The organism is Halovivax limisalsi, from assembly GCF_023093535.1.
In the GTDB taxonomy this organism is placed as follows: domain Archaea; phylum Halobacteriota; class Halobacteria; order Halobacteriales; family Natrialbaceae; genus Halovivax; species Halovivax limisalsi.
The window spans coordinates 2221785-2336040 of the sequence record NZ_CP095757.1 but is presented as its reverse complement, the minus strand read 5'-3'; the positions used below and the strand labels follow the sequence as shown (position 1 = coordinate 2336040).

Below are 114256 nucleotides of genomic sequence, written 5' to 3'. Positions count from 1 at the left end.
ACAGATGGGTCACTCCGGCTATCGTAATCCGATCGACAGCCCCGAGCCGGTCGAAACCGAATCCCGGAAGCGGATCGGTCTACGCGCGGCTGCAGCTAGAGGTAGCCGCGGTCGAGGAGGAGTTCGCCGTTGAGGAGGCTCGCGCCTGCGGCGCCGCGGATCGTATTGTGCGCCAGGCAGTTGTACTGCACCCCGAATGGAGACTCCTTGAAGCCGCCGACGGAGATGGACATCCCGTCGCCGCGTCCCCGATCGAGGCGGGGCTGCGGACGGTCGGGCTCGTCGAAGACGGTGATGAGCTGATCCGGCGAGGAGTGAAGCGGGAGGGACGGGTACTCGGTCATCTTCGTCGTCACCTCCTCGATCGACACCGGCTCGGCGCTCTCGATCCAGACGTTCTCGAGGTGACCGTCGAGCGTCGGGATCCGGTTGCACGACGCGGCGACCTCGACGGAGTCTTCGACGATCTCGGCGCCGTCGAACGTGCCCAGCAGTTTTCGCGACTCCGTCTCGAGTTTTTCCTCCTCCCCGCCGATGTGGGGGACGGCGTTGTCGAGGATCTCCATCGACGTGACGCCGTCGTAGCCCGCGCCGGAGACGGCCTGGAGCGTCGCGACGTGGACGCGTTCGAGGTCCAGGTCCGAGAGCGCGGCCAGCGTCGGGACGAAGGTGATCGTCGAGCAGTTCGGATTTTTCACCAGCGCGCCGTCCCACCCGCGTTCGTCGCGCTGGACTTCCAAGAGGTCGAGGTGCTCGGCGTTGACCTCGGGGACGACCAGCGGCACGTCCGGGGCCATCCGCTCGTTCGACGAGTTCGAGGAGACGACGTAGCCGGCCTCGCAGAAGGCGGGTTCGACCTCGGCGCCGACGGCGGAGGGCAGCGACGAGAAGAGGAGGTCGACGTCGTCGGGAACGGCCGACGGCGCGGTTCGCGTGACGGTCATCTCCGCGACGTCCTCCGGGATCGGCGTCCCCGTTCGCCACTTCGCCGCCGCCCGATACGTCGACCCCGCGCTCGATTCGCTCGCTGTCAGGGCCGCGATCTCGAACTGCGGGTGCGGATCGAGGTGTTCGACCAATCGCTGTCCGACCGCGCCGGTGGCGCCGAGGACTCCGACGGTGACAGTCATCGTCGTCGTCTCGGCTACGACCGAGGAAAACAGTTTGGGTGCACACAAATATAGACCCCGCACGGTGCGATCGCGACTGCCGCGCTCGCGGAACCGGGCGGCGTCGCGACTGCGACGCGCCATCCGACGCCGACCGTGTGCCGAATAGAAGCTATTAAGCGCCGTCAGCCGAATTTTCGGCCAACGACCCCGATTCGGTCGCTGGGCCGCTCACCAGCCCGAGTCGGGGCATCCACATACCCATGTTCGAGAAACTCACCGATCCGGTACGCGAAACGCTGGTCGACGGAGCGATCGTCAACCGCCTCCTGCTCGTGGTCGGCGTCGTCCTCGTCCTCTACGGCGCCTACGAAATCCTCGGCGTCTACGCGGACATCTGGAATCAGTTGGTCCCGTCGGACCCGTACGATCCGCTCGAGCCCGTGCTGCGGAGCTTCGCCGCGGTCGTCGTCGGTGTGATCGTGTTCACACTGGCCGTCGTGCTGGACTTCTCCTGGAACCCGGAGCCGGAGCACTGACGCGCCCGCGGTTTGACGGTATCGAGTTCGAATCTGTCAGCGGCCGTCGATACGAACGGTGACCGTCGAGAGCGTTCCGCTCGGTCAAACGTCGGCGCTTCGCGAACGCCACGCTCGTCGAACGGCGTTCCGAACCGAGGGTGGGGCGACCCTGGCTGCGGGTTCAGGCCGCCTGCGACGATCGCTGTTTTCGGGTGACGTAGCCGGCGACGCGGTTGCGGACGCCCTTCGACTCGATATTCGTAAGTTCGCTCACACTTTCTTTGTTCTGCTCGAAGTCGTCGGTGAACGCCTGCGGGTAGCGCTCCAGCAGGAGCGCCGCCGTCTTCTTGACGTAGGCGGGTTTGATGGCCATGCGTGTCAGTGAAACCTGCGGCCCTTAATAGACACCGCTTTTCGTCGGGCGGGCCGGTCACGAATCGACGGGGCCGTCGACCGGTAGATTGGCCGCTACGGCCGGTTCAGCGGTCGCCACCGTCGGCCGACGGGTCGTCCAGGCCCGCGTGTTCGAGCAGTCGATCGAAGGCTCGAACGGTTCGTTCGTCGCCGGTCCGTCGCACGGTCTCGCCCGCTCGGGCGATAACTGCGCGGCCGCGAGCCGCGTCGTATCCCGGCGCGTCGAGTCGGGACGCGGCAACGCTCGCCTCGACGACGGCTATCGGCGCGCGGGCGAATCGCGGGACGCGGGTGCGTCGAACCGCGCCCGCGGTCGGCCGCAGCCGCCAGCGAACCCACTCGGTGCCGTCTTCGTCGCCCGATTCGACGCGTTCGACGTCGACCCGAACCCAGGCGGCCGCGTCGACGAGGACCGGCTCGTCGAGTTCGACGATCGAGAGGGCCGCGTCGACGAAGGCGACCGGGTCGGTCGAAAACTGGACCCAGCCCGTCCCCTCGCGCTCGAAGTTCCGCCTCGTTCGCGTTCGCCCCCACGTTTTCGCGGTCACGACCGAGTCCACGGTCTCGGTCGAGGTCCCGGAGTCCGACGAGTCGGCGAACAATCCCAGCGGGGCGAGGTTCCACCGGCCGTTCGGGCCGCGAGTGGTGACGAGCGATTCGGTGACGCCGGAGAGCGACAGCGGCCAGCCGTCCCCGGTCGACGCTGCAGCCGCGTCGGCGGCTCTCGTCGCCGCCGAACGCCATTCGTCCGCACCGTCGCCCCCGTTCGCCCCGGTCTTCGGGTCGAACGAGGCGTATTCGATCGGGTCGCCGTCAGCTCCGTTCATCGTTCGATCGGTGTCGGATCGACGTTCGGTCCACTCATCGATCTACGGGTCCGCCCTCCAGGCGGATGAACAGTCCGGCGGCGGTCAGATCCGCCGTGGTTCCGGGGTTGATCCCTCGCTCGACGAGCTCGGTCGCGAACGTCTCGACCGCGTCGCGATCCCGCTCGAACGCGCCCCGTTCGACGAGGTCGCGCGCCCGTTTGCGGACCTCGGCGGCGACCGACTCGCCGTGGCGGATCGAAACGAGGGTATCCGGCCGCTCGGCCAGTAACTCCAGGAAGACGGACGCGACGCGATCCTGCAGCGGACCGTCGGCGACCGAGAGCCGCCGCGCCGCGTCGTACGACCGTTCGAACCCGGTCACCCACTCGCGGGCGACGTCGTCTCCGGGGACTCCCAGTTCCAGCACCGATCGCAGGTCGAGCCCGCGGTCCCGAACCGCGGGAATCGCGTCGGCACCCCGGCGAGCGTCGAGGGCGGCGGCGTCCGCCGGCGGCTCGTCGACGGCGACCGACACGTGCTCGAACGCCCGGTAAAACGCGGCGGCGTCGTCGACCGTCGTCTCCGAGACTGCGCGTTCGACGCTCGACCGGTCCAGTCCGCCTCGCGCCGCCGAAACGAGCGGGACGAGCAACAGCAGCGACCCGAACTGGGTGTTTCGTCCGGCGAACCGAGTCATCCCCGCGACCGCCCGCTCGAACGACGTCCCGATCGGTTCGCCCGCGGCGGCCCGGTCGAGGCCCGCCCTGACTCCGACGGCACCCGCGAGAAAGTGCTCGAACCGGAGCTCGGCGAGATCGCGGGAGCGATCGACGTTCCCCGGTTTCGGCGTCCCAGCCACCTCGAGCAGCAACGCGAGCTGGGCTCGATCGACCGGCCCGAAGCCGCCGTCCGCGCCCTCCCGAGCCCGGTCGAGACGCTCGAACATACGCCCACTCGTCGGGGGTGCGCCTTAGCTATTGTCCAGTCCGTCCGCTCGGTTCGACCGGAGTGCCCGTCGCTTCGCCGAAAGCCTGCACCACGGCCCGGGCCACGCGTTCTCTGACCCGCGGGTCGTCGCTCGGTCGGCCGATACTGACCGCGTCGGCCCCGTATCCGACGTACTCCCGGACCGTGGCGGCGTCGCGGACGCCGTTGTTCGCGATCACGACCAGGTCCGTCGCTGCCGCGATCGAGGCGATGCACGATTCCGTATCCATCGCGTCGACGTGAACGAACGACGCGCCGACCGCTTCGATCGCTCGCACGGTCTCGACCAGGTCGACATCACCGACTTCCGCACGGACCTTCACCCCGGTCTCCGCCCCGGCTGCCGCGCCGCGGTCGACGTACTCGACGAGGCGCTCGGTGTCACGGAGGAGGGATTCCCCGCAGCCGACCGCGCAGAGTTCGTCCTGGCGGCAGTGGGCGTTGATCTCGAGAAGTGCGTTTCGGTCGGCACAGATCGACGCGACGCGTTCGATCGGGTCCGGGGTCGTCGCGCGAACGTTGACCCCGGGTCTGATCGGGACGGAGGAGAGCGCGTCGAGTTCGGCCGCGACGAACGCGAACGGATCGTCCGGCAGGAACTCGGATCGACCGCGGGCCACGAGGTCGCGCGCCGCCGCCCGCGAGGGCTCGTCGAGGGCGACGCCGCCCAGGAACGCCGCGCCGGCCTCGCCCGCGCCGGCGCGAGCCCAGGCGGCGTCGGCCGCGCCGCTGAGGCTGGCGAGCGCGAGGCGCGGTTCGAAGGGCACGTCGGTCATTCGACCCGATCGATCGCCCGGGCGACCGCTTCGACGACCCGCTCCGCGTCCGACGGACCGTCGATCCGAATGTCCGTCTCGACGGTGGGCCGGTCGAGGGTCGATTCGTCCCGCTCGTCGACGACGAACGCGTCGGCGAAGGGGTAGACGGCGCCGAGGCCGGCGGTGCTGGCCGGAGCGCCGACGGCCGCCATCAGCTTCGCCGCCGGGCCGGAAAACGCCTCGTCACCGAGGAACGGCGAGACGGCGACGACCGTCGTCTCCGCCAGCGCGTCGCCGATCCCGGCGAGCGAGAGCATCGGGCCGATGCTCGTGACCGGGTTCGACGGGCCGATGACGACGACGTCCTCGAGGGCGTCCAGCACGCCCGGCGCCGGCTCCGCGTCGGCCGAGCCGCGGTACTCGACGGTCTCGATCGCGGGTTCGCCGTCGCGAGCCACCCAGAACTCCTGAAAGTGTTGCAGGCCCTCGTCGGTGTGGATCAGCGTCGCGACGGGGTCGTCGCTCATCGGCAGGATGTCGATCGAGATCCCGAAGGCCCGAGCGACGATCGCCGTGGCCTCCGACAGCGTCTTGCCCTCGTCGAGAAGGCTCGTCCGCAGGAGGTGCAGCGCCCGGTCGCGGTCGCCGATCGTCATGAACTCTCCCGCGCCCGAGAACCGCCGCCACCTGGCGAGCTCGCGCCCGCTCGTTTGTCGCTCGGGGGGCAAGAAATTCGGGTCGTTCGATCGGCCCGCGGCCCTCGCGAGTTCCGAGAGCGCCTCGTGCGTCCGGTGGGTGTCGCCGTCGATCCCCCACCACGTCTCCCGATCGAGCACGCCGCCGCCCTGAAAGAGTAGCGTGTCGACGTCCGGCGAGACGAACAGGCCCCCGAGTTCGACGTCGTCCCCCGTGTTCACCACCACAGTCGTCTCGTCGGGGGTGAACGCCGCCGTCGCCCCGTCCAGCAGTTTCGGCGTGCCCGTCCCGCCGGAGAGGAACGTTACCATACCGTGAAAATGCCCCGGCACCGATTAAGGTGTTGCGGCCACGCGGTCGAAACGAACGGGAAACCGCGGTATCGAAGCGCCGTCCGGGTTCGGCTGGCCGGACATTCGCCGATCATCGGGTCCGAGTCGCCGAAATCGGTCGGTCACCGGAGATCCGCCGATCACTCGAGCCAGTCGACGAAGGTCCCCTCGAGTAGCGTCTCCGTCTGTCGGTCGACGTACGCGCGTTGCATCGCCGTAATCGCGTCCTGCAGGGGGTCGCCCGCGGCCTGACGCTCACGGACGCGGTCTCGTTTCCAGGCGGCGGGCGTGACCCCGCGTTCGACCCGCTTGCGGAGCGGATCGACGTACGCCGAGGCCGTCGCGCCAGAGAGCCCGCGGCCGGTCAGCCCGTCCATCGCGTGGGCGAGGAGGTCCTCGTACAGGCGCTCGCGGTCGGTCGTCTCCTGCCCGTCGTTGGTGATCCAGAAGAGGTCCGCGTCGAGGCCGTTCCGCATCGCGTCGTAGAAGTTCTCGCGGGCGAGTTCCCAGTCGAGATCGGCCACCGGGTGTTCGAGTCGGGTGAGACTCTCCATGAGGCCGGCGAAGACCGCCTGGAACGCGATCGAATCCGCGACCGTCGGCTGCGCGGGGATCGGGCGGAACTCGATGCGGGCGTTGGCCGCCGAGCGCGACGCGCCGTCGAAGACCGGCCGCACCCAGCGCCAGTACGTGCCGTGGGTGCGCCGAAGGTGAGCGAACCGATCGTCGTACCGACCGAGTTTCTCGACGGGCGTTGGCACGACGGCGTCGTCGGCGGCGATGCGATCGACGGCCTCGCCGGTCCCGGTGAGATCGCGCGGGAAGCGAACCTTGCCGGGCCCTTCCGTGTCGGCGTTCAGGACGGTCTCGAAGACTGAGATGCGGTGTTCCATCCAGCCGTCCGCGAGGACGTCCTCGACGGTCGTTCCCGCGTCGTAGCTGTCCGGCGGGAAGAACGGCGAGTTCGCGCCCAGCGCGAGCAGCGGGCCGGCGATCCGCAGCGCGTAGTTGAAGTACGCCGGCAGGTCCGGAGCGTGGGGCACCTGGTAGTGGGGCTGGATCGAGGTGATCAGGCTCTCGGGCATCACCGTGTCGGCCTCGATCGTGACGTGTGGCGCCTCGATTCGCATTCCCGCCGCGCTCGCCCGCTCCGTGTTCGCCATCGCGTGATAGCGCGCTGCGTCGCTCATGTTCGCCGCGATCCGGAGGGTTCGCTCCTCGCCGTCGACTTCGACGGTCCGAGCGACGCTCTGGGTGAGGTAGTCGCGCGCCCGTTCGCCCTCCGGCGGAATCGTCCACATCGAGTCCGAGACGAGGCGCATCCCCTCGGCGTTCGTCACCGTCTGGGCGGTCTCGAGGCGCGCCCTGACTTCGGAGGCCTGCGCCTGGAGGCCGTGGCCCGAGAGCGGTTGCGGACTGGTGGTCATCTCCGCGTTGTGGAGCCCGAGCTCCTTCTCGAAGCCGATGAGTTCGAGCAGTCGCCTGGGCACGCGCACCAGCGACGCGTCGTCGGCGTTCACCGCGTAGAACTCGTACTCGAGGCCGACGATGGCCTGCGGGTTGTCGAAGACGCCTTCCGACAGGTCCGCCTTCAACGCCTCCGCCTCCTCGTCGACGCGCGCCTGATACGCGTCGGGGTCGACCGCGAGGACGTCGGCCGTCCGGGAGACCAGGTCCGACTCGTCCATGCGGGCCATGCGCGGAGCGGCGGCTAAAAAGGTGGCCATGAAACGTTTCGTTTGACTGATGGGAACGGCGGTACGGGTGCGCTCCCGCCGACGGGTGCGACGCGGAAACGAAGGCATAAATCGGTCCGCCGACACCCCACACGCATGGACGCATACGAGTTGATCACCCGCAACGCCGACGAGGTGGTCACCGAGGACGAGGTGCGCGAACTGGCCGACGATCCCGAGGGCAAGCGGGTCTACGTCGGCTACGAGCCCTCGGGGGTGCTCCACATCGGGCACCTGCTGACGGCGAACAAGCTCATCGACTGCCAGGAGGCGGGGATGGAGGTCGTTGTCCTGCTGGCCGACGTCCACGCCTACCTCAACGGGAAGGGGACGTTCGAGGAGATCCGCGAGACGGCCGAGCGGATGCGCGCGCAGTTCCTCGCCTACGGCCTCGACGAGGAGCGGACGGAGTTCGTCTACGGGTCGGACTACCAGTTCGACGACGAGTACACCCTCGATCTGCACGAGCTCGAACTCTCGACGACGCTCAATCGCGCCCGGCGCGCGATGGCCGAGATCAAGTCGGGCGAGGCGGCGAAAGTGAGCCACGTCGTCTACCCGCTGATGCAGGCGCTCGACATCGAGTACCTCGACCTGGACCTGGCGGTCGGCGGCCTCGACCAGCGGAAGGTCCACATGCTCGCCCGCGAGGGACTCCCGGAACTGGACTACGACGTCCGCCCGGCGATCCACACGCCGATCATCGCGGACCTCGAGACCGGCGAGGGGAAGATGTCCTCCTCCGAGGGCACCACCATCTCGATGGCGGACTCGGCCGAGGACCTTCGAGAGAAGATCAATAGCGCGTTCTGCCCGCCGACGCGCGATCCGGAGGGCGACCTCGAGAACCCCGTCCTCGAACTCTTCGAGTACCACGTCTTCCCGCGCTTCGAGTCCGTCACCGTCGAGCGCCCCGACGAGTACGGCGGCGACGTCACCTACGAGTCCTACGAAGCGCTCGCGAGCGACCTGGAGAGCGGCGACCTTCACCCCGCGGACGCGAAGTCGACGCTCGCCGCCTCGCTCGACGAGTTGATCGCCCCCGGTCGCGAGCGCCTCGAAGCGCTCCGCGAGGAGTGACCGACCGCCCACGATCATGAACGACACGCGACGCGCCGTCCTGGACGCGCTGGCGGACGGCCCGGTATCCGGTCCCGACCTGGCCGAGACGATCGGCATCTCGCGGGCGGCCGTCTGGAAACACGTCGAGGCGCTTCGGGAGGCGGGCTTCGAGATCGAGGCCGCCGATGCGGGCTACGTCCTCGCCGACGCATCGGGGTACTCCGGGCCGCTGATCGAGTACGGACTCGAAGCGCCGTTCTCGATCGACTTTCACGAGGAGCTCGACAGCACCAACCGGCGGGCGCGCGAACTGGCGGCCGAGGGCGCCGCGTCCGACGGGCGCGACGTCGCCGTGGTCGCGGTCCGCCAGACCGTCGGCCGGGGTCGACTCGATCGCGAGTGGAACTCGCCCGACGGCGGAATCTGGACGACGATCCTGCAGCGACCCGCGATTCCACCGGCGAAGGCGCCGCTGTACACGCTCGCGGCCGCCGTGGCGGTGACCCGAACGGCCCGCGAGGCCGGCGTCGACGCCCGGATCAAGTGGCCGAACGACGTCGTCGTCCCGGCCGACACCGACCGCGGCTACCGCAAACTCGCCGGGATCCTCACGGAGATGGAGGGCGAAACGGATCGCATCGAGTGGCTCGCCTGCGGGATCGGCGTCAACGCCAACGTCGACGCGGCGTCGCTCCCCGACGGCGCGACGAGCGTCGCGCGCGAAGCGGACCCCGTCGACCGGCGACTGTTCCTCCAGACGCTCCTCGAACGGTTCGACGAGCGTCGGCAGGCGCTCGGGGAGACGATCGACGACTGGCGCGATCACGCGCTGACGCTCGGGCGGCGCGTGCGCATCACGCGCTCCGGCGGGGACGTCGTCGGAACGGCGGTCGACGTCACGTCCTTCGGCGCGCTCGTCGTCGAGACGGACGACGGCGACCGCGTCACGGTCACGGCCGGCGACTGCGAACACCTGCGACCGGCCTGAGTCGGTCGCCGGTCGACCGTCGCGGACCGATCGCGAAGAACAAGCGAGGCTCACCTCGTGTGGACTGACGGCTGCCCGAATGCGAAGATGCGTGATCGATCCAACGGTCCCGTCTCGTTCGCCCCTGACCCCGGTGACCGGCTCACTCGACGCCGACAGCGGGTTCGACGCCGGAGTCGTCGGCGGCTTCGGCGCTCGCGTCGTCGGCGGGTGCGTCCTCGGGGGGCGACTCGCCGACCCGGACCGTCATGACCGGGATCGGCGAAGCCCGGACGACGCGTTCCGCCACGCTGCCGAGGAGGAGGCGGTTGATGCCGCCGCGGCCGTGGGTTCCCATCACGATGAGGTCGCAGTTGCTCGACCGGGCGTGTTCCACGATCGCTCTCGCCGGCGACCCTTCGAGGACGACGGTCTCGACCTCGACGTCGGCGCCGGACTCCTCGACGAGTTCGACCACGCGATCGACGGCGGCCTGGCCCTCCTCGTGCAGCGCGTTCCCGATGCCGTCCCACGCCGTCTCCATCGGCAGACCGCCGTAATTGGTGGCGTTGACGACGTAGACGGCGCGTATGACCGCGTCGTGTCTCGACGCGAGGTCGATGGCGTGGTCGACGGCGCGCTCGACGGCGTGCGAGCCGTCCGTCGGAACGAGAACGCGGTCGTACATGTGTTATACGATACCATACGCAGGGCCAGCGTAATAACGCTATCGTCGGTTCGACCGACGTACGCCGCATCCACACGAAAAGCGGCGCTTGCTCTCGGTCGGCGTCGCTCAGTCCGCGCTCGAACCGAGCACGGCGTCGCCGTCGACGATGACCTCGTCGACGTCGGCCGTCCCGGCCCGACGGACGACGGCCCGGACGGGGTCGCGGACGCCGACGAGGTTGTCCGTCGAGGCGTCGAGGACGAGGCAATTGGCGGGTCGGCCGGGTTCGAGCAGGCCGTCGTCGCGACCGACGAGTCTCGCACCGTTACGCGTCGCCATGCGCAGGACCGTCGGCGCGTCGAGCGAGCTGTACTTGGAGACGACCGCCATCTCGCGGAACATCGACGGCGAATTCAACATCACGTTGTCCGTGCCGAGCGCGAGCGTGGTCCGTTCGTGGAGCTCCTCGAAGGGAGCCAGGCCGACCCCGGTCACCAGGTTCGAGCGCGGACAGCAGACGATCGGAACGTCCGTCTCAGCGATGCGGTCGAGGTGGCGCGGTTCGGGGTGGACGACGTGGACGAGGTAGTCGGGTTCGAGGTCGAGCGCCGGATCGACGTCGCTCGAATCGGGTTCGCCCGCGTGGATGCCGAACGGCTTGCTCGCCTCGCGCGTGGCGGTTCGTTCCTCGACGAAGTCGTCGTCGTTGGCGCCGCTCGCGCCGAAGCCGTCGCCCGCGCGCATCGCGTCGATCGAGTCGCGGGCGAAAGCGTAGGCGTCGATCGCCAGTCCGTCGCTCGCCCTGGTCAGCTGTTCGACGCCGGCGACGCCTCCCTCGCGGAAGTCGAGACAGGCCGCCGTGCCGCTCCGGAGCGCGAACGAGAGCGATCGCCGCATCCCCTCGATCAACTCGTCGTCGCTCGCCTCCCGGAGGAGTCGGTGTTTGAGCCCGTCAGGCGGTGCGACCAGTTCCTCGAGCGAGAGTCCGCGCCCCGCCTCCTTCGCGATGGAGTCGCCCAGGTGCGTGTGGGCGTTGACGAACGCCGGCGCGACGATGCGCTCCGAGTCGACGTCGTCGGGGACGATCTCCTGGATGACGCCGTTGACGACGCGCAGGCGACCCTCGACCGGTTCGAACTCCGGTCCGCGAAGGATCGTTCCGGCAAGGTCCATACCCAGCCTTGCGCCGCTGCGGCCTAAAACGGTTCGTCACGCGCCGGGCGGGAAGCCGGGGCCGATAGCCGCCGAAGCGGACGGGAACGGTCGGCGATCACGCCGGTCTGCCGACACCGATCAGCCGCCGAACTGGTCGAGCGTCGTGTACAGCCCGTCGCGGACGTCGCTGATCAGCGGGCCGTCGACGTCGAGCCCCAGGACGTTCAGCGCCGCGTGACCCACGCGTTCGCGTTCCGCGGCCGGGCAGTAGACGCCCAGTCGCCACTGGGCGTACTGGGCGGACCGGAGCGCGTCGACCAGCGGCGACTGGTGGCCCAGCTGGCGGATCTCCCCGTTGACCATCACCCGGGTCGTCGATTCGGTCATGGAGGGCCGGTCGGGGACGTCCAGGATGACGTGTTCCGGCGGGACCTCCGCTCGATCGGCGATCTCGCCCTCGAAGCGCCGGATCGTCCCGTGATCGGCCTCGATGATGCCGCCCGGCACGTCGTCGATCTCGGCCCAGACGCCGCGTTTGTACAGTCGCCGCCGGTCGAGTCGGCGGACCAGCGCCGCGCTCGCCTCGCACGATCGGAGCGAGACGAGCAGCTCGTGGTCGTCCATCCGCGACAGCGTCTCGCCGTCCGTCGCGCCGGCCTCGAGCATCGAGGCCGCCGCCCGGCGGAGCATCGCCTTGCTGATGCGGGCCGCACTGTGGCTGTAGACGGTGGGATTCATGAGCGCGCGAGCGACGAGCAGACTCTCCGCGGTCTGGACGTTGCCCGCCCCGAGGACGAGTTCGCCATCGACGAACGTGAGTTCGCGTATCAATCGGCCGTAGTCGATCGTTCCGTACGGGACGCCAGTGTGGTGGGCGTCGCGCACCAGGTAATCCATCCGGTCGACGTCCAGTTCCCCGGAGACGAGTTGCCCGTAGCGCCCTTCGCCGGCCACGAGCGAGGCGATCCGCGACGGATCGAGGTCGTGTTCGCGCAGGACGTCGCCGATCTCGCCGCTCTCGAGCAGCGCCTCGACGTCGTCGTGGTACCGGCCGGTCTCCCGGTGGATGAGGTCCTCGAGGTTGTGGCTGTAGGGACCGTGGCCGACGTCGTGCACTAACGCGGCGGCCGTGATCCGGTCGGCCTGGATCCCTTCGATGCCGAGCTGGTCGAGCGCCTCGCAGGCGACGTGATAGACGCCGAGGCTGTGTTCGAACCGCGTGTGGTTGGCCGAGGGATAGACGAGCGAGACCGTCCCCAGCTGGGAGATCCGGCGCAGGCGCTGCAAGGCCGGGGTGTCGAGCAGCGCCCGCGCGACGCCCTCGACCGCGATGTGGTCGTGGACGCTGTCCTTGATGACCTTCATACCCTCCGGATGGGGCGGCGAGCGACAAAAACTCACCGCGGCACGCGAGCGGCTGCCCTCCGTCTATCGCCACTCGCCTCTCTCCCCGCCACCTAATCACCTCGCTCGACCGCCACCTAATCGCCTCGCTCCAACGTCACCCACTCGCCTCGCTCGTCGCTCTCGACGATCGCCGCGATCGCGCGCTGGACCGCGCGGCCGTCCGCGAAACTCGGATCGGCGGGTTCGCCGGTCTCGACGGCCGCGAGGAACGCGGCGTTCTCGTGGACGAACGTGTGCTCCCAGCCCAGCACGTGGCCGGGCGGCCACCAGTGCTCGAGGTACGGGTCGTCCTCGTCCGTGACGAGGATCGTCTCGTACCCCCGGTCGTCAGCGCGCTTCAGTTCGAGTTCGTTCAGCCGTTCGAGGGAGAACCGCAGGCTTCCCTCGGTGCCGTGAATCGAGAGCGAGAGGTCGTTCTTGTGCCCGGGTGACGTCCGGGACGCTTCCAGGGTTCCCATCGCGCCGCCCTCGAAGGCCAGCTGGGCGGTGCAGGCGTCGTCGACCGTGACCGGCCGTCGTTCGTCGCCGCCCTCGACCGGGCGTTCCTCGACGAAGGTTCGCAACTGTCCGCTGGCGCGCTCGATCGGACCCGCGCCGCCCGCGTCGCCCACGAGAAACCGGACGAGGTCGATCAGGTGCGACCCGAGGTCGCCGAGGACCCCGGTACCGGCCAGCTCCTCGTCCAGGCGCCACGACCACGGCTCGGTGGGATCGACCAGCCAATCCTGGAGGTAACGGGCCCGAACCTCCCTGATCTCGCCGAGTTCGCCGTTCGAGAGCAGGCGGTGCGCGTACCGGATCGCCGGGACGAACCGGTAGTTGAACGCACACCACGCCGGGACCGACGCGGACGCCGCGGCGTCGGCCATCGCCTCGGCCGCCTCGAGGGTGTGAGCGAGCGGTTTCTCGCAGAGGACGGCGGTGTCGGCCTCGAGCGCGGCGATCGACGGCTCGGCGTGGAGGAAGTTCGGGCCGAGGTTGTAGAAGACGTCGACCGCCTCGACCGCATCGCGCCAGTCCGTCGACCAGCGATCGAAGCCCAGTTCCGGAGCCGCTTCGGCGAGCGCCGCTTCGTCGCGACCGACCACGACCGCGCGGTCGACCGCCGGGGCGTCCGGGACGAACATCGGGAGTCGCGCCAGTGCGTTCGCGTGAGCTCGGCCCATGAATCGATAACCGAGCATGCCGACGTCGAGGGCCATGTCCGCGCTTCACCGGTCCAACGGTTAGCGGTTGTTACTCGGCGGCGTGACCGTCACCCGTTCTGATACGCTGGGTCCGTCACTGGCGCCTACGCCCAGTAGGCGTCGCCCGGCGTCTCCTCGAACACGATCGGTCGGAGGAATTCGATGGCCGCTTCGAGGCCCTCGGTCGGGCTCGCGAGCGCGTCCTCGTGCTCGATGCTGACCGCGCCGTCGTAGCCGACCATCCGGAGCGTCGAGACGACGTCCTTCCAGTGGCGCGCGCCGTGTCCGTAGCCGACGGTTCGAAACGCCCAGGAGCGATCCGCCGGGTCGGCGTAGGGGCGGCCGTCGAGGACGCCGCGGGTTCGCGCCTCGGCGTCGTAGATCCGCGTGTCCTTGGCGTGCACGTGGTGGATCGCGTCGCGCTCGCCGAGCAGGCGGATCGCGTCCGTGATCGAGATGCCCTGCCAGTAGAAGTGCGACGGGTCGAGGTTCGCCCCGACGCGATCGTTCGTCGCCTCGCGGAGGCGCAGCAGGCCGTGGGGTTCGTGGACGAGCATGTTGGGGTGCATCTCGATCGCGACGTCGACGCCGTGGTCGGCCGCGTGCGCCGCGAGGTCCGCCCAGACGTCCGTCGCCAGGTTCCACTGGTAGTCCAGCGCGTCCGCGTGCTCCTCGGGCCACGGTGCGGTCACCCAGTTTGGCACCTCGTCGTTGGGCCCCCCGGCGGGCAAGCCCGAAAAGCAGGTGACGGCCGAGACGTCGAGCTGGTCTGCGAGCCGGATCGCTTCGGAGAGGGCCGTCCGCGCCCGATCGGCGCGCTCGTCGTCCGGATGGAGCGGATTGTCGTGCGACGCGAGGGCGCTGATCTCCATCTCGTGGTCGTCGAGGAGTCGTCGGAGATCCGCCTGGGCCTCGGGCGCGTCGAGATAGGTTTCGCGATCGAGGTGCGTATCGCCCGGATACCCACCGACGCCCGGTTCGACGGCGTCGACGCCGCGATCCGACAGAAATGACAGGGCCTCTTCGAACGAACGGTCGTACAACGGCGGGGTGTGGACGCCGAGCTTCATGCCTCTCACGACCACATCAACGCCGATAAAGGTCCCACCGACGCCGGCGTCCGATCACCCGCAGACGCGACTGTCCGTGAAATCACCGATCGGACTCGTCTCGTTCGTCGACGGCGACCGCGCTGCCCGACGCGCTCGATCGATAGATGGCGTCGACGACCCGTTGGACCGTCAGCGCTTCGTCGACGTTCGAGGCGTCGTCGGACCCCGCGGCGATCGAATCGAGGAACGCGGCCTGTTCTTCCTGGTGGGTGTCGACGTCCCGCGTTCGGACGCTCGTGTCTTCGAACGCGTTGGTGCCACCGGTTGTGGCCGTGTGGATGGTGAGATCCGCGTCGAGCAGGTCGAACCGGGCCGCGGCGTCGGTGCCGTGGACGACGAACTCGTGGGTGGGCGGACGGTTCGTCGCCCAGGCGATCTCGAGCGAGACGGTTTGATCGTCGACGGTCCGGACGAACGCGCTCGCGGAGTCCTCGACGTCGAACGTGCTCGGACCGGCGTCGCGACCCCACATTTCGAGGTAGACGTAATCCTCCCGGCGGCCGAACTCCGAGCGGGTGACGCCGCTGATCTCGGTGAGCGACGGAAAGTCGAGCAGGTACAGCGCCAGGTCGATGGCGTGGACGCCGAGGTCGATCACGGCGCCACCGCCGGCACTCTTGCGGTGGGTGAACCAGGTGCCGCGACCGGGGACGCCGCGCCTGCGCACGTAGTTGGCCTCGACGTGCGAGAGTTGGCCGAAGTCGCCACTCGCGATCCGGTGTTTGAGGTACTGGATGGTGTTGGAAAACCGGTTGTTGAACCCGACCATGCAGATCGCCGACGAGTCGGCCGCCGCGCGGGCGATCCGCTCGGCACTCTCGAGGGAGTCGGCGAGGGGCTTCTCGATGAGGACGTGGACGTCCTGCTCGAGCGCCGCGACGGCGTAGGGCTCGTGATACTCGTTCGGCGTCGTCACGACGACGGCGTCGACGCGATCGAGTAACGAGTCGCACTGATCCATCGCCTCGACGCCGTACCGTCGCTCGAACCGGTCGCGAGCGGATTCGGCGATGTCGACGCCGCCGACGAGGGTGACGCCGTGGTCGAGCAATCGCTCGGCGTGGTACTGGCCGATGTTTCCCAGGCCGATGATTCCGACGCGAACGTTCGATCGATCCGGCACCATGTGAATCTGAGGGAGTGGGGTTCGAGGTCGACGGTACCTGCCGCTGCGACGTGCCCATCGCTTCTCACCGTGTGCCCGGGGTCAGCCCGTCGATGCTGCGGGTTCGAGCGTCACCGCTACGACCCACCAGGTCGAACCGAGCAGCGTCGGCCGACCGGGCCGGGCGCCCGTCACGTGCGGCCGTCCTGCGCGAGTGGACGTATGGGCGTGGATCCTCTTTGTTCCGTCGCAACCCTTCATCTACAGCGACCGTTCGGACGGGCCAACAGGGACCACGATGGGAAACCTGGCGGGACTGGATCGTCGGGGCGGGCCAGTGTGGACCTCCATTCGCCCGCTCGTCACCGTGCCAGCGTCCTGGGATGACGGCGCGCGAATCAGCTGAATGCCCGTGTAGTTAGCAGGGGTGACGTTGCGCGCGGACAGAACGCTTATCCAGCGAGGGCGAGACGTCCGCCCATGCGAGGGTTCGTTCCCGAGGACGTGTACGAGGCCACGATCGGCAGGGTCATCGGGGCAGTCCAGGGCAACGAAGGGTCGTACCCGGTTCGCCTCGTGATCGCGCTGCTGGTGCTGGTCGTCGGCTGGTACGCCTCCAAAGTCGTCGTCCGGCTCGCCGGTCGGACCATCGCCCGACGGATCGAACGCCCGAGCGTCACACGGTCGGTGCTGCGAACGATCCGATTCTCGGTGTTGCTGTTCACGGCGATCGTCGTCGCCGGGATTCTCGGCGTCGGCGATGTCGAAATCCTCCTCTCCGTCGGTGTCATCTCGGCGGTCGTGGCCGTCGTCCTCGCGCCGCTGATCGGCAGTCTGATCAACGGCCTGTTCATCCTCACCGACCAACCCTACGAGATCGGCGACATGATCGAGGTCGCAGACGCGGGTCACGTCGGCTTCGTCGAGGACATCACGATCCGGTACACCAAGGTCTTCACGCTGGAGAACACCTTCCTTGTGATTCCGAACTCGGAAATTCACGACCGTGACGTGATCAACTACTCGGCCGAGGACGAGCGCACCCGCATCGACGTCGAGTTCGTCATCACCTACGGGAGCGACCTCGAGACCGCGATTACGGCGGCAAAGCGGGCGGCCAGATCGGTCGAGACGGTCATCTCCGGCGGTCCCGCCGTCCGCATCGGAAGCGCGCGGTACGACGCCGCGCCGCGGTGTGACGTCCGCGAGTTCGCCGACGACGGCATCCGGCTGGTGGTGCGGTTCTGGGTCAGCCGGCCGTACAAGATGACGAAAGATCGCTCGGCCGTGCTGCGCGCCATTCGCACGCGCTACGAGGACGAACCCGTCGAGTTCGCCTACCCGCACCGCCACCTCGTCTTCGACGATCCGGGCACCGGTTCGGACGGGCTCGACCCAGCTCCGGACGAGTTCGCAGACGAGCGCCCGCGAGAGTGACCGCGCGGTGACCAGAGCGACGTCGATCCGGAGTGATCGGCCTCGACGGCCGGGACGAACGACCGCATAGCAGTGCAGGAACCCCTGTATTCGGCCGTGACGGCCGAAGTAGGGCGACGATCCGACCCGCGTCATTCGGGAGCCGCTATCCGGAGACGTCCGCAGTGACGATCTCGCAATCGAGGTGGGTCCGCAGGTACTCGTCGATGTTCGGGTTGTCGACGAGGCGGTGATAGATGCGGCGCCAGGCGCTGGCCTGTTGACGGCCGATGACGACGGCGTCCGCGTCCTCGGCGGCGACCTCGTCGAGGATGCTTTCCTCGACCAAGAACCCGGTCCTGACGACGTACCGGGCGTTCTCCAGCTTGCCGAACTTCCGCTCGACGGCCCGTTTGAGTTGACTGCGAGTGATCGAGCGGCTATTCTGATACAGGTTGACGTGCAGGACGGTCAGGTCGCCGTCGCGTTCCGCGGCGAGGTCGATCGCGCGTTCAAGTGTGGCCGACGATCGTCGATCGAGCGGAAACCGAACCGGGGCCACGATCAGTGTCATTACCGCTCGGAACGGGGCGGTCGTTGGTAAAGCTTTCAGTACGTTCCGTTCGCTCGGGTGACCACAGGGGCGAGCGGCGGCCGCGAGGAGGTACGCATTTAGCCGTGGACGCGTTCGCCTCGCGTATGGAAGCGATTTCGACCGCGGAGGGCGAGACCGTCTACGTCGCCGCCTCCGAGGGCGACCGGGGCTCGGAGGCGCCGTTCTTCGTCGTCTACGAATCGGCCCGAGGGGACGAGCGCTACGGCTGGTTTTGCGCCAACTGCGAGGGAACGGACGTGGCGATGGATTCGATGGGGCGAATCCAGTGTAACCGGTGTGGAAATCTTCGAAAACCCACCGAGTGGGACGCCGCACACGAATAAGCGAGCGAAAACGGCACCGTCGCCGCACGTCCGTCATATCCCTCGAAACCGCCGGACGGCGTCGCACTCTCGTTCGCGGAGTCGATCCGTGCAAAAATTTATGATACGCCGGGTCGTAGGTCCACGCGGAATGGGTCCTGTTAACAAGCGACTCGTCGATCAGGCACGATCGATTTTCGACGACCTCGGATACACCGTCGAGGGTGACGGACCGACGTTTCGGGCCGAACGCGACTGGAAGGTCGTCCACGTCAGTACGACACTCGACACCATCGATACCGTCGGATCCGCCGACGAGTACCGGTGCTTCGTCGCCGATCCGGATCGAGTAACCGAACTCGAGCGCCGCCTGACCCGAGCGGACCCCGCCTACGAGTGGGCCATCATCGCCACCGACGGCGACGAGTACGAGGTCGAACGCGCCCCGCCCGTCTCGGCCTGACCGACGTCGCAGCCCCGCCACGGGCGCCGGCGAACGTTTTTTCGTCCGGGCCGACCAATCGCGACCGATGCCCGTCTCTCATCGATCGATCGTTCTCGACTGGCTCGGCTACGCCACCATCCGCCTCCGCGGCCGGACCGGCGTCACCGTCTACGTCGACCCGGGACGGTACGGCGTCCTCGACGGACACCGGCCCGAAGACGGTGATCTCGTCCTGGTCAGTCACGACGACCACTACGATCCGGACGGCATCGAACGCGTCGCCCGCGACGACGCCATCGTCGTCGTCCACGAGGCCATCGACGCGGATGCGATCGATCGGGTCTCTCGCCAACCGTCGGCCCTTCCCTACGACGTCGAGCGCGTCGCGAGCGACGCGGCGTTCGCACTCGGACCGCTCGACCTGTTTACGACGCCGGCGTACAACCGACCCGACGGGCCCCACGCGCGCGACGACGGGACGCCCTATCACCCGGAGGGGTCGGGCTGCGGGTTCGGCGTCACGATCGACGGCGTCACCGTCTTCTGGCCGGGCGACACGGACGCTCTCCCCGCGCTCGAGACGATCGACGCGGACGTCCTCTGTCCGCCGATCGGCGGGCGCTTCACGATGGATCGTCACGAGGCGGCGGAGCTGGCCCGGGCGATCCAGCCCGACCTCGTCGTGCCGGTTCACTACGACACGTTCGACGCGATCGAAACCGACGCGGTCGCATTCCTGACGGACGTCGGGACGTCCGGGATTCCGGTCGCGCTCGACGACTGATGGCAGTCAGGGGCGGTTTGGCCGAGTCACGTACTCCGTCACGCCGTCGATCAGACCGTCGTCTCTTCGAGGACGAACGGCTCGTCGCCGCCGCCCCACGTGATCCGAAGCCGGTCGCCGGACGCGACGCCGTCGAGCGTGATCGACGACCCCTCGGCGACGGTCGACGAGTCGCCGTGGTCGGCCCAGGTCCCGCGACGTTCTCCGTCGACCTGGAGGACGACGTCCGCCGGGTCGACCGTATTACCGCCCGCGTGCCGGATCGTGAGTTGGTCACCCTCGAGCGTCGTCGCGAACTCGATCGTCGGCCCCGCCTGCCCGGCCCCGCCGCCGCCGAAGATCGTTCCCCAGACGAATCCGACGCCGCCCCCGAGGGCGACGATAAATACCGTAAATACGACCGCGACGGCGAGCACCACGCCGATGGCGACGAGCGCTGCGCGAACCCGGGCCAGTCGAGAACTCATTACTGGAGATTCGACGGAACCCGGCAAAAGGATGTTGCACTGGACGTCGGCGACCGCCGACGACGGCCGGTCGACGAGCGACCCGCTCGCCTAGAAGACGCCCATCTCCTCGAGGCGAGTCGGCAGGTAGGTGTCGGTGACGAAGTCGAGCCCGCGCGCGGCCAGCGACTGCTGTTCGGACTTCTTCTCGATCTCGAGTTGGAGTTCGATCTGCTCCTCCCAGTAGTCGGTCTGGAACCGCGGATCCTCGAGTTCGCTCTCGAGTGCGTTGACGTCCGAGTCGCTGAGCGGATCCGTCGGCAGGTCGTACTCGACGATGTCGGCCGGCTGGATGCCGATGAACTGCGCTTCGGGCGTCGCGAGGTACTCGGAGAGGTGGGCGGACTTGATCGATCCGTAGGCGACGGAGCCGAAGATCCGGTAGGACCACGGGTCACCGTCAGTGAAGACGGTGACCGGAAGGCCGAGTTCGTCGTGCATGCGCTTGGTCAACCGGCGCGTCGCCCGAGCCGGCTGTCCGCCCAGGTGGACGACGATACAGTCGTACTCGTCGTCGAACCCGTTCTCGACGAGCCGATCCCGCATGCCGCCGGTCTCGACGGCGAGGACGAACTCCGCCTCGTTGTCGAGGAACTCGATCGTATCCGGATTGTTCGGGATCTGGTACCCGCCCTGGCCGACGTCCTTCTGGCAGTGGATCTCGCGGTCGCCGCGTCGGGTCTGCTCCCTGAGGAGGAGCGGCCCCATTACCTTCGCACCGGACTCCTCCGGGCGCATGTGGAAGTCCTCGCGCTTGACCTCGCTGACGATCTCTAAGTCCTCGATGAGGTTGTTCGACTCGTCCTGCGTGTTGAACTGCGCCTCGTCGAGATCCCAGGACTCGGAGAGGTAGTACAGCTCACGCAGGGTGGACGAGCGATCTTGATCGAGCTGTTCGGCGAGGAAATCGATGGTGTAGGTCGCCTTGAGTAGTTTCTGGGCGCCCGAAACCGACTTCGCACTTCGCGTGCTGCTGCGGTCGCCGTAGACCCAGACGTCCTTCTCCTCGTCGTACTCGATGTTCGACTTGGTCCGGGTCGGGATCTGCATCTTTGGAACGTCGCCCGCCGCGAACTGGTCGTAGAAGTCCGCAGCCAGATCCAGTAGCTGTTCGCGCGCTTCCTCCTCGTTCAACGTAGAATCCGTGCTCATGATTATGCGTCCACCGTCAGCAGTTCCTCCTCGATGCCCGACACGTCGAGATCGAACTCGGCCTCGCCGTCGACGTCGTACTCGAACGTCGCTTCGTCTCCCGAACTCACGGTCTCGGACCACTTGACGAACCACTCCCCGTCCATCTCGATCACCTGCGCGCCGTTGGTCTTCCGGGGTTCGGCGGTGACGATATCGGTCAGTTCGACGTCGGCGTTCGACGACGAGTTGTTTTCGACCGTGATCGTGACCGACCCGCCCTCGACGGAGCGTTCGACGAGCACGTTGTTCATGATTCGCGCGATGGAATCGTCGATATCGAGCGGTTCTCGCCCGGTGACGGTCGCGAGCTTTTCGGCCATCTCCGGAAGGATGGTCCCGAGTTTGTTGCGCTTCTCGCGGCGCTGTTGCATCGAGCGGCGTTTGTTCAGGTAGCGTTTGAGCTCGCGCGCGGCCTCGCGGATCGCCAGTTCGATCTCGTCTTCGATCTCGGGTACGTTCGCGACCGCGTCCTTCGACTCGCTCGTGAAGGGCACGTTCGTCGAGGCCACGTGGACCATGATCACCGCCGGCCCGTTCGGCAGGCCGGAGCCGCCCGGCTGGTCGAGGCCGTAGTTGCGCCAGCCGATGGACTTGACGACGTCGGTCGTCGCACACGCGCCGCGCTGGTAGACCAGCGGAACGCGGTTCGCAAAGCGGAGGACGTCGGCAGTACCCTCGGCCTCGAGTTCGCCGCCGTAGGCGATCCCGGCCTCGACGATGAACGGATCGCCGGCGGAGACGCCCGCGTCGCGCGTGGCCGCGGCGTAGAAGTCCGCGTCGAACTCCTTCTTGAGCCCCGCCTCGATGAGGTCGTCCGTGATCGGTGAGAGACACCGCGTCGGCGGCGCCATGATGTCGGTCTCGCGCATCGCCTCCACGAGGTCGCTCGAGGCGTCCCGGTCGTCGGTGAGTTCGCGAACCAGCGGGGGGTCGTCGGGGACCGTCCGCATCCGGTCCCAGAGTGCGTCGGTGACGTTCTCGCGGGCGGTGTCGCCGAAACTCGCGTCGTCGCGCTCCTCGGTCATGTCGGCGGCGCGATCGACGTGGGACCGGAGCCGCGTCCGGTTCAGCCGGTGGCGTGGGTCGTCCTCGTCGGCGAACTTGCCCGCGAGCCGCGAGGCGAACGCGTCGAGGACGGCGTCGTCCTTCCGTGAACTCGTCGCCCCGTCGACCAGCCGATAGAGATCGGCGGCGATCCGTCCGTCCTCGGCGGCGCCCTCCTCGTCCCCGTCAGGGTCGGCGATCGGCACCAGTTCCGTCCAGGCAGCTTCGACGGCGTTCTCTCGAACCGTGACGCCGAACGTCGTCCCGTGGTCGTCCTCGACGCCGTCGGCGACGTCGTCGACGATCCGCTCGACGTCGTGGTGGGCGACGCGATCGACGTCGTCGATCGCCGCGGCGACGGCCGTGGCGAAGTCCGCTGTGGCCTGGGCGCCCTTGTTCGCCGTCGCGTCGGTGACGGCTCCAGCGACGTCGACGTCCTCGCCGGAGACGGGCGCCGACCAGCTCATCTCCCGGCCGTAGTGGCGATCCCGGAAGTTGTCGATGACCGACTCGGCGGTCTTCTTCCCGACGCGGGTGAACTCGTTCTGGAGGAATCCCGAGATCGAGTGCGAGTCCGTCCCGTCGAGCATCTTGATGACGGTGCCGAGTTCGACCCCGTGGGGGTGCGGTCGGATCTCCTCGGTCTCCTCGGGGAGCTGGTCCGTCGCGCGCTCGAACTTGAAGTGGTCGTTCGGTTCGACCAGCTCGATGCGGGCGTGGGGGTTGACGACCGCGGTGTGCTTGATGTAGTCGTGGAGCTGGCTCCGGGCGCGCATGTTCGCCTCCATCTCCAGTTCGATGCGCGTCCCGTGGGGGCGATCCCAGGTCGTCTCCCGATCGACGCTGATCTCGGGTTCGTTCTCGTCGGTGTCGACGATGAGCTCGTAGTACTGGGCGTCGGGCGAGCCCTGCGTCCGGCTGGTGATCTTCGCCGGTTTGCCGCTCGTCAGCTGCGAGTAGAGGACGGCCGCGGAGATGCCGATCCCCTGCTGGCCGCGGTTTTGCTCGCGAACGTGAAAGCGCGAACCGTAGAGGAGTTTCCCGAAGACTTTCGGCAGCGACTCCTTCGTGATTCCCGGGCCGTTGTCCTCGACGATCAGCCGGTAGTACTGGCCCTCGTCCTGGATCTCGACGTAGATATCCGGGAGGATGCCCGCCTCCTCGGCGGCGTCGAGGGCGTTGTCGACGGCCTCCTTGACGGCCGTCACGAGGCCCCGCGCCCCGCTGTCGAAGCCGAGCATGTGCTTGTTCTTCTCGAAGAACTCGGCGATCGAGATCGCCTGCTGGCTCTCGGCCAGCTCTTCGGCGATCGCGGATTCGTCGCCGAGCGACGACTGGAACGACGTCATTAGGAAATCCGTAACAGTGGCGGCCTTAAAACGTTCCCGTTAGCCCGGTGAAAGTGGAGCGGCCGACTCCAGTCGTGCGGTTTGTCGGGGCTTCGAATCGAACGGCGTGCTACTCGAGTCCGGTTCGGTGGAGGAGACGGCTACCTCGCAGGCCGATTGGACGCGGTACGGGCGTTCGCTCTGACCGAGAAATCGCACTCGATTCCGCCGTGCCAGACACCCACCAGCCGAGGGGCCAGCTCGGGAGAGGGATTTTTGTCGTTGGTTCGCGCTCGCGCGCGTACGTGACCTTTATTAATGGGCAGGCGCTACCCGAAGACAGGTTTTCCATGTCACAGGAACGCGAGTACGGCGCCGGCCAAATCCAGGTCCTCGAGGGGCTGGAGGCCGTGCGGAAGCGGCCGGCGATGTACATCGGCTCTACCGACTCACGCGGACTCCACCATCTGGTCTACGAGGTCGTGGACAACTCCATCGACGAGGCGCTCGCGGGCCACTGCGAGGAGATCACCGTCACGATCCACGAGGACGACTCCGTCAGCGTGGTCGACGACGGCCGCGGGATCCCCGTCGACACGCACGAGGAGTACGAACGCCCGGCTCTGGAGGTCATCCTCACCGTCCTCCACGCCGGCGGGAAGTTCGACAGCAAGTCCTACCAGGTCTCCGGCGGCCTCCACGGCGTCGGCGTCTCCGTCGTCAACGCCCTCTCCGAGCGCCTCGAGGTGACCGTCACCCGCGACGGCGGCGTCTACGAGCACGCCTTCGACCGCGGCGAACCCGACGGCGACATGGAGCGCGTCGCCGACCCCGACGAAACTGACGAGACCGGGACCGCCATCCGCTTCTGGCCCGACGACGAGATCTTCGAGACGCTCGAGTTCTCCTACGCCACCCTCTCGAATCGGCTTCGCGAACTCGCGTTTCTCAACTCCGGCGTCGCGATCACGCTGCGGGACGAACGCGAGGTCGACGACGAGGGTGTCATCCTCCAGGAGACCTTCCAGTACGAGGGCGGCATCCGCGAGTTCGTCGAGTACATCAACGAGACGCGATCGCCGCTACACCGCGACGTGGTCTACTTCACCGGCGAAGAGCAGAACATCCACGTCGAAGTCGCCATGCAGGCGACCGAGGAACTCCAGGGGTCGATCCACGCCTTCGCCAACAACATCAACACGCGAGAGGGCGGGACGCACCTCACCGGGTTCAAAACGGCGCTGACTCGCGTCGTCAACGACTACGCGAACGAGAACGACCTCCTCTCGGACCTCGACGAGAACCTCAAGGGCGAGGACATCCGAGAGGGACTGACCGCCGTCATCTCCGTCAAGCACCCGGATCCCCAGTTCGAGGGCCAGACGAAGACCAAACTCGGCAACAGCGAGGTCCGGGGGATCGTCGAGGGCACGATGCACGACGGGCTGGCGACGTACTTCGAGGAGAACCCGGACACGGCCCAGGCGATCGTCCTGAAGGCCGTCGAGGCGGCGAAGGCGCGCAAGGCCGCGAAGAAGGCCGAAGAGCTCACGCGCCGGAAGTCCGCGCTGGATTCGACCGCGCTGCCCGGCAAACTCGCGGACTGCCAGACGCGCGATCCGGACGAGGCCGAGCTCTTCATCGCGGAGGGCGATTCCGCCGGCGGCAGCGCGAAACAGGCCCGCAACCCCGACTACCAGGCCATCCTCCCGATCAAAGGCAAGATCCTGAACGTCGAGAAACACCGCCTCGATCGCATCCTCGAGAACGACGAGATCCGCAACATGATCACCGCCATCGGGGCGGGCATCGGCGACGAGTTCGACATCGACGACGTCCGGTACAAGAAGATCATCATGGCGACCGACGCCGACGTCGACGGCGCCCACATCCGCACCCTGCTGCTGACGTTCTTCTACCGCCACATGCGCCCGCTGCTCGAACACGGTTACGTCTACGCCACCCAGCCGCCGCTGTACCGCATCCGGTATCGCGGCGACACCTACGACGCCATGACCGACGCCGAGCGCGACGAGATCGTCGAGGAACAGTGCAACGGCAATCCCTCGCAGGTCCAGCGCTTCAAGGGCCTCGGCGAGATGAACCCCGAGCAGCTCTGGGACACGACGATGAACCCCGAGAACCGCATCCTCAAGCGCGTCTCCGTCGAGGACGCCGCCGCGGCCGACCGCATGTTCTCGATCCTGATGGGCGACGCCGTCGGCCCGCGCAAGGAGTTCATCAAGGAGAACGCCCCCGAGGCCGAGTGGGTGGATATATGACGAACTTTTGCGCTGCGGGCGCGCCTCCGGCGCGCCCTCGGCAAAATCTTCAAAAGAGCCGTACGGCTCTTTTGGACATCGCGGGATCTTCGATCCCGCTCAGCTTCGATGAAAAGCACTCCTCCCTCCGTTACAGCCGCGCGAAGCGCGGCTACCACACCGGTCGTCGGCCCGCTCGCGCGGCCGCAAGGCGGCCGCGCTCGCGGTGGAACAGCCTGAGAACTACCGCTACCGCACCAGTTGAGACGACTGCCAGCGCCGCCACCGAGCCGAACGCTAACGAACCCAAGATTTTGAGATATGAGTTCTGAAGCCCCGGATCCGACGGACGTCGACGCCCGGACGGTCGAGACCGTTCGGATCGAAGACGAGATGGAGCAGAGTTACATCGACTACGCGATGAGCGTCATCGCGGGACGGGCCCTGCCGGACGTGCGGGACGGGCTGAAACCCGTCCACCGGCGGATTCTGTACGCGATGCACGAGATGGGCGTCACCAGCGGGTCGAGTCACCGCAAGTCCTCGTCCGTGGTGGGCGAGACGATGGGTGACTACCACCCCCACGGCGACAGTCCGATCTACGACGCGCTGGTGCGGATGGCCCAGGACTTCTCGATGCGCTACCCGCTGGTCGACGGCCAGGGCAACTTCGGGTCGATGGACGGCGACCCGCCGGCCGCCCCGCGGTACACGGAGGCCCGGATGGCCCCCATCGCCGAGGAGTTGCTGACCGACATCGAGAAGGACACGATCGACTTCCAGGCGAACTACGACGATCGCCTGCAGGAACCGACGGTGCTTCCCTCGGCGTTTCCCAACCTGCTGGTCAACGGCTCGTCGGGGATCGCGGTCGGCATGTCGACGAACATCCCGCCGCACAACCTCGGCGAGGTGATCGACGCGACGATCGAGTTGATCGAGAACCCCGAGGCCACCGTCGAGGACCTGATGGAGCACGTCAAAGGGCCCGACTTCCCGACGGGGGCGAACATCGTCGGCCGGGACGCCATCTACTCGGCGTACAAGACCGGCCGCGGTCGCATCCGCGTCCGCGCGGAGTTCGAGGTCGAAGACTGGAAACCCGATCGCGATCGCATCGTCATCACGGAGCTGCCCTACCAGCAGAACAAGGCGAAGCTGGTCGAGCGGATCGCCGACGACGTCAACGAGGGCGTCATCGAGGGGATCTCCGACCTGCGCGACGAGTCCGACCGCAACGGCGTCCGGATCGTCGTCGAACTCAAGCGCGGCGCGAACACGGAGATCGTCAAGAACCGGCTGCTCGAGAACCACCTCGAGAAGACCTTCGGCGTCATCAATCTCGCGCTGGTCGACGGGCAACCGCAGGTCCTGACGCTGAAGGAGACCCTGGAGGAGTACGTCTCCCACCGCCGCGAGGTCGTCCGCAGACGCTCCGAACACGACCTCGCCGAAGCCGAAGAGCGCGCCCACATCCTCGAAGGGCGGCTCAAGGCGCTCGACATGATCGACGACGTGGTCGAACTCATCCGCAATTCCGAGAACCGCGACGAGGCCCGCACCGGCCTCGAGAACGAGTTCGGCTTCTCCGAGATGCAGGCGGCCCACATCGTCCGCATGCAACTCGGCAGCCTCACCAACATGGAGGCCGCCGAGATAAAGGAGGAGTACGAGGACGTCCAGGCCGAAATCGAGCACCTGACCGAGATCCTGGAGAACGAATCGCGGTTGCTCGAGGTCATCACGGACGAGCTCCGGGCGATCAAGGACGAGTACGATGACGATCGGCGCACCTCGATCATCGAGGACGTCGGCACCGTCACGCACGAGGATCTCATTCCCGAAGAAGAGGTCCTCATCGTCATGACCGAGGACGATTACGTCAAGCGCATGCCCGTCTCGAACTTCGACCCGCAGGGTCGCGGCGGGAAGGGCATCATCGGCTGCGACGTCAAGGAGGGCGATCGGGTGACGACCGTCTTCCAGGCCAACACCCACGACTACCTGCTCTGTTTCACCAATCAGGGCCAGGTCTACCAGCTCAAGGCCTACGAGATCCCCGAAATGAGCCGGACGGCCCGGGGCAAGTCCGCGGTCAACATCCTCGACCTCGATCCGGGCGAGGAACTCACGGCCATCGTCGACACGGACGCCTTCGGCGACGACGAGTACGTGACGATGGTCACGCGAAACGGCTACGTCAAGCGGACCTGCGGCGACGAGTTCGACAACATCCTCACGACGGGCATCATCGCCGCCTCGCTCGAGGCGGGCGACGCGCTCGTCGACGTCGAGGTGACCGACGGCACGAAAGACCTCGTCATCGGGACCGAGCGGGGCATGACCATCCGCTTCGACGAGACCGAAGCGCGCGCGATGGGGCGCAACGCCCGCGGCGTCAACGGCATCGATCTCGAGGACGGCGACGCCGTCGCCGGGCTCGTCGCCACGGACGCCGGCGACGACCGCGCCCTGTTGACGGTCACCGAGAACGGCTACGGCAAGCGAACGCTCCTCTCCGAGTACCGCACCCAGTCGCGCTACGGCAAGGGTCTCATCGACATCAAGACCGAAGACCGGAACGGTCCGGTGACCGCGCTGAAGGCCGTGACGCCGGAGGACCACCTGGTCATCATGAGCGAACGCGGCCAGATCATGCGAACGCGCGCGGGCGAGATCTCCACGGTCGGGCGAAACACGATGGGCGTCACCGTGATGGACGTCGACTCAGAGGACGCCGTCGCGAGCGTGGACGTCCTCTCGCTCGCTCCGGACGGCTCCGATTCGGAGTAGACGGGGCCGTCCGTCGACGCGTACCGTTCTACTTCGTTGTCGATCGACGATCTCCGTGCTACCGGCGGACCAACTCGAACGGGAGAACGGGGCGTCCAGTCCGAAGATGCGGAACCGTCCGACCGAGATACTCAGAGAGAGCGGATTCGGAGAGATCCAGCCTCGTTCGTCAGTGGTCGGACTCCTCGGCGGGCGCGATCATCTCCTCGATGCGGAGGATGAGGACGTTGTCGGTGTCGTCCTTCCCGTCGAGGGTGCCGTCGACGACGAGTTTCGAGAGCGGCGTCGGGCCGACGCGAACGCGATCTCCGTCTGCGACGTCGATCGACCCCTGGACGTGGATCTCGGCCCGGCAGAGGTCGGGGTGGTGGACGCTCGAGAGGTCGATCTCCTCGACGACGACGTCGTCGATCGGCTCGCCGTCGACCGCGATGGGGACGGGCGCCGGTTCGTCGAGTTGCTGGACGCCGAGGGCCTCGTAGGCCTTTGCGGTCGGTTTGTAGCCCCCTTTCGGGCCGGGGACGCCCTCGACCAGCTGGAGGGCTTTCAGACTCTGCATCTGGTTTCGGATCGTCCCCGGATTGCGATCGACCTGCGCCGCGATATCTTCGCCCTTGATGGCCGCCTCGGTCCCCGCGTGTAAGTCCGTCAAGGCGCGCAAGATCATCTTCTGGCTGGACGTGAGTTCGATCGATGACATTGTCGACCGATTCGCAGCATAATTCCTTAAGTGGCGTGGTCACGGCGTTCTTCTCCGTACAATTCCGGCAGCGCGGTCCGTCGATACGTCGCGTGGGCACCACCGGTCGACGGGCCGTCAGGTTCGAGCGTCGACGGGTTCCCGAACGCGGACTCGACCGGCGACGTCCTCGGGCAGAGAGAGTTCGCGATCACCATCGACGGGACGCGCCGTGACCATGCCGAACGGAGCGACTTCGGTGATCTCCAGTTCGACGCCGGGTTCGACGCCGCGTTCGGAGAGATAACACAGCATCTCCGGGTCGTCGTCGGCCACTTCCTCGACGACGACCACGTCGCCGGGGTCGAACGCGGCGAGGACCTCGCCCGACGGGGGCGTCGGCGGTTCGAGGTCGGCGCCGGGAATGGGCGAGCCGTGCGGGTCGACGGCCGGATCGTCGAGCGCCTCAGCGAGTCGCGCTTCGAAGTTTTCGCTGATGTGGTGCTCGAGGCGGTCGGCTTCCTCGTGGACGTCCGCCCAGTCGTAATCGAGGTGTTCGGCGAGATAGGCCTCGAGGAGTCGGTGGTGTCTGACGACCTCGATCGCGACCGTCGCCCCCTCCTCGGTCAGCGTGACCCCGCTGTACTTCTCGCGGTCGAGCAGGCCGCGATCTTCGAGTTTTTCGACCATGCTGGTCACTGTCGGCGACGTCACGTCCAGCTCGTCGGCGATTTCGGACGTCCGTACGCGGTCGTCCCCGTCGCGTTCTAGCTGGTAAATGACCTTGAGGTAATCTTCCATGACGTCGCTCAACATCATTCGCTCCAACGGACGACCGCACCGACCCTAAACCTGTCGCCACGTCGGTGTATCCGGTCGATCGTCGGCCCGATGCAGTACCGTTTTAGTCAAATCTCACGAACGGACGCACATGAACCGAACCGTGCGGATCATCGGGGCGCCGGTCGACTTCGGGGCGAACCGGCGAGGCGTCGACATGGGACCGTCGGCGATCAGGTACGCCGGGCTGGCAGCCCAGCTCGACGCCGCCGGCGTCGAATCAGTGGACGAGGGTGACCTGTTCGTCCCCCGGGCCGAGGAACGCGATCCGGAGGGGCGGACGGACGACGTCGAGAACGCGAAGTTCATCGACGAAGTGGCGGCCGTCTGCCGGCAACTCGGCGATCGCGTCGCCCAGACGCTCGAGGACGGACAGTTCCCGCTCGTCCTGGGGGGCGATCACTCGATCTCGATGGGGACGATGCAGGGTGCGTCCCGGGAGTCGACCCTCGGCGTCATCTGGTTCGACGCCCACGCGGACCTCAACACGCCGACGACATCTCCCAGCGGTAACGTCCACGGCATGCCGCTGGCCGGCGCGCTCGGGTACGACGAGTTCGCGTCGATGGAGTGGGCCAGCGCGGCGAACGTCGCCGAAGAATCGGTCGCCTACGTCGGCCTGCGCAGCGTCGACGACCGCGAACGCGACGCGATCACCGAGAGCGCCATTTCGGCGTTCACGATGGCCGATATCGACGAGCGCGGGATCACGGCCGTCGTGGAAGACGCGCTCGAGGTGGCGAGCGGCGGGACCGACGGCCTCCACGTCAGTCTGGACCTGGACTGGCTCGATCCGGCCCACGCCCCCGGCGTCGGGACGCCCGTCCGCGGCGGCGTCACCTATCGCGAGGCGCACTCGGCGCTCGAAACCGTCGCCGATCACCACGACCGACACGACTCGCTGCGATCGATGGACGTCGTCGAGGTCAATCCGATCCTCGACGAGTCCAACGAGACCGCCTCCGTCGCCACCGAAGTCGTCGCCAGCGCGTTCGGCAAACGCACCCTGTAGGCGGGCTCGGTCGCGGGATCGACGTGCTCCGTTCGATCCGACCGGTCGCGATGCCCGTCGTGGCGAACGACCGATGCCCGCCGATCGGACGGCACTCGCCCTCTCGCGTGAGAATTACACGCACGGCGGTCGGGGTTTCAACACCTTTGTATTGGAGCTACCCCGAGGTTCGGCCATGAGTACAGACGTCGTCGTACTCGGCTCTGGGTACGCCGGAGCCGGGGCGATCAAGTCGCTCCAGTCGTCGCTCGGTCGGGACGCGTCGCTCACCTGGATCTCGGATATCGACTACCACCTGGTACTGCACGAAGTCCACCGGGTCATCCGCGATCCGGCCGTCCAGACCGACATCACGATCCCGATCGGCTCGATCGCCGACGAGACGACGAACTTCGTCAACGACCGCGTCGTCGGCCTGGACACCGACGAACGCGTGGTCGAACTCGAGACCGAGGCGGACGTCTCCTACGATTACGTCCTGGTCGCGCTGGGCAGCCGGACGGCGTTCTACGGGATTCCCGGTCTCGAAGCGGAGTCGTACACGCTCAAGAGTCTCGACGACGCGCTCGAAATCCACGAGGCCGTCAAGGCGGCCGGCGAGGCGGCCACGCGAGGCGATCCGGCCCAGATCGTCATCGGCGGCGCCGGCCTCTCCGGCATCCAGTCCGCCGGCGAGGTCGCGGAGTTCCGCGACGAGCACCGCGCCCCGATCGACGTCCACATCGTCGAGGCGATGGAGGAAATCTTCCCGGGCAACGATCCGTCGATCCAGGGCGCGCTCCGCGAACGCCTCGAGGACGCCAACGTCCGGATCCACACCGACGATCCGATCACCGAGGCGACCGCGGACGCGATCCACTTCGACGAGGGCGACCCGCTCGAGTACGACGTCCTCCTCTGGACGGGCGGCATCACCGGCCAGGACGCACTCGACGGTGCGGAACTCGACAACCAGCACAACCGGGTCGAGGCGACCTCGACGTTCCAGACCTCCGACGAGCGCGTCTTCGCCATCGGGGACTCGGCGATCGTCGAACAGAACGACGCCCCGGCGCCGCCGACCGCCCAGGCCGCCTGGCAGGCCGCCGAGGTCGTCGGCACCAACATCGCTCGCGCCATCGAGGGTCGCAAGCTCCAGTCCTGGCGCTACGAGGACAAGGGCACCGTCGTCTCCGTCGGGGAGCGCGCCGTCGCCCACGACGTCAAACCCGCGTTCGGCATCAGCGTGCCTGTGCGGACGTTCGGCGGCTTCCCGGCGCGCAACCTGAAGAAGATGATCGCCGCACGCTGGATCGCCGACCTGACCGGCTGGAACGACGCGCGAAAGCGCTGGTCGGCGCTGTAGACGAATTTCTGTTCACCGATCGTATCGCGTTCAGCTGTCAGACCGCTCGTCGGGTTCGGCCTCGTCACCGTGAATCTCGTCGCCGTTCATCGGCCGCGCGGGGACGCCGGCCACGACCGCGCCGGGCGGCACGTCTCTGGTGACGAGCGAGTTCGCCGCCACGCTCGCGTCGCGGCCGATCTCGACGCCGGGGAGGACGATCGCGCCGGCGCCGATCATGGCGCGCTCGCCGACGACGACCTCGCCGGTGCGGTACTCGTCCTGCAGGAACTCGTGACAGAGGATCGTGGCGTCGTAACCGACGAGCGCATCGTCTTCGAGGGTGATCAGTTCCGGCCAGAAGACGTCCGGCGTGGCTTCGAGCCCCCAGGAGACCCGTTTTCCGACGGTCACGCCGAGCCGACGGAGCAGCCATCGTTTGAGCTTCAAACTCGGCGAGAGCCGCACCAGCCAGACGATCGCGTACGAGAGCGCCACCCGGAACGGATTCCGTTCGCGCGGCCAGCCCGACAGCGAGTTGCCGGGCCCTGGCGTCGGATGGCGGTCGATCCGATCGTGACGGGAGGGATCTGCGGTCACTGTCCGGTCAGTCGAACCGATCGGTTAAGAACCTAGGTGGAAGCAACCGCGGGTCGGCGGGCCGGATGCTGGCAGGTGACAAACTGACTACGGCGCCCCTCACTCGCCGTCGAGCGGCAGGGCCCGCGTCGTCCGGTCGACGTAACAGAGAACGTCGAACGCGTCGGCGTAGCAATCCGAGACGATGAACTCCTCGACGCACGATGGGTCGAACGTGGCACCGATCGAGACGTGATCGAGCGGTGTACCGAGCCACCCGGCCAGACGGTCGTCCGCCGCCGCGTCGCGGATGTCGAGGACGGTGACGCACTCACCGAGTTCGTCGAGAATCGCCTCGACGTCGCCGAGCTCCCGTGCATCGAGGCTATAGCGACGCAATATGGTCGATTCGTCGCCGTCGGGGTGTTCGCCTTCTGCTCCCGTTGACGTCGCTGCCGCCGACGAGGGTGCTGGCGGGCCGACGGCCTGGAACGAGCCCCGACCGAAGGCGAACCCGACGGCGACGTACGCCGGTCCATACCGGTCGGCGAGGTACCGACCCATCGATGGGGCGGAGATATCGGAGTTGCGGTCACGGGTTAGGACACGATTCACGTGATCGTCGTGCGCCCAGATGGCCAGCTGGTCGGCGTCTGTGGCTTCCAGAACCCACGCAGCAGTGTCGGCCATTTCCCGGTCCCGGTACTGGAGTAGCCGTGCGACGGTCGCCGACCGTGGCGCGGTCGCTCGATCCCACGCCCGAACGGCTCGTCGGTACCGGAGCGTGCGTTCGAGGACGGACAGTTGCTTGGCCAGGCGGACGACTCGCCTGCGGCCTCGTCGCTTTCGATAGGTCTCTCGATGCCGTTCGACGTGAGCCGTGACCCGGCGGACAGTCTCGATCGCGCGATCGAACCCGGCGTCGGACCGTTCAGACTGTGCAGGTGCGATTCCGCCGTCGCCGACGGCGTCCAGCGCCCCCAACACCGGTCCGTCGAGACCGGGATCAGCCGCCTCGAAGAACGAAACCAGCCAATCGACGGCGCCTTGAGTGTACTGGATGTCAAGACCGTAAACCCGTACACGATCGTCGATCGGGCGACAACGATTGAACGACCGCAGCCACTCGAACAGGTCGCGGACGGATTCGACGGTCCACGTCCAGAAGTAGATCCCGTCGAGAGCAAGGTCGAGCGATCCCGTCCCGTGGACGACGTACTCGTCGATCGCGAGCGTCTCGGCGAAATTCGATTCGAGAGCGATCGCGCGGACGTCATGCTCGGTGACGAGATGTCTCACCAGGCGGTGTTTCAGCTGAAAGAATTCGCGCGTCCCGTGTGTCGACTCGCCGAGACCGACGACCCGAGCGGGTTCTAGCCGCTCGCGAAGCGATTCCACCTTGTCGATCCCGACGTCCGGGTCAGAGATATCGAACGAGATCGTGTGTTCGCGAATCGCGTCGAGTCGTGGCGGAGAGAGCGGTCGTGTGTGAGCGTGTTCAGTTGTCCGATCGTTCGCATCGTCCGTATTCGTGGTGTTCTCGGTCATTCGATTGGTGGCAGTCACGTATTCGGAATTTCGTTCGCCTGCGGCGCTGCGCTCGGGTTGCGACGCTCATCACTAACTGTGAACGAACGCAACCGCGTCCTCAAACACCACCTATCGAACGACCAGCATCGTCACGACGGTCAGTCACAGCCCACAAAAGGATACCGGGACCGAACCGGCCAACACCGTTTGTCGCCGTCTGTCTCCCGGCCTGATAGCCCAGCTTAGGCGTCGCGCAGTTCCGCCATGTGGTCGATCCGGCGCTGGACGAGTTCGTCAGTCCCGATGTCGTGGCGGACTTGCAGTCCCTCCTCGCCGGCGACGGCCAGCGCGTCCTCGGCGATCGACTCGGCTGCGCCGATCGAGTTTGCGCGGCCGACGACGGCGAACGAGCGCGAGGTCGTCGTGTAGATGCCGTCGTCGCGCTCGTCGACGCTGGCGTAGTAGAGCAACGCCTCCCCGGCGCTCTCCGCATCAATTTCGACACGCGCACCGGCCTCCGGATCGGTCGGATACCCCTCGGGGACGGCGTACTTACAGACCGTGGCTTCCTCGGTGAACGAGAGATCGGGCAGCGCCTCGCCGTTTCTGGCGGCGATCAGCACGTCGCGGAAGTCGGTTTCGAGGACGGGCAGGGTGTTCATCGCCTCCGGATCGCCGAAGCGGGCGTTGAACTCGACGACCTTCGGTCCGTCGGCGGTGAGCATGAACTGGCCGTAGAGGATCCCCTTGTAGTCCTCGAGGGCCTCGACCGTCGCGTCGATGATCTCGACGGCGCGGTCGTAGTCGCCGTCGTCCATGAACGGCAGGTCCGTGCCGGGCGCCGAGTAGCTTCCCATGCCGCCGGTGTTCGGCCCCTCGTCGCCCTCGTAGGCGCGCTTGTGATCCTGCACGGCCGGGGCCGTCCGAACGGAACCGTTGGCGACGAACGCCTGGACCGTGAACTCCTCGCCGACGAGGCGCTCCTCGAGGACGATCCGATCGTAGTCGGAGTCGCGAATGTACGCTTTGCCCTCGTCGGCGGTGACCTGGTCGCCGATGACCTTCACGCCCTTGCCGCCCGTGAGGCCGGCCGGCTTGATCGCGAGGTCGCCGTCGTAGTCGTCGACGAATTCGCACGCGGCCTCCATATCGTCGAACGTTTCGAAGTCCGGACAGCCCGGAATCCCGTTCTCGGCCATAAAGCGCCGCTGGAAGGCCTTGTCCGTCTCGATCCGGGCCGCGGCCTGCTTCGGACCGAACGCGTAGATCCCGGCGGCCTCCAGCGCGTCGACGAGGCCCGCTGCGAGCGGCCCTTCCGGCCCGACGACGGCGATCGTCGCGTCGATCGACTCGGCGTACGCGACGACCGCGTCGGTGTCGGCGGTATCAAGCGTCTCGAACCCGCTGGAAAGCGCCGCGATCCCCGGATTTCGGTTGCCCGCGCAGGCGTACAGGTCGACTTCGCTGTCGGCGAGGCTGCGAGCGATGGCGTGTTCGCGGCCACCGCCCCCGATCAGGAGCACGATCTCTCTCATACCTGAGGAGGTGGGCGGCGCGGGTGTAAACGTTACCGTTTCGATCGCTGAAATTTCGTCCGTCGGCCCGGAACGCTCGCCGACGAACGGCGAGTTCACGAGTAAAATAGCGTCGGTCGTCGGCTCCGTTCGTCCGAGGATTCGTCGGCGGTCGGTTCCGACGACGTCGACGCCTGTCCGAGCAGCGCGTCGAGGACGTCGATCGCCGCCTCGCCGTGCAGCGGTCGGTTGTCGTTGCCGCACTGGTCGTCCATGATGCAGGCCGGACAGCCGTCGACCCGGCCGCAGTCGCAGCCGGCGATCAGCGCGCGGGCGCGCTCGGCGATGGCCTCGAACTCGTCGTAGATCGCCCGCGAGAAGCCCAGTCCGCCCTCGACGCCGTCGTAGATGAACCAGCCGCTGGCCGGCGGGCGATCGAGGTCGTCCGCGCGCGACCGGATCGTCGCCTCGGCCGCGGCGATCGACTCCGGCGCGCGGGCCGACGTTCCGGTGGCAGTATCGTCGGGGGCTGCAGGATCGTCCGTCGGCGCCGCCAGGTGGGCGTCCAGCGAGAGGGTGGCGAGGCCGCCGAGATCGCGTTTGTCCACCATGAGTTCGAGCGGCGCGACGCCGATCGTCGCGTGTTCGGCGGCGTGCAAGCCGCCGGCGTAGCCGACGTGAGCGCCGTCGCCGAACTCGCCGTCGAGTTCGGGCACCTCGAAGTCGCCGTAGCGATCGACGAGGCGGGCCTCGACGTCGGCGGGGACCTCGAGCCAGCACAGCTGGGTCTCCATCGGGAGCGCCGGGAGGCCGGTCGGCACGTTCTGCCGGCGCTTCCGCCCGCCCTCGATACGCACCTGGTCGTACGTGCCGTAGTACGAGAGAACCGTGCCGGTGCCGTGGTGGAGGACGAAGTCGCCGATCTCCCGCGAGCGCTCGGACTCGGCGTCGAGGACGGTCACCTCGCGGTTCGTCCGCGTGTAGTACTCGACGTCGACCGGCTGGACGACGACGTGGGGCTGGGGCCCCTCGTGGACGACGTCCGTGACCTCGTACTGGCGGCCCTCGTGGAGTCGTACGGCGCCCTCGTGGAAGTCGCGGAACACGCGCTCGCGGGCGAGGGGCTCCATCTCGGGGTCGTGTCGGGCGTCGACGCCGTCGGCGAGGCGAACCTCGTACTCCTCGCCGGCGGTGGCGTACATCGAGACCGACGACTGGGGTCGCGGCGGGCCGGCGTAGGAGACGCCGGTTTCCAGTCGGCCGGAACAGTGGCCCGCCCGGCGCCAGAGTTCGACTGCCGACGCCAGGCGCTCGCGGCCAGCGAAGGAATCGACGTCCGTCTCGTCGAGCGCGAGTTCGTCGGCCGCACAGCGGACGTGCGTGGCGAAGACGGCGTCGTTGTCCGTGTCGACGACGGCGTCCTCGACGTCCGATTCGGTGAGATAGGACGGGTTGGAGACGACGTACTGGTCCAGCGTCCGGTGGTCGGCGACGAGCACCGACAGTGCGCGCTCGGTCCCGCGGCCGGCGCGACCGATCTGCTGCCAGAACGCCTGGCGCTGGCCGGGGTACCCCAGCTGGACGGTCGCGTCCATCGCTCCGATGTTGAGCCCCAGTTCGAGCGCGTTCGTCGACGCGACGCCGTCGATCGATCCCGTCTTCAACCCCCGTTCAGTGGCGTGACGGGAGTTGCGCGCGTGGCCGGCGTGATACGAGCGGAGATCGTCACCGCGATCGGGATCGGTGTAGTAGCCCGACCATCGCTCGCGAGCGCTCTCGGCCCGTTCGATGGAGAGTTCGGCGAGTTTCCGCGAAGGGGTAAACAGCAGCGTCTGGGCGCCGTGGTACGTGAGGTGGGCGAAGAGCCGCGGAGCTTCGACGGAGGCCGGAAGTCGATCGGCGCGCTCGCCGTCCGCATCGTCCGCTTCGTATGCGCTCGGTTCGGCTTCGTTCGCGTCCGATTGGACTCCGTCCTCGTCGGCGGCCGACGCCCGCGGCGGATTCCAGAGGACGAGGTCGCGCGGCCCGCGCGGTGAGCCGTCGTCGTCGACGACGGTGACGGCTTCGTCGATCAGCGCTTCGGAGTGGGCGGCCGGATTCCCGATCGTCGCGCTCGTCAGGACGAACTGGGGATCGGCTCCGTAGTAGCCGAGCACCCGTTTCAACCGCCGCAGCGTCCAGGCGACGTGCATCCCGTGCACGCCGGTGTAGGTGTGGGACTCGTCGATCACGACGAGGTCGCACGCGCCGTAGAAGCCGGCCCACCGATCGTGATCGTGGAGGTAGGTGTTGACGCCCGCGAAGTTGGTGATGATCACGTCGGCCCCCTCGCGTATTTCGCGGCGCGTCTCCCCGCGTTCGGTGTCGCCGTCGTAGACGCGGACGGTAACGTCGAGATCGAGCCGCTCGTAGAGGTCGTTCAGTTCCCGCTCCTGGTCGCGCGAGAGGGCCTTCGTCGGATAGACGACCAGCGCGGTCGAATCGCGCCGGGGTGCGTCCGGGGCCTCGCCGCCCGAATTCGGCCCGTCGAGGTAGTGCCGTGCGATCTGGAGACCGTAGATCAGCGTCTTGCCCGAGGCGGTGCTCGTGGCGACGCAGACGTTCTCGTCCCGATCGAGCGCGTCGAGCGCGGCGGCCTGGTGGGAGTAGAGGTCGTGATCGAGCGGACCGGCGAGGGCGGGACGGAGGACGTCGCGGGCGGGGACCGTCGTCGCTTCGCGCGCGGGAATATCGACGACGGTCGCCTCGCCAGGCGTTCCGGGATACGTCTCGAGTACGCCGTCGCCGGTGATCGGGATACCGTCGTGCTCGCTCGGTGCATTCGAGCTGGGGGCCGCCGGTGTCGGGTCGTTCCGCGTCATCAGGAGAAATCACCCAGGCCGGTCTGCCCGGCCGGTGATGGTTCTGACCCCCGCCGGAAAACGGGCGCCCCGTCCAGCGCCTCGTAGATCGCCCACAGCGCGCGGCAGTCGTCCTCGCAGTACCGCTCGTGGCGCTCCCAGTCGAGCGGCTCGCCCGTCCGGATGAACCGGGAGTAGGCAGCCGCCGTCGTCGCCCCGTCCAGCCCGGTTCCCTCGCTCTCGTATCCCACCGCGTCGGCGACGGCCGCCAGCTTATTTGTGCGCCCGGGGAGCACGGCGTTCCCGTCGGTGACGGCCCACCGGTAGAGGTCGCGCTTCGCGATCGACTCCCAGGTTTCGCGGTACGAGGGAACGAATCGCTCGACGAAGGATTCGAGGTGTGTGTAGTCGAACCGCCAGCCGTTCCAGGTGAGGAGCGTTCGGTCAGACTGGGTCCCGAGGACCCACTCGAGAAACGATTCGACGACCCTCCCAGGGTCCGAAGGGTCGGACCGCTCGACGAACGCGCGGTAGTCGTCGGTCGCGGGATCGTAGACGCCGATCTGCCAGACGATCGTCGGAGAGAGGCCGTCCGTCTCGATGTCGAGACACAGCGGCGGCTCGGCGTCGGTTTCACCGGGAAGCGGCTCTACCGTCACCCGACGCGGCTCGCCGGTTTCGAGCACGCGGGCGTGCTGATGCATCCGGTGGGCGGCGGTTTCGCCGATCCCGGGGAGCGACGTTAGGTCGGAGACCGGCGTCTCGAGCAGGTCGGCTTTGCTCCGGACACCGCGTTCGGCCAGCGCCGCCGCGGTCTTCGGTCCGACGCCGTCGACGGCGCGAACCCCGAACGCGTCGGCGCCGATCGGTTCGACGGTCCGGATCGGCCAGGGTTCGTCGGATTCGCCGCGGTCGCCGACACCGTCGCGGCCCGACGAGGTATCGGGTGCCAGATCCATCTGTACGACGGTGGCGCTGTCACCGTAGTTGTCGACCGAGCCGACGCCGCGAACGCGGACCCGGACGGCCGACGCGTCCGACGACGACCGTCCGCCGGCCCGGACCTCGGCCGGTTCGCGGACGGCGCGGACGGCGCCGGACTCGCGATCGAGCAGCCAGCACCGGTCGTAGGTGGCGGGGAGGCGCCCGGTGAGGACCGTCAGGTGGCGGCGATCGGCGGGGACGGGGTCGACGAGCGCATCGGCGTGGTCGAGCGACGCATCGAGCGTCGTCCGGTCGACCGAGATTCCGACGTCGTCGCAGACGAGAATCGCGGATTCATCCGTCCCGTCCGAACCCGTTCCGTCCAGGGTGACGCCAGCCGACGACAGCGCGGTCGCCCGCTGGACCGATACCAATCGGGTACTCCCGATGTCGTATTCCGAGACGGCACCGTTCGCGCCGCCGAGAGGCGGGTGGACGACCGGGACGTCGAAGTGTCGTCGCGCGCGAGCGGCGGCCCGCGGACGTCTGTCCGGACCGGGGAGCAAGACGAGATCGGGGTCGGCGTACGTGCGGGCGTCGGTCAGTGCGGCCGGTTCCCGCGTCGCCGCCATCTCGGCGGGGAGTGCGAGCAGCCGAAGACCGGCGGCAGCATCCATCGAGCGATTCCAGGCACGGCCCCCGTATGAGCGTTGTGAGTCCGCGGCGAAAGTGGTCGAACGCGTTTTCAGCGTCCGGACCGAAACGCTGCTATGCCCGCACCGCCGCGTCGGTGCCAGCCGTCCCCCAGGGGCGAGTCCGAGTGGCTGCCGGTCCGTCCGAATAATCGAAGTTTTATGAGCCATCGGTGGGAGTGACGTGCTATGCAACAGTACCTGGATCTCGTCGACGCCGTCCTCTCGGAGGGGTCCTACAAGCCCAACCGGACGGGCGTCGACACCATCTCGCGCTTCAGCCGCCACTACGAGGTCGACCTGCGGGAGGGCTACCCACTCCTGACGACCAAGCGGATGGACGGCTACCGCTGGAACTCGATGATCCACGAGGTCTGCTGGTACCTCTCCGGCGAGGAGCACAACCGAAACCTCCGCGAGGAAACCAGGATCTGGGACGCCTGGGCCGACGACGAGGGTCGGCTGGATACCGCGTACGGCCGGTTCTGGCGTCGCTTCCCCGTTCCGGAGGAGCCGGCCCGGCTCGAGGGCGAATCCTGGCCCGACGACGCCCACCGCTGGGTGACCGAGGAGGCCGACGGTCGGCGGACGTTCGACCAGTTGCAGTACGTCGTCGACACGCTCTCGGACAGTCCGAACTCCCGCCGGCTCGTCGTCGACGCCTGGCACCCCGCCAACGCCGCCGTCTCGACGCTGCCCCCGTGTCACTACACGTTCGTCTTCAACGTTCAGGGAGATCGGTTGAACTGTCACCTGACCCAGCGCTCCGGCGACGTCGCGCTCGGCGTCCCCTTCAACATCGCCGCGTACGCGCTACTCACGACGGTGATCGCCCAGCAAACGGGTTACGAACCGGGAAAATTCGGCCACACGGTCGTCGACGCCCACGTCTACTGCGGCGCGGGCGAGCGCGGCGAGTGGTACGCCGACAACCTCGACGCCCTGCAAGATCGACTGGCCGACGTCGACGACCGCGCGGAGTACCGCGACGTCCGCGACTGGCTCGAGTCGACCGCGCCGTCCGAGGACGACGGCGACGAGAATATGGACCACGTCCCCGGTCTCCTCGAACAGTGCGCCCGGGAACCGCTGTCGCGACCGACGATCGAAGTGGCCGACGTCTCGATCGACGAACTCACCGCCGACGACGTCGAACTCACCGACTACGACTCCCACGAGGGACTGACCTTCGGCGTCGCGGAGTGACGATGACGGGATCCGAAACCGCAACCCGGGCGGCGGACGACGCGAGGGCAGCGCTGGAGACGGACCTCGAACTGGTCGCCATCGTCGCAGTCGCGCGAAACGGCGTCATCGGCGTCGACGGCGAGATGCCCTGGCACATCCCCGCGGACATGAAACACTTCAGGCGGGAGACGACGGGTCACCCCGTCATCATGGGCCGGGTGACCTACGAGAGCATCGTCGCCGGGCTCGGCGAACCGCTCCCCGAGCGCACCTCGATCGTCCTCACAACTCGGGAGCTCGACACGCCGGCGAACGTGATCGTCGCGAACGACGTCGACGAGGCGATCGCGGCGGCCGAGCGAGCGTCGCGCGAACGCCACGGCGGGATCGGTCGCGCGTTCGTCGCGGGCGGCGCGTCGGTCTACGAGCAGTTCCTGCCGGTCGTCGACCGGTTGGTGGTCACCGAGGTGGACCGAGATCCGGACGGCGACGCGTTCTTCCCCGAGATCGACCCCGAAACCTGGCGAGTAACGGCCCGCGACGAACGCGACGAAGTCACGTTCCTCGAGTACGAGCGGCGGTAACGCCCGTCCGCGGCCTGCTCGGCGGTCCGCGGCCGGGGCGGCCTGAGGAACGTTTTTCATCCCCCGAGTGCTCGGTCGGGGTATGGACCCGTACGAGGGCGAGATCTCCGCCGGCTCGGTCGAGTACGAGCCGGTCAGCGTCAAGGACCTCCTCGTCGAGATGAAGGACACGGCCGAGCTGCTGATCGATCTCTCGTTCTCGGCGATCCTCCACCAGCACCACGATCTCGCCAGGGAGGTCCTGCGCCTCGAGGAACGGATGGACCTCCTCGAGCTACGGGCCCGGATGAGCCTGTTGATGGCGGCCAGGAGCCCCGACGACGCCGAGCGACTCGCGCCGGTGCTCGGCATCGTCGCCGCGGCCGACCAGATCAGCGACGCGGCGGGCGACATCGCGAAGATCCTCCTCGACGATATCGGCCTCCCCGAGGCGATGCGAACGACGTTACCGGAGGCGATCGAGTCGCTCGAGCGCGTCGAAGTGGCGGCCGACTCATCGTACGCCGGCCGAACGCTCGTCGACGTCGATCTCGAGTCCGAAACCGGCGTGCGGGTCATCGCGCTCCGCCGCGGGGCGGGGTGGCTCCTGAATCCCGGCCCGGAGACGGCGATCGAGCCCGACGACGTCGCCTTCCTGCGCGGGACGGAGACTGACCTCGGCCCGGTCGTCGAGACGCTCACCGGCGAGGCGTACGAGCTGCCGGACCCCGAGCCGCCTGCGATCGCCGACCTCGAACGGGCGATCGACACGATCGTCCACATGAAGAACCTGAGCGAACTCGCCGTGGACCTGGCCTACAGCAGCGTCCTCTTCGACAGCCGGAACCTCGCCGAGGAGGTTCGCAACCTCGAGATCGAGGTCGACGCCCTCCAGTCGCGCTTTACCGCCTGGGCGCTGAAGGCCGCGAGCGAGGCCGAGGACCCGGTCCGCATCCGGGGGCTGATGACGCTCGCGAGCGCGACCGAGGAGATCAGCGACGCCGCGATCGGCATCAGCGAGGGCGTCTTCCGGGAGATCGACGTCCACCCGGTCGTCCAGCTGGCCGTCCAGGAGTCCGACGAGATCATCACCCGCATCGTCGTCGACCCGGGGAGCGACCTCGTCGGGACGCCGATCGTCGAGGGGCGGCTGGAAACCGAGGCGACGATGAGCGCGATCGCGATCCGGCGTCCGGACGACGGCTGGCTCCTCATCGCCGACGCCGACGCGGAGTTGCGTGCGGGCGACGTCCTCATCGCGAAGGGCACGCGGACGGCCGAGGAGACGATACAGTCGCTGTCTGCAGCCTGAATTCGTTCGGCGACGACCCCGACGGCCCCGGCCGAACGGTCAGCCCGATCAGACGCCGACGACCAGGGCGGCGACGGCGACGAAGATCACCACGCCGAAGACGTCGATCAGGCTGGTGATGATCGGGATCGTGGTGTCGTCGGGGTCGACCCCGAGTCGGTAGGAGCCGTACGTGGCAAGAAAGCTGAAGACGACGACCAGCAACGCGATCGCGGTTCCGCTGACGAGCGAGATGGTGAGCAACGCGGCGAGCGAGAGGGCGGAGCCGAAGACGAGGCCGATGGCGAACGCGCCGACCGCGAGGAGGCCAAAGACGGTCAGCGCGAGGGCGACGATCGCGACCACGTTCGCCCAGAGGCTTGGGTCGCGCGGATCGAGCTCGGTCATCCCAAGGTGAAACCGCGTCGAGAGCCGCGAGCAGAGGATCGCGCCGAGATTCCCGCCGGTTCCGATGACCGTCGGCACCATCACCGCGAGGATGCCGTACTGCTCCAGCAACGCCTCGGCGTCTTCGAGGGTGATACCCGCCCAGAGGACGACGATCGAGAGCACGACCAGCAGCGGGAACATGGTCCGAACGATCGAACGGGCCGACCAGGAGTCGAGCGAACCGCCCGCCGCGACCATCAGGCGAGCACCTCCACGCTTACGACCGCCAGGAGGAGAAAGAGCATGCCGAAGATGTCGCCGAGCGTGGTGACGATCGGGCCCACGAGGTTGTCCGGATCGTACCCGCGGTCGAAGCCGGCGAAGATGATGGCCAGGAGACCGGCGATGAGGACGACGGACGTGAGCACGCCGGAGACGAGCATGATCGCGACGAGTTCCCACAGGGCCGCGACCTCCCGATCGAGTCCCGCGAGGACGGCCCAGGTGATGGCCGCGATGACGATCGAGATCCCGATCGCGTTGACGAACGAGGCGACGACGGCGTTGACGAGGCGATCGTTCCGCTCGAACGCGGGTTCGATAACCCCCTGGTGGAGCCCGCTCGCGATGCGACCGCCGAGTGCGCCGTAGATGTTCCCGCGCGTGGCCAGAAACACCGGGATCATCACGAGGAGGCCGGGAAACCGGGCGACGTGTTCGACCATGTCCTCGAGAATGAGTCCGGCGAAGAGCCCGCCCGCAAGCGAGACGAGCAGGACCGGGAGCGCCTGGCGATAGATCGTCCAGGCCTCCGACCGAACGGACATACCACTGCATCACCTAGTTCGCTGTTAAGCGTACCGGACTCGAGCGCAGCGACGGCTCGCTGTCGCCCCTGACGACGCTCCGCTCGTCGCCGTTCACGCGGACGTCGCCCGGAGCGTCCGTATCGGGGTCGGCGAGGACACGCCTTTTGGGTCGCGTCCGCGTAGAACGAGTATGGAGCATCCGCTGGGTCGAAACCGGCTTGACGATGCCGCGAGCCCGTACCTTCGCCAGCACGCCGACAACCCCGTCAACTGGCAGCCCTGGGACGAACCGGCCCGTTCGGCCGCCGCCGACCTCGATCGGCCGATCTTCCTCTCGATCGGCTACGCGGCCTGTCACTGGTGTCACGTCATGGCCGACGAGAGCTTCGCGGACGAGACCGTCGCGGAGGCACTCAACGAGGGGTTCGTCCCGATCAAGGTCGATCGCGAGGAGCGCCCGGACGTCGACACCATCTACATGACCGTCTGCCAGGCCGTGACCGGCCGAGGTGGCTGGCCGCTCTCGGTCTGGTTGACCCCCGACGGCCGCCCCTTCTACGTCGGCACTTACTTCCCCCGCGAGCCGCGGCGAGGGAACCCGGGGTTTCTCGACGTCCTCCGCCAGATCAGGACCGCCTGGAGCGAGCGTCGAAACGAGATCGAAACGCGGGCGGACGAGTGGGCCGAACTGGCCGGCGATCGACTCGGCGGGTCGTCGGATTCGTCGGCGACGACGGACGAACCGGGTTCGGCCTCGCCGGGGGCGGGACTCGACGCCATCGATCCCGATGCGAGAGCCGATTCTAAAACCCTCGACCGGCTCGCCACCGCGATTCTGCGGACGGTCGACGAGGACCACGGCGGCTTCGGTGGTGGACAGAAATTCCCGCAGCCGCGCCGGATCGAGGCCCTCCTCGAACTGTCCACTCGGACGGACCGGCCGGCCGCGCGCGAGGCGGCAACAGATGCGCTCGACGCGATGTGTACGGGCGGCCTCTACGACCACGTGGGCGGCGGATTTCACCGATACTGCGTCGACGCCGACTGGACGGTGCCGCACTTCGAGAAGATGCTCTACGACAACGCGACGATCCCGCGGGCCCTCCTCGCGGGCTACCAGGTCACCGGAGACGAACGGTACGCCGAGACCGTCCGCGAGACCATCGCCTTTCTCGACCGGGAGCTGAGCCACCCGGATGGTGGATTCTACAGCACGCTCGACGCCCAGAGTCCCGGCGAAGACGGCGAGCAGGAGGAAGGCGCGTTCTACGTCTGGACGCCGTCCGAGATCGAATCCGCGGTGGCGGCCTCGTCGAGCGCAGCGGGAACGAGTGCCGAACTCTTCTGCGAACGCTACGGTATCACGGAGTCGGGCAACTTCGAGGGCCGGACGGTGCTGAACGTCGAGACGTCGGTCGCTGCACTCGCGGACGAGTACGGACTGTCGATACCGGAAGTGGAATCGCACCTCGAAGATGCCAGACGGGCGGTCTTCGACGCGCGAAGCGACCGCCCACGACCGGCGCGCGACGAGAAGATCCTCGCCGGGTGGAACGGTCTGGCTATCGATTCCGTCGCGGAGGCGGCCCTCGTTCTCGACGACGAGACGTACGAGCATCGTGCGCTCGAGGCACTCTCGTTCGTCGAGGAGCAGCTCTGGGACGAGACCGCGAGTCGATTGAACCGTCGCTACCGGGATGGTGAGGTCGGCATCTCCGGGTACCTCGAGGACTACGCGTTTCTCGCACGCGGCGCCCTCACCTGCTACGAGGCGACGGGCGACGTCTCCCCGCTCGCGTTCGCGATCGACCTCTGTCGAACGATCGCGGACGAGTTCTGGGACGAGGCCGACCGGACGCTCTACTTCACGCCAGAAAGTGGAGAATCGTTGCTCACCAGGCCTCAGGAACTCCGCGACGGGTCGACGCCCTCGCCGACCGGCGTCGCCGTCGACGTCCTCCTCGCGCTCGATCCGTTCGTCGACGACCCGTTCGGCGAGATCGCCGAGGCCGTCATCGCGACGCACGCCGATACCGTCGAGCGCTCCCCGGTCGAACACGTCTCGCTCTCGCTCGCGACGGACCGGCTGCGTCGCGGCCCGCTCGAACTGACCGTCGTCTCGGAGAGCGTCCCGCCCGACTGGCGAGACGCGGTCGCGTCGACGTACCTGCCGGATCGACTGCTCGCTCGACGGCCGCCCGCGGACGATGCGCTCTCGGCGTGGGTCGACGAACTCGGGGTGGACGAGGTGCCGCCGATCTGGGCGGGTCGCACCCAACGGGACGGGCGACCGACGGTGTACGCCTGCCGCGATCGCGCGTGTTCGCCCCCGTTACACGACATGGGCGAGGCGCTCGAGTGGCACGACGCCGACGAGGACGAGGCGGATCCGTCACCATTCTGAGCAGGACACGAAGGACCGATCTTTCCTCGATTTCGTCTCTCCACCCGGGTATTTGTTCGTCCGTCCTTGCGGAGGGATGTCGCGTCTCCAGCGGCTCCGTGACGTGGGCCGTCCGCGGATCCGGGCACTCGGAGCCATCGGCGCCGTCGACCATCCGGCCAACGGCGGTATCACGGGCGAGGACTATCCGGACCCCGACCCGGAATCCGGAGCGGACGCGACGAAGTCTGACGGGCCCGAATAGCAATCGATCGACTGTTCCGAAACGGCGTTACACCGACGCCTCGCCCGACTCGCTCCACGCCTCAATCCGTTCGGCGAGGTAGACCGCCGGCGGTCGGTCTTCCTCCTCGACGAATCGGGCGATCACCGTCCCGTCCTCGGTCTCGACGACGATCGTCGGGATGTACTCGACGCCGTAGGCCTCGACGCCGGGCCCCTCCTTTTCCTGATCGACCGGCCGGTGGTCGATCCGGTCGTCCGGGACGTCTGCGGCGTCCAGCGCCGCGCCGAAGTCGGGCAGGAGAGCGCGGCAGTCCTTACACCAGTCGCCGCCCCAGACGCGGTAGACGAGGTCGTCGCGATGGGTTGTCAGTACGTCGACGGCATCCTCGTACGAGGCGGCGTCCCAGGCGGGATTCGGGCGGAGCGTTTCCAGTTCCATAGGTGTCCGTTTTCGCGGGACCGAGTTAACCGTCGCGGTCGCCGGAATACGTTGCCGGACGAGCGATTGGGGACGACGAGGTGACACACGAGCGGTACACGCCGCCCGACCACCGCGTTCGGTCGTCAAGCAGGGGTTTTACGTGTCGATAACCAATCCGACTGCAATGAGAGGCAGCATCCTCGAGACCATCGGGTCGCCGCTGGTCGAACTCGACGGGCCGGAGGGGGCGACGATCGCGGCGAAGGTCGAATCCGCCAATCCCGGCGGCTCGGCGAAGGACCGGCCGGCGATCGCGATGGTTCGGGCGGCCGAGCGCGACGGCCGGCTCGAACCCGGCGATCGACTGGTCGAACCGACGAGCGGGAACACCGGTATCGGCCTGGCGATCGTCTGTACCGTCCGCGGGTACGACCTCACAATCGTGATACCTGACGGTAAGTCGGAGGAGCGACGGGAACTCATGTCCGCCTACGGAGCGGACATCGAACTCGTCGACGGAGATATGTCCGACGCGCGCGAGCGAGCGAACGAACTCGAAGCCGAGGGAGCCGTGCAGCTGGGCCAGTTCGACGACCCGGCGAATCCCGAGGCGCACTATCAGACGACGGGCGCGGAGCTCCTCGATCAGGTGGACGGGCGGACCGTCGACGCCTTCGTCGCGGGCGTCGGCACGGGCGGGACGCTCACCGGCGTCGGCCGTCGGCTACGCGAGGGGTTTCCCGACGTCGATATTATCGCCGTGGAACCGGAGCGAAACCCCGTGCTCTCGACGGGCGAGGCGGGATCCGACGAGTTCCAGGGCATGGGACCGGGGTTCGTCAGCGAGAACCTCGACCGATCGCTGATCGACGAGGTGCGCACCGTCGCCCTCGAAGACGCCGAGGTGGAGTGTCGCCGTCTCGCCCGCGAGGCCGGCGTCCTCGTCGGTCAGTCGAGCGGCGCCGCGAGTCTCGTCGCCCGGGAAGTCGCCACGGAAATCGCCGATCCGACCCAACACTGTCCCGAACTCCCCGACGGGATCGATCGGCGGTTCGACGCCGCGCAGGTCGACGGCGAGGTGACGACCGACCGAACGACGCGCGCCGACGGCGGCATTGAGAGTGACGACTGCCCGCTCGTCGTGACGGTGTTGCCCGACAGCGGCGAACGCTACCTCTCGACCGGTCTCTTCGAGTGATCCCCTCGCAGTCGACGAATCGGTCGCCGTCTTCTGATGCGACGCTTCGGCACCGCAACGGTAGCCGCTGTGACCGGTGCCTCGAGCGCAACAGGGTGTGGAACCGGATCGAATGGGCTGTCGAACGGCCGTACCCGGCCGCGGAGAGTGAACGTTTACTTCCTTCGGCGCGGACGAGGTCCTATGGGATCGGAATCGACGCGGGACGGCTCGCCAGTCGACGTCCTGCCGAGCGTCGAACCGGGAGACGAACTCGAACTCTACTTCGATCGGTACAACCAGGGGTATTCCGAGACGCCCCAATCGCCCGTTCGGTCGACCGTGACCGACGTCGAGCGGACGGAATTGACCGAAGAGGACGACCTGCTCCCGGGCACGCTCGTGACGGTGTCGTTGACCGTCGCGCCGGACGACGAGAAGGCCGACCGGTACTGGCTGGAACACCGGACCGAACACGACGGCGACGAGACGATGCGATCGGTGAGCGACCTTCTGTACGAGGATACCCTCTTCAGCGCGATGCCGACGACGGGGCAGGTCGGCCACATCGACAGGATCGTGGTCGATCCCGACCGCGAGGACGAGTAGGCGGGAACGGAAGCCTCGCTTGAGTCGAGGGACCCCGAGAGAATCGACGCGAGTGCGATTGGACGGTTTCAGGCGGTTCGGCCGTTCGAGCCGAGATCAGCCGCGTTCGCCTTTCGGAATCCGACGATCGTGAGCAGCGCCAGGACGACGACGAGCGAGCCGACGATGACGTTACTCGTGACGATCAGTCCGGTTCCGATGTCAACCGCGATACCGATCGCGATGACGCCGACCGCGAGCGCGGCGGCGACGAGCGGGAGGAAGACCGCAGAAACCGTGTCACGGCCCGCGCGCACGACGATCAGCGAGCCGACGATCGCCAGTGCGAGCCCGCCGAGGATGTTGAGGAACATGTTGTAACTGAAGCCGGTGAACAGGATCGGCGACCAGAAGATGAGGGTGCCGAGTCCGGCGATGAGCCCCGCGGCTCGAACGGAGTACGAGCGTATCGCCTCACTCCGCGACCGCGTCGGCTCGTCGGTCGTCGAGTCGCCCGCTGGCGGTTGGTCGGACGGCGAGTCGGTGCCCCGTTCGTCCCCGTCGAGCGTGCCGGTCGCCGGTTCGGACGCCTCCGCCGTCGACTCCCCGTGGACCGACTCGTCCGACGACTGGGCGTCGGCTGTCGAGTCCGCGGGTGTCGAATCGTCCGATTCGGTTTCGGCCGGCGTCTCGACGAGGTCGCGATCGTCATTCTCGGCCATACACGGCCGTTGGAACCAGGGGTATGTGAATATATCCACTTCGACCCGGCGAATGGGAACCGTCGGGCCAGTTTGGTCCCATCCCTACAGTCGGACGTGTGATTACTCAGCGTGAGACGGCTATTGACACGGTGGCCCCATTCCTGCGTTCCGAGTCCATAGTACTCCGATCGAGACCCCCGCTGCCTCGACGAGCGGCTCCGACGGGATTACTATCGATCACGCCCGCCGACAATCTCATCCGCTATACGTCTGATGAAATATGGAAATTCCGCCCTGATCGCCCCTCTTGTCGGATGTATTATTTAAGCGCGCGAGTGCGTTCATATGTCGAACCGGATATTAAATCTGATGAGACTTATTACGCCGTTCATCGGATACTGACCGGTGAGGAAGCGCTCTCCCCCGAGTGGGGGTGATTGTTGTTCGGCTACATTCCAGGAGTGGCGATCGAACGCACGGTCGACGTCTTCCGGCCCGCGTGATGCGACTCGCCACCGTCCGCGGACGTCTGGCTTTCTGGAGAGTTACAACCAGTGACGGTAGACAGAGAACAGCCACAACGGTTTCTGAATGTCGTGCACGGCCATGTCGGCGAACTGTTCGAGGCAAATCACTCTATTTTTCAAATCCCTCGATAACGGTTTCGAGCCGTTGGTCCCGCTCGACACGGTCGGCGACCTGCAGTCGATCCGGCCAGCACGGCGTTTTCCGAAGAATACGCCACTGTAAATACACTGAACTCGGAGGAAAGAAGGTCTCTGCGATCACTCCAACTCCATCCTGCCACCCGATTCAGAACCGGTGTCAGGTGTGAATTCCCATGGCCTCGATCTGTTCCTGGTACCGGTTCCGGATCGTTACCTCGGTCACCTGCGCGACCGCCGCGACCTCTCGCTGGGTTCGCTTCTCGTTACAGAGGAGCGCGCTCGCGTAGATCGCCGCGGCGGCGTACCCGGTCGGCGATTTCCCGGATAACAGCCCCTTCTCGGCCGACGTATCGATGACCTCGTTCGCCTTCGATTGGACCTCCTCCGGGAGATCCAGCTCGGAACAAAAGCGGGGGACGTACTGCTTCGGGTCGACCGGTTCCATCTCGAACCCGAGTTCGTGGGAGACGTACCGGTACGTTCGCCCGATCTCCTTTCGCTCGACGCGCGAGACGGCCGCCACCTCGTCGAGCGATCGCGGAATCCCCTCCATTCGACACGCGGCGTACAACGTTCCCGTAGCGACGCCCTCGATCGACCGGCCGCGAATCAAATCCTCGTCGAGCGCGCGTCGATAGATGACGCTCGCGACCTCGCGTACCGAACGCGGAATCCCTAACGCGGAGGCCATTCGGTCGGTCTCGCTGAGCGCGAACTGGAGGTTGCGCTCGCCGGCGTCCTTCGTTCGGATTCGTTCTTGCCATTTCCGTAGCCGGCTCATCTGGGTGCGTTTCTCCGCCGAGAGGGACCGCCCGTAGGCGTCTTTGTTCTTCCAGTCGATCGTGGTGGTCAACCCACGATCGTGCATCGTTTCGGTCGTCGGGGCGCCGACGCGAGATTTACTCTCGCGCTCCGCGTGATTGAACGCTCGCCATTCGGGACCGTGATCGATCGCTTCCTCTTCGAGTAGCAACCCGCACGCTTCGCAACTCAGTTCGCTCCCGTCTGCGCTTCGACGCAGCGACGCTGACTCACACTCGGGACACGACCGCGCGTTCTCCTGCTCAGATTGGTCGACCGTTGTCTCATCGTCGCGTTCGTCGACTCGCACCCGCGTAGAACGATCCATCAATCGAACTGAAAGATGGGGCGGAGACAGATAAACGCTGTGCGAAATCAGGGCGTCAATCGCGGCGTCTCGTCGCATCGATTCGAGATGTCGTGGGTCGAGCAGCTGCCGGCGATACTCGATACCTTCCGCGTAGCTGTCGGACAGCGCATCGACGAGACGGTCGGTGCCCTCGGGGTCCGTAGACGGTAAGTGAGCCCCGTCCGCCCTCAGTTCGGCTCGTGAACGCGACGCGGAAGACCGAGGCGTTGTGGTCCAGATGGTGGTACCGAACATCGTCTCGTTCTGCACCTCTTCGATCGACATCGGTCCATCGAGAACTCGGTGCGATCGTCGACGATTGTCTCCCATGCACGGACTGTTCAAGTCATTCGCGAATGCTCGATCGTCCATTCACCCACGGTTACGGAAGAAATCGAACCCGCGGTACCTTCTTCGAAGAGCTGCGAGGGGGAGACGAGTATTTCATTTGAATAATTTTATGTTGTGGCATCGTCGCTACCAGGTGCGGGTTCAAAGATCATATTATTGGAAGGAAGTTGCCACCTTATTTCGGAAAATTGGAAATCGGGCCCCGATTGATACATCCCTCGGGCCAAATTCGTGGATTATGCACCGATTCGATAAACCGGCTATCCCGGAACTCCCGGACCTCGAACCGGGCGTCACGCTGCTGGAATCGGACGATTCGATCACGCCGCTGCACTCGCTCGTCGTCGATCACCTGCTCATCAATGGCGGCGACGGCTACTGGATCGACAGCCACGGTCACGCCCGCACGGACACCCTGACCGACATCTCCCCGTCCGACCGGATCCTCGACCGGATCGACGTGGCGCGCGGTTTTACGCCCCAGCAGCACCACGAGCTCGTCGCGACGCTATCGGAACGCCGCATCGACCCGTCGCTCGTCGTCGCGCCGGCCGTCGACGGCCGGTACCGCGACGACAGCCTTCGATCGGCCGAGGCGACCGAGTTGCTCCTCCGGACGCTCGCGCGCCTCGCACGCCTCTCTCGACGTCACGACTGTCCGGTGCTCGTCACCCGTCTCGTCGACGACGAGGTATCGGAACCAGTATCGGAACTCGCCGCACAGACGGTGCGATGCGAGTCGACGCCACTCGGGCCGCGGTTCGTCGGCGAGGAGTTCGAGACGCTCGTCTACCCCCAGGAGGACGGCTGGGTCCAGACGACGCTGGCGTTCTGGGCCGAGGTGCTGCGCGCTCGTGAACCACTCTACCCGGCGACGCCGATGGAGGCGGCAGCCTATGGGGCGCACTAATCCGACCTACCGCGATCAGGTGCGCTCGATCGAAAACCGGTGGGGCGACTACCGGCGCGCCCTTCGCGAGCAAGAGAAACCGCACTTCGATCGGCTGTTCGAGCACGGACGCCAGTACGCCGACGCCGCCGGCTACCAGAACCCGACCGACCCGATGGTGGCGCTGCTCGTCTCGATGCACCTCGCTCAAGAGCGACGCATCGCCGATCTCGAACGGCGCCTCGACGCACTCGAAGGAGCTCTCGACGAGCGCGAATCATGACCGATGGACCGTTCAAAGTCGACTATCTGGACGGCGAGGTCGTCGAGTGGTACGCCGCGCCGGACGGGGTAGAGACCGTCTGGAACCCCGATTTTACGCCGACGATCTACGCGATCTCGGATGGCGACCTGTCGTACGAGGACCTTGCCGATCGCCTCGACCCGCATCCGCTCGCGGTGGAGATGCAACTCGAGCCGTGGCGGCGTGGCTGGCGACACGATCCGGAGCCCGTCCTCCGGATCGATGTCCCGGACATCGGCGCGGTCGACGAACTCGCCTCCTACCTCAGAGATATCGGCCGGCCGGCGGACGTGAAGTGCTTCAACGTGGACTTCTCGAGGGAGTTCCGGTACTGTCTCGAAACGGGGCAGACGCCGGCACCCGCACGAGACCTCCGGACACTAGAGCTCACCGCGCCGGCGACCGCGATGGTTGACGATGTTCTCTCGACGCTCTCGATCGACGGCGAGCGCATCACTGACGATCCCGGAGCGGTCGTGAACGGCGTCGAACGCGCTCTCGAACGTATCGACCCCGACGTGCTGATCCTCTCGTCGAGCGAACTCGTGCCGGCGCTGTACGATGCGGCGGACGCGTGCGGCCGCGAGTCGTTCGACCTGGGTCGCCGACCGGGCTGGCAAACCCTCGCCGGCGCGTCGACGTTCGAGAGTTACGGACAGGTTGGCCACTCCCCGGCTCGATACAACGTCCCGGGACGGGCGATCATCGACCGCTCGAACACGTTCTTCTACGAGCAATCCGGTCTCCAGGGCATCCTCGATCTGGCGCGTCGGTCGGGGAAGCCGCTGCAGGAACTCGCGTGGGCGTCGATCGGGAACGTCCTCACGGCGATCCAGATTACGGAGGCCCGTGAGCGGGACGTCCTGACGCCGTGGAAGTCCTGGCGTCACGAGTTCTTCAAATCGATGCGGAGGCTGCACGAGGCCGACCGCGGGGGCTACACGTTCGCGCCCGACGTCGGCGTTCACGAGGACGTCCACGAACTCGACTTTTCGAGTCTCTACCCGAATATCATCGTGACGCGGAACATCAGTCCGGAGACGATCTGCTGTGATTGTTGCGACCGGGCAGATGTCCCTGGCCTAGGGTACTCGATCTGCGACGAGCGCGGCTATCTGGCGGACGTCCTCGAGCCGTTGATCTCGGACAGAGATGCGATCAAGGCGGAAATTCGAGAGACGGACGATCCGGAGCGCCAGGACGCGCTGCGACAGCGGGCGGACGCGATCAAGTGGATTCTCGTCTCCTGTTTCGGCTACCAGGGGTTCTCGAACGCGAAGTTCGGCCGCATCGAGTGTCACGAGGCGATCAACGCCTACGCCCGCGAGATCCTGCTCGACGCGAAACAGACTCTCGAAGCCAACGGCTGGCGCGTCGTCCACGGGATCGTCGATAGTCTCTGGGTGCAGGCTCGCGAGGGGATGGACCAGACTGATCTGGAAGACGTCGCCCGTGAGATCACCACGGATGCTGGAATACGACTAGAACACGAGGGCGGCTTCGACTGGGTGGCGTTCGTCCCGATGGCTGACAGCGAGGCCGGCGCGCTGACGAAGTACTTCGGCCGGAAGCTCGACGGCGAGTACAAGTTCCGCGGCATCGAGGTCCGCCAGCACTCGACGCCGGCGTTCGTCGCCGAGTGCCAGAAAAAGTTGATAGATGTGTTCGATGCGGCGCGGTCGCCCGAGGCCGTCTGCGATCGACTCGATCGGCAGTTAGAGCGGCTTCGATCGGGCGACGTGAATCCGATGGACCTCGTCATCGAAGTGCGTTCCTCGAAGCGCCTCGAGGAGTACACGCAGTCCACACATTCGGTCGCAGCGCTGGAACGAGCCGAGGCCGCCGGGATCGGTCGCGAACCCGGCCAACCCGTCGAGTACGTGGTCGTCGACGACTCGAAAGCGGGTCGCGAACGGGTGCAGCTGCCCCACGAGGAGATCAATGGGTATGATGCAGAGTTCTACGCGACAGACCTCGTCCGGGCGGCCGAGAGCGTCCTTTCGCCGGCAGGCTGGCGTGAGGACGAGATCCGTGAGTTTCTGGCTGATCAAGCGGATTCGACGCTGGAGGCGTTCGGAGAGTGACGAAGAGTTCACGTATCCGAACGACGAACCGCCGGACGGCTACGCGTATTGGCTGTCAGAGTTTCCCTCAAAAAGCGCCTTTGAGGTCGCTGTCGTAATCGATACCGAAGGGTAGAATGTTACCTACAAGTGGACGGGTGCTGTTGATGCTGACGGCCCCGATCCACTCACGATCGAAGCGGCTCGACCAGAGACAATCAGCCATGGATCAGCCCACGAATACGAGCTCGAGCTCGAAGTCGCTAGTCCGAATGCGGACCTCGTTCGGGTCATCAGGTGGCGAGAGGAGGAATCGTATATCGAGGCCGCATCGGACGTAAGCGGGGCTGCCGTTTCGGTATCAGCAGACGATAGGCGGATCTGCGCCTTCCATATGGGGAATTGGAGAAAATAATATCGTGACGGGGCCAGCCCGCGGCAAGTAGAATCCCCACCTGAAGACGATGAACCGGTTGCGGAGCGAGGGTGGCTGACCGGGACGACCCAGTCGATCGACGATCTCACAGGTTATCTTCTCTCCAACGGGAGAGAGGCCGTGTACATCAATTTTCTCGACAACGGATGGATCATACTCGACTATCGTACCCAGGCGTCTACGGAGAGTGAGATGAATAACGAAAATAGCGACTGCCGCGTCTGCACATGCAGATCAGGTTGCATCAATGCATGAATCTGAAACGCTACATGGAATATCCGTTACTAGCTACGAGGTCGATCTCGGCGGATACTTCATCATGTATGATCGGGCTGGATCGTACGGAACGGGGTAAATCTCGTGGAGGGTATACGGAAATGTAACACTCGATACGTTCGGGTGCGAATGAGCGACGCCGGGTCGAGGTGGACGATGTACCGGAATAGTGATCGTGGATTCGCCGGTTTGCTCCGGGCTCCTAATATCCGAAGGATTAAGATAAAATTAAGGTCAGTATGGGGTCGGAGGGATTTGAACCCCCGATCGACTGATATCTCCGGTCCACCTCGGAACTCCAGAGGGTCATCACACGGGCGGTGATCAGCCGCCCGATCAGTATATCAGTCTGGAGTGTCGTCCCGGGTGGGCAACCTCTGGAGTCAGTCGCCATTCCTGGCTTGGCCACGACCCCGCAGATTTCGGTAGGGGCATTTGCCCTAAAGTGGTTTCGATTCGGGTGGTGGCCGGTTCCCAGTGAAAACTGCGAGTATTCACCCCCGACACGGACCGCTGGTATCGACGAAACAGTCGTTTCTGCCCAATTCACGCCCGCGCAGTCCACCGAGCTGTGGCTGTCCGAGCAGCCACCCTGGCAGGCTGAACGGGGCCGGCCGCAGGGAGGCCCGGGTGCGAGCGCCGGCCGCGAGCAATACCCTCGACCGAAGCGGTCGGGGCTTTCTGAGCGGGGTGCGATATTCTGACTCTATCGACGAGACTTCCGGGCTTCGCAGGAGGGCCAGACAGCGGGTTCGAACTCCAGCATCCCGAGCGCGGCGACGCAATCGGCGCAGATCCGACGATCCACGTCCAGATACCGCTCGGCACCCGCGCCGCGATGGATCGCCGACAGGCGAATCCAGTGGGACCCGGGAAGGGAGTCACCACAGCGATCGCAGGACGACGGAACCGCTGTCGGCCCCGAATCGTCCGTCGCCATCACGACACCCCGTCGTGAGCAACCGCCCACCGACGGTACAACCACTATCCAAGATTCGAGCGATCGATAGCAACAGCTGTCGATACCACAGACCGGCGAGACCTTTTTGTCTCCGTGTCCTGAACGCAATCATGGTGACTAAACCCCTTTCGGGTTTGGAAGCCACGTCTCGGGTGCGCACACACCCGGGGTATTTCTCGTAGCCCCCAACGTCGAGTGGAGACGCTGGCTTCCGCCAGGGAGCTCGAGGTGCTGGTTATTATAGCTACTGGTTAGTGGTAGGATCTACTCGCTGGGTCGGCGATTCGAAGGCCTCGGTGAACCGAGTACCGGCGGCATCGATCGTCTGGCCCCGCCAATCGACGGAGACGCGATCATACCTAGAGCCACGGCGCGCGTTCGGTGCCGTCCACGTCCGCATCACCGGAGTATCGACCGTACGCCGTCGGTCGGTCGTCGCTCGTCTCGGCGTCGGAGTCGTCTCCGTCCGCGATCGCCTCTCGCTGCCCACCGTCCGCGCGGTGAACGGCCGGTGCCGTCGCAGTCGGGGAGCGCTGGGACGTCGTCTCGTCCCCGTCCGGATCGAAGGCGAACAGGGCGGCGACAACGAGGACGGCCAGCGGGGCCTGCCCGAAGGCGACGCCGAGCAGGGACAGCGGCAGGAGTCCGAGCGCCAGCGCGCAGCCGAAGCGGAAGCGATCGATGTCGACGTGCGAGCGCAGGTGCGGGCCGAACGCCGCGAGGGCGAGTGCGAACGAGACGCCGACCACGGCGGCGAGCGTCGCGTTTACGACGAGCCACGGATCGGTCAGGACGGCCAGGCGCGCCCCGGCCGGGTCGAGACTCGCGACGAGGCCGAGCCCCACGATCACGCCGGGGCTGGGGAGGTACTCGCCGACGGTGGCGCTCGCGGTCTTCGCGGCGATCGCGGCGACGACGAGCGCGGCGAATCGCTTGAAGATCCCCAGATCGAGCACGCTCTCGATGGCCGGGGCGACGGCCGCCTGCGTGGCGGCGAGCAGGATCAGCGGAACACCCACGGTGAGGACGACGCGGATCTGCGCCCGCGGATCGCCGTCCATCTCGGCGAGGATCACGGCGACCGTGGCGCTCCCGCCGAAGATCAGCAAGCCGACCTGGATCGCACTGAACGGATCGTCGAGCGCGCCCGAGAGCACGAGCGCGGGGAAGATGCCGTCGATCAACGGCAAGCCCATGACGAGAGCCAGCAGCGAGGCGTCCGAATCGCCGAACGCCTGGAGTCGCATCGCGACCGGATGCTGGGAGGCGCTCATCTATGCGGGCGATGGCCGTGACCCTTGGCCGAGGAGGTGGTGTCTCCGGACTGGCGAACGGACGGATCGCACGAGAGCCAGTTCCGTCCGCACTGGAGACCCCGCGCTGTAAGCGGCAGGTTCCCGAAAATAAACGCCGAGACGAAGTCGAAACTCGTCCAACCGGCGATACGGGAATCGGCTGCCACTACAGCGGTCATGTACGATACCTGAGGTGCCACGGTAGTAAGCGTTGCGTGAGACTGGGTTCCACGCCCCAGAGCGACGGATCGGTCCCGCCACTCCGTCTCGCAACGCTTTTGGGGGCGACGACGGGACAGTTTACATGGCGAACGAGACTCCACCTGAGGACTTTTACTCGGAGAAATTGCGCGTTCCGGAGGCCCTCACGTTCGACGACGTGTTGCTCAAACCCAAAGAGAGCCGCGTCGAACCCGACGAAGCGGACCTCACCTCGCGCGTCTCGAAGGGGGTCGAAGTGTCGGTCCCGATCCTGTCGGCGGCGATGGACACCGTCACCGAGAGCGAGATGGCGATCGCGATGGCCCGACACGGCGGCCTCGGCGTCCTCCACCGGAACATGACCATCGATCGGATGGTCGAGGAGATCGAACGCGTCAAGCGCGCGGACGAACTCATCATCCAGCTCGACGACGTCGTCACGGCCGATCCCGAGATGTCGGTCCGCGAGGTCGACGAGCTCATGGCGCGCGAGGGTGTCGGCGGCGCGCCGGTCGTCAACACTCGCGGCGAGGTGCTCGGCATCATCTCGAGTACCGACATCCGTCCGCACCTGGAAGTCAACGAAGACGATCCGGTCACCGAGGCGATGACGGACGAGGTCATCACCGCCCCGGAGGAGATCGGCCCGCGCGAGGCCTTCGACCTGATGTACGAGCACAAGATCGAGCGCGTTCCCGTCGTCGACGACGAGAACCTGCTCGTCGGGCTGGTGACGATGCAGGGCATCCTCCAGCGCCGCGAGTATCAACACGCCGTTCGCGACGCGGATGGACGGCTCCGGTGTGGGGTCGCCGTCAGCCCGTTCGAGCGCGAGCGCGCGGACGCGGCCGACGACGCGGGGGCGGACGTCCTCTTCATCGACACGGCCCACGCGCACAATCTGAACGTCATCGAGGGGGCTCGGGAGATCGCGACCGCAGTGGACGCCGACGTGGTGGTCGGTAACGTCGGCACCCGCGAGGCGGCCGACGAACTGGTCGACTTCGCCGACGGAATCAAGGTCGGCATCGGCCCCGGTTCGATCTGTACGACGCGGATCGTCTCGGGGGCCGGCATGCCACAGATCACCGCCGTCTCCCAGGTCGCCGACGTCGCCGCGGCCCACGACGTCCCCGTCATCGCCGACGGCGGCATTCGCTACTCCGGCGACGCGATCAAGGCCATCGCCGCCGGCGCGGACGCCGTCATGCTGGGGTCGTACTTCGCGGGGACCGAGGAGGCGCCCGGCCGCGTCGTGACGATGAACGGCAAGAAGTACAAGCAGTACCGCGGCATGGGATCGGTCGGCGCGATGAAATCCGGCGACGGCGATCGCTACCTGAAGGAAGAACCGGACGAGGAGGAAGACTACGTCCCGGAAGGCGTCGAAGCCGCCACGCCGTACAAGGGCACGCTCCAGTCGGAACTGCACCAGCTCTCCGGCGGGATGCAATCCGGAATGGGCTACGTCGGCGCGGAGACGATCCCGGAATTCAAGCGACGCGCGGAGTTCGTCCGCGTCTCGGCCGCCGGCCAGACGGAGGGCCACGCCCACGACGTCGTCATCACGGACGAGGCGCCGAACTACTCGCCGCAGTCCGAGTAGCGCCAGTTCCGTATCGCTTCTCCGACTGAATCCGGCCGATCGAAATCCGGTCGACCGGAACCGGCCGAGGCCGTCGAGCCGAATGATCCGGCCGACTGATTCTTGCCGGGCGCATCGAGTCGGAACGGTCCGGTCGATTCGTCCCAGAGCGGGCCGACCACTTCGTAACACTCAGTACGATACGGCGGCTAGACCCGACCGTGAATCGACGGACCCTCCTCTCGGCGCTGGGCGGTCTGGGCGTGTTCGGCTTCGCCGGCTACCTCGTGGCCGAGATGCGTCTCAGCCTCCCCATCCTCATCAGAGCCCAGAACGAGACGGAGACCAACCGGAACATCACGATCGAGGCCTACGAGACGGGGTCGGACCGACAGACGTTCGAACGGTCGTTCAACGTCCCCGCGGGCGGCACGGCCACGCCCGGACGACTGTCGAACTCGGACGCCTACGTGGCGGTCGAGTTGATGGAGGCGGCCGAGCGGAGGGAGGGATCCGAACCGGTCGTCAGCGACACGGCGGAGACGTTCACCGGCGAACGAACCCAGCGAATCACGGTCCGGATAACCGAGGACGGCCTCGAACTGGAGACGGAAAGCCGGGACAACTGACGGAACTGCGTCTCGATGACCCCGGCGACCAGCGTGGCGTCCAGAAAACCGTGAGCGTCGCGTCCCGTTCGGAACGTAACATTGGTGATCGAACGAACCGGCCGCTTCTCCCGCATCCGCTGCCCCCACTCCGACGCCCTGCAAGCGCCGCCGATCGCTCGCGGGCTAGGGGTACGGGTGCGGGTCGCGATCGAGTCGCGGTTCGTAGCCGAGCGATTCGGGGACCGATCGCGCCCGCTCGCCGAAGAACGGCGCGTCGGTAAAGAGCGGCTGGGCGTCGGGGACGACGACGCGGACGGCCTCGAAGCCGATCGCCGCGACGTCGCGAGTTGTGAGCTTCGCAGCGAAGGCATCGAGCGCAGCGTCGTCGAGGCGGTCGAGGAGCTCGGAGACGGCCGCGGCGCCGGTCGGCGGCGCAGCAGGACCCACGGTCGATGCGTCGACCGTCGCCTCGGCGTCGACGAACGACCGCGCCGCGTCCGGAAAGCGGCCGTAGCGACCGATCCAGGCGCCGGCGTCGTCGGCCTCGTCGGGGCCGATCGACCGGAGTTCCATCCAGTTCTGGGCCGCCTCGGCGAGCGCGTCGCGGGCGGCGGCCGCGACGTCGAGCGAGGCGGCCGAGCCGACCGCGAACGCCGGCCACGCCGGGTTCGACCCCTGACGGGAGACGGCGACGCTGACCACGGGGACGTCGACGTCCTGCGTCACGAGCAGCGGCGTGACGGTGAGGCCCTCGCTCGAGAGGCGACGGGCGAGCCGGTCGAAGGCCTCGTCGTCGAGTTCGAGTTCGAGCGGGTCGTACGTCGAGTACCAGGCAAGCATCGTCGCGTCGCGTTCGATCACTTCGGTGAGCCCCGAGACGAGCGCGTCCGCCGTCGAGGAGCCGAGGCCGAGGCCGGTCGTGATCGACGGGAGGACGCCCCCGTCGGGTTGCGGGAAGTGAACCGCGTCCGCGGGCAGGTAGGTCGGGTCGTCGCGCCGGAGGTCGCGTCCCCTGACCCAGCTGATCGGTTCGTCCGGACCGGGCGTTTCGGCGTCGTCGGGCCTGACCAGGTCGCCGGGTTCGACGACGGACTCGAGTTTGGCGGCCGGCGAGACGGTGAAATCGTCGTCCGTGTAGACGCCCGCGCAGTAGCGTTCGAGTCCCTCGCCGATCGCCTTCACGAACGCGCGATTCCAGTCCTCGTCGACGCCGGCCGCGTTCTGGGCGGCCGAGACGTCGCTGTAGGCCGCCGTCTCGGCGAGCGTCGCCAGGTAGTACGGCGTCGGATAGGAGTCGACCTCCCCGATCGACCGGACGAGCCCGACGCGGTCGTCGATCGCCCGTTCCATCAGGTCGACCGTCTCGTCGAGCGTTCGCTCGCGGTCGTCGGTCGGGTCGAGCGACCGATCGCGGCCAGTCGACTGGCAGCGACACCCTTCGACGGGGTGAAGCTCGCGACGCGCGTGGGGGAGCTCGACGATCGACCCGACGATCGATTCGCCCTCCCCGGCGAACCAGCGGATACACTCGCGGCCCGCGATGGCACCGGCGAGGCGAACGGTGGCCCGATCGGCCCGCGGATTCGCGGTGGTGGTGTGTGACTCCCTGGTCGATCCGATCCGGGCTCGCAGACAGTCGTAGCAGGCCGTCTCGGGTCCGAACCCCGTTATCGCCGCGTCCAGGTCGGTGAACGTCCGCCCGCCGATGCCGCCGACCTCGACCGCGATCCACGGTGTCGACCCCGCACGCGCCTGCCTCGCAGCCTGCGCGATCGTCGGGGAGCCGGCGACGTCGGTAACGATGGCCACGGTCGCCTCGGCGAGGTCGTCGACCGACGCGTCCACCAGTCCGATGTCGACGTCGGACAGCGCCGCCTCGACCGACTCCCGAACCGGGTCGTCGCCGACGAAGTGTACGTCCATGGCCTTGCAGACGGATCGATCCCTGAAAAATGTCGCGTTACGTGGACCGTCCCCGGATTGACGGCCCGAGAGAGACCGTCCACAGAGCCGCCGACTCGGAAGGGACCGACCTCACGAGCGGTTCCGGAAACCCGTCTCCGGATCGCTCACTCGTTCGCATCCCCGCACTCGACGGTATCGAGGAGACTGCGCGCGTTCTCGACGGCGGCCTCCCGCGTCGCCGGATAGGCCTCGACCTTCGCGCGGAACGTGATGCCGTCGCCCAGTCGGACGTCGCCGTTGAACGCCGCCTGTTTGTCGAATCGGAGGAACAGTTCCGTGTTCTCCGTGACGCGGTCGTCGAGTTCCCCGCGCAGGTCGTCGATGCTGGGCAACGTCGCGACGGTCGAGAGCACCGTCCGCATCTCGTCCGCTCGCTCGACGCGCGCGGAGAGGATGACGATGCGATCGCCGTAGTGACCCTCGGTTTCGTCGCGCTCGATCTCGAACTCCTCGGGGAGGAACAGCCGCAGGGCTTCCTCGACGCGCGTCTCGTGTTCCGTCGCGTAACAGAACGTTCGCAGGTCGACGTAGTGTAGGGGTAGTTTCGCCATTGGCGGGACCCGAGACCGGGTTCGTCGGCTATTCCTCGTCGTCCGCGTCGGGCGCCGGTTCGAGCTGATCTTCCGGGACGCCCGTCTCCTGGCCGTCCTCGAAGCTGATCGTGTAGGTGGTGTCGCCGAACATGGACTCCATCGTCTGGGTCACGGTCCCGACCTGGCCGTCGAACTCGCTGTGCTTGTCCGAGAGTTCCACGCGGTCGTCTTCCTCGAAGCTCATACTCGACGTTCCCCGTCACTCTGTAAAAAGGGACTGATTTCGAGCCCGCACGTGAATCTACTCGGCAACCGCCGCTCGACGGGAGGAGCGCGGCAATCGGGCGGAGACGGACGGTTGAGCGGCCCGGTTCGAGGGACCACGTCGATCGGACCGCTTCGACCGATCACACCGCGTCGAAGAACCGGCGTTCGATGCGCCGATCGAGGAGCGAGAGCACGCGCGCTGCGTCCTCGTGATCGTCGAACTCGCCGAAGATGCCGAGCTCGATCCGTCCGCCCGCCATATCGTGGTGCCCGCCGGCGGTCCCGAGGTCCCTGAAGGCTCGCTTCAGGAGCGAACCGGCGTCGACTCGCGGGTCGATCGAGCGCGCGCTGAGCCTGATCGTGTCGCCGACGATGCCGTAGGTGAGGACGGTGTTAATACCCTCGACGTTGAGCAGGTAATCCGCCGCCTGCGGGAGCGCGTCCGTCTCGCTCGTCTGCCCGACGCTCGCGAGCAGGGCCGACCCGCGCTGGCGGCGCGAGCGGATCGCTCGACCGATCGCGTCGATCGTCTCCGGCGTGAAGGCGCTGCCGTAGAGCTGTTCCAGCGATTCGAGATCGGCCGTCTCGTAGACCGCCAGCGCCGCCTCGTACTCCGCGAGCGTGGGAGACCGAACGAAGTCCAGGCGTTCGCGATGCAGCGCGAACAGCATCGCCGTCGCGAGTCGGCGGGTGAAGTCGACGTCGAGGCGCTCGAAGTACTCGACGAAGATCGTCACCGTCGCACCGAAGTCCGGTCGAACGTCCACGAATCCGGCGTCGATCTCCCCGTCGGGGTGGTGGTCGACGATCGCGTCCGGGCGGATCGATCGGTCGATCGCCGAGTTCCCGCCGACGCGGGAGTGATCGACGAACGCGACGTACTCGTCGGTCAGTGAGACGTCTCGCCCGTGGACCAGGTCGATCGCGAGCATGTTGACGAAGGCCCGGTTCTGCTGGTGGGAGAGCTCGCCCCCGTAGACGATCGTCGTCTCGGAGACGTCCGCCTCCCGTGCGATTCGCTCGAACGCCAGGGCGCTCGCGAGGCAGTCGGGGTCCGGATCGTCGTGACAGACGATGGCGACCGCCGCCTCACCTCGCAACTGTTCGGCGAGGGTCTCCGCGCGACTCATACCGGTCGGACGACGGCCAGCCGCAAGAATCCGCCATTTCGCGTCACCGACTGCAACTGACCCTCACGGACACCGACGGCCGTCAGCGAACGTGAGACGAGAGTGAGACGGGCCACCGGCGAAACGGGATCGACGCTACAGAGACAACCCGGTGGCGAAACCCCGCTCGTTGACCCGAGAACCCCTCCAACCGCCGCCGACCGGACACACTTTGATTACGGATCGTCACGAAGGTGGCCCCGTAGATGGTTTTCAAGAAGATCACCCTGATCGGAACGAGCGAGGAGAGCTTCGACGCCGCGGCCGACGACGCGATCGATCGCGCCGAGGATACCCTTCAGAACGTCTACTGGGTGGAAGTCGACGAACTCGGCGTCGAGATCGCCTCCGTCGACGAGCGACAGTACCAGGCGGAGGTGACCGTCGCGTTCGAACTCGAAGACTGAGCCACAAGCAGCGTCCGGCCCACATCCGCGTCGTCGTCCTCGGCACCCTGCGACGGCCGACGCCGACCGGTCCGGTCGAGAACGGCGATGTTGCGGACGGGACGGTCGACGGAGTAACTAGATCGACTCAGGTGCGGAACGATTCGCCGCAGCCGCACTCGCTGACGACGTTCGGGTTCTCGACGTGGAATCCCTCCGCCTGGAGGCCGCTCTCGTAGTCGAGGACGCTCCCCTCGATGTACTTCAGGCTGGCCGGATCGACGAAGACGCGCAGGTCGTGGTGGGTGTAGATCGCGTCGTCCTCTTCCGGTTCGTCGTCGAAGCGCATGCCGTAGGAGAGCCCCGCACAGCCGCCCTGCTGGACGAATAGGCGCAGGCCGGCGACGTCGTCGTCCAGCCCTTCCTGGTCGAGCAGCGAGAGGGCCTGCTCGGCGGCGGCCTCGGTGACCTCGATTCGTGGCTGAGAGTCACTTCCGGTGGCCGGCTCGGTACTCATAGGGGATGGTACCGGGCCGACGGTGTTAACGTTGACGCTCCGGACAGTGTCGGTCGGCCGATTCGACGTCGGGTGCGGAGGCAGCAGACGGCGCTGGGGTCGCCGCGGGACCGGCTCAGACGCCGCGTCGGAGCGACCGATCACTCCTCCAGTCGCCGACGGACGCTCGCCGCGTGCGCTTCGAGCCCCTCGGCGTCGGCCAGCGTCGCGATGGTTTCGGAGAGATCCTCGAGAGCCGAGCGAGAGAGGCGCTGGACCGTACTCGCACGGAGGAACGTCTCGACCGAGAGCCCGCCGGTCACGCGAGCGCCGCCGTTGGTCGGCAGGACGTGATTCGTTCCGCTGGCGTAATCGCCCGCGGCCACCGGCGTGTGGGGGCCGAGGAAGACGCTCCCGGCGCTGTCGATCCGATCGAGGAGCGACTCGTCGTCCGCGGCGAGGATCGCCAGGTGCTCGGGCGCGAACGACTCCGCGAAGAGGATGGCCTCGCTCATCGAGCGGGCGAGCAAGACGCCGCTGGCATCGTTCGAGAGGGCGTCCTCGATGACGTCGGATCGATCGCGGTCGGGGAGCTGGGCCTCGACGGCCGCGACGATCTCGGTGGCGAGCGTCTCGTCGTCGGTCAGGGCGACGACGGGCGCGTTCGGGTCGTGCTCGGCCTGGGCGAGCAGTTCGCTCGCGACGACGGCCGGATCGGCAGTCTCGTCGGCGAGCACGAGTACTTCGCTGGGACCGGCCAGGACGTCGATCTCGACGTCGCCGCGAACCTCGGCTTTCGCCGCGGTCACCCAGCGGTTTCCGGGGCCGACGATCTTCTGCACGCGGTCGACCGTCTCGGTCCCGTAGGCGAGCGCGGCGATCGCCTGGGCGCCGCCGACGCTGTAGACGGCGTCCGCGCCAGCGGCGTAGATTGCGCCGAGCGTCACCGGGTTCGGGTCGTCGGCGGGCGGCGTGACGACGGCGACGTGGTCGACGCCGGCGACGACGGCCGGAACGATTCCCATGATCGCGCTCGACGGGTAGGCCGCCGCGCCGCCAGGGACGTAGACGCCGACGCGTTCGATCGGCCGAAACCGCCGGCCGAGTTCGCGACCGGCGTCGAATTCGCGCCGCCAGTCCTCCGGCAGCTGGGCCTCGTGGAACTCCCTGACGTTCTCGATGGCGGTCTCGATCGCCTCGCGCACCGGCTCGTCGAGTTCCGCCCACGCGCGCTCGCACCGGTCGGTACACTCGAGATTGCCCACCGAGACGTCGTCGAACTCCTCGGTGAAACTGCGGACGGCGACGTCGCCTTCGTCCCGCACGCGTTCGACGATCGATTCGACGTCGCCCCTGACGGCGTCGATCCCGGCGTCGCGCTCGAAGAGCGCCCGCCGCTCGTCGGGTCCGAGGTCGGCGACCGCCCTGACGATGAGGTCCATACCTCCGCTCTCTCGGGCACGCGAAAAATCCTTTCTCTCCGCCTGCGTTACTCGTCGCCCACCTCGATTCGCCAGACGCCCAGCCAGTCGAGCGTGGCCCGGACGAAACAGTAGACGACGAGGGCGAACCCGACGAGGGCGAACGGTGCCTGCAGGTAATCGGCCGTCGGCCGACCGACGACCAGCTGGCTGAACCCGCGGACGAAAAAACTGACGACGAGCAGTCCGATCGCCACCGCGGCGAGTTTGACGAAGCCCTGCCGGTCCATACGGATCCGACTCGGTTCGGTCACATAACCTCTATCGGTTTTCCGGCAGGGCCCGAAACGAGCCTCGCACGACGCGTCGATGGGGACAACAATCAATGAGTGGGGGGACAAACGGTGGACTCGATGCTCGAACGGACGCTTCACTGGCTCGGCTACGCGCTCGCGCACGTGCTCTTTCTCGGCGCCCATACCCCGTCGGCGGTCGTCGAACGACTGCGACTCGCCTACCGCGTCGTCGGCGTCGAGATCGTCGAGACGCCGCAGGTCGACGGCGTCGAACGGACGATCTTCCTGTGTCCGTATCGGGATCTGGCGGCCTCGCAGGTCGGGCAAAAGTGGCTCTGTCACGAGAAACTCGATCGCGTCGACGACGGCTACGTGACCTTTCTCAGGCGCCACCGCGACATCGATTACCAGCGACCCCGGTGTTGCACCGACATCGCCTACTGCGAGGCCTCGGAACACTGCTATTCGGAGGTGAGTCGACTGTGAACGAGCCTCTCCCCGGGCCGTTCGATCGAGACACGGACCGACGATGACGGCCGCCGATCGAGTCGAACGGCTCGCGGCGCAGTTCGATCCCCGATCGGACCGCACCGACGTCTGGCGCGGCCTCGCGCTCGTCCTCGATACCGACGCGTACCTCAATCTCGGCTACTCCGGACGATTCAGGAGTTACCTCGTCGGCGATCCCCAGGCGCGGCTGGTCGACTTGGTCGTCGACCGCCTGGCCGAGACGCGGACCGATCCGGCCGGTGAGCGGCTGCTCGACCTCGGGTGCGGGCGCGGCGAGCCGATCGAGCGCGCCGCGAACCGCCACGGCTTCGACGGTATCGGGGTGGACCTCGTTCCCGGAAACGTCGATCTGGCCCGGGCGACGTCGCGAACGGGGGCGGCGTTCGTCGTGGGGGACATGGGCCGGTTACCGATTCGCGATCGGTCCGTCGCGGCGGCGATGTCGATCGACGCGATCGCGTACGTCCCGGATCGATCGGGGGCCTACGCAGAACTATCGCGCGTGCTCGAGGAGGGTGGGACGGCAGTCATCTCCGATCTCGTACTGCGGACCGATGAGAACGACGCCGGCGACGCGATCGAACGATTCGGTTCGGCCTGGGACATCCCGCCGCCGGAACCGTTCGCGAACTACCTCGATGCGGTCACCGCCGAGGGACTCGAAGTGGTCGAGGTCGAACGGTTGACTCCCCGCAGCATCGGGACGTTTCGCAAGTGGTCGCGGCTGTTCCTGGCGCTGGCAACGGGGCCGTCCGGACCGGTCGTTCGGCGCCTACTCGCGGCGAGCGGGATGAACCCGTCCCGCGTCGTCGAACAGGTGCGCGCCGCCCATCGGGTGCTCCCAGTACTGGAGCACGTACTGCTCGTTCTCGAGCGATAACGGATCGAGCGCCGGTATCGATCGACTGGACCCCTCGAACGGCCGTCGGTTCGGCCGGTAGGTGATCGAGTGATACTAAAAATTCGGCCATAGTTCGCTGAATTTCAACTTTCAACGTACAATCTCTCGACGAATGGCCTTTATTTACCCCTGCAAGGTAGGAACGGTGCCATGTCACCAGAGAATGATCCGACCCGCAGACGTACGCTCAAGCTAGCCGGTGCAACGAGCCTCGGTTTCCTGATCGCAGGCTGCATGGACGGAGGCGACAACGGCGACGGCGGCGGTCCCGGTGACGGCGAGACGGATGGTGCCGATGGAGAAACGGACGGTACGGACGGTGCGACGGATGGAACCGACGGAAACGAGACGGACGGTGGAACAGGAAACGAAACCGACGGCGGTGGCGGAAACGAGACGGACGGTGGAACAGGAAACGAGACGGACGGCGCCGCCGGTGGGGCCATGGAATCCGGCACATTCGTCGAATTCAGCGCCCAAACGTCCGCCTGGGTCGGAATATCGCCCGAGTCGATCGCCGACGAGGAGAACCCGACGATAACCCTGACGTCGGGAGAGTCCTACATGATCGGCTGGACGGAGGGCGACGGCGCGAACCACAACATCGAGATCTGGGATAGCAACGGCGAAGTCGTCGACGACCTCTCGACGCCGATCGTCTCGGAGCCCGGCGACGAACAGGTTCTCGAAATCGAGGCGAGCGACGAGATGGCCCAGTACGTCTGTCAACCCCACCAGACGACGATGGTCGGCGATATCGAGGTTCAGTGATATCGTAACACGGCCAGTCGTCCAGGCCGGGGATCGTTTTTGTAGCGGCTGCGCAGCGTCGACACTCGAGTTCTGACGACTAGTATAAATTTTTTGATGGAAAACCAGACTAGGGAAGGGGTCTCCGGCGGACCGGAAGAGAAAGCGAGCGAAAGCGGACGTCCGGACGCGTAGACTGATGACCGAGTGTCGTCGCACGATCACCGTTTTGAGACGCAGCGTCGACGCCCGCGGGTACTCGGAACTGTATTTCTCGGGAAGATGGTGTTGCCCGGAACACTAACGTCCAGCGTCATCGCAGGCTGCGTGCCGTCTCTGCTGGCTAACCCTCGTGCCGGGCGAGCGTGATTCCGTCAGGAATCACGTTGTGCGAGGCGGTGTAACCGTCGAGCGGGTGGTTCCGTTGGAACCACCGAATGCCGAGGCGGCGCGAGCCGCCGGGCGAGCGTGATTCCGTCAGGAATCACGGGTATTGAGGCGGCTTGCGCCGCCCAAATGTCGCGTACCCGGGTTCTCCGGCTCGTCATCGCACCCGTCCGGGTAAGCTCGGGCGGGGACGTGGGGTACGCACAGCGATGATTGGCGACGCGCCGGGAAAACACTTCCCGTCGGTGTCGTCGAACACCGACTGCCAGCCCCTCAGTAGACGTACTCGTCTTCGCGGAACTGGACGTAGCCGCCGTTACGGTACCGGAACTTCCGACGCTTGTACGCGAGTAGCAGTTTCGAAGCGCCGATACCGGCGGAGTACCCTCGGGCGAGGAGGCTACCGTTGCCGCCGTCGCTGCCGAGCATGCCGTTCGCGACGTCGAAGACGCGGTCCCAGTCGTCGGGTCGATAGTCCGCGACGATGTCCGCGAACGAGACGTTGCGACAGATCTCGTCGCCCACCGCGCGCTTCCACAGATCGTTGTAGGACTCGAGGCGGTCGACCGCGGCGAGGCGGCCCGCGATCTTGCCGGTCCGAACGGCGACGTGGTAGCCGCCCTCGTGGAACGCCGAGGTCGTCCCCATCGCACCGCCTGCGACGGCGATACCGGCCTCGACGGGCGAATCGATGGGCCGCGTCGAAGAGATTGGGTAGGTTTCGGTCCCCTTCGACTTGCCGCGATCTTCGACGCGGGGGAAGTCGGTCTCGACGTCGTACTCGTCCCCGTAGACCGCGTCGAGGAGGCGTTCGATGTACGTCGACCCGGACGGAATGCCGTCGTCGGTCGGGCGGAGCAACCGGTAGGTCTCCGGGTATTCGACGTCGTCGAGCGTCATCCCGATGGGCATGGTCAGGCCGACGCGCGCGACGGTCCCGTCGTTGGGGAACACCCAGGGGTAGGCGGTCTCGCCGGGCATCCAGCCCCACCAGAAGAGGAGTCGATCGTCGGGAAAGGCGTCCGCGGGGAACTCGCGGTACTCCTGGTACGCGATGTGATTCGCCGCGGGTGGCGAGAGGGCGTCGGCGACGCTCCGCCCCGGAGGCGTGAACTGATCGAGTGCGTCCAGCGTGATGCGTCGCTGCGGGCCGTCGGCGAGCACCACGCGGTCGGCCGCGAGTTCGTCGCCGTTCGAGAGCGCGAGGGTGTGGGTCGGGCCGGACGCCTGGAGATCCGTTTCGAGGGTCGAGACGCTGGTGCCGACGCGGATCTCGGCCCCGGCGTCGCGCGCTCGCTCGTAGAGCCAGTCGTCCATCCGCGCGCGGTGGAAGGTGAATCCGAAGCCGGGATAGGACGCCTCCATGCCGGTGGTGTCGAGTTCGACGCGCGTCGTCGGGCCGACGAAGTCCGTCCCGCCGAGTTCCTGCAGGATGACGTCGTCGGGAATGTCCCGGTAGTCCTCGTCCATGATGTCGACCCAGTAGTCGAGCATGCCGGCGGCGTCGGTCGAGTCGGGGCCCAACTCGGTCCGGTCCTCCCTGGGGACGCCCTGTTCGAGACAGACCGTCTCGGCGCCGTGAGCCGCGGCCTGTTCGGCGGCCGAGGCGCCGGCCGGGCCACCGCCGACGATCGCGACGTCTACGCGTTCCATATGCCGCCCCACTCAACGGCCCCTAATAAGCGGTCTGAAACGTCACGACCCGGATCACGACGCGCGGGCGCGGCGAGCGAGGAACGAGAACGCTCGGCGTCCCCCCGCGGGGAGTATCGTCCCGGCGCCGGATGTCGACGACACGCGGATCACCGCCGTTTTTATCGATCGACCGCCCACCGGTAGGTATGAGCGAGAGTGAACACGTCCGCGTCGAACGGATCGACGACGTGGGCCGCGTGGTCATGGATCGGCCCGACCGGCACAACGCGATGACCCCAGAGATGGCGGCGTCTATCGCCGCGGGACTGGACGAACACGCGACGGACGACGAGGTTCGGTGTATCGTCCTCACCGGTTCGGAACACGCGTACAACACGGGCGCCGATCTCGGCTCGCTCTCGGGCGATTCGAGCGACGAGTCGGCCATCGACGAGATCGCCGGCCCGCTACACGCCAGCGTCCGGACCATGACGACGGCGCCGAAACCCGTCGTCACCGGGATCAACGGCATCGTCGCGGGCGGCGGCCTCGGCCTCGCGCTCGCGTCTGACGTCGCGCTCATGGCCGACTCCGCCCGGATCGACTACGCCTATCCGCGGATCGGCCTCTCCGGCGACGGCGGGATCACCTGGCTGCTGCCGAAGCTGCTCGGCCTGCGACGGGCCCAATCGTTCGCGTTGCTCGGTGAGGCCTTCGACGCGCCCGAAGCGGTCGAGGCGGGGCTCGTGACGGAGGCGGTCCCCGACGCGGAGTTCGAGGATCGACTCGCCGAACTCGCGACCGAACTCGCCGAGGGACCGACGAGGGCGTACGCGACGATTCGCCGACTGCTCTTCGAGGGTGCCGACCGATCGCTCGACGACCACCTCCGGACCGAGCGCGACGAGCTGACCGGCCTGACCGAAACGGAAGACTACGCGCGCGGCATCGGCACGTTCTTCGACGACGAGGAGCCGGACTTCGTCGGCCGGTAGCCGCGGAGCGACCCGCGCTCGCCCGTCAGGTGCCTCGAAGCGATGCTATAAGGGATCGCGAACCCTGCCCACCGGTATGAGCGACGACATCGACGTCCTGCTGCTTCGACGCGGCGTTCACGGCATCCCCACCGACGAGTACGCGGCGGCCCTTCGCGAGCGCCTCCCCGACGTCCCGGTTCGGCTCGCCCGGACGCCGGCCGACGAACGATCGATGATCGAGTCTGCGACCGTCGTTTCCGGCCTCGACGTGGACGAACCGCTCCTCGATCGCGCAGGGGAGCTGAAGCTGTTCGCGGGCGTCTACGCCGGGACGGATCACCTCCCGCTCGACCGGCTGGCCGAGGCGGGCGTAACGGTGACGAACGCCTCGGGCGTCCACGGGCCGAACGTCTCCGAACACGCAATCGGGGCCGTGCTCTCGTTCGCGCTGCGATTCCGCGAGGGACGCGACCGCCAGGACCGCCGGGAGTGGCGCAGCTACAGGACGAACGAACTCTACGGGTCGACGGTCACCGTCGTGGGTATGGGCGACATCGGCACCGCGGTACTCGAACGCCTGGACGGCTTCGGCGTCGAGACCGTCGGCGTCCGCCACTCGCCGGAGAAGGGCGGCCCGGCCGACGAGGTCGTCGGCTACGATGCGTTCCAGGACGTCCTCGCCCGGACGGAGTACCTGATTCTGGCCTGTCCGCTCACGCCGGAGACGCGCGAGCTCGTCGACGAGGCGGCGTTCGAGACGCTCCCCTCGTCGGCCGTCCTGGTGAACGTCGCGCGCGGTCCGGTGGTCTCGACGGACGCGCTGGTCGCGGCGCTCAGGTCGCACCAGCTTCGGGGCGCCTCCCTCGACGTCACCGACCCGGAACCGCTCCCGGCCGACCACCCGCTCTGGACCTTCGAGAACGTCCAGATCACGCCGCACAACGCCGGCCACACGCCGGCGTACTACCAGCGGCTGGCCGACATCGTCGCGGCCAACGTCGAAGCGCTGCGCGACGGCGTGGACCCGGCTGCGCTCCGAAACGTGGTCGTAACGGGCGACTGACGACGAATCGGTCCGGAATCCGATCGTCTCGCCCGGGACTCCCGACACCGGTGCGTATTTGTCGCCGCGCTCGCAGAGCCCACGTATGGCCGAAGGGGAACCGTCGTCGGGATCGGAGCGGTCGACGCGCCACGTCGCACTGTTCGTGTTCGGCGTGATGGCGACGATTTTCGTCTTGCTCCCCGAAACTCGATCCGCGACGCTCGTGCTCCTCTGGTTGGCGGCGCCGCTCGTCGCCTTCGGATCCCTGGTGCAGGTGATCCGGGGGACGCACGAGCTTCGCAGCGGTCGCGGGCTCATCTTCGCGATGGCCTGCGCGGTACTCGCCGTCGGATCGCTTCCGCTGGGCGTCGCGATCGCCGCGTCGACGCTCGCCGACGTGCTCTGGTTCTTCGGGCTCACCACGGCGCTGGTCGCGGTCGGCATCGCCCGCCTCTCCGTCGTCGAAAGGGGACCGGGCACGGAGAGGGAGGTCCCGTCGCCCGAGGAGCTTGCGGCGGCCGCAACCGACGAGCCAGTGCTCGGCGTAGACCAAGGGGAGCTCGACGACACCGGCGGGGTACCCGCGCAGGACGACGAGGCGAACTGACTGGCGGGCGAACAGCCCATCGTCGTCCGACGGTCGAACGACGGATTGCGTGTCCGGGAACCGGGCGAGCCGATCGACGGGCGGTCAGACCGCGAGGGGCTTCGCTGCCGCATCGTGAAGGCTTTTCCCGGTTGCAACCGGATCCACGAGCATGACCCCCGACGCGGAGCGGACGGAGGCGCCGTCGACGACGGAGTTATCGCCGCCGAATAGGACCCTGATGGGGCCGGGGCCGAGCGACGTCCACCCACGGGTGTTGCGGGCGATGAGCACGCCCCTGGTCGGCCACCTCGATCCCGCGTTTATCGACCTCATGGACGAGGTCCAGGAGCTCCTGCGGTACACGTTCGGGACCGACAACCGCTGGACGATCCCGGTATCGGGCACCGGCTCGGCGGCGATGGAAGCGGCGATCGGGAACGTTGTCCGTCCCGGAGACACCGTGCTGGTGCCGACGAACGGCTACTTCGGCGGCCGAATGGCGGAGATGGCCCGGCGTGCCGGCGGCGCCGTGGAGACGGTCGACGCGCCGTGGGGCGAAGCACTGGATCCGGATACCGTCGCGGACGCGCTCGCCGAGCACGACCCGGACGTCTTCGGATTCGTCCACGCCGAGACGAGCACGGGCGTCCTCCAGCCGGAGGTCCCCGCGTTGACCGAGGCGGCCCACGACCACGACGCGCTCGTGATCGCCGACACCGTCACCTCGCTCGGCGGCGTCGAACTCCGGGTCGACGAGTGGGGGATCGACGTGGCGTACGCGGGCCCGCAGAAGTGTCTCTCCTGTCCGCCCGGTGCCAGCCCGTTGACGCTCTCCGACGAGGCGATGGATCGCGTGCTCGCGCGCGACGAGCCGCCGCGATCGTGGTACCTCGACCTGTCGCTCCTGGAGGGCTACTGGGGAGACGAGCGGTCGTACCACCACACGGCGCCGATTACGAACGTCTACGCGATCCGGGAGGCGCTGCGACTCGTCGCGGAGGAGGGGATCGAGGCGCGCTGGGAGCGCCACGAACGCCTCTCCGGGGCGCTCCAGGCCGGCGTCGAGGGGATGGGCCTCGAGATGAACGCCGCGCCGGCGGCCCGACTGCCGAGTTTGAACGCCGTGGTCGTGCCCGACGGCGTCGACGACGGGGAGATCTGCGATGCGGTCCTCGAACGGTACGATCTGGAGATCGCCGGCGGCCTGGGCGACCTCGCCGGCGACGTCTTCCGCATCGGGTGTATGGGATACTCCGCACGCCCCGAGAACGTCGTGCTCACCGTGACGGCGCTCGGCGACGCCCTCGAATCGGCCGGCGCGGACGTCGACGTGGAGGCGGGCCTCGAGGCCGTTCGAACGGCGCTTCGGTGAGAACGGCGACGGAACCGAGACGGCACCCAATCGCATTCGGCAACGAACCGAATCGGTTCGCGACCGAATGGAATCAGATCGCAGCGGGCCTCCGGTCAGGGCCACTCCACGGTGTGTTCGAGCGTCCCGACGCCCTCGACCTCGATCTCGACCCGGTCGCCGTCGGAGAGCGCCGTGACGCCTTCCGGCGTGCCGGTCGCGATCACGTCCCCCGCCTCGAGGGTGAGGTAGGACGTGATCTCCGCGATCAGCTCGGGAATCGAGAAGATGAGGTCCGCGAGCGAGCCGTCCTGGACGCGCTCGCCGTTGATCGACGAGCGAACGAAGGCGTCGTCGGGTACCTCGTCCGGCGTCGCAAGGACGGGCCCGATCGGCGCCGCGCCGTCGAAGGCCTTCCCGCGGACCCAATTCTGTTCCTGGCGCTGGTCGTCGCGGTTCGAAACGTCGTCGACGCACGTGTAGCCGGCCACGACGTCCATCGCGTCCGCCGCGTCGACGTTCCGACACTGGTCGGCGATGACGACGCCGAGCTCCGCTTCGACGTCGAGTCGCTCAGTCCCCGCAGGGGCGGTGATCGTATCGCCGTGGCCCGCGAGCGCGTTCGGCGGTTTCAAGAAGAGTAGCGGTCGGTCGGGGACGTCGTTGCCCATCTCGTCGGCGTGCTTGGCGTAGTTGCGACCGATGCAGACGATCTTGGTGGGTTCGCACGGGGGCAAGAAATCGACGTCGTGGGGATCGTACGTCTGCCCGCCAAAGTGAATCGCACCGTCCTCCAGTGTTCCTCGTCGGACCGCCCCGGCGTCGTCGCGAAATCTGACGAACTTCATACCGAATGGCGGTCGGGCACTCCTAAAATCGTTTGTATCGCGGCTATGCCAGCGGGTTACACGCGGGCTGCGGAACGGAACGCTTTTTACTAGCCCCCCGCAAGCCTGCGATGTCGAGCGATCGACGCTCCGTTGGTGTAGTCCGGCCAATCATTTCGGCCTTTCGAGCCGATGACCTGGGTTCAAATCCCAGACGGAGCATCCTGCGACGAACGAAGGTGAGGAGCGGATGTGACCCTGGATTTGAGCCCTGCCAGCCGCAGCGCGAACGAAGTGAGCGACCGTCTGGCTTCGGTTCAAATCCCAGACGGAGCATCCTGCGACGAACGAAGGTGAGGAGCGGATGTGACCCTGGATTTGAGCCCTGCCAGTCGCAGCGCGAACGAGGTGAGCGACCGTCTGGCTTCGGTTTAAATCCCAGACGGAGCACTGCAGCGACCGAGTTTTACGAGGGAGCGAAGCGCGCACGGAGGGGATTTGAAGTAGAGAAGTCGAACGCTCGCGAGCAGAGCGAGTGAGCAGGAGATGTCTTCGCGTTATTCAAATCCTGGCCGGAGCATGATGCTGCGAGCAACACGCGGGCAGCGACTCGATCTGGTCTCGATGATGCCTCGAGCGGCTACAGTTCGATGGGCGACGCGGAGAGTTCGCCGAGGGTCCGTTCGAGCGTTCGGTCGGGAAGTTCGAGGGTGACGACGGTGTCGTCGTCGACGGCGACGAATTCGAAGGAGAGTTTGAAGGAGCCGTCGGCACCGATCTCTGAGACGTACTGTTGGCCCGACTCTGCGTCGACGAGCCAGACCTGCTCGCCGGCGAAGTCGTCGTCCGTCCGGCCGCGGATGGTGTAGGACCGGACCGCCTGCTGGGTCGAGCCCTCGACGGTCGGATAGCCCTCGTCCGTCCAGCCGCCGAATCCCTCGTCGATCGCGTAGACGTCAGTGTACCCCGCGTCGTACAGTTCCGCGGCGCGGGCCGACGAGAGGTGGTGCGGGCAGCCACAGTACGTCACGATGCGCGCGTCGAGCGGGATGTCGTCGGTCGGATGGTCGAAGTTCGGGCGACCGGCGGGGCTCAACCTGGCCCCCTCGATGTGACTGTTTTCGTAGGCGACCTCGCTCCTGGCGTCGAGGAAGTACGTTCCGTCCGCTTCGTACCAGTCGTGGGCCGTCTCGACGGGGACCAGCGGAATCTCGTGTCCGTCGACGGTGATCGTCTCGTACTCGCCCTCGGCCGATCCGTCGTCGGAGTCGTCCGTCGAGCCAGTTTCGTCCGTCGAATCGGACGACTCGGCGCCGTCCGAGGGCGACTCGACATCGTCGGTGTCGTCGTCCGCTCCATCAGTGGCGGGCGCTGTGGCTCCGGGATCCGACGATTCCGTGTCGTCGGATTCGTCACCGAGACAGCCCGCGAGGACGGTGCTACTGCCGACGACGGAGAGCGCCAGGAATCGGCGGCGGTTCATACCACCTACGTATATATTCAATGCTATAATAATTGCGAAAAAATTGTCCGCAGGGTCGTCGGAAGGCGTCGGCAATCGAGTGGAGATCGGGGCAAGCGTGGAGCGCCGAGTCTCGTTACAGGAACCCGCCCGCCTCGAGCGCGACGACGATCGCCGCGAGAAAGACGTGTTCGCCGTCGACGACGAAGCCGTAGAACAGCGGCGTTGCGTCTGGATCCGCGAGGAGCGAGTATGCGAGTACGTAGCCGCTGAGCGCGAGGAGGACGAGGTATCGCGGTCCCACGAGCCCGATCGCGACGACGAGGACGAGGGCGAGCCCCACGCAGATCGTGGCCGCGGCACAGCCCAGTCGCGTCCACCGCGTTCCGACGACGCGGGGGATCGTCCTGATCCCCTCGCGGCGGTCGCCGACGATGTCCTTCAGGTCGAAGATCACCGCCGCGATGGTCAACATGGCCAGGACGTAGCCGGTGAGGACGAGGATTTCTGTGGTCCTCGCGACCCCGTAGTAGACGCCGACACCCAGCGGAATGCCGGCCCAGGCGAGGCCGACGAGCAGGTTTTTGACCAGCAGGAGGCGTTTCAGACCCACGATCGAGTAGAGGCTGATGACGACCAGCGGCGCCAGGAGGAGTTCGACACGGGGAATGTCCCGATAGATGCCGACGGCGACGACGAGCAAGTATCCGAGGAGGCCCACCAGGACGGTCGCGCGACCGTACTGTTTCGTAAACGTCGCCCGCCCGGGGACGTTGAACTCGTCCTCGTCGATGTCGGTGAATCGATTGAGGCTGTAGACGAAGAGCGTGACGGCGAAGACGATACAGAGCGGAAGCGGATCGACCGGCAGGTCCGCCAGGACGATCGTCGTCACAACCCAGCTGGTCGCCGCGAGCGAGATGAAGACGTTGCTGTGGACGAGCGCGAGTGCGACCTTCGTCCCCGCACCGGGGGGAGCCACCTCGGACCAGGCTCGCGACTCGCTCATCGTCTCAGCGGTGGGTAGTCGATCCACCCGTTTCAAGGTGTGGAACCGCTCGAACGAAGTGGTTGGTACGAGTGGGCGACCGACGTCACGAAACCGGCGAGTCTCTCCCATACCGGCACGGAAGACGCGCTATCGCGCCCGTCGGCGCGCGGGCTTTCGACAGTACTAACTCGCGGATGGGCGAACCACCGGTGAGTACAAATGAAGCTCCACGAGTATCAGGCGAAGCAGGTGTTCGCCGATGCGGGGATTCCGACGCCGGACTCGCAGCTGGCCTCGGACGTCGACGGCGTGGTCGCGGCCGCCGACGAGATCGGCTACCCGGTGGCGATCAAGGCGCAGGTACAGGTCGGTGGCCGCGGCAAGGCCGGCGGCATCGAACTCGTCGAGACCGACGAGCAGGCTCGCGAGGCGGCCGAACGCATCCTCGGAATGGATCTCAAGGGCATCCGCGTCGAGCGGGTGCTCGTCGAGGAAGCGGTCGACTTCGCGAACGAGCTCTACGTCGGGGTCACGATGGATCGCGGCGAGGGCAAGCCCGTCGCGATGGTCTCGACGAAGGGCGGCGTCAACATCGAGGAGGTCGCCGCGGAGGATCCCGACGCGATCGCCCGCGAACACGTCGACCCATCCTTCGGGATGCACCCTTACCAGGCCCGGAAGGCCGTCTTCGACGCCGGCGTCGACCGCGCCGTCGCGACCGACGTCGCCTCCGTGCTCTCGACGCTGTACGACCTCTGGGACGCGAAGGACGGCGCGGACGCCGAGATCAACCCGCTGATGGTGACCGCCGACGACGAGGTCGTCGCCGCCGACGCGGTCATGAACATCGACGAGGACGCCCTCTTTCGCCAGCCCGAGATCGTGGAGATGGGCGAAGAGGCGGCCAGCGGGGACGATCTCGAAGCCAAAGCCGAAGCGTACGGCTTCGACTACGTCCGCCTCGACGGCAACGTCGGCATCATCGGCAACGGCGCCGGCCTCGTGATGACGACGCTCGACCTGGTCGATTACTACGGCGGCTCGCCGGCGAACTTCCTCGACGTCGGCGGGGGCGCGAAGGCCGAGCGGATCGCCAACGCGCTGGACATGGTGTTCTCCGACGACAACGTCGACAGCGTCGTCTTCAACATCTTCGGCGGCATCACCCGCGGCGACGAGGTCGCGAAGGGGATCAACGAGGCGCTCGAGCAGTTCGACGAGATACCGAAGCCGGTCGTCGTCCGCCTCGCGGGGACCAACTGGGAGGAAGGCATGGACATACTCAACGAGGAACTCGTGACGGTCGAACAGACGCTCGAAGACGCCGTCCAGCGCTCGGTCGAGTACGCCGAGGAGGTGGAGGCATGAGCGTCCTCGTCGACGACGACACGCGCGTCGTGGTCCAGGGCATCACCGGCGGCGAGGGGAAGTTCCACGCCGGGCAGATGATCGAGTACGGCACCAACGTGGTCGCCGGCGCCGTCCCCGGCAAGGGCGGCCAGGAGGTCCACGGCGTGCCGGTCTACGACACGGTCGACGAGGCCGTTCGCGCCGAGGACGCCGACGCCTCGGTCATCTTCGTCCCGCCCGCGTTCGCGGGCGACGCCATCTTCGAGGCGCTCGATACGGAACTCGACCTGGCGGTCGCGATCACCGAAGGCATCCCGACCCAGGACATGGCTCGCGTGAACAAGCGCCTCTCCGAGACCGACACCCGACTCATCGGCCCCAACTGTCCCGGCATCATCACGCCCGGCGAGGCCAAGCTCGGCATCCTCCCCGGCAACATCTTCGCCGAGGGTGACGTCGGCCTCGTCTCGCGATCGGGGACGCTCACCTACCAGGTCGTGGACAACCTGACGAGCCGCGGCATCGGCCAGACGACCGCCATCGGGATCGGCGGCGACCCGATCATCGGCACGGACTTCGTCGACGCGCTCTCGGCGTTCGAGGACGATCCCGAGACGGAGGCGATCGTCATGTGCGGCGAGATCGGCGGCGAGGACGAGGAGGAAGCCGCCCGCTACATCGCAGAACACGTCGACACGCCGGTCGTGGGCTTCATCGCCGGCCGCACGGCGCCCCCGGGCAAGCGGATGGGCCACGCCGGCGCCATCGTCTCCGGCTCCGGAACCGGCACCGCAGAGAGCAAGATCGACGCGCTCACCAATGCAGGCGTCACCGTCGGTAACACGCCCGAGGAAGTCGCCGACGCGGTCGAAGCACTCTTCTGATCGGCCCGTCGGCGATCTCGGATCGGTCGCGAACTGTTTTTGATCTCCACGCCGGCCCGAATCCCCTATCCGAGATCGTTCGAGTTCCGAAATCGACCGAGAAGTTGACGAAGACCCGCCATCCGGCCCGTCGAGTCCGGCTCCTGCTGCCGGTGGCGGTCGAACGAGACGACCGTCGTCCGAACCTCGCTCGCGTCCGGTTCGTCGGGTGCGTTCGACTCCGTCGAGTCGGCCGCCGACGTTCCGCCGGTCGGATCGGGGGACCCGTCCGACCGTGAACGTGATCCCCGGCGTCGATCGCGCGTCGACGAGTGCACGCCGCTGCTGGTCGACACGCCGTCGCGTTCAGGCGGATCGCTCCGCGTCGGAACGCGTCCGCTTCCGGGCGCGGAGACGGAATCGAACTCGTCGGTGACGACCGACCGGGGGAGCGACGCTGTCGAATCGGTCGTGTCGGACGCCTGCTTCGAACGAGTTGCAGCCGACGTGGACTCGGTGCGGACGCCGGAGACGTCCGGTTCGTTCGCCTCGAGCCAGTTCGCACTCGTTTCCGCCGGCCGGTCTCCCGCGCCGATCGATCCGTCGGCGTCAGCCCCGGTCGAACCGTCACCGGAAGCGGTCGCGGCCACAGTCGTCGAAAGCGAGGCCACGGTCGATTCGACGTGATCGTTCTCGAGTCGGTCGGCCGAGGGCTGCCCCGAGAGCCCGGTCCAGCTCGCCTCGTCGCTCTCGGTCGTCGACTCCGACGTCGCTCCGTCATCGACGGAATCGTTCGCCGCGTCACCAGTCGGGTCGGTACGGGATTCACTATGCGCGGGCATCGACTCCCCGGGATCGATCCAGAGAAACTCGCCGTCTGGTTCACGATCGGGAATGATGTTGGCTTCGAAAGCCGCTTCGTCGAACAGGTCGGTCGACGCCTCGGTCTCCATCGGGGGGTCGTTCGCGCGATCGATCAACTCGTTCGGGTTCGTCTCGTCGAGGACGGCGTCGGCATCGACCGTCCCCGCAGCCGCCTTGAGGTCAGCGAACATCTCCGCGGCCGTTCGGTCCTCGACGGCGTCGGTCGATGCGATCGACCGACTCTCCATCCCCGGCGGAATGGACGGTGCTGAATCGCTCGAATCGTGGTCGGTCCGGCCCTCGGTTTCGTTCTCGGACCCGGAGCTACCGTTCGGAACTGCCGCCGCGACCGCGTTGTCCCCTGCCTCCCCGTCCATTCCTCTTCGCATCTTATTTCACAAGCATTTTATTAAATCTTTCCGGTCTCAGTGTATTAGAGCGGGAATCACGATGGGGAACGGCGGCACCGGGCGACCGGCCCGAAACGGAACCAGTTGAGGGCCGGTCCCGTCGGGTTCCACCATCGTCGGGCTCACTGCCGAGATCGTAACTCGGAGTCGGCGGGCGGAACCCTTTTCCGGTGGTTCTCGGCCGATCGGATCGCCCAGTTTGCCGTCCCGTCGACGGTTGTCACACCACCTGCCGCCTTCTCCGAAACGCGCTCGGCGGCTGGAGTTGCTTCGACGACTACTCTCCGATCGGATTCGACGCACCATCGTGAGTCGGACGGATCGTCGGTTCGGTCGTCGGCCAGACGTCCCCCGTCTCGGCGACGGACAATGTTTTAGGGCCACCTAAAATCCGGAACCTTTACATTGGTTTAGGTCTGCCTAAAATCTGTATGCGCCGAAGTTGGCGGCAAAACCATCGGCATCGGGTGGCAGAAAAAGCGACCGACGGAGGTGCTCGCTCGTGAACTACCTCGATCGAGGAAACGGCAGCATCCTCGCGCAGCAAACCGAGCGCGAATCAAACGCGCGAACGTATCCCCGACACCTCCCGTTTGCCATCCGGGAGGCACAGGGCCCGACCGTGACCGACATGGACGGCAACGAGTACTACGACTGCCTGACCGGGGCCGGTACGCTCGCTCTCGGACACAATCATCCGAACGTCGTCGAAGCCATGGAGCGCGTCCTCGACGCCGACCGACCGCTGCACACCCTCGACATCACCACGCCCGCGAAGGAACGCTTCGTCGACTCGCTGTACGACAGTCTCCCGTCTAACTTTTCCGACTCCGCCAAAATCCAGTTCTGTAGCCCGGCAGGGACAGACGCCGTCGAAGCGGCCCTGAAGCTCGTCAAGACGGCGACGGGGAACCGGAGCGTGTTGGGGTTTCACGGCGCCTACCACGGAATGACGAACGGCGCACTCAGTCTGATGGGTGACACCGACGCCAAGGAACCCATTTCCGGGCTGATGAGCGACGTCCACCACCTTCCGTATCCCGACGACTACCGCTGTCCCTTCGACGTCGGCGGCGAGGAGGGCCACCGACTCGCCAGCCGATACGTCGAAAACCTCCTCGACGATCCCGAGAGCGGTATCACCGAGCCCGCCGGGATGATCCTCGAACCGGTGCAGGGCGAAGCGGGCGCGGTGGCGCCACCGGACGAGTGGCTCCGAGAGATCCGACGCATCACTCGCGAGCGCGATATTCCGTTGATTCTGGACGAGATCCAGGCGGGCCTGGGCCGCACGGGTGAGCTGTACGCCTTCGAACACGCCGGAATCACGCCCGACGTGGTCACCCTCTCGAAGGCCATCGGGGGCGGGCTTCCGCTCGCGGTCGTCGTCTACGACGAGTCGCTCGACGTCTGGGAACCGGGCGCACACGCCGGTACCTTCCGGGGAAATCAGCTCGCGATGGCCGCCGGCGAAGCGACGATCGAGTACGTGCTCGAGAACGACCTCGACGACCGCGCCGCCGACGTCGGTGCGCACCTGCGCGACCGTCTCGAAGCCGTCGCCGACCGGTTCGATTGTATCGGCGACGTTCGCGGGCGCGGCCTGCTGCTCGGCGTCGAGTTCGTCGACACAGCCGCCGACTGGCGCGGTGCGGGCCCGTACGCACCGGACGGCGACCTCGCGAAGGCCGTCCAGGCCGAGTGCTTCGACCGCGGACTCGTCGTCGAACGGGGCGGCCGGGCGAGCGCAACCGTGCGATTCCTTCCGCCGTTGATCATCTCGACGGAGCAAGCGGACGACATCGCGACGATCTTCGACGAATCCGTTTCGGCCGTCGTGAACGGACCCAACCGGGCGCGGGAGGTGTCCGCATGAACGCCGACGAACTGTTCCTGGGGTCCGACCGTAGTGGTGCTCGATACCGCGAGGCGATGGGGTGCGCGGTGGAGGCCGTACTCGCCGCGTTCGATGACGGCGGCGACCCCTACTCGGGAACGCCGCCGGACGCGCTCGCCGCGCGGTTCGACGACCCCGTCGTTCCCGAAGATGGACAGGGCCTCGTCCAGACGGTCGACGAGGTAACCGAACGCGTGCTCGAACACTCCGTCCACCCGTCGAACCCCCGGTGTGCAGCCCACCTTCACTGTCCGCCGATGATCCCGGGGCTGGTCGCCGAGACGCTCCTCACCGCGGCGAACCAATCGCTCGACTCTTTCGATCAGGCGCCCGCGGCGACGGTGCTCGAGGAGCGGGTCGTCGATGCGCTCTGTGATCTTTTCGGGTTCCCCGCGGACGCGGACGGGGTCTTCACGAGCGGCGGGACGCAGTCGAACTTCCAGGCCCTGCTGCTCGCTCGGGATCGCTACTGCGATCGCCACTACGGACGGAACGTGCGGGCCGCTGGTCTCCCGTCGGCGGCCGACTCGCTTCGTATTCTCTGCTCGGAACAGGCCCACTTCACCGGGAAACAGTCCGCGCACCACCTCGGCCTCGGAGACGAGGCCGTGGTCACCGTACCGACCGACGACGACCGTCGGATGGACCCGGACGCGCTCGACGCGACGCTGGCGGAACTCGAAACCCGGGACGAAGAACCGTTCGCGCTGATCGCCACCGCGGGGACCACCGACTTCGGCAGCATCGATCCGCTCGCGGCCCTCGCGGATCGGGGTGTCAAACACGACCTCTGGGTCCACGTCGACGCGGCCTACGGCGGCGCCCTCGCGGTGAGCGACGATTACGGCCACCGCCTAGACGGTATCGAGCGGGCCGACTCCGTCGCCGTCGATTTCCACAAGCTGTTCTACCAACCGATCAGTTGCGGCGCGTTCCTGCTCCGTGACGGCGGCGACTTCGAGCGGATGGCGCGCAACGCAGCCTACCTCAATCCCGAGGCACACGACGACGTCGGCGTCCCGAACCTCGTGGCGAAATCCGTCCAGACGACTCGCCGCTTCGACGCCCTGAAGCCCTACGTTGCGTTCCGCGCGCTCGGACGGCGGGGTCTGGCGACGCTCGTCGACCGGACCCTCGAACTCGCCGACGAGGCGGCGTCGCTCCTCGAGGCCGCCGAGGACTTCGAACTGCTGTGCGATCCGACGTTGAACGCCGTCGTCTTTCGCTATCGTCCCCGGAACGGAATGGACGACGACGCGGTGAGCGAGCTGAACGCCGCCGTCCGGCGGGAACTCCTCCGCGACGGTCGTGCCGTGGTGGCCCGGACGGACGTCGACGGCGTGACCAGCCTGAAGTTCACGCTGTTGAACCCGACCGCGACGTGCGACGACGTCGCCCGGATGCTCGACGCGATCAGAAGTTGCGGGTCCGCGGTCGCAGACGATCCGGGGGTGGCGGTATGAGCATCGCTGGCGAACGGGGCGCGGAGGACGAGATCGACCCGGCAGAGCGGGCAGCGGACGCGACCCTCCACGCGTTCCTCAACTGCTACCTGCGAGAGACGGGCGATTACGATGTCGTCGACGCCGACGAGGTCCCGGTACCGACCCACGATCAAGACGAGGTGGCCCGGATCCCCCTGCCCGAGCAGTCGACGACCGTCTACGCCCCGATTCGCTACCCGTCGCCGACCGGTCGCCACCTGTTCGAGCTGCCGGCCCGGTACGAGACCGGCGACGAGACGCTGGAGCTCGACTACGTGACGTTGGCCTCCCTGGTGACGAAGGAACTCGCCACCGCCGGGGACGAAACCGGGAACCGCGACGAACTCCTCTTGCGGGTCATCAAGAGCTGCAAGAACGTCGCCCGGTTCGTCGAGGCCCGACGCGACGACACCGACCAGCTCTACGGCTTCGACACGACGTTCCGGGACGCCGAGCAGTCGCTCGTCTTCGGCCACCTCCTGCACCCGACTCCAAAGAGCCGACAGGGCATCGCGCCCCACGAATCGCCGACCTACGCGCCCGAGATGGAAGGCTCGTTCTCGCTCCACTACGTCCGGGCCGATCCCGACCTCGTCTGGCAGGACGCGGCGCTGGACGGGACGGTCACGATCGATACCGGCGACGCCGAATCCGCCGGCGAGTGGGTGAAGTCCGCGCTCCGCGAGGACCCCACCGTCGCCGACTCGTTCGTCGAGACTCACGTCGAGAGCGACGACGTGCTGATCCCCGTTCACCCGTGGCAGGCCGACTACCTCCTCGAACAGGACCACGTACGGGCGCAACTGGGAGACGGCCTCGAATCGCTCGGACGGGTCGGCCGCGAGTTCTACCCGACCACCTCGGTACGGACGCTGTACGCGCCCGACGCCCCCTTCATGGTCAAGGGGTCGCTGAACGTGAAGATCACCAACTCCAGGCGGACGAACAAACGCCCTGAACTCGACCGTGCGGTCGGCATCACCGAACTGCTGAACACCGACCTCGGCGAGGAACTCGAATCGAGGTTCCCGGACTTCGATATCGTGCGCGACCCGGCCGGCCTCACGCTCGATATCGGCGAGGGCGAGGAATCCGGCTTCGAAGTCGTTCTGCGCGAAAACGTCTTCCGGGGCGAGGCGGGGACCAACGCCACGCCGGTCGTCGGCCTCTGTCAGGACAAACTCTCCGGTGACGGCTCTCGACTCGGCGAGATAATCGAGACCATCGCCGAGCGCGAGGGCCGGTCAGCGGCGGCCGTCAGCGAGGACTGGTTCCGCCGGTACCTCGAAATCTCGCTCCGGCCGTTCATGTGGCTGTTCCTCGAACGGGGACTCGGCGTCGAGGCCCACCAGCAGAACAGCGTCCTGACCCTCGCGGAGGGATACCCCGACACGTTCTACTACCGTGATAATCAGGGCTTTTACCTCCCCGAGTCGCAGTACGACGCACACGACGAGCGAGTACCGGGCCTGGGCGAGCGCGGCGAAAACATCGTTCCCGACCGGATCTCCGACGAACGACTCCGGTACTACGTCGTGCTGAACAACGCGTTCGGCGTCATCAACGCCTTCGGGACGGCGCGTCTGGTCGACGAGCGCGACCTGCTCGAACTCCTGCGCGAGGAACTGGAATACTGCCGGAGGTACGACAGCGAGTGGTCGTCCCTTCTCGACGGGCTCCTCGAGGCGGAGACCCTGCCGTGCAAGGCGAACCTCCTCACACGATTTCACGACATGGACGAACTGGTCGGGGAACTGGAGAACCAGTCGGTGTACACGGACGTGACCAACCCCATCGTGACGGAAACCGACCCGGAGGTGGCCCGCCGATGAAAGGCCCCGGCGGAATCGTCGCCGAGCCCTACGACTTCCAGACCTATGACGAGGAGAGAGACAAGACGGTGTCGTTCCGGCCGGTGGAGATGTCCGACCTCGGGATGCTCCACGCCTGGCTCAACGAGGAGCACGTCCTGCCCGACTGGTCGTTGAACGACCCGCTCCCCGCGTTCCAGAACGCCCTCGCCGAGAAGCTGGCCGACGACCACATGACGCCGTACGTCGGGCACCTCGACCACGTCCCGATGAGCTACTTCGAGGCGTACTGGGCCATCGACGACGTGATTGCGGACTACTACGACGCCGACCCCGCCGACCAGGGGTTCCACATGCTCCTCGGTCCGCCGGAGTTTCTGGGCCGCGGCTACGCCGAGTCGCTCATGCGGGCGATGGTCCGGATGCAGTTTCGCCACCAGGAGACCCACCGCATCGTGGGCGAACCGGACGTGCGTAACGAGACGGTCCACGGCATCCTGAAACAGATCGGCTTCGAACCCCGCCGAGAGATAGAAATGGCAGAGAAGACCGCCCTGCTCCTGGTTTGCGAGCGCGAGCGGTTCGAGCGGGAGGTGCTCGCGTGACCGCCGACGACGCCGTCCACGACGTCGTCGGCGTCGGTCTCGGCCCCTTCAATCTCGGGCTGGCGGCCATGATCGACGGGGTCGAGGCGGACATCGACGCGACGTTCCTCGAACGAACGGCCGAGTTCAACTGGCACGAGGGCATGCTGCTCGAGGGAACGACCCTCGAGGTGCCGTTCCTCGCGGATCTCGTGACGATGGCGGACCCGACGAATCCCCACAGCTACCTCAACTATCTCCGGGAGACGGATCGCATCTATCAGTTTTACTTCTACGAGACGTTTCAGGTCCCTCGGCGGGAGTATAACGACTACCTCCGATGGGTCGCCGAACGCCTCGAGAGCTGCCGGTTCAGGCGAGCGGTCACGGACGTCCGCTGGGACGACGGCGAAGCGCACTACGTCGTCACCGCGAATCATCCCGAGTCCGGCCAGCGGTTCACGTACCGCGGCGAGAACCTCGCGCTCGGCGTCGGCTCGCGCCCGCACGTTCCGGAACCTCTCGAGGGGCACCCCACGGACGACGTGTTCCACACGGCGACGTACCGCTACAATCGTGACGAGGCGCTGGAAGCGGATTCGATCACCGTCGTCGGCTCCGGCCAGAGCGCCGCCGAAGTGTTCCAGGACCTGCTGGATCGCCAGCCGGATCACGATTATCGGCTGGACTGGCTGACCCGGTCGGACGGATTCTTCCCCATGGAGTACTCGAAGCTCGGCCTCCAGCACTTCTCGCCGGAGTACGAGCAGTACGTCTACGACCTGCCGCAGTCGGTCAAAGACGACCTGATTCCGAACCAGGACCTGCTCTACAAGGGCGTCGACCCCGACACGAGCGCCGAGATATACGACCTCCTCTACCGGCGCTCGATCGGCGACCGCGACCCCGACGTTGGCCTGTTCGCCATGACCGAGGTCCGGGCCATCGAATCGGTTGGCGACGCGTACGCGCTGGACTGCCGCCAGTGGCAGGCCGAGGAGTCGTTCGTCCACGAGAGCGAGGTCGTGATTCTGGGGACCGGCTACCAGCGCCCGATCCCCGACTTTCTCGACCCCCTCGAGGGCCGCATCAACTGGGACGAGCGGGGCCGGTTCGGCGTGACCGAGGACCACCGACTCGACATCGACGTGGCAGGCGACGTGTTCCTCCAGAACGCCGAACTCCACACCCACGGCGTCGGAGTCCCCGACCTCGGACTGGGGTGTTACCGCAACACGAAGTTCGTCAACCGGTTGGTCGGCCGCCGAGTCTATCCGGAGGACGTCGACACGGTGTATCAGGACTTCTCGGTCGAGCGATTCGTCGAGCGCAGACCCGACTCGCGTCGCTCCGAGTGCGAGGGCGAATCGACGTCGGTTCCGACGCAGGACGACTGACGGGGGACGGTCGGTCCCAAAGACCGGCTCCGACCTCGGCGACGGGACGGCGACTCCCGTTGTACCGGGTCATCCGTGTTCCGGCGTGACCCGCTCAACGGCGTTCTCTTCGAGAAGACCATCTCGGAACTATTATATTGATTTAGGCTCGCCTAAACAAGTATGGAGGAAACAGCGACGACGTCCCGGGCACCGACGCGACGAGAGTGGCTGACGTACGGCAGCGCGACCGTCGGCGGCCTGCTCGCCGGCTGCACCGGCGGCTCCGAGCCGGAGAACGAGACGACGGACCCCGAAGCGGGACCGACCGACGAGACGGACGAAAGGACCACGCCCGCGGAGGACTCCCACTCGGCCACGCTCGCGCCGGCAGGCGAGGTGACGCTCGAGTCGACGCCAGAAGACATCTTCACGATGTTGGGCCACCACGCCGACATGGTGCTGGCGCTCGGCCGGAGCGACGACATGAATGCGGTGTTCGCGCCGGGCTACCACGAGGGATTGTATCGGAAGTTGGTCCACCATTTCGACGGGGTGTCGGTCGATTGGGACGGGTTGTACGACTCGTGGCAACCGAAGAAGGAGAAACTGTACGATCTCGACAGCGACGTCCACATCGCCGACCCGGCGAAGGTCGCGACCGCCGACGGATGGGACGACAGCGACGTGCGAGACGTTGCAGAAACCGTCGCGCCGTGGTTCGGAAACACGCTCAGTGGCACTCACCGGACGCCCCCGGAGGGCTGGAGGGACCAATACGAGTACTACACGCTGTGGGAGATCTTCGGTTCGGTCGCACAACTGCTCGACGAACGGGATCGGTACGAAGCGCTCTCGTCCGTCCACGAGTCGATGGTGCAAACCATCGAGGAGAACCTCCCGCCGGAGGACGAGCGGCCGACCGCGGCGCTGGTGTTGTTCTCGACGTCGGAGGACGATACGGGGTGGGGCTACAAGCTGAACCATCCGGGCTACTACGCCGCACACACGCGTCCGATGGGGGTCACGGACACGCTGGCAAAGGCCTTCGGAGCGGGATACGGCGAGAGCGGGCGAAACATGCCGTTCGACTACGAACTGCTCCTCGAGGCGGACCCGGACGTGTTACTCGTCCTCGGTGCGATGACGGAGTACTTCGACCTCGATCAGATCAGGGCGAACCTGGAGAACCACGAGGTCGCCAGCGAACTCACCGCCGTCACGGAGGGCAACGTCTACGCCCAGGGCGCGCGGCGACAGGGACCGATCCTCAACCTGTTCCAGCTGGAGATGACCGCCAAACAGCTCTACCCCGAGCAGTTCGGCGAGTGGCCCGGCTACGAGAACGGCGACCCGTATCCCGAGATTCCCGAGGAAGAACAGTTATTCGATCGTGATCGCGTCGGGGAGATCGTCGGCGAGGGTGCGTAGGAGCGTGGCGATGGAGAGCCAGACGATACGGGAGCGCTGCGAGCGGGCCGACGTGAAACTCGTCCGACTGCTGTACGTCGGCAACGACGGCGTGATTCACGGCCACTCGATCGAACGCTCCCACCTGGCGGACGCGCTCGAGTCCGGGGTCCCGGTGCCGAAACTGGTCCAGTCGTTCAACGCGCTCGGCCAGCGCATCAAGGACGCCCGGTTCGACGCCGTGGGCGAGGTACGACTGGTTCCGGACCGGTCGACGTTCCGCGTCCTCGACCACGAAGCGCGCGTCGCCGCGGTCTGCTGTACGCTGCAAGAGATGGACGGCGACGCGGCGTGGTCGGCCGGTCCGCGCGCGGCGCTCGAGCGACTCGTCTCGTCGCTCGAGAACGACGGCGCGGTGCCGTCGCTCGCGCTGGAGAGCGAATTCCACGTCTACGCGTCGGCGGACGGCGGACAACCCGACGGCGACCGTGGTCTCTACACGACCGACGGCATGCGACACTCCCACGACGTCGTCCTCGACATCATCGACGCGCTCGAATCGCAGGGAATCGAGGTGAAGAAGCACGTCGCGGAGTACGCCCCCGGCCAGAACGAGATCGTCACGGGCCACCGGGACGGCGTCGCTGCGGTAGACGACTACGTCTTCCTCCGCGAGACCGTCGCGGGCGTGGCCGACTCGCACGACCTCGAGACGACGTTCCTGCCCCACCCCTTCGAGGCGACGACGAACGGCTGTCACGTCCACCTGTCGCTGTGGGACGAGGCGACCGAGACGAACCGCTTCGCACCGAGTTCCGCGGACGAGCCCCTGAGCCGAATGGGGCGCCACTTCGTCGGCGGGATCCTCGATCACTGCTCGGCCCTGCTCGCGCTCACGTCGCCGACGGTGAACTCGTACGTCCGCCTTCAGCCCCAGGCAGGTGCGGCGGCCTACAGCTGTTGGGGGATCGGAAACCGAGAGGCGGCAGTTCGCGTACCCGAGGTGCCGTCCGACGAACGCGACGCGGCGACGCGCATCGAGTTCCGCCCCGCGGATAACACGGCGAACCCGTACCTGTCGGTGCTGGGCCTGCTGGCCGCGGGTCGAGACGGGATCAGGAACGAAACCGAACCGGGCGAGGCGCTGGACGCGGACCCGGGGAACTGCGACGACGAACGGCTTGCGGAGCGGGGAATCCGGCGGTTACCGACGACGCTCGGGGAGGCGCTCGACGCGCTCGCCGACGACGACGTGCTCGAGGCGGCGATGGGAACCCGGCTCTTCGAGTCGTACCTGGCCGTCAAACGGAGCGAGTGGGAGGCGTTCACGGCCAGCGCGGCGACGTGGGAGCGCCAGACGCTCCGACAGACGTTCTGAGCGGTCCCACACCGCCACGTCGCTCTTGCTATCGATGGTAACCGCCGCCCCGGTGGCAATCGCACACACTTTTTAGGTCTGCCTAAAAATTAGGGATCGATGAGCGACATCCAAACGGTCGAGTCCCGATGCGAAGAGGCGGACGTCGACCTCGTGAGACTGTTGTACGTCACCCAGAGCGGCGTGATTCAGGCGAGTACCGTCGACGCCACCGACGTCGGCGCGGCCATCGAGAACGGCGTCACGACCTCGGAAGTGCTGCAGGCGTACGACGCGTTCGCCCAGCGGAACGGACGGAGCAGTTTCGACGCGGTCGGAGAAGTGTACCTCCGTCCGGAACCCGACACCTTCCGACCGCTGCCGTACGCCGAGCGAACCGGCGCGATGCTCTGCACCATGGAGACCCCCGACGGTAACCCGTGGCACGTCGACGCCAGAACGCGACTCCGGTCGTTCGTCGGTGATCTCGAAGCGGCGGGACGGTCGCCCGAAGTGGCGTTCGAGAGCGAGTTCCACCTCTTCGACCCGGACGACGGGAGTCGCGGGGACGAACCGGGAGCGTACCGCACGGAGTCGATACGCGGCACCCACGAGACGATCCTCGACGTCGTCGACGCCCTCGACGCCCAGGACATCCCCGTCTCGAAGTACCACCCCGAGTACTCGGCCGGAAAGCACGAAATCGTCTCGGGGCATCGGTCGGGCGTTCGAGCGGCCGACGAGCACGTCCTCCTGCGCGAGACGGTCAAGAGCGTCGCCCGCGAGCGCGGACGGCAGGCCACGTTGTTGCCCAAACCGTTCGACGACGGGACGAACGGCTGTCACATCAACGTCTCGCTCTGGAACGGCGAAAACGAATTCTACGACCGCGAGCGCGGCGGCCCGAGTCGAACCGCTCGACAGTTCGTCGCCGGCGTCCTCGACCACGCGCCGGCGCTCTCCGCGCTCGTGGCCCCGACGGTGAACTCCTACAGTAGACTGCGGCCGAGTCACGGTGCCGCGGCGTACGTCTGCTGGGGCCACGAGAACCGCGAGGCCCTGATTCGGATACCCGCTCCCGAGAAGAACCGCGAAGCGGCCTCGACCCGCATCGAGTTCCGCGGCGGGGACAACACCGCAAATCCGTATCTCGCGCTCCTCGGGCTCCTCGCCGCCGGACTGGACGGCATCGAGCGCGAACTCGAACCGGCCGACCCCGTCCAGGTGGACCCGTGCGACCTCACCGACGAACAGCGCGCGGACCGCGGGATCGAGCGGTTGCCCCGGTCGCTCGGAGAGGCGCTCGACGCGCTGGAGGCCGACGACAGGATGCGGGAGGCACTCGGTGTCGACCTCTTCGAGGCGTACGTCGAAGTCAAGAGGACACACTGGCGGTCGTTCGTCGAGACCGCCGGGGAGTCCTGGCGGCGCGAACACCTCCGAAACCTGTTCTGATCGTGCTGCTGGCGGGCAACTCCCCCTTCACTCGATGTGGCTCTACGGGTGGGTTCCGCACTCGATCAGGGCGAGGCGGAAACGCGGCTTCGCCGCACCGGGGCGGGCGACGAAATCGGCGACCGAACCGGCGTCAGTCGTCGCTCGCGACCGATGCCGTCTCGTCGTCCGACGTGTCGACGGGTTCGAGGGCGCTCTCTCGCCACCGACCGGCCCGGAACCACGCGAACGCCAGCATCGCTCCGATGACGTTCGAAGCGGCGATGGCAATCCAGATCCCCGCCGGTCCGATCGCTCGGGCACCGAACCACGCCGTCGGTAGCCGGATGATCCCGCGCGTCGTCAACACGATGACGGCCGCCACGGTCGTTTTGCCGACGCCGCGGAACCCGCCGACGAACGTCCGAGCGACGCCCATGCAACCGAACGTCGGGACGACCCAGCGTAAGAACGTGACGCCGTGTTCGACGGTCGGCTGGTGGTCCGTGAACAGGCGTACGAGCGGTTCCGCGCCGACCCACGTGGCCGCGGCGAGTGCCGAGAGGCTCGCGAACACGATGGCCGCGGCGCGATAGTTGACGCGCATCGCGCGATCGAATTTCTTCGCTCCGACGTTCTGTCCGGTCATCGTCTCGACGGCCTTCGAGATGCCGACCGTCGCGAAGCCGACCGTCGAGACGACGCGGATGCCGATCCCGTATCCGGCGACCGCCGCCGTCGAGAAGGTGCCAACCATGACGAGGAGCAGGTTGATGGCGATCCCCCGTCCCGTCTGTTCGACGGAGGTCGGAACGCCGGTCCGGACGAGCCGTCGCGCCCACGAGCCGTCCGGTCGGAACTGGTGGGCTTCGATTCCGAGCCCCCGCCCGGAGCCGAACAGGAGCGCGAATCCGACGACGGTCGCGAGCGTCCGGGCGGTCACCGTCGCGATCGCGGCACCGCGGATCCCCAGCTCCGGCACGATTCCCCACCCGAAGATGAGGATGGGGTCGAGCGTGGCGTTGAGCGCGAGCGACCCCAGCATAATCGGCACCGGCGTCACCGTGTCCCCCGATCCGCGCAGCAGCGAGACGAACGCGATGAATCCGATGGTCGCGGGGAGACCGAGCGACAGCAGTTGGAGGTACTGCGTGGCGAGTCGGTGGACGGTCGGCGTGATGTCGTACAGCGCGAGGATGTCGTCAACGAGGACGAACCCGATACTCCCGACGACGACTCCCGCGGCCAGCCCGTACGTTACCGTCTGTGCCGCCGCGTGGGCCGCTCGACGGTGGTTCTCACCGCCGGTTTCCTGCGCGACGTGAATGCTCCCGGCGACGGGGAGCCCGTAGCTCACGGCCAGCAGGAGGTATGCGAGCGGATACGAGATGGTGATAGCCGCAAGCGAGGGGTTGCCGTACTGGCCGAGCCAGAACGTATCGACGAGGGTGTAGATCGTCTGGATGGCGTTCGTGAGGACGACCGGGAGCGCGAGCATGCCGAGCGGTCGCACGATAGACCCCGAGGTCAGGTCGAGGTCGTCCTGCGCGTCGAACAGGTCCACGAACGCGTTTCGAATGCCCATGCGTCGCCTCCCGTCAGCCCGCTCGCCGTTGCCAGTGACGCGCCAGTTCGGCACAGGTAGCGACCCACGCGCCGTCCGTGCCGGTGACGTGGTTGAGCAGTCTGTCGAGCGCGTCGATGCGACTGGCCCGACCGACGATCTGCGGGTGTAACGTCAGCACGAACAGCCGACCGCGACGGTGCAGACCGTCGAACTCGGCCTTCCACGTGTCGAAGACTGGGCCGACCGGTGAGAGTCCAGACTGGAATTCGAAGGCCGGTCGCATGTTAAACCCCCAGTAGACGAAGTCGTCGAGCAGGAAGTGATTCGGGAGTTCCACGAGGTCGACGTCGTCTCGCGCGTACGGAACGTCGGTGTCCATCATCGAGGAGTCGTAGATCATGCCGCTGTCGGTCGCCAGCTCCAGCGTCTGATCCGACTGCCCGCCGCGATAGCCCAGCGGCTTCTCGCCGGTGAGGTCCTCGATGACCTCGACGGCACGGGTAAACTCCGTCTCCTCGCGCTCTGCCGACAGGTACCGCGGATGGACGTGGGAGTAAGTGTGGTGGGCGATTTCGTGACCGCGGTCGTGAATCGCCCGTATCGTCTCGGGCCACTCCTCGGCGACCTTTCCGGGGACGAAAAACGTGCAGCGACAGTCGTGTTTCTCGAACACCTCTAGAATGCGGGGGACGCCGACTTCGGGACCGTAGGAACCTCGGAACGCGAACCGCTCGAATCCCTCCTGGCGCTTGCCGGCGGCGCGCCAGAGCTGTTCGGCGTCGAGGTCGAACGTGAACGTCGCCGCCGACCGGTGGTCGCCCCACGGACTGGCGATGGTCGATAGCGGTGTGGCTTCGGAGTCGCTCTCGGACATTACTGGTTTTAGGCTCACCTAAAACATAAACCTTTGCAGTTTTGTATCAAGCGTAAGGGGGCGCGATTCGAACGGCGGGGCCGCGTCGTTTCGGCCGCGTTACTCGTCGCGAAGGGCTGCGATGCGGTCGTTCGCCCCGGAGATGTCCGCGAGCGATTCTCCCTCGTAGAGGCGGTCGATGACGTCCCGTTCCGCTTCGGAGTGGCCCGTGTAGTGCTCGAGAACGTGTTCGACTTCGTCTCGGGGAACGAACGCGACGCCGTCCCCGTTCCCGATCGCGACGTCTCCCGGTCGAACGACGGCACCGCCGACCTGCACGGGAACGTTGATGTCGCCGCCCAGACTATCCTCGAGGCGCTGGACCGTTCTCGTCGTCTTCTCGCGGGCGTAGACCGGGAAGTCGATTTCTCGGATCGCCGCGGTGTCCGTCACTGCCCCGCCGATGACCACGCCGCGAGCGCCGTTCGCGACCGCAGCGTGGGTGGTGATCTCGCCCCACGGCGCGTTCGTCTCGTGGCCGTCCATCTCGATGACGATGACGTCCGTCGGTTCGGCGAGTTCCGTCGCCTTGTGGACCATCGTACCGTCCACGGGCGGGATTCGGACGGTCAGCGCCGAGCCGACCACGCTCGCCGAGCGCGCCGTCTCCATGAACGCGAGTTCGGGTGCCGCGTGCCCGAAGTGCCTGTGATGGCCGAGCTCGTTCGGGTCCACTCGTTCGAGTTCGGACAGCGTCTCCTCGCTGGGCCGGTCGAATGTCTCGATCACCATCGCCTCCCTCCCGAAACGGCCCTGGACGCAGACGGCGCGGTCGGTCGACGAGCGGGGCGCGCCGTCGCCATACCTGTTGCGTGCATACACTCCCCCAGTGCCGCCGAAACCGCAATAAAGCCATCGATATTTAGGTCACCCTAAAATATTGTCGGGCCGTTCGAGCTGGCCTGATCGCCGAATGTTTCACCGGTCGGATGTGATGAACGGACGATCTGAGAGGAGTATAGAAACACCTTTATGCTTTTAGGTCAGCCTAAAACAATATGGCACGGAACCCCGACAGCACATTGCGGTCGCACGCACCCCCATGATCGATCAGCCCGTTCCTCACGGCGCCCGCCTCGACCAGCCAGTGCACCAACCGACCGACAGCGAGATCCGACCGACCGGTACGACGGAGGACGACGCATGAACGGACGAGAGACGCTGACGACAGCACTCGAGACGGAACGATGGACCGACGTGAGCACCGACCTCCTCGCAAAGCTGTTCGAGGAGTTCCTCTACGAGGACCTGCTCGAGCCCACCGAGACGGGGACGGAGGGCGAGTGGACCCGGTATCGCCTCGACTACGGCGACGTATCCTACCGATTTGCATCCACGTCCCGGCCGTTCGACAGCTACCGAGTCGATGCCGACAGCATCGAACGCCGGGACGGCGAGGACTGGACCGCCGCGACCGACCCCGTCCAGTTCCTTCTCGACGCCAGAGAGCGCCTCGGCGTCGCTCCCGAGACGGCGAGCCATCTCGTCCGGGAGTACAACAACACGCTGGTCGCCGACGCCCACATCGACGCGCGCAAGGAGACCGCCACGGAGAGCATTCTCGACATGGAGTACGCGGCCATCGAGGGCGAGATGGAGGGCCACCCGTGGTTCACCGTCAACAAGGGTCGCATCGGCTTCGGGTACGACGACTACCGGTCGTACGCTCCGGAACGCAAAGCGCCGCAGTCGCTCGTCTGGGTCGGCGCACACCGCGAGCGAGCCGACTTCCGAAGCGTCGACGGACTCGACCACGAGTCGTTGATGGACCAGCAGTTGGGTGACGCCGTGGCGTCGTTCGAGGATACACTTCGGACCGAGGGCCACGACCCCGACGACTACTACTTTCTGCCGGTCCACCAGTGGCAGTGGGACAACACCATTGCGCAACTGTTCGCCACGGACATCGCCACCGATACCATCGTCCCGCTCGGTACCGGACCGAACACCTATCTCCCACAGCAGTCGATTCGGACGCTCACGAACGTCGACGATCCCGAGAAACCGCACGTCAAGGTCCCGATCCGGGTGCTAAACACCATCGTCTACCGCGGACTCCCGGGCGAGCAGGCGCTCGCCGCGCCGCGGGTCACGGAGTACGTCACGTCAATCCGCGACGACGACCCCTACCTCCGGGACGACTGCGACCTCGTGTTGCCGGGCGAGATCGCGAGTCTCACCGTCGACCACCCCGAATTCTCCCAGATCGACGACGCGCCCTACCAGTACCACGAACTGCTCGGGGCGGTGTGGCGCGAGAGCGTCGAGGCCCTCGTGGACGACGACGAGCAGGTGCTGACCCTCTCGGCGCTCATGCACCGGGACACCGACGGGACGCCCATCGTCTCGAAGCTCGCCGACCGAGCCGGTCGCTCCATCGACCAGTGGCTGGCCGACTGCTTCGACGTACTACTCCCGCCGCTGCTCCACTACCTCTATCGCTACGGGATGGTGTTCATGCCCCACGGAACGAACACGATGCTCGTCCTGCGGGACGGCCAGCCGACCCGGCTCGCGATCAAGGACTACGTGGACGAGATCGCCGTCAGCGAGGTATGGCTCCCGGAACTCGGCCGACTCCCGGACGGCCTGTACGAACACGAGGACATCATCCACCAACGGTCACCGGAGCGACTGTGCCAGCACATCGTCGCCACGCTGTTCATCTGCGTCCTCCGGTACGTCGCCGACCTGTTACACCGCGAGGAGGGGTACGACGAGGAACGCCTCTGGCGGCGGGTCCGGGCCAGCATCGAACGGTACCACTCGCAGTTCCCGGAACTCGAGGAACGGTTCGAGCTGTTCGACCTGTTCCAGCCGGAGTTCGACAAGGTCTGTCTGAACCGAAACCGGCTGGTCGAGTACGGCTACGACGTCGACCACGAACCGCCCGAGGTCAACACCCACGGCACGGTCTCGAACGCGCTGGCGGACCTCGAGCCCGCGGCGCGCACGGACCAGTAACCGGCGATCGGCGGTGAGCACGACGGGCGTCGGGGTTCCTGTCTGCCCTTGCGTCCAATCTGATATTCGATCACGTCTCCGCGACCGTGACAGGCGCCGGCGATCGAGAGCTGAAATAGTTTGTCCGGTGGTACCGCGGAACGTATCCGTGAGAACTGCCCTTACCGATTCTCCCGCTGTTCGACCTTGTTCTGTTCGATACCTTTCGTTACACAGTTCTGCGTACGTTGTCGCTTATCCAGCCCGTCACTTACCGTTTGTACCAAGCACGATCCATCCGCCATGGTTTTTAAGTATGCATGTAGTACTGTGTATTACGATGGCAACGAAAACGATTTCACTCGACGAAGAAGCCTACGAGCGGTTGAAGGCTCGAAAGAAGGAAGGAGAGAGTTTCAGTGAAACCGTCAAACGCCTCGCAGGAGAACGGTCCTGGAATGAAGTCGCAGGGATCCTCTCCGAGACGGAGGCTACGGACCTCGAAAGCGCTATCGAGGAGGGGCGCACTCGGTCCAAAGAACGGAGTAACCGCCTCACAGCGGAGCTCGACGAAGCAGTTGATAACGGGAAGGCGGAATGATTCAGGATACATCGTTTATCATCGATTTGTTACGTGGTGACGAAAACGCAAAACGGCTTCTCGACATCGTCGAGAAGGAATCACGGCCACAGAAAGTATCCTCCGTAACGGTGCTCGAGCTCTACGAGGGTGTCGCCCGCTCACAAGCGCCGGAAACCAAACGAGAACGTATCCTCGACGTACTGGAAACGAAGCACGTGGTAAGTGCCGACCAGGCCGTAATGCGAAAAGCCGGGAAACTCTCCGGTGAACTAATCAACGGTGGCACGCAGATCGAGCGGGAGGATTGTATCATCGCAGCAACGGCCCTCCTGAACGACGAGCCGGTTATTACGAGAAATACGAACCATTTCAATCGTGTCGATGCCCTCGAAGTGCGGTCGTACTAGTGGAACGTATCCGGTAGCGTAGCCGCTACCGATTCTCCCGCTGTTCGACCTTGTTCAGTTCTATCAGGAGGCGGAAGATGGCTTTCACGAGGTTCGAATCGACGTCGAAGCGGGCCGCGTTCTCGCCGGCTCGCTCCATCACTCGATCCTCCTGATCCTCGTCGGTCGTGGGGAGGTCCTCCTCGGCTTTGACCCGGGCGATCGTATCGGCGACGTAGGTGCGCCTGGCGATCAACTGGACGAGTTCCTGGTCGATCTCTTCGATCTCCTCGCGCAGTTCCGCGAGGCTCATGTCCGATGCGTTCGGTTCCGTGGGCTCGTCTGGGGGTGTCATGCAGTGGTTGCTCCCTCCGTTCGCGTGGTCGTGCGTCGCACCGTCCCCGGGCGCTCCTCCCAGGCCCTCTGGACCCGATCGAGCGCGGTGTCGTCCGCTCCGACGGCGACGTAACTCGGGCCCGTCCCGGAAAGCGAGGCGCCCGCCACGTCCGGGAGGGCGTCGACGATCGGGTCGGGCGAGAACCCGAGCGCGCCGCAGAACGCGAGCCCGTTGACGGACATCGCCTCGCCGTAGCGACCGTCGAGGGCCAACTCGATGCTCAGATCGGCCATCGGGGCGACGCGCTGGCAGGCCGCGACGTCCGCATCGGCGCTGTACGCCCGTTCCGGCGGCGTGTAGACGAGCACGTCCCAGTCGACGGTCACGCGAGCGAGCAGTTCGTCCGCCTCGTTGTCCGTGACCGTCAGGCCGCCGAGCATGCTCGCCGAGGCGTCGTCGAACGCGCCGGTGACGGTGACCCCGGCGGCCCTGGCCGCCTCGACGCCGACGCGACAGGCCTCGGTCGTATCGACGGACGACGCGAGCTCCAGCGCGTCGAGCGTCGCGAGGACGGTCGCGTTCGCCGCCGCGCTCGAACTCTTCAGCCCGGCCGCCATCGGAACCGCGCTCTCCGTCCGGACGTCGGCGCCGGTCGTCTGGACGTCGACGCCGGCCCGGGACCCGAATCGCTCGATCGTTCGTCCGGCCGCGAGCTCGATCAGTCGCGTATCGGCCTCCGGCGATCCCTCGACCGCGCCCGACGTCGTTCCGTCGTCCGTCAGCTCGACGGTCGCCGTCGTCTCGAGATCGATCGCGAAGGCCGCGCCTCGACCGGTCGCGAGCGCGTTGACGACCGTCCCGGCGGCGGGAGCGACGGCGCGGCCATCCATGGTCGGTTGTCCGTCGAGCGACTACTTACGGCTGGCGGTGCCGTCAGTCCTTTCGACGCATCCCGCGTCCGCGACCGGGTCCCTGCTGGCGTCGGAATCCCCATGTGGTCGCGCATTCGGGTCGCCCGGTTTCGATGCGACGAAACACCGCGTCCCGACGCGAACAGGTTTTTAGCGACCGTCGCGTAATCGTCTCCCATGAGCACCCGTTCGGACGTCGCCCCGAGTACGCTCGAAGTGGATCTCGTGGATGGCGGTGTGGTCGTTCGCTACCTCGACGGTCGGGAGGTCTTCTATCACGGACCCCCGGAACCGGTCGAGGGTGAGCTCACGACGCCGCCGGGAAAGGAGGTCCACGTGCTCGTCACCGATCCGGACGGGATCGACGGGGTGCTCACGTACGTCAACGACCTGAAAACTGACGCCTCGATCCTCGAATCGACCGGCGTCGGTCGGGTCGGCCTCGACGACGGCGAGCGAGCCGAGCTCTTCCCCGGCGTGACGGCCGAAGCTGCTGGGCATTCGGTCACCGTCTCGGCGGATCACTCGGTCGTCGACGGGCGCGTCTTCGTCTTCGCCGAGGATCAACTGAGCGAACACGCCTACGAACTCGTGGAATCGGTAGCGACCGAGGACACGGCGGACGAGTAGTCGATCTCACCGGCCAACGGACCGTCCTCGCCGGTCGCTGCTGTACGGCGGCGCCTCGTCGCGCTCCACGGGCCGACGGCACCGCGTCGGTCACTGGATGTAGGACGGATCCTCGTCGTCGCAGTTCGATTCGTGCATCGATGCGTCCTCGTACTCGTCGAAGAGGAGGCCACAGATCTCACACTCGTACCAGGTTGCGCCGTCTCGCTCCGTTTCGGCGACCATACGGTGGGAATGGGCCGCTGTCCAATAGATATTGTGCCGGACATCCGACGTGAAGCCGGACGGACTCGCCGGGCAGGATAATTCTCAAGGTGGCAGGCGCGAAAGACTCGGCGTATGAGCGAGTCGGACGCAGACGGAGTTCGCCTCTCGGTCCGCGCGGCCGAGAAGCGAGATGCCGGCCGCGGCGTCGCCCGCATTCCGGAACGAGCGAGACGCGCGCTCGGCGTGTTGAGCGGCGACTCGGTCCGCATCGAGGGGAACAAGTCCACCGTCGCCAAGATGTGGCCCGCCGATCCGACGGTCGACGACGGGGTGATCCAGATCGACGCGGACGCCCGCGCGAACGCCGGCGCCCACGTCGGGGACACGGTGACGGTCGCGGCCCTCGATGGAAGCCCGATCCCGGACGCGGAGACGGTCGTGCTCGCGCCGCCGCCGACCGCGAACGACGCGGAGACGCAACTCACCGAGCGCGTCGCCAACCAGAAACTCCGGAATCGACCGGTCCGAACGGACGAACAGATACGCATCGAGGGCGTCGCCGCGGAACCGTTCCGCGTCGTGGACACGACGCCGGACGGCGACGTCCGGATCACCGGATCGACGGAGGTTCGCGTCACCGGAGAGGGAACCACCGCCGATGCGGCGAGCGGCGAGGGGACGGCTGCCGAGCGTACAGCAGGATCCCCCGATCGGGGATCGGTGGCCCCGGGGACGGCTGGCGGGGTCACCTACGAGGACATCGGCGGCCTCGACGAGGAGCTCGAACTCGTCCGGGAGATGATCGAGTTGCCGCTGACGGAGTCGGCGCTGTTCGGTCGCCTCGGCGTCGATCCACCCTCCGGCGTGTTGTTGTACGGGCCGCCCGGGACGGGGAAGACGCTGATCGCCCGGGCCGTCGCCAACGAGGTCGACGCCACGTTCATCTCGATTTCGGGCCCCGAGATCATGTCGAAGTACAAGGGCGAGTCCGAGGAGAAACTCCGCGAGGCGTTCGCCCGGGCTCGCGACGCGTCGCCCTCGATCGTCTTCTTCGACGAGATCGACTCGATCGCCAGCGCGCGCGACGAGGACGCCGACGCCGAGAGCCGCGTCGTCGGCCAGTTGCTCACCCTGATGGACGGCCTCGACGGCCGGGGCGACGTCATTGTCATCGGCGCGACCAACCGGGTCGACTCGCTCGACCCGGCGCTGCGCCGCGGCGGGCGCTTCGACCGCGAGATCCAGATCGGCGTGCCCGACGAAGCCGGCCGGCGCGAGATCCTCGAGGTTCACACCCGCGGAATGCCGCTGGCCGAGGACGTCTCGCTCGACGCGCTCGCCGCGCGCACGCACGGGTTCGTCGGCGCCGATCTCGACTCGGTCGCCAGTGAAGCGGCGATGGCCGCGATCCGCCGACGGCCGGCCGACGAGGCCGAGCGCGAGGCCTGGAACCGCGATCCCACCGTGACGAAGGCCGACTTCGACGAGGCGCTGGCCGCGGTCGAGCCCTCCGCGATGCGCGAGTACGTCGCGGAGTCGCCGGGGACCGACTTCGACGACGTCGGCGGCCTCGACGAGGCGAAGCGGACGCTCACCGAGTCCGTCGAGTGGCCGCTCACCTACGATCGCCTCTTCGAGCGGACCAACACGGAGCCGCCGTCCGGCGTGTTGCTGTACGGACCGCCGGGGACCGGTAAGACCCTGCTCGCCCGCGCGCTGGCGGGCGAGACCGACGTCAACTTCGTGCGCGTCGACGGCCCCGAGATCATCGACCGCTACGTCGGCGAGAGCGAGAAGGCCATCCGGAAAGTGTTCGAGCGCGCAAGGCAGTCCGCGCCGTCGATCGTCTTCATCGACGAGATCGACGCCATCGTCGGGCGACGCGGCGAGAGCCACGAGGTGACCGAGCGCGTCGTCTCGCAACTGCTCACCGAACTCGACGGCATGCGCGAGAACCCCAATCTGGTGGTGCTCGCGGCGACGAACCGCAAGGAGGACATCGACCCCGCGCTGCTGCGACCCGGTCGCCTCGACACGCACGTCCTGGTTCCGGAACCCGGCCTCGACGCGCGGAAGAAGATCCTGGACGTGCACACCCGCGGGAAACCCATCGCCGAGGACGTGGACCTCGACGAGCTGGCGGCGGAACTGGACGGTGCGACCGGCGCGGACATCGAGGCGATCGTCCGCGACGCGTCGATGCAGGCGATCCGCGAGGTCGCCGACGAATACGGCCCGGAGGAGGCGAACGACCGCGCCGACGATGTCGTCGTCGAGCGCGAGCACCTCGACCGGGCGATCGAGGCGCGCGAGTAACCTCGCCAGGCGATCTCTGTGCTACGCTCCCGTTCGACGACCAACCGAACCCGCTCAGCCGACTGCGTCCGTCGCGAGGACGACAGTTTCGCCGGCTCGCGTTTTCTCGCCCTGGGTCACCAGAACGTCGTCGGTGGACACCGACGGCGCGAACACGATATCGACGCGACTGCCGAACGCGATGTGACCGATCCGGTCGCCGCGCTCGACTCGCTCGTCCGTCTCGACGTACGGCGTGATTCGACGCGCGAACGCCCCCGCGATCAGCGTCACGTCCTCGATCGGGGCCGGGTCCGGCCCATCCTCGAACCGAAGGTGAACCCGCTCGTTGCGGTCCGAGTCCTTCGAGAACGCCGGCCGATGGGCGCCCGGCGTGTGTTCGACGTCGACGACGCGGCCGGTCGCCGGCGAGCGGTTGACGTGGACGTCCCAGACGTTCATGAAGATGCCCAGCCGAACCCGGTCGCCCTCCTCACGGAGGACCGAGACCGTGCCGTCCGCCGGCGCCACGATCCCTGAAGCCGGCGGCGTTCGCTCGGGGTCGCGGAAGAACCAGAGCACGAAGATCCCGAGCAGGGAGAGCGCCACGCCGGCCGGAGGGAAGATGACGAGGCCGAACGGGGCCACCGCAAACGGGACGATCGCGTAGCGCACGGCCCCGGGCGCGACGTTCATGGTCGTCAGTTCGGTCGCCCGACGTTTGATCGTTTCGTCGCGCCGGGCCCGCTGGCGCGGGTTCGGACGGCAGAAATGACGCCGGGCCGTGTTCAGTCCCAGAACGACTGCGTCCGGGCGTACTGGCGCTCCTGGCGGAGGATGTCGCGGTAGAACTCGGCCTCGTCCTCGCGGAGTTTGTTGATGATGCGCGCGGCGTTGTGCGGGCCGACGCCGCGGGCCGCCATCGCGATCACGGCTTGCTTGCCGTGGCTCTGGACCAGACTCGCCGAGCGGAACGCGCGCTGAGTCATCTCCTCCTGTTCGTCGTCCTTCTCCGCGGCGCGCACGGCGTCGACCACCTCGTCGGCCCAGGGGTTGAGCGCGGCGATGCGCGTCGAGCCGCAGTCGGGACAGGACGGCTGGTCGGGCACCCGTCGCACTTTCGTCCGGGAGAGCCACTCCGTACAGTGCGTACAGAGGAGGATGACGCGATCGTCCTGGATGCGCTCCTTGACGGTCTCGATGATGCTCGCGTCGGCGTTCTCGGGGGCGAGCAGTTCCTTCCCCGAGGAGTGGCCGCCCGAGCCGACGGCGGTTCGACCGCGGACCGTCTCGACGTCGATCTCGCCGGACTGGATCGCCCTGAGAACGCTCGCCGCGGCATCGGTGTCGAGGTCCTCGTGGAACACCTCGCGGATCGCCTCCTCGTACATCGGCGTGTCCTCGAGCGCGGCGAGCAACCGATCGTTCGACAGCCGACCCGAGCCCTCCCAGCGCTTGAGCGCGCCGAACTTGCCCGAGACCTGGGCCAGCCGGAACGCGAGCGCGTCGGCGTTCTTCAGTCCCAGTTCGACGATCGCCTCGACGTGATCCGGATCGGTCTCGAAGAGCACGTCGAGGACGTCGCTCGTCGCGACGCTCGTCGGCACTTCGAGTTCGATCCGGTAAGGATCGATCTCCAGGCCGATCGACGACCCGGACTGCTGGCCGAGCAGCGAGGTGAGCACGCGGCCGAGCGTCTCGTTAGTCTTGTGGCCCAGACAGGCGTTGACGACGACGTCGCGACCCTGGCGCTCGATCACGATCCGGTCCGCGGTCGGCATCGGATCGCCGCCGTCGACCTGTCGTTCGAGCTGCGAGAGCGCCGACGCCAGCGTCGCCCGATCGCTCGGATACCGGGTCTCGAGTTCGCGCGCCACGGCGTCCTCGTCGGCCCCGCCGGCGAACTGCGGCTGGGCGACGGCGCGTATCTCGCCGACTTCACCCGCCACGTCGAGGGGGACCGGAATCTCCTGGCCGATCCAGGAGGGGACCTCGCCCGCCGGATCCTCGATCGGGCTCACCTTCACGACGGCCTCCTCGTCGTCCACCTCGGCGATGCGCCACATCTCGCCGCGCTGGATGAAGATCTCGCCCGGCGAGGCGAAGTTGACGACGAATCGCTCGTCGAGCGTCCCGATCTGGCCCCCCGAGGCGATGTCGTGGACCTCGTAGGTCTCCTCGTCCGGGATCATCGAGAGATTGGCGTAGACGTACTGCCAGGTGTTCCCGCTGCCTTCGATCCGGTCTGCGGCCTCGTCGTACCAGACGATCCGGTTGCGGTGGAGTTCCGAGAGGACCTCGACGAACGTCTCGCGAGTGAGCGCTCGGAACGGATACGCCCGCGAGATGATCTCGAAGGCGTCGTCGACGCGGGTGTCGCCGGCGCTCTTGACGATCGCCGGGATCTGGTTCGCGACGACGTCCAGACTCCCCTCGTGGATCGCCGCGTCCTCGACCTCGCCCGAACGCGCCCGGCGGGCGATGGCGATCGCCTCGAACGTGTCGTCCGCCCGCGTGGTGACGATCGTGCCCGACGAAGCCTCGTCCGTGCGGTGACCCGCCCGGCCGATCCGCTGGAGCAGACGGGTCACCTGCCGCGGGCTCTGGTACTGGACGACGTGGTCGACGCGCCCAACGTCGATCCCGAGTTCCATCGAGGAGGTACACAGCAGCGCGTCCAGCTCGCCCGCCTTGAAGTCGTCCTCCACTTCGACCCGGGCCGACTTCGACAGCGAGCCGTGGTGGACGCCGATCGGCAGGTCGAGTTCGCGAAACCGCGATCCGAGCGCTTCGGCGGTCTGGCGCGTGTTGACGAAGACGAGCGTCGACTCGTTGTCGGCGACGACGTCGCGGATCAGCCGGACGTGACTCGCGGTCGTCACCTCCGTCATCAGCGTGCCGGCGAGGTCGCGGTCCTCGTCGGTCACCGTGGGCTCGCGGACCGTCACGTCGACGTTCGACCCCACGTCGATCTCCCGGACCTCGCAGGGTCGGCCGCCGGTGAGGAACTGGCCGACCTCCCCCGGATCGCCGACGGTCGCCGAGAGGCCGACCCGCTGGAACGGCCCGGCCAGTTCGACGAGTCGCTCCAGGGCGATCGAGAGCTGGGCGCCGCGCTTCGACGCGGCGAGTTCGTGGACCTCGTCGACGACGACGTGCGAGAGCGACTCGAACGCCTCGCGTAGTTTCTCGCCGGTGAGCATCGCCTGGATGGTCTCCGGCGTGGTGATCAGGACGTCCGGCGGATCCTCCGCCTGCTTCGAACGCTGGTACTGCGTCGTATCGCCGTGGCGGACGTCGACGGAGACGTCGAGGGACTCGCCCCACCACTCCAGGCGATCGAGCATGTCGCGGTTCAACGCCCGGAGCGGCGTGACGTAGAGCGCCCGGAAGCCGTCGACGGGCGGCTCCGCATCGACGTCGGCGCTCGCTTCGGTGACGTCCGAGTCCGCGCCGCCGCTCGCCCCGTCGAGGGTGGCCTGGCGCCCATCGCGATCGGCGACGATGTGGTCGAAGACGGGCAGCATGGCCGTCTCGGTCTTGCCACTCCCGGTGGGGGCGATCACCAGCGTGTTCTCCCCGGCCGCGAGCGGCGGAATCGCCAGTCGCTGCGGCGGCGTCGGCGTCGAGAAGCCGCGCTCGGAGAGGGCGTCGCGGACGGCCGATCCGAGGTGGGTGAAGGCCGCCGCGTCCCCGTCGGTCATCGACGGTCGTAGGGGCGAACGCCGCATAAGCGCGTTGTTCCGCACCGAACTTTTTCCGGTTCGGGGTCGCCTCCGGCGACCCGCGTGGCGGCTCCGCCGCCACGGCATTCGGTTGCGGACCAAGGGCCCGCAACCCACTCACCGCAAAAACTTCGATGAAAAAGTGCCGGCGGCTCCGCCGCCGGTGAACAGCTCGCTTCGCTCGCGGATGCTTGTTCAAGGGCGCCAACGGTCCCGATCAGATACGATCCGAACAGGTCGGGAAGCGACCGGCGTGGATCAGGTCCGCAGTTCGGCGGTCGGCGCGTTCCGCTTGACGCTCTCGATACCGTCACGAGCCGCGCTCCGATCTCCGTACCCTTCCCCGCTGTCCATCAGGATGTTTCCGTTGCGATGGCGCAACCGCCAGCGGTGTTGCCCGCTCTTGTCCTCGTAGATCTCGAACGTCGCCAGCCCGATGTCGAGAACGTTCGCATCCGGGGCGTACTGTCGGACTCTGTCGACCGCCTCGGTGGCGTCGTCGCGAGCAGTGTATCCTTCGCCGCTGTCGGCCACGATCTGATCGTTGCCGCCGCGGAGCCGCCAGCGGTACTCCCCCGCGTCGTCTTCGTACACGTCGAACGTCAGGTCGTCGATCCGGTCACGGATGCGTTCGACGGCCCGGTTGGCGTCGTTGCGTCGCGTATAGCCCTCTCCGCTGTCGGCGAGAATGTTGCCGTTGCGGTGGACGAATCGCCACCGCCACTCGCCGGCTTTGTCTCGATAGACTTCGAAGCCCGTGGGATCGAACCAGAGGTAGCTCGCCGAGCCGGCCGTCTCGCGAATCCGGTCGATCGACCGCTGTGCGTTGCTTCGCGAGGCGTATCCCTCGCCGCTATCGCCGATGATGTTGCCGTTGTCGTGGCGCAATCGCCAGCGATACTCGCCGGCGCTGTCCGCCTCGACTTCGAACGCGGCCCGACTGTCGAGTTCCGTGACGGGTTCGAAGCGCTCGTCCGCGGGTGGGAGCTCCGCTTCACGCTCGACGAGTAGCGTCTCCGCGCCGAGTGCGTTCCGTCGGACGCTCTGCATCCCTTTCTGGGCGTTGTGCTTGCGCGTGTAGCCCTCGCCGCTCGTGGCGACGACGTTCCCGTTTCGATGTCGGAAGCGCCATCGCCACTCGTTCGCGGCGTCCTCGTAGAGTTCGAACCGGGCCTGACTCGCGTACAGGGCGTCGACGTCCGATTGCAGGGTCGCCCGTGCGGCGGCACCGTCGTCCGATTCGCGTCGCGCCTGTTCGATTTCGTCTTCGAGCCGATCGCGCTCGCGACGGACCTCGGCCGCGTCGGATTCGGCCGCGCTTGGGTTGGGCCCACCGGCCACAACATCGTCGGTGGCCCCACTGGCGAGGAGCGGCGCGATGACGCTCCCGATCGTGATGCTGGCCAGCCCCAGGGCGTACAATACGAGAACGGGTTGGTTCCCCGTCTGAACGCTCCACTCGGCGGGGAACACGAGGAGGAACCAGACCGCCGCGACGAAACAGACAGCCTGCCCGACGTACGCCGCGTAGTTCGCCCACGACTGGAGCGGAAGCCGGATGACCGGACCTGCGACGAGCATCGCCAGCCCGACCGCCGAGAGGAAGATGCTCGCCTCCCGTACCGTCAAGCCCGTGGCACCACCGGGTGACGTACTCGGCAGGAACAGGACGATCCCGAGCGTTCCCAACACCAGTCCGGTCAGAAACACCCAGTACCCTCGAACCTCGTCGTGTGTCGTCGGTTCACCGACCCGGGTTCGGTAAATGTCGTATAGAATTCCACTACCGGTTTGTTGTGCCATTCTCCAAAACCAACTATAGAGACGCCTTATGTAGTTTTGCCCTTAGCAGCCCCGAGAGACAGATTCCAAGACGTGATGTGCCTACACAGATTCGTACGGCCCCAGTCGCGTCCCATCGAGCAGGTACGCCTCGCCGGCGTCCAGGCCGTCCGGCAGCATCGGGGAGAGGAAGGACTGATCGGCAACGTTGATCCAGGTACCGCCCACGAGCTCGTTGAACGCCGGCAGGACGACCAGTTCGCCGTTCAAGCGATCGCCGTCGTCACCGCCAGAGCGATCGTCGTCACCGGTCGAAGTCGTTCCCTCGTCGGCACTCTCGGCGGCGCGCCCCCGGGCCCACGACCGTCGTAACGCCCCCCGCACCCAGACGGGCTCGATCCGGCTTCCGCCGACTTCGTCCTCCAGCCGAACGCAGGGGTGTTCGTGGCCCATACACAGTGTCTCGGCCTCCAGGGCCTCGGTTGCCGGCCAGCTGTGGCCGTGACATACTCCGAGATCGCCGAGTCGCGTCCCCGCGCCAGGGACAACCTCGAGATCGGTCGGACCGTCGGGTCCGCCCGGACGGGGCGAATCGGCATCCTCGATCGCGTCGGCGAGCCACGACTCGATCGCCCCGTCGTGGTTCCCTTTGACGAGCGTGACGGCGACCGGCGGCAACGACTCGAACAGGACTTCGAGCTCGCCCCGTTCCGCCCCGCCGGGGTCGCCGATCGAGTGCATGAGGTCGCCCAGGATCGCCAGCCGGTCCGCGTCCGTCCGCTCGAGCAGCGCGAGCAAGCGGTCGCGACGCGACTCCGCCTGGCTCGGCACTTGCACGCCGCGTTCGTATCGCAACGCCGCCTCGACGCCCGCGTGGTAATCCGCGACGAGGAGCGTTCGCTCGTCATCGACCGTCGCGAGTGCGGCGGGTTCCGACGGGACGGGCTCTACCTGTACCATCAGATGGCCTGGAGTCGGTCCTCCGACGGTTCGAAACACTCGCCGCCCATGAGCGCGTCCTGGATCGCCTGCTCGACGGCGTCCCGTTCGGCACCGGTCTCGTCGGTGACCGCGTCGACGACGGCGTCCCGTTCGGCACCCTCGCCCTCGTCCAGCGCTTCCATCGTCTCGACCACGCGCGCCTGGAGGTCCACGTCCCCGTCGGAGTCACCGGTCGACGGCGTCTCGTCGGAAGCGGCGGTCGACGACTCGTCGGCGTCCGCTTCGTCGTCAGCCGCAGTATCCGTCGACGACGTCTCCTCGGCCACGCCCTCGCTCGATACCGCTTCCTCGACCTCCTCCGGTTCCGGGACGTCGATGTCCGCCTCGCCGGGGTCGCCGACCTCGGTACCGGACGTGAATTCGGTCCCGTACTCCTCCTCGATCGCCTCGCGTTCCTCCTCGTCGAACTCGTACATGCCGTCGGCGTCGAAATCGCCCAGTTCCTCGTCCGACGGACCCGGTTCGTCGGCCGATTCGTCGGACGCGACCCGTTCGTCGGGTGATTCGTCAGACGCGACTCGTTCGTCGGATGATTCGTCCGACTCGACTGGCTCGTCGGCTGCGTCGTCCGATACGGTCGGTTCCGATTCGTCGTCGGCGGGCTCTTCGTCCGTGATAGTCGAGTCGTCTTCGTCGTCGGACGGTGGTTCGTCCGCGTCGAATTCGCCCAGCTCCTCGGCGTCGTCCGGCCCGTCCGCGCGCTCGCCGGTCCGCGTGGCGTCGGCGGATTCGTCGGTCGGCGACTCGTCGACCGGCGCCGCCGAGCGATCGCTGCCGGTCGCCGTGCCGACCGCCGCGCCGGCGGCCGCGTCCGGGCCGTCTGGCGACGGTTCGTCGTCCGCGGTGGCCGTCTCCGCCGGCGATCCGACGTCGTCGGGGACGGAGAGCGACGGCCCGTCGGCGGCGAGATCCGCGTAGGAGGCCGACCCGTCCCCCTGCGTGGACGGGGACGTCGTCGACGACTCGACCTGGGACTGCTCGCCGGCGACGACGCGAGCCGCTTCGAGGGCGACCTCGCGCAGGCTCGTCAGGTACGCCGGCGTCGTACCGTAGTGTTCGAGCGCCAGTTCGATGCCCTCCGCGAAGCCCGCGTCGACGTCGTTCGCCCGCAGCACGTCGGCGCGCCGATCGGGATCGACGTCGAGCTGGGCCGCCGCGGCGAAGGTGGCGATGCGATCGAGCGTGTGCTCGGCCGCGTCCACCACCCACCGATCCCGCGTGTCGCCGTCGACGGTGGCCAGCGTCTCCGGTCGGATCGAGGAGTAGACCCGATCGCCGTCGTCGGGCTCGAACGTCCGGGCTTTGCCGGTCACCGCGACGAACGCGGGCGGCTCGGCCCGTTCGAGGAAGGCGAGGGCGTCGGGCTGGTACTGGCCGGCGTAGACGACGAACGCGCCGGTCGGATCGACGACGCGTCCGCGGACCATCTCCTCGTTGACGTCGGTGACCTCGGTGAGAGTCCCGACGGCGAAGACGCGGTTGAGCCGCGCCCCGGTCGGCGAGACGACGTAGTTGGGCGCGCGCTCCTCGTCGCTCTCGGCGTAGGAGAGGGAGGCGTCGTCGAACTCCGCCGCGAAGAGCCGGTGGGCCACCTCTCGGCCCGGTCGATCCTCGGCGTCGCCGTTCGCGCTCATCCGTCCACCTCCGCGAGGAACGCGCTCGCACGCGCGGCCGGATCGTCGTCGCACTCGGCGAAGGTCGTCGCGTCGAGGTTGGCGCCGTACTCGTCGACGGAGAGGTGACCGCGCACGCGGTACTCGCGACCGACGACGCGCTCGCGGATGGTCTCCGCGACGACCGACTGGTCCATCGCCTCGCGAGCCTGCTCGCGGGCGTCATCGAGATCGCCGCCGTACACCTCGGCGGTGACCTCGTCGTCGAGGACGACCGTCACGGTGCCGGTGCCGTCGTCGAGGATCGCCTTCACCCGGAGGTCGTCCTCGCCGTCGACCTCGCCGTGGGTGCGACACTGGTTCTTCTGGACGACGCGACCGCACTCCGGACAGCGCTGAATGAGCCCGGAGCCGTCGCGGACCTCGATCAGATTGCCCGACAGCTCCACGTCGTAGACCCCGCCGCCGGAGACGGCCTCGCCGATGGTCATCGACGGGGCGTCCGTGCCGACCTCGATCTCGGCGTCGAGGACGTCGACGGTCGTGTACTCGGAGACGTTCACTTCGGGGACCCCGCGGAACTCCCTGACGTAGACGTTCTCGAGTCTGAGCGTGGCGTCGGGTTCGATCTCGGGTCGCGGATCCCAGCAGGTGAAGGGGAGGCGACCGCTCTCGTCGCCGAGCACGCCGCTCAGGATCTCCGTTTCGCCGTCGCGGCCGTCGATCGTCCGCCGTTCGCACTCGAGGACGACGACCTCGACGGTCGCCGCTCGATCGCCGGTTTCGAGGTCGGTCAGCGAGGCCTCGCCGCCGATCTCGTAGGGCACGTCGAGCGCGTCGTCCGACTCCGTGATCGAGGTGTGTTCGCCGAGGTTGAGCTCGGGTTGGCCGTTCCACTCGCGGACGCCGGCGTTGCCCACGGTGAGCGTCTGGCCCGCTTCGAGCCCGAAGTCCTCCCAGGCGGTAAAGTCGATGCGGCCGGTCTCGTCGGCGAGTTCGCCCTCGACGATCTCGTGATCGTCGCCCTGGTACCGGATCGATCGCTTCCCCGCGGTGAGGACGACGCCCGTGACGGAGACGTTGCCCGCGTCCGGGTCGATCTCGCCGATCGACTTCGTCGTCGGCCCGCTCGAACCGCCGTCACCGTCGCCGTACTTCCGCCGGAGGCTCTGTTTCGCCTCGTCGATCGGGACGCTGTACGTCACCAGGTTCTGCAGGTCGGCTTTGACCTCCTCGTTGTCGACGCCGAGGTCGGAGGCGAGCTCCTCGGCGTGGCTGTCTAAGTCCATCGAATCGGCCTATGTGGGCGCTCGTAAAAAGGGTTCTCAGCGCGCGGTGAATCTGAAACCGCACCGTCGGCGAGC

98 protein-coding genes, 2 tRNA genes and 1 pseudogene are annotated in these 114256 nt (G+C 67.0%); 46 read left to right on the top strand and 55 right to left on the bottom strand.

Annotation, left to right across the window (positions count from 1 at the left end; genetic code table 11):
• Positions 1-95: 95 nt before the first annotated feature.
• Positions 96-1130, bottom strand: a complete 1035-nt coding sequence (gene asd / locus MXA07_RS10660; RefSeq protein ID WP_247728587.1) for an aspartate-semialdehyde dehydrogenase — start codon at positions 1128-1130, stop codon at positions 96-98.
• 242 nt (positions 1131-1372) lie between these two features.
• Here asd and MXA07_RS10655 point away from each other — a divergent pair, with 242 nt between their 5' ends.
• Positions 1373-1648 (top strand): hypothetical protein, encoded by a 276-nt coding sequence (locus MXA07_RS10655; protein WP_247728586.1) that lies wholly within the window; start codon positions 1373-1375, stop codon positions 1646-1648.
• A 163-nt stretch (positions 1649-1811) separates the two neighbouring features.
• Here MXA07_RS10655 and MXA07_RS10650 read toward each other — a convergent pair whose 3' ends face one another.
• The 6 genes from MXA07_RS10650 to MXA07_RS10625 form a co-directional block, all read right to left on the bottom strand.
• Positions 1812-2003 (bottom strand): 30S ribosomal protein S17e, encoded by a 192-nt coding sequence (locus MXA07_RS10650; protein ID WP_247728585.1) that lies wholly within the window; start codon positions 2001-2003, stop codon positions 1812-1814.
• A gap of 106 nt (positions 2004-2109) precedes the next feature.
• Entirely contained in the window at positions 2110-2871 is a 762-nt protein-coding gene (locus MXA07_RS10645) for a DUF447 domain-containing protein (protein ID WP_247728584.1), read from the bottom strand.
• A 34-nt stretch (positions 2872-2905) separates the two neighbouring features.
• On the bottom strand, positions 2906-3799 hold the full coding sequence (locus MXA07_RS10640; protein ID WP_247728583.1) for a triphosphoribosyl-dephospho-CoA synthase: 894 nt from the start codon (positions 3797-3799) through the stop codon (positions 2906-2908).
• Between the two features lie 28 nt (positions 3800-3827).
• Entirely contained in the window at positions 3828-4616 is a 789-nt protein-coding gene (locus MXA07_RS10635; RefSeq protein ID WP_247728582.1) for a beta/alpha barrel domain-containing protein, read from the bottom strand.
• On the bottom strand, positions 4613-5605 hold the full coding sequence (cofD, locus tag MXA07_RS10630) for a 2-phospho-L-lactate transferase (protein ID WP_247728581.1): 993 nt from the start codon (positions 5603-5605) through the stop codon (positions 4613-4615). The genes MXA07_RS10635 and cofD overlap by 4 nt, the downstream gene beginning before the upstream one ends.
• A 161-nt stretch (positions 5606-5766) precedes the next feature.
• Complete coding sequence (locus tag MXA07_RS10625; protein WP_247728580.1) at positions 5767-7314, bottom strand: glutamate-cysteine ligase family protein; 1548 nt, start codon at positions 7312-7314, stop codon at positions 5767-5769.
• A 144-nt stretch (positions 7315-7458) separates the two neighbouring features.
• Here MXA07_RS10625 and MXA07_RS10620 point away from each other — a divergent pair, with 144 nt between their 5' ends.
• Both MXA07_RS10620 and MXA07_RS10615 read left to right on the top strand, forming a co-directional pair.
• Positions 7459-8442, top strand: a complete 984-nt coding sequence (locus MXA07_RS10620; RefSeq protein ID WP_247728579.1) for a tyrosine--tRNA ligase — start codon at positions 7459-7461, stop codon at positions 8440-8442.
• Between the two features lie 16 nt (positions 8443-8458).
• On the top strand, positions 8459-9412 hold the full coding sequence (locus MXA07_RS10615; RefSeq protein ID WP_247728578.1) for a biotin--[acetyl-CoA-carboxylase] ligase: 954 nt from the start codon (positions 8459-8461) through the stop codon (positions 9410-9412).
• Positions 9413-9554: 142 nt separating this feature from the next.
• Here the strand turns inward: MXA07_RS10615 and MXA07_RS10610 are convergent, their stop codons facing one another.
• From MXA07_RS10610 to MXA07_RS10585, 6 genes are all read right to left on the bottom strand, one after another.
• Positions 9555-10079: a universal stress protein gene (locus MXA07_RS10610; RefSeq protein WP_247728577.1), complete on the bottom strand. Its 525-nt coding sequence runs from the start codon at positions 10077-10079 to the stop codon at positions 9555-9557.
• A gap of 108 nt (positions 10080-10187) precedes the next feature.
• Positions 10188-11234, bottom strand: coding sequence for an amidohydrolase family protein (locus tag MXA07_RS10605; RefSeq protein ID WP_247728576.1), 1047 nt, complete (start codon positions 11232-11234; stop codon positions 10188-10190).
• Between the two features lie 120 nt (positions 11235-11354).
• On the bottom strand, positions 11355-12581 hold the full coding sequence (locus MXA07_RS10600) for an HD domain-containing protein (RefSeq protein WP_247728575.1): 1227 nt from the start codon (positions 12579-12581) through the stop codon (positions 11355-11357).
• A 116-nt stretch (positions 12582-12697) separates the two neighbouring features.
• The gene (locus MXA07_RS10595; protein WP_247728574.1) at positions 12698-13825 is read right to left on the bottom strand and encodes a Gfo/Idh/MocA family protein; all 1128 of its coding nucleotides are present in this window, start codon (positions 13823-13825) and stop codon (positions 12698-12700) included.
• 89 nt (positions 13826-13914) lie between these two features.
• Complete coding sequence (locus tag MXA07_RS10590) at positions 13915-14880, bottom strand: sugar phosphate isomerase/epimerase family protein (protein WP_247728573.1); 966 nt, start codon at positions 14878-14880, stop codon at positions 13915-13917.
• A gap of 82 nt (positions 14881-14962) precedes the next feature.
• Positions 14963-16048 carry a Gfo/Idh/MocA family protein gene (locus tag MXA07_RS10585; RefSeq protein ID WP_247728572.1) on the bottom strand — a complete coding sequence of 362 codons (1086 nt, stop codon included), beginning with the start codon at positions 16046-16048 and terminating at the stop codon, positions 14963-14965.
• 459 nt (positions 16049-16507) lie between these two features.
• On the opposite strand from MXA07_RS10585, the gene MXA07_RS10580 reads away from it, so the two are divergent.
• Entirely contained in the window at positions 16508-17464 is a 957-nt protein-coding gene (locus tag MXA07_RS10580) for a mechanosensitive ion channel family protein (protein WP_247728571.1), read from the top strand.
• A 145-nt stretch (positions 17465-17609) separates the two neighbouring features.
• Here MXA07_RS10580 and MXA07_RS10575 read toward each other — a convergent pair whose 3' ends face one another.
• Complete coding sequence (locus tag MXA07_RS10575; protein ID WP_247728570.1) at positions 17610-18017, bottom strand: universal stress protein; 408 nt, start codon at positions 18015-18017, stop codon at positions 17610-17612.
• A 125-nt stretch (positions 18018-18142) separates the two neighbouring features.
• Here MXA07_RS10575 and MXA07_RS10570 point away from each other — a divergent pair, with 125 nt between their 5' ends.
• The 3 genes from MXA07_RS10570 to MXA07_RS10560 all read left to right on the top strand — a co-directional run bounded on the left by MXA07_RS10570 (position 18143) and on the right by MXA07_RS10560 (position 19590).
• Positions 18143-18382, top strand: a complete 240-nt coding sequence (locus MXA07_RS10570) for a DUF5816 domain-containing protein (RefSeq protein ID WP_247728569.1) — start codon at positions 18143-18145, stop codon at positions 18380-18382.
• Positions 18383-18512: 130 nt separating this feature from the next.
• Positions 18513-18824 carry a DUF7116 family protein gene (locus tag MXA07_RS10565; RefSeq protein WP_247728568.1) on the top strand — a complete coding sequence of 104 codons (312 nt, stop codon included), beginning with the start codon at positions 18513-18515 and terminating at the stop codon, positions 18822-18824.
• A 67-nt stretch (positions 18825-18891) separates the two neighbouring features.
• Complete coding sequence (locus MXA07_RS10560) at positions 18892-19590, top strand: MBL fold metallo-hydrolase (protein ID WP_247728567.1); 699 nt, start codon at positions 18892-18894, stop codon at positions 19588-19590.
• 50 nt (positions 19591-19640) lie between these two features.
• Here the strand turns inward: MXA07_RS10560 and MXA07_RS10555 are convergent, their stop codons facing one another.
• The 3 genes from MXA07_RS10555 to MXA07_RS10545 form a co-directional block, all read right to left on the bottom strand.
• Positions 19641-20057 (bottom strand): type IV pilin, encoded by a 417-nt coding sequence (locus MXA07_RS10555; RefSeq protein ID WP_247728566.1) that lies wholly within the window; start codon positions 20055-20057, stop codon positions 19641-19643.
• A 90-nt stretch (positions 20058-20147) separates the two neighbouring features.
• A complete protein-coding gene (locus MXA07_RS10550) occupies positions 20148-21248 on the bottom strand; it encodes a DNA topoisomerase IV subunit A (RefSeq protein ID WP_247728565.1) in 1101 nt (366 codons plus the stop codon).
• 2 nt (positions 21249-21250) lie between these two features.
• Entirely contained in the window at positions 21251-23683 is a 2433-nt protein-coding gene (locus MXA07_RS10545) for a DNA topoisomerase VI subunit B (protein ID WP_247728564.1), read from the bottom strand.
• A gap of 329 nt (positions 23684-24012) precedes the next feature.
• On the opposite strand from MXA07_RS10545, the gene gyrB reads away from it, so the two are divergent.
• Positions 24013-25944 carry a DNA topoisomerase (ATP-hydrolyzing) subunit B gene (gene gyrB, locus MXA07_RS10540; RefSeq protein ID WP_247728563.1) on the top strand — a complete coding sequence of 644 codons (1932 nt, stop codon included), beginning with the start codon at positions 24013-24015 and terminating at the stop codon, positions 25942-25944.
• A 300-nt stretch (positions 25945-26244) separates the two neighbouring features.
• The gene (gene gyrA, locus MXA07_RS10535) at positions 26245-28716 is read left to right on the top strand and encodes a DNA gyrase subunit A (protein ID WP_247728562.1); all 2472 of its coding nucleotides are present in this window, start codon (positions 26245-26247) and stop codon (positions 28714-28716) included.
• Positions 28717-28885: 169 nt separating this feature from the next.
• On the opposite strand, the gene MXA07_RS10530 is transcribed toward gyrA, so the two are convergent.
• Positions 28886-29416: an Rrf2 family transcriptional regulator gene (locus MXA07_RS10530; RefSeq protein WP_247728561.1), complete on the bottom strand. Its 531-nt coding sequence runs from the start codon at positions 29414-29416 to the stop codon at positions 28886-28888.
• 117 nt (positions 29417-29533) lie between these two features.
• A complete protein-coding gene (locus MXA07_RS10525) occupies positions 29534-30214 on the bottom strand; it encodes a metal-dependent transcriptional regulator (RefSeq protein WP_247728560.1) in 681 nt (226 codons plus the stop codon).
• A gap of 112 nt (positions 30215-30326) precedes the next feature.
• Between MXA07_RS10525 and rocF the strand changes: the two genes are divergently transcribed.
• Positions 30327-31247 (top strand): arginase, encoded by a 921-nt coding sequence (gene rocF, locus MXA07_RS10520; protein WP_247728559.1) that lies wholly within the window; start codon positions 30327-30329, stop codon positions 31245-31247.
• A 175-nt stretch (positions 31248-31422) separates the two neighbouring features.
• Positions 31423-32592 carry an NAD(P)/FAD-dependent oxidoreductase gene (locus MXA07_RS10515; RefSeq protein ID WP_247728558.1) on the top strand — a complete coding sequence of 390 codons (1170 nt, stop codon included), beginning with the start codon at positions 31423-31425 and terminating at the stop codon, positions 32590-32592.
• Positions 32593-32622: 30 nt separating this feature from the next.
• Here the strand turns inward: MXA07_RS10515 and MXA07_RS10510 are convergent, their stop codons facing one another.
• From MXA07_RS10510 to MXA07_RS10490, 5 genes are all read right to left on the bottom strand, one after another.
• The gene (locus tag MXA07_RS10510; RefSeq protein WP_247728557.1) at positions 32623-33171 is read right to left on the bottom strand and encodes an acyltransferase; all 549 of its coding nucleotides are present in this window, start codon (positions 33169-33171) and stop codon (positions 32623-32625) included.
• A 99-nt stretch (positions 33172-33270) separates the two neighbouring features.
• Positions 33271-34698 carry an erythromycin esterase family protein gene (locus MXA07_RS10505; RefSeq protein ID WP_247728556.1) on the bottom strand — a complete coding sequence of 476 codons (1428 nt, stop codon included), beginning with the start codon at positions 34696-34698 and terminating at the stop codon, positions 33271-33273.
• Positions 34699-34922: 224 nt separating this feature from the next.
• Entirely contained in the window at positions 34923-36215 is a 1293-nt protein-coding gene (gene purD, locus MXA07_RS10500; protein WP_247728555.1) for a phosphoribosylamine--glycine ligase, read from the bottom strand.
• A 95-nt stretch (positions 36216-36310) separates the two neighbouring features.
• The gene (locus MXA07_RS10495) at positions 36311-39055 is read right to left on the bottom strand and encodes a DEAD/DEAH box helicase (protein WP_247728554.1); all 2745 of its coding nucleotides are present in this window, start codon (positions 39053-39055) and stop codon (positions 36311-36313) included.
• A complete protein-coding gene (locus MXA07_RS10490; RefSeq protein ID WP_247728553.1) occupies positions 39055-40635 on the bottom strand; it encodes a ribonuclease H-like domain-containing protein in 1581 nt (526 codons plus the stop codon). The genes MXA07_RS10495 and MXA07_RS10490 overlap by 1 nt, the downstream gene beginning before the upstream one ends.
• A gap of 204 nt (positions 40636-40839) precedes the next feature.
• Between MXA07_RS10490 and thyA the strand changes: the two genes are divergently transcribed.
• The 3 genes from thyA to MXA07_RS10475 all read left to right on the top strand — a co-directional run bounded on the left by thyA (position 40840) and on the right by MXA07_RS10475 (position 43713).
• On the top strand, positions 40840-41856 hold the full coding sequence (gene thyA, locus MXA07_RS10485; RefSeq protein WP_247728552.1) for a thymidylate synthase: 1017 nt from the start codon (positions 40840-40842) through the stop codon (positions 41854-41856).
• 2 nt (positions 41857-41858) lie between these two features.
• A complete protein-coding gene (locus MXA07_RS10480; RefSeq protein ID WP_247728551.1) occupies positions 41859-42422 on the top strand; it encodes a dihydrofolate reductase in 564 nt (187 codons plus the stop codon).
• Positions 42423-42504: 82 nt separating this feature from the next.
• Complete coding sequence (locus MXA07_RS10475; RefSeq protein ID WP_247728550.1) at positions 42505-43713, top strand: potassium channel family protein; 1209 nt, start codon at positions 42505-42507, stop codon at positions 43711-43713.
• A 48-nt stretch (positions 43714-43761) separates the two neighbouring features.
• On the opposite strand, the gene MXA07_RS10470 is transcribed toward MXA07_RS10475, so the two are convergent.
• Positions 43762-44340, bottom strand: a complete 579-nt coding sequence (locus tag MXA07_RS10470) for a magnesium transporter (protein WP_247728549.1) — start codon at positions 44338-44340, stop codon at positions 43762-43764.
• Complete coding sequence (locus MXA07_RS10465; protein WP_247728548.1) at positions 44340-44909, bottom strand: magnesium transporter; 570 nt, start codon at positions 44907-44909, stop codon at positions 44340-44342. Before MXA07_RS10465 ends, MXA07_RS10470 begins: the two co-directional genes overlap by 1 nt.
• 172 nt (positions 44910-45081) lie before the next feature.
• Between MXA07_RS10465 and MXA07_RS10460 the strand changes: the two genes are divergently transcribed.
• Complete coding sequence (locus tag MXA07_RS10460) at positions 45082-47295, top strand: thioredoxin domain-containing protein (protein WP_247728547.1); 2214 nt, start codon at positions 45082-45084, stop codon at positions 47293-47295.
• A 271-nt stretch (positions 47296-47566) separates the two neighbouring features.
• On the opposite strand, the gene MXA07_RS10455 is transcribed toward MXA07_RS10460, so the two are convergent.
• A complete protein-coding gene (locus MXA07_RS10455) occupies positions 47567-47959 on the bottom strand; it encodes a TlpA family protein disulfide reductase (RefSeq protein ID WP_247728546.1) in 393 nt (130 codons plus the stop codon).
• Between the two features lie 166 nt (positions 47960-48125).
• On the opposite strand from MXA07_RS10455, the gene MXA07_RS10450 reads away from it, so the two are divergent.
• Both MXA07_RS10450 and MXA07_RS10445 read left to right on the top strand, forming a co-directional pair.
• On the top strand, positions 48126-49139 hold the full coding sequence (locus MXA07_RS10450) for a PLP-dependent cysteine synthase family protein (protein ID WP_247728545.1): 1014 nt from the start codon (positions 48126-48128) through the stop codon (positions 49137-49139).
• Positions 49140-49322: 183 nt separating this feature from the next.
• Complete coding sequence (locus MXA07_RS10445) at positions 49323-49727, top strand: hypothetical protein (RefSeq protein ID WP_247728544.1); 405 nt, start codon at positions 49323-49325, stop codon at positions 49725-49727.
• A 68-nt stretch (positions 49728-49795) separates the two neighbouring features.
• Here MXA07_RS10445 and MXA07_RS10440 read toward each other — a convergent pair whose 3' ends face one another.
• A complete protein-coding gene (locus MXA07_RS10440) occupies positions 49796-50428 on the bottom strand; it encodes a hypothetical protein (RefSeq protein ID WP_247728543.1) in 633 nt (210 codons plus the stop codon).
• An 807-nt stretch (positions 50429-51235) separates the two neighbouring features.
• Positions 51236-52207 (bottom strand): transcription initiation factor IIB, encoded by a 972-nt coding sequence (locus MXA07_RS10435; RefSeq protein WP_247728542.1) that lies wholly within the window; start codon positions 52205-52207, stop codon positions 51236-51238.
• A 610-nt stretch (positions 52208-52817) separates the two neighbouring features.
• Between MXA07_RS10435 and MXA07_RS10430 the strand changes: the two genes are divergently transcribed.
• The 3 genes from MXA07_RS10430 to MXA07_RS10420 are packed head-to-tail and all read left to right on the top strand — an operon-like array spanning position 52818 to position 55856.
• Positions 52818-53489 (top strand): hypothetical protein, encoded by a 672-nt coding sequence (locus MXA07_RS10430; RefSeq protein ID WP_247728541.1) that lies wholly within the window; start codon positions 52818-52820, stop codon positions 53487-53489.
• Positions 53476-53751: a DUF8156 family protein gene (locus MXA07_RS10425; protein ID WP_247728540.1), complete on the top strand. Its 276-nt coding sequence runs from the start codon at positions 53476-53478 to the stop codon at positions 53749-53751. The genes MXA07_RS10430 and MXA07_RS10425 overlap by 14 nt, the downstream gene beginning before the upstream one ends.
• Positions 53748-55856: a type B DNA-directed DNA polymerase gene (locus tag MXA07_RS10420; RefSeq protein ID WP_247728539.1), complete on the top strand. Its 2109-nt coding sequence runs from the start codon at positions 53748-53750 to the stop codon at positions 55854-55856. Before MXA07_RS10425 ends, MXA07_RS10420 begins: the two co-directional genes overlap by 4 nt.
• Before the next feature lie 931 nt (positions 55857-56787).
• Here MXA07_RS10420 and MXA07_RS10415 read toward each other — a convergent pair.
• Together MXA07_RS10415 and MXA07_RS10405 are read right to left on the bottom strand one after the other, a co-directional pair.
• Positions 56788-56962 (bottom strand) — tRNA-Trp (locus MXA07_RS10415).
• 905 nt (positions 56963-57867) lie between these two features.
• The gene (locus tag MXA07_RS10405; protein ID WP_247728537.1) at positions 57868-58782 is read right to left on the bottom strand and encodes a DUF5794 domain-containing protein; all 915 of its coding nucleotides are present in this window, start codon (positions 58780-58782) and stop codon (positions 57868-57870) included.
• A 325-nt stretch (positions 58783-59107) separates the two neighbouring features.
• On the opposite strand from MXA07_RS10405, the gene guaB reads away from it, so the two are divergent.
• Both guaB and MXA07_RS10395 read left to right on the top strand, forming a co-directional pair.
• Positions 59108-60610 (top strand): IMP dehydrogenase, encoded by a 1503-nt coding sequence (gene guaB, locus MXA07_RS10400; protein WP_247728536.1) that lies wholly within the window; start codon positions 59108-59110, stop codon positions 60608-60610.
• Positions 60611-60810: 200 nt separating this feature from the next.
• Positions 60811-61218 carry a hypothetical protein gene (locus tag MXA07_RS10395; protein ID WP_247728535.1) on the top strand — a complete coding sequence of 136 codons (408 nt, stop codon included), beginning with the start codon at positions 60811-60813 and terminating at the stop codon, positions 61216-61218.
• A gap of 165 nt (positions 61219-61383) precedes the next feature.
• On the opposite strand, the gene MXA07_RS10390 is transcribed toward MXA07_RS10395, so the two are convergent.
• The 4 genes from MXA07_RS10390 to MXA07_RS10375 all read right to left on the bottom strand — a co-directional run bounded on the left by MXA07_RS10390 (position 61384) and on the right by MXA07_RS10375 (position 65095).
• Positions 61384-63123, bottom strand: a complete 1740-nt coding sequence (locus MXA07_RS10390) for a YcaO-like family protein (RefSeq protein WP_247728534.1) — start codon at positions 63121-63123, stop codon at positions 61384-61386.
• 146 nt (positions 63124-63269) lie between these two features.
• A complete protein-coding gene (locus MXA07_RS10385) occupies positions 63270-63716 on the bottom strand; it encodes an RNA-binding protein (RefSeq protein ID WP_247728533.1) in 447 nt (148 codons plus the stop codon).
• A 28-nt stretch (positions 63717-63744) separates the two neighbouring features.
• Positions 63745-63942 (bottom strand): DUF1918 domain-containing protein, encoded by a 198-nt coding sequence (locus MXA07_RS10380; protein WP_247728532.1) that lies wholly within the window; start codon positions 63940-63942, stop codon positions 63745-63747.
• A 163-nt stretch (positions 63943-64105) separates the two neighbouring features.
• Entirely contained in the window at positions 64106-65095 is a 990-nt protein-coding gene (locus MXA07_RS10375) for a DHH family phosphoesterase (RefSeq protein WP_247728531.1), read from the bottom strand.
• Positions 65096-65340: 245 nt separating this feature from the next.
• Here MXA07_RS10375 and MXA07_RS10370 point away from each other — a divergent pair, with 245 nt between their 5' ends.
• Positions 65341-65541, top strand: coding sequence for a dodecin (locus MXA07_RS10370; RefSeq protein ID WP_247728530.1), 201 nt, complete (start codon positions 65341-65343; stop codon positions 65539-65541).
• A gap of 127 nt (positions 65542-65668) precedes the next feature.
• Here the strand turns inward: MXA07_RS10370 and MXA07_RS10365 are convergent, their stop codons facing one another.
• The 3 genes from MXA07_RS10365 to MXA07_RS10355 form a co-directional block, all read right to left on the bottom strand.
• Entirely contained in the window at positions 65669-66037 is a 369-nt protein-coding gene (locus MXA07_RS10365) for a HesB/IscA family protein (RefSeq protein WP_247728529.1), read from the bottom strand.
• A gap of 140 nt (positions 66038-66177) precedes the next feature.
• Positions 66178-67458 carry a histidinol dehydrogenase gene (gene hisD / locus MXA07_RS10360; RefSeq protein WP_247728528.1) on the bottom strand — a complete coding sequence of 427 codons (1281 nt, stop codon included), beginning with the start codon at positions 67456-67458 and terminating at the stop codon, positions 66178-66180.
• Between the two features lie 47 nt (positions 67459-67505).
• Positions 67506-67727, bottom strand: coding sequence for a hypothetical protein (locus tag MXA07_RS10355; RefSeq protein WP_247728527.1), 222 nt, complete (start codon positions 67725-67727; stop codon positions 67506-67508).
• 120 nt (positions 67728-67847) lie between these two features.
• On the opposite strand from MXA07_RS10355, the pseudogene MXA07_RS10350 reads away from it, so the two are divergent.
• The 3 genes and pseudogenes from MXA07_RS10350 to MXA07_RS10340 all read left to right on the top strand — a co-directional run.
• A pseudogene (locus MXA07_RS10350) lies at positions 67848-68219 on the top strand (hypothetical protein); the annotation flags it as partial.
• Positions 68220-68262: 43 nt separating this feature from the next.
• Positions 68263-69123, top strand: coding sequence for a class I SAM-dependent methyltransferase (locus MXA07_RS10345; RefSeq protein ID WP_247728525.1), 861 nt, complete (start codon positions 68263-68265; stop codon positions 69121-69123).
• 255 nt (positions 69124-69378) lie between these two features.
• A complete protein-coding gene (locus tag MXA07_RS10340; RefSeq protein ID WP_247728524.1) occupies positions 69379-69915 on the top strand; it encodes a plastocyanin/azurin family copper-binding protein in 537 nt (178 codons plus the stop codon).
• Positions 69916-70554: 639 nt separating this feature from the next.
• Here the strand turns inward: MXA07_RS10340 and MXA07_RS10335 are convergent.
• On the bottom strand, positions 70555-71934 hold the full coding sequence (locus tag MXA07_RS10335; RefSeq protein ID WP_247728523.1) for an NAD(P)/FAD-dependent oxidoreductase: 1380 nt from the start codon (positions 71932-71934) through the stop codon (positions 70555-70557).
• 188 nt (positions 71935-72122) lie between these two features.
• Between MXA07_RS10335 and MXA07_RS10330 the strand changes: the two genes are divergently transcribed.
• The 4 genes from MXA07_RS10330 to MXA07_RS10315 all read left to right on the top strand — a co-directional run bounded on the left by MXA07_RS10330 (position 72123) and on the right by MXA07_RS10315 (position 75899).
• Positions 72123-72911 carry an enoyl-CoA hydratase/isomerase family protein gene (locus tag MXA07_RS10330; RefSeq protein WP_247728522.1) on the top strand — a complete coding sequence of 263 codons (789 nt, stop codon included), beginning with the start codon at positions 72123-72125 and terminating at the stop codon, positions 72909-72911.
• A gap of 76 nt (positions 72912-72987) precedes the next feature.
• Positions 72988-73956 carry a D-2-hydroxyacid dehydrogenase gene (locus MXA07_RS10325; protein WP_247728521.1) on the top strand — a complete coding sequence of 323 codons (969 nt, stop codon included), beginning with the start codon at positions 72988-72990 and terminating at the stop codon, positions 73954-73956.
• Positions 73957-74041: 85 nt separating this feature from the next.
• Positions 74042-74545, top strand: coding sequence for a hypothetical protein (locus MXA07_RS10320; RefSeq protein WP_247728520.1), 504 nt, complete (start codon positions 74042-74044; stop codon positions 74543-74545).
• A 151-nt stretch (positions 74546-74696) separates the two neighbouring features.
• Complete coding sequence (locus tag MXA07_RS10315; protein WP_247728519.1) at positions 74697-75899, top strand: pyridoxal-phosphate-dependent aminotransferase family protein; 1203 nt, start codon at positions 74697-74699, stop codon at positions 75897-75899.
• Positions 75900-75994: 95 nt separating this feature from the next.
• On the opposite strand, the gene MXA07_RS10310 is transcribed toward MXA07_RS10315, so the two are convergent.
• On the bottom strand, positions 75995-76726 hold the full coding sequence (locus MXA07_RS10310) for a fumarylacetoacetate hydrolase family protein (protein WP_247728518.1): 732 nt from the start codon (positions 76724-76726) through the stop codon (positions 75995-75997).
• 126 nt (positions 76727-76852) lie between these two features.
• On the opposite strand from MXA07_RS10310, the gene MXA07_RS10305 reads away from it, so the two are divergent.
• Positions 76853-76927, top strand: a tRNA-Glu gene (locus MXA07_RS10305).
• Positions 76928-77345: 418 nt separating this feature from the next.
• On the opposite strand, the gene MXA07_RS10300 is transcribed toward MXA07_RS10305, so the two are convergent.
• Both MXA07_RS10300 and MXA07_RS10295 read right to left on the bottom strand, forming a co-directional pair.
• Positions 77346-78188 carry a rhodanese-like domain-containing protein gene (locus tag MXA07_RS10300; protein ID WP_247728517.1) on the bottom strand — a complete coding sequence of 281 codons (843 nt, stop codon included), beginning with the start codon at positions 78186-78188 and terminating at the stop codon, positions 77346-77348.
• Positions 78189-78303: 115 nt separating this feature from the next.
• Entirely contained in the window at positions 78304-79176 is an 873-nt protein-coding gene (locus tag MXA07_RS10295) for a UbiA family prenyltransferase (RefSeq protein ID WP_247728516.1), read from the bottom strand.
• A 201-nt stretch (positions 79177-79377) separates the two neighbouring features.
• Here MXA07_RS10295 and sucC point away from each other — a divergent pair, with 201 nt between their 5' ends.
• The gene (gene sucC / locus MXA07_RS10290) at positions 79378-80526 is read left to right on the top strand and encodes an ADP-forming succinate--CoA ligase subunit beta (RefSeq protein WP_247728515.1); all 1149 of its coding nucleotides are present in this window, start codon (positions 79378-79380) and stop codon (positions 80524-80526) included.
• Positions 80523-81392, top strand: coding sequence for a succinate--CoA ligase subunit alpha (gene sucD, locus MXA07_RS10285; RefSeq protein WP_247728514.1), 870 nt, complete (start codon positions 80523-80525; stop codon positions 81390-81392). The genes sucC and sucD overlap by 4 nt, the downstream gene beginning before the upstream one ends.
• A gap of 65 nt (positions 81393-81457) precedes the next feature.
• Here the strand turns inward: sucD and MXA07_RS10280 are convergent, their stop codons facing one another.
• Positions 81458-82624, bottom strand: a complete 1167-nt coding sequence (locus MXA07_RS10280) for a hypothetical protein (RefSeq protein WP_247728513.1) — start codon at positions 82622-82624, stop codon at positions 81458-81460.
• A gap of 523 nt (positions 82625-83147) precedes the next feature.
• On the opposite strand from MXA07_RS10280, the gene MXA07_RS10275 reads away from it, so the two are divergent.
• From MXA07_RS10275 to glnA2 (MXA07_RS10240), 8 genes are all read left to right on the top strand, one after another.
• Positions 83148-84521: a diaminobutyrate--2-oxoglutarate transaminase gene (locus MXA07_RS10275; protein ID WP_247728512.1), complete on the top strand. Its 1374-nt coding sequence runs from the start codon at positions 83148-83150 to the stop codon at positions 84519-84521.
• The gene (locus tag MXA07_RS10270) at positions 84518-86005 is read left to right on the top strand and encodes a pyridoxal phosphate-dependent decarboxylase family protein (protein ID WP_247728511.1); all 1488 of its coding nucleotides are present in this window, start codon (positions 84518-84520) and stop codon (positions 86003-86005) included. Before MXA07_RS10275 ends, MXA07_RS10270 begins: the two co-directional genes overlap by 4 nt.
• The gene (locus MXA07_RS10265) at positions 86002-87858 is read left to right on the top strand and encodes an IucA/IucC family protein (RefSeq protein WP_247728510.1); all 1857 of its coding nucleotides are present in this window, start codon (positions 86002-86004) and stop codon (positions 87856-87858) included. The genes MXA07_RS10270 and MXA07_RS10265 overlap by 4 nt, the downstream gene beginning before the upstream one ends.
• The gene (locus MXA07_RS10260; RefSeq protein ID WP_247728509.1) at positions 87855-88442 is read left to right on the top strand and encodes a GNAT family N-acetyltransferase; all 588 of its coding nucleotides are present in this window, start codon (positions 87855-87857) and stop codon (positions 88440-88442) included. Before MXA07_RS10265 ends, MXA07_RS10260 begins: the two co-directional genes overlap by 4 nt.
• A complete protein-coding gene (locus tag MXA07_RS10255; protein WP_247728508.1) occupies positions 88439-89818 on the top strand; it encodes a lysine N(6)-hydroxylase/L-ornithine N(5)-oxygenase family protein in 1380 nt (459 codons plus the stop codon). The genes MXA07_RS10260 and MXA07_RS10255 overlap by 4 nt, the downstream gene beginning before the upstream one ends.
• 162 nt (positions 89819-89980) lie before the next feature.
• Entirely contained in the window at positions 89981-91228 is a 1248-nt protein-coding gene (locus tag MXA07_RS10250) for an ABC transporter substrate-binding protein (RefSeq protein ID WP_247728507.1), read from the top strand.
• Between the two features lie 10 nt (positions 91229-91238).
• Positions 91239-92585: a gamma-glutamylputrescine synthetase gene (glnA2, locus tag MXA07_RS10245; RefSeq protein WP_247728506.1), complete on the top strand. Its 1347-nt coding sequence runs from the start codon at positions 91239-91241 to the stop codon at positions 92583-92585.
• 99 nt (positions 92586-92684) lie between these two features.
• A complete protein-coding gene (gene glnA2 / locus MXA07_RS10240; protein ID WP_247728505.1) occupies positions 92685-94019 on the top strand; it encodes a gamma-glutamylputrescine synthetase in 1335 nt (444 codons plus the stop codon).
• 133 nt (positions 94020-94152) lie between these two features.
• Here glnA2 (MXA07_RS10240) and MXA07_RS10235 read toward each other — a convergent pair whose 3' ends face one another.
• The 3 genes from MXA07_RS10235 to MXA07_RS10225 all read right to left on the bottom strand — a co-directional run bounded on the left by MXA07_RS10235 (position 94153) and on the right by MXA07_RS10225 (position 97210).
• The gene (locus tag MXA07_RS10235; RefSeq protein ID WP_247728504.1) at positions 94153-95583 is read right to left on the bottom strand and encodes an MATE family efflux transporter; all 1431 of its coding nucleotides are present in this window, start codon (positions 95581-95583) and stop codon (positions 94153-94155) included.
• A 13-nt stretch (positions 95584-95596) separates the two neighbouring features.
• Complete coding sequence (locus tag MXA07_RS10230) at positions 95597-96439, bottom strand: polysaccharide deacetylase family protein (protein WP_247728503.1); 843 nt, start codon at positions 96437-96439, stop codon at positions 95597-95599.
• A gap of 99 nt (positions 96440-96538) precedes the next feature.
• Complete coding sequence (locus MXA07_RS10225; RefSeq protein ID WP_247728502.1) at positions 96539-97210, bottom strand: RraA family protein; 672 nt, start codon at positions 97208-97210, stop codon at positions 96539-96541.
• Between the two features lie 411 nt (positions 97211-97621).
• Here MXA07_RS10225 and MXA07_RS10220 point away from each other — a divergent pair, with 411 nt between their 5' ends.
• From MXA07_RS10220 to MXA07_RS10210, 3 genes are all read left to right on the top strand, one after another.
• Positions 97622-99442, top strand: coding sequence for an IucA/IucC family protein (locus MXA07_RS10220; RefSeq protein ID WP_247728501.1), 1821 nt, complete (start codon positions 97622-97624; stop codon positions 99440-99442).
• Positions 99443-99761: 319 nt separating this feature from the next.
• Positions 99762-100022: an antitoxin VapB family protein gene (locus tag MXA07_RS10215; protein WP_247728500.1), complete on the top strand. Its 261-nt coding sequence runs from the start codon at positions 99762-99764 to the stop codon at positions 100020-100022.
• The gene (locus MXA07_RS10210; protein ID WP_247728499.1) at positions 100019-100411 is read left to right on the top strand and encodes a type II toxin-antitoxin system VapC family toxin; all 393 of its coding nucleotides are present in this window, start codon (positions 100019-100021) and stop codon (positions 100409-100411) included. Before MXA07_RS10215 ends, MXA07_RS10210 begins: the two co-directional genes overlap by 4 nt.
• 25 nt (positions 100412-100436) lie before the next feature.
• Here the strand turns inward: MXA07_RS10210 and MXA07_RS10205 are convergent, their stop codons facing one another.
• Both MXA07_RS10205 and MXA07_RS10200 read right to left on the bottom strand, forming a co-directional pair.
• Positions 100437-100745, bottom strand: a complete 309-nt coding sequence (locus MXA07_RS10205) for a chorismate mutase (protein WP_247728498.1) — start codon at positions 100743-100745, stop codon at positions 100437-100439.
• Positions 100742-101617 carry a shikimate kinase gene (locus tag MXA07_RS10200; RefSeq protein ID WP_247728497.1) on the bottom strand — a complete coding sequence of 292 codons (876 nt, stop codon included), beginning with the start codon at positions 101615-101617 and terminating at the stop codon, positions 100742-100744. Before MXA07_RS10200 ends, MXA07_RS10205 begins: the two co-directional genes overlap by 4 nt.
• Before the next feature lie 198 nt (positions 101618-101815).
• Between MXA07_RS10200 and MXA07_RS10195 the strand changes: the two genes are divergently transcribed.
• Positions 101816-102268, top strand: a complete 453-nt coding sequence (locus MXA07_RS10195; protein WP_247728496.1) for a DUF5796 family protein — start codon at positions 101816-101818, stop codon at positions 102266-102268.
• Positions 102269-102358: 90 nt separating this feature from the next.
• Here MXA07_RS10195 and MXA07_RS18190 read toward each other — a convergent pair whose 3' ends face one another.
• Positions 102359-102493, bottom strand: a complete 135-nt coding sequence (locus MXA07_RS18190; RefSeq protein ID WP_282102517.1) for a DUF7128 family protein — start codon at positions 102491-102493, stop codon at positions 102359-102361.
• Positions 102494-102607: 114 nt separating this feature from the next.
• On the opposite strand from MXA07_RS18190, the gene MXA07_RS10190 reads away from it, so the two are divergent.
• The gene (locus MXA07_RS10190) at positions 102608-104791 is read left to right on the top strand and encodes an AAA family ATPase (protein ID WP_247728495.1); all 2184 of its coding nucleotides are present in this window, start codon (positions 102608-102610) and stop codon (positions 104789-104791) included.
• Between the two features lie 54 nt (positions 104792-104845).
• Here the strand turns inward: MXA07_RS10190 and MXA07_RS10185 are convergent, their stop codons facing one another.
• From MXA07_RS10185 to MXA07_RS10160, 6 genes are all read right to left on the bottom strand, one after another.
• Positions 104846-105466, bottom strand: coding sequence for a protein sorting system archaetidylserine decarboxylase (locus tag MXA07_RS10185; RefSeq protein WP_247728494.1), 621 nt, complete (start codon positions 105464-105466; stop codon positions 104846-104848).
• A gap of 92 nt (positions 105467-105558) precedes the next feature.
• Positions 105559-108474 carry a DEAD/DEAH box helicase gene (locus MXA07_RS10180; protein WP_247728493.1) on the bottom strand — a complete coding sequence of 972 codons (2916 nt, stop codon included), beginning with the start codon at positions 108472-108474 and terminating at the stop codon, positions 105559-105561.
• Positions 108475-108753: 279 nt separating this feature from the next.
• Positions 108754-110298 (bottom strand): DUF1508 domain-containing protein, encoded by a 1545-nt coding sequence (locus MXA07_RS10175; RefSeq protein WP_247728492.1) that lies wholly within the window; start codon positions 110296-110298, stop codon positions 108754-108756.
• 81 nt (positions 110299-110379) lie between these two features.
• Positions 110380-111237, bottom strand: coding sequence for a metallophosphoesterase (locus MXA07_RS10170; protein WP_247728491.1), 858 nt, complete (start codon positions 111235-111237; stop codon positions 110380-110382).
• Positions 111237-112913 (bottom strand): hypothetical protein, encoded by a 1677-nt coding sequence (locus tag MXA07_RS10165; RefSeq protein ID WP_247728490.1) that lies wholly within the window; start codon positions 112911-112913, stop codon positions 111237-111239. The genes MXA07_RS10170 and MXA07_RS10165 overlap by 1 nt, the downstream gene beginning before the upstream one ends.
• Complete coding sequence (locus MXA07_RS10160) at positions 112910-114181, bottom strand: Single-stranded DNA binding protein (RefSeq protein ID WP_247728489.1); 1272 nt, start codon at positions 114179-114181, stop codon at positions 112910-112912. The genes MXA07_RS10165 and MXA07_RS10160 overlap by 4 nt, the downstream gene beginning before the upstream one ends.
• Positions 114182-114256: the final 75 nt, after the last annotated feature.

Bases quoted from the DNA above. Each gene is read 5' to 3' on its own strand.
- MXA07_RS10355 (WP_247728527.1), bottom strand. From the start codon at position 67,727: ATGGACCGGCAGGGCTTCGTCAAACTCGCCGCGGTGGCGATCGGACTG.
- hisD (WP_247728528.1), bottom strand. From the start codon at position 67,458: ATGGACCTCATCGTCAGGGCGGTCGCCGACCTCGGACCCGACGAGCGG.
- MXA07_RS10610 (WP_247728577.1), bottom strand. From the start codon at position 10,079: ATGTACGACCGCGTTCTCGTTCCGACGGACGGCTCGCACGCCGTCGAG.
- MXA07_RS10605 (WP_247728576.1), bottom strand. From the start codon at position 11,234: ATGGACCTTGCCGGAACGATCCTTCGCGGACCGGAGTTCGAACCGGTC.
- MXA07_RS10380 (WP_247728532.1), bottom strand. From the start codon at position 63,942: ATGAGCTTCGAGGAAGACGACCGCGTGGAACTCTCGGACAAGCACAGC.
- MXA07_RS10430 (WP_247728541.1), top strand. From the start codon at position 52,818: ATGCACCGATTCGATAAACCGGCTATCCCGGAACTCCCGGACCTCGAA.
- MXA07_RS10185 (WP_247728494.1), bottom strand. From the start codon at position 105,466: ATGAACGTCGCGCCCGGGGCCGTGCGCTACGCGATCGTCCCGTTTGCG.
- MXA07_RS10440 (WP_247728543.1), bottom strand. From the start codon at position 50,428: ATGGCCGAGAATGACGATCGCGACCTCGTCGAGACGCCGGCCGAAACC.
- MXA07_RS18190 (WP_282102517.1), bottom strand. From the start codon at position 102,493: ATGGTCGCCGAAACGGAGCGAGACGGCGCAACCTGGTACGAGTGTGAG.
- MXA07_RS10200 (WP_247728497.1), bottom strand. From the start codon at position 101,617: ATGGATGGCCGCGCCGTCGCTCCCGCCGCCGGGACGGTCGTCAACGCG.
- MXA07_RS10655 (WP_247728586.1), top strand. From the start codon at position 1,373: ATGTTCGAGAAACTCACCGATCCGGTACGCGAAACGCTGGTCGACGGA.
- MXA07_RS10475 (WP_247728550.1), top strand. From the start codon at position 42,505: ATGGACCCGTACGAGGGCGAGATCTCCGCCGGCTCGGTCGAGTACGAG.
- MXA07_RS10320 (WP_247728520.1), top strand. From the start codon at position 74,042: ATGGCCGAAGGGGAACCGTCGTCGGGATCGGAGCGGTCGACGCGCCAC.
- MXA07_RS10645 (WP_247728584.1), bottom strand. From the start codon at position 2,871: ATGAACGGAGCTGACGGCGACCCGATCGAATACGCCTCGTTCGACCCG.
- MXA07_RS10295 (WP_247728516.1), bottom strand. From the start codon at position 79,176: ATGAGCGAGTCGCGAGCCTGGTCCGAGGTGGCTCCCCCCGGTGCGGGG.
- MXA07_RS10365 (WP_247728529.1), bottom strand. From the start codon at position 66,037: ATGAGTACCGAGCCGGCCACCGGAAGTGACTCTCAGCCACGAATCGAG.
- asd (WP_247728587.1), bottom strand. From the start codon at position 1,130: ATGACTGTCACCGTCGGAGTCCTCGGCGCCACCGGCGCGGTCGGACAG.
- MXA07_RS10220 (WP_247728501.1), top strand. From the start codon at position 97,622: ATGAACGGACGAGAGACGCTGACGACAGCACTCGAGACGGAACGATGG.
- MXA07_RS10620 (WP_247728579.1), top strand. From the start codon at position 7,459: ATGGACGCATACGAGTTGATCACCCGCAACGCCGACGAGGTGGTCACC.
- MXA07_RS10545 (WP_247728564.1), bottom strand. From the start codon at position 23,683: ATGACGTCGTTCCAGTCGTCGCTCGGCGACGAATCCGCGATCGCCGAA.
- MXA07_RS10525 (WP_247728560.1), bottom strand. From the start codon at position 30,214: ATGATGTTGAGCGACGTCATGGAAGATTACCTCAAGGTCATTTACCAG.
- MXA07_RS10515 (WP_247728558.1), top strand. From the start codon at position 31,423: ATGAGTACAGACGTCGTCGTACTCGGCTCTGGGTACGCCGGAGCCGGG.
- MXA07_RS10465 (WP_247728548.1), bottom strand. From the start codon at position 44,909: ATGTCCGTTCGGTCGGAGGCCTGGACGATCTATCGCCAGGCGCTCCCG.
- MXA07_RS10450 (WP_247728545.1), top strand. From the start codon at position 48,126: ATGAGAGGCAGCATCCTCGAGACCATCGGGTCGCCGCTGGTCGAACTC.
- MXA07_RS10265 (WP_247728510.1), top strand. From the start codon at position 86,002: ATGAGCATCGCTGGCGAACGGGGCGCGGAGGACGAGATCGACCCGGCA.
- gyrA (WP_247728562.1), top strand. From the start codon at position 26,245: ATGAGTTCTGAAGCCCCGGATCCGACGGACGTCGACGCCCGGACGGTC.
- MXA07_RS10595 (WP_247728574.1), bottom strand. From the start codon at position 13,825: ATGGCCCTCGACGTCGGCATGCTCGGTTATCGATTCATGGGCCGAGCT.
- MXA07_RS10225 (WP_247728502.1), bottom strand. From the start codon at position 97,210: ATGGTGATCGAGACATTCGACCGGCCCAGCGAGGAGACGCTGTCCGAA.
- MXA07_RS10315 (WP_247728519.1), top strand. From the start codon at position 74,697: ATGACCCCCGACGCGGAGCGGACGGAGGCGCCGTCGACGACGGAGTTA.
- cofD (WP_247728581.1), bottom strand. From the start codon at position 5,605: ATGGTAACGTTCCTCTCCGGCGGGACGGGCACGCCGAAACTGCTGGAC.
- MXA07_RS10180 (WP_247728493.1), bottom strand. From the start codon at position 108,474: ATGACCGACGGGGACGCGGCGGCCTTCACCCACCTCGGATCGGCCGTC.
- MXA07_RS10460 (WP_247728547.1), top strand. From the start codon at position 45,082: ATGGAGCATCCGCTGGGTCGAAACCGGCTTGACGATGCCGCGAGCCCG.
- MXA07_RS10205 (WP_247728498.1), bottom strand. From the start codon at position 100,745: ATGACACCCCCAGACGAGCCCACGGAACCGAACGCATCGGACATGAGC.
- MXA07_RS10420 (WP_247728539.1), top strand. From the start codon at position 53,748: ATGACCGATGGACCGTTCAAAGTCGACTATCTGGACGGCGAGGTCGTC.
- MXA07_RS10555 (WP_247728566.1), bottom strand. From the start codon at position 20,057: ATGAGTTCTCGACTGGCCCGGGTTCGCGCAGCGCTCGTCGCCATCGGC.
- MXA07_RS10650 (WP_247728585.1), bottom strand. From the start codon at position 2,003: ATGGCCATCAAACCCGCCTACGTCAAGAAGACGGCGGCGCTCCTGCTG.
- MXA07_RS10590 (WP_247728573.1), bottom strand. From the start codon at position 14,880: ATGAAGCTCGGCGTCCACACCCCGCCGTTGTACGACCGTTCGTTCGAA.
- MXA07_RS10480 (WP_247728551.1), top strand. From the start codon at position 41,859: ATGACGGGATCCGAAACCGCAACCCGGGCGGCGGACGACGCGAGGGCA.
- gyrB (WP_247728563.1), top strand. From the start codon at position 24,013: ATGTCACAGGAACGCGAGTACGGCGCCGGCCAAATCCAGGTCCTCGAG.
- MXA07_RS10210 (WP_247728499.1), top strand. From the start codon at position 100,019: ATGATTCAGGATACATCGTTTATCATCGATTTGTTACGTGGTGACGAA.
- MXA07_RS10435 (WP_247728542.1), bottom strand. From the start codon at position 52,207: ATGGATCGTTCTACGCGGGTGCGAGTCGACGAACGCGACGATGAGACA.
- MXA07_RS10490 (WP_247728553.1), bottom strand. From the start codon at position 40,635: ATGGATGCTGCCGCCGGTCTTCGGCTGCTCGCACTCCCCGCCGAGATG.
- MXA07_RS10390 (WP_247728534.1), bottom strand. From the start codon at position 63,123: ATGGACGTACACTTCGTCGGCGACGACCCGGTTCGGGAGTCGGTCGAG.
- MXA07_RS10600 (WP_247728575.1), bottom strand. From the start codon at position 12,581: ATGAAGGTCATCAAGGACAGCGTCCACGACCACATCGCGGTCGAGGGC.
- MXA07_RS10455 (WP_247728546.1), bottom strand. From the start codon at position 47,959: ATGGAACTGGAAACGCTCCGCCCGAATCCCGCCTGGGACGCCGCCTCG.
- MXA07_RS10190 (WP_247728495.1), top strand. From the start codon at position 102,608: ATGAGCGAGTCGGACGCAGACGGAGTTCGCCTCTCGGTCCGCGCGGCC.
- MXA07_RS10575 (WP_247728570.1), bottom strand. From the start codon at position 18,017: ATGACACTGATCGTGGCCCCGGTTCGGTTTCCGCTCGATCGACGATCG.
- guaB (WP_247728536.1), top strand. From the start codon at position 59,108: ATGGCGAACGAGACTCCACCTGAGGACTTTTACTCGGAGAAATTGCGC.
- MXA07_RS10495 (WP_247728554.1), bottom strand. From the start codon at position 39,055: ATGACGCGGAACGACCCGACACCGGCGGCCCCCAGCTCGAATGCACCG.
- MXA07_RS10370 (WP_247728530.1), top strand. From the start codon at position 65,341: ATGGTTTTCAAGAAGATCACCCTGATCGGAACGAGCGAGGAGAGCTTC.
- MXA07_RS10270 (WP_247728511.1), top strand. From the start codon at position 84,518: ATGAACGCCGACGAACTGTTCCTGGGGTCCGACCGTAGTGGTGCTCGA.
- MXA07_RS10330 (WP_247728522.1), top strand. From the start codon at position 72,123: ATGAGCGAGAGTGAACACGTCCGCGTCGAACGGATCGACGACGTGGGC.
- MXA07_RS10550 (WP_247728565.1), bottom strand. From the start codon at position 21,248: ATGAGCACGGATTCTACGTTGAACGAGGAGGAAGCGCGCGAACAGCTA.
- MXA07_RS10530 (WP_247728561.1), bottom strand. From the start codon at position 29,416: ATGTCATCGATCGAACTCACGTCCAGCCAGAAGATGATCTTGCGCGCC.
- MXA07_RS10340 (WP_247728524.1), top strand. From the start codon at position 69,379: ATGGACGGAGGCGACAACGGCGACGGCGGCGGTCCCGGTGACGGCGAG.
- MXA07_RS10565 (WP_247728568.1), top strand. From the start codon at position 18,513: ATGGGTCCTGTTAACAAGCGACTCGTCGATCAGGCACGATCGATTTTC.
- MXA07_RS10625 (WP_247728580.1), bottom strand. From the start codon at position 7,314: ATGGACGAGTCGGACCTGGTCTCCCGGACGGCCGACGTCCTCGCGGTC.
- MXA07_RS10585 (WP_247728572.1), bottom strand. From the start codon at position 16,048: ATGGTGCCGGATCGATCGAACGTTCGCGTCGGAATCATCGGCCTGGGA.
- MXA07_RS10570 (WP_247728569.1), top strand. From the start codon at position 18,143: ATGGAAGCGATTTCGACCGCGGAGGGCGAGACCGTCTACGTCGCCGCC.
- MXA07_RS10635 (WP_247728582.1), bottom strand. From the start codon at position 4,616: ATGACCGACGTGCCCTTCGAACCGCGCCTCGCGCTCGCCAGCCTCAGC.
- MXA07_RS10195 (WP_247728496.1), top strand. From the start codon at position 101,816: ATGAGCACCCGTTCGGACGTCGCCCCGAGTACGCTCGAAGTGGATCTC.
- MXA07_RS10580 (WP_247728571.1), top strand. From the start codon at position 16,508: ATGCGAGGGTTCGTTCCCGAGGACGTGTACGAGGCCACGATCGGCAGG.
- MXA07_RS10345 (WP_247728525.1), top strand. From the start codon at position 68,263: ATGACGGCCGCCGATCGAGTCGAACGGCTCGCGGCGCAGTTCGATCCC.
- MXA07_RS10235 (WP_247728504.1), bottom strand. From the start codon at position 95,583: ATGGGCATTCGAAACGCGTTCGTGGACCTGTTCGACGCGCAGGACGAC.
- MXA07_RS10385 (WP_247728533.1), bottom strand. From the start codon at position 63,716: ATGGCGAAACTACCCCTACACTACGTCGACCTGCGAACGTTCTGTTAC.
- MXA07_RS10640 (WP_247728583.1), bottom strand. From the start codon at position 3,799: ATGTTCGAGCGTCTCGACCGGGCTCGGGAGGGCGCGGACGGCGGCTTC.
- MXA07_RS10375 (WP_247728531.1), bottom strand. From the start codon at position 65,095: ATGAGTCGCGCGGAGACCCTCGCCGAACAGTTGCGAGGTGAGGCGGCG.
- MXA07_RS10445 (WP_247728544.1), top strand. From the start codon at position 49,323: ATGGGATCGGAATCGACGCGGGACGGCTCGCCAGTCGACGTCCTGCCG.
- MXA07_RS10470 (WP_247728549.1), bottom strand. From the start codon at position 44,340: ATGGTCGCGGCGGGCGGTTCGCTCGACTCCTGGTCGGCCCGTTCGATC.
- MXA07_RS10250 (WP_247728507.1), top strand. From the start codon at position 89,981: ATGGAGGAAACAGCGACGACGTCCCGGGCACCGACGCGACGAGAGTGG.
- glnA2 (WP_247728505.1), top strand. From the start codon at position 92,685: ATGAGCGACATCCAAACGGTCGAGTCCCGATGCGAAGAGGCGGACGTC.
- glnA2 (WP_247728506.1), top strand. From the start codon at position 91,239: ATGGAGAGCCAGACGATACGGGAGCGCTGCGAGCGGGCCGACGTGAAA.
- MXA07_RS10165 (WP_247728490.1), bottom strand. From the start codon at position 112,913: ATGAGCGCGAACGGCGACGCCGAGGATCGACCGGGCCGAGAGGTGGCC.
- MXA07_RS10215 (WP_247728500.1), top strand. From the start codon at position 99,762: ATGGCAACGAAAACGATTTCACTCGACGAAGAAGCCTACGAGCGGTTG.
- thyA (WP_247728552.1), top strand. From the start codon at position 40,840: ATGCAACAGTACCTGGATCTCGTCGACGCCGTCCTCTCGGAGGGGTCC.
- MXA07_RS10160 (WP_247728489.1), bottom strand. From the start codon at position 114,181: ATGGACTTAGACAGCCACGCCGAGGAGCTCGCCTCCGACCTCGGCGTC.
- MXA07_RS10175 (WP_247728492.1), bottom strand. From the start codon at position 110,298: ATGGCACAACAAACCGGTAGTGGAATTCTATACGACATTTACCGAACC.
- MXA07_RS10230 (WP_247728503.1), bottom strand. From the start codon at position 96,439: ATGTCCGAGAGCGACTCCGAAGCCACACCGCTATCGACCATCGCCAGT.
- MXA07_RS10560 (WP_247728567.1), top strand. From the start codon at position 18,892: ATGCCCGTCTCTCATCGATCGATCGTTCTCGACTGGCTCGGCTACGCC.
- MXA07_RS10310 (WP_247728518.1), bottom strand. From the start codon at position 76,726: ATGAAGTTCGTCAGATTTCGCGACGACGCCGGGGCGGTCCGACGAGGA.
- sucD (WP_247728514.1), top strand. From the start codon at position 80,523: ATGAGCGTCCTCGTCGACGACGACACGCGCGTCGTGGTCCAGGGCATC.
- MXA07_RS10615 (WP_247728578.1), top strand. From the start codon at position 8,459: ATGAACGACACGCGACGCGCCGTCCTGGACGCGCTGGCGGACGGCCCG.
- MXA07_RS10300 (WP_247728517.1), bottom strand. From the start codon at position 78,188: ATGAACCGCCGCCGATTCCTGGCGCTCTCCGTCGTCGGCAGTAGCACC.
- rocF (WP_247728559.1), top strand. From the start codon at position 30,327: ATGAACCGAACCGTGCGGATCATCGGGGCGCCGGTCGACTTCGGGGCG.
- MXA07_RS10335 (WP_247728523.1), bottom strand. From the start codon at position 71,934: ATGGAACGCGTAGACGTCGCGATCGTCGGCGGTGGCCCGGCCGGCGCC.
- MXA07_RS10170 (WP_247728491.1), bottom strand. From the start codon at position 111,237: ATGGTACAGGTAGAGCCCGTCCCGTCGGAACCCGCCGCACTCGCGACG.
- sucC (WP_247728515.1), top strand. From the start codon at position 79,378: ATGAAGCTCCACGAGTATCAGGCGAAGCAGGTGTTCGCCGATGCGGGG.
- purD (WP_247728555.1), bottom strand. From the start codon at position 36,215: ATGAGAGAGATCGTGCTCCTGATCGGGGGCGGTGGCCGCGAACACGCC.
- MXA07_RS10260 (WP_247728509.1), top strand. From the start codon at position 87,855: ATGAAAGGCCCCGGCGGAATCGTCGCCGAGCCCTACGACTTCCAGACC.
- MXA07_RS10325 (WP_247728521.1), top strand. From the start codon at position 72,988: ATGAGCGACGACATCGACGTCCTGCTGCTTCGACGCGGCGTTCACGGC.
- MXA07_RS10425 (WP_247728540.1), top strand. From the start codon at position 53,476: ATGGGGCGCACTAATCCGACCTACCGCGATCAGGTGCGCTCGATCGAA.
- MXA07_RS10280 (WP_247728513.1), bottom strand. From the start codon at position 82,624: ATGCGAAGAGGAATGGACGGGGAGGCAGGGGACAACGCGGTCGCGGCG.
- MXA07_RS10505 (WP_247728556.1), bottom strand. From the start codon at position 34,698: ATGACCGAGAACACCACGAATACGGACGATGCGAACGATCGGACAACT.
- MXA07_RS10405 (WP_247728537.1), bottom strand. From the start codon at position 58,782: ATGAGCGCCTCCCAGCATCCGGTCGCGATGCGACTCCAGGCGTTCGGC.